93 protein-coding genes and 1 tRNA gene are annotated in these 104,865 nt (G+C 64.0%); 36 read left to right on the top strand and 58 right to left on the bottom strand.

The genetic code is table 11. The features are described from left to right. From IC232_RS18110 to IC232_RS18030, 17 genes are all read right to left on the bottom strand, one after another. Positions 1-169: IS630 transposase-related protein (locus IC232_RS18110; protein WP_190846381.1), on the bottom strand; the 169-nt coding region annotated here is incomplete at its 3' end. 61 nt (positions 170-230) lie between these two features. Next, positions 231-557: a phasin family protein gene (locus tag IC232_RS18105; RefSeq protein WP_190846380.1), complete on the bottom strand. Its 327-nt coding sequence runs from the start codon at positions 555-557 to the stop codon at positions 231-233. Positions 558-656: 99 nt separating this feature from the next. Continuing rightward, positions 657-1,892 (bottom strand): HlyD family secretion protein, encoded by a 1,236-nt coding sequence (locus tag IC232_RS18100; RefSeq protein WP_190846379.1) that lies wholly within the window; start codon positions 1,890-1,892, stop codon positions 657-659. Then, positions 1,885-2,355 carry a hypothetical protein gene (locus IC232_RS18095; RefSeq protein ID WP_190846378.1) on the bottom strand — a complete coding sequence of 157 codons (471 nt, stop codon included), beginning with the start codon at positions 2,353-2,355 and terminating at the stop codon, positions 1,885-1,887. The genes IC232_RS18100 and IC232_RS18095 overlap by 8 nt, the downstream gene beginning before the upstream one ends. Next, positions 2,352-2,597 (bottom strand): hypothetical protein, encoded by a 246-nt coding sequence (locus IC232_RS18090; RefSeq protein ID WP_190846377.1) that lies wholly within the window; start codon positions 2,595-2,597, stop codon positions 2,352-2,354. Before IC232_RS18090 ends, IC232_RS18095 begins: the two co-directional genes overlap by 4 nt. A 27-nt stretch (positions 2,598-2,624) precedes the next feature. After that, entirely contained in the window at positions 2,625-3,740 is a 1,116-nt protein-coding gene (locus IC232_RS18085; protein WP_190846376.1) for an AI-2E family transporter, read from the bottom strand. Positions 3,741-3,763: 23 nt separating this feature from the next. After that, on the bottom strand, positions 3,764-4,030 hold the full coding sequence (locus tag IC232_RS18080) for a hypothetical protein (protein WP_190846375.1): 267 nt from the start codon (positions 4,028-4,030) through the stop codon (positions 3,764-3,766). A 41-nt stretch (positions 4,031-4,071) separates the two neighbouring features. Then, positions 4,072-4,878, bottom strand: coding sequence for an enoyl-ACP reductase FabI (gene fabI, locus IC232_RS18075; protein ID WP_190846374.1), 807 nt, complete (start codon positions 4,876-4,878; stop codon positions 4,072-4,074). After that, positions 4,875-7,292 carry a DUF3141 domain-containing protein gene (locus tag IC232_RS18070; RefSeq protein WP_190846373.1) on the bottom strand — a complete coding sequence of 806 codons (2,418 nt, stop codon included), beginning with the start codon at positions 7,290-7,292 and terminating at the stop codon, positions 4,875-4,877. The genes fabI and IC232_RS18070 overlap by 4 nt, the downstream gene beginning before the upstream one ends. Positions 7,293-7,328: 36 nt before the next feature. Next, positions 7,329-7,841: a hypothetical protein gene (locus IC232_RS18065; protein ID WP_190846372.1), complete on the bottom strand. Its 513-nt coding sequence runs from the start codon at positions 7,839-7,841 to the stop codon at positions 7,329-7,331. Between the two features lie 17 nt (positions 7,842-7,858). After that, entirely contained in the window at positions 7,859-9,067 is a 1,209-nt protein-coding gene (locus tag IC232_RS18060) for an acetate/propionate family kinase (protein ID WP_190846371.1), read from the bottom strand. Between the two features lie 3 nt (positions 9,068-9,070). Next, positions 9,071-10,051 (bottom strand): phosphate acetyltransferase, encoded by a 981-nt coding sequence (locus IC232_RS18055; protein ID WP_190846370.1) that lies wholly within the window; start codon positions 10,049-10,051, stop codon positions 9,071-9,073. A 307-nt stretch (positions 10,052-10,358) separates the two neighbouring features. Next, positions 10,359-10,811, bottom strand: a complete 453-nt coding sequence (locus IC232_RS18050) for a helix-turn-helix domain-containing protein (protein ID WP_246812273.1) — start codon at positions 10,809-10,811, stop codon at positions 10,359-10,361. Positions 10,812-10,930: 119 nt separating this feature from the next. After that, positions 10,931-13,114: a mechanosensitive ion channel family protein gene (locus tag IC232_RS18045; protein WP_312895191.1), complete on the bottom strand. Its 2,184-nt coding sequence runs from the start codon at positions 13,112-13,114 to the stop codon at positions 10,931-10,933. Positions 13,115-13,135: 21 nt separating this feature from the next. Next, positions 13,136-13,438 carry a hypothetical protein gene (locus IC232_RS18040; protein WP_190846368.1) on the bottom strand — a complete coding sequence of 101 codons (303 nt, stop codon included), beginning with the start codon at positions 13,436-13,438 and terminating at the stop codon, positions 13,136-13,138. After that, positions 13,435-14,196, bottom strand: coding sequence for a DUF2092 domain-containing protein (locus IC232_RS18035; RefSeq protein ID WP_246812272.1), 762 nt, complete (start codon positions 14,194-14,196; stop codon positions 13,435-13,437). The genes IC232_RS18040 and IC232_RS18035 overlap by 4 nt, the downstream gene beginning before the upstream one ends. Positions 14,197-14,404: 208 nt before the next feature. Continuing rightward, entirely contained in the window at positions 14,405-15,505 is a 1,101-nt protein-coding gene (locus IC232_RS18030; RefSeq protein WP_190846366.1) for an AraC family transcriptional regulator, read from the bottom strand. A 290-nt stretch (positions 15,506-15,795) separates the two neighbouring features. Here IC232_RS18030 and IC232_RS18025 point away from each other — a divergent pair, with 290 nt between their 5' ends. From IC232_RS18025 to IC232_RS17985, 9 genes are all read left to right on the top strand, one after another. Beyond that, a complete protein-coding gene (locus tag IC232_RS18025; RefSeq protein WP_190846365.1) occupies positions 15,796-16,677 on the top strand; it encodes a bile acid:sodium symporter family protein in 882 nt (293 codons plus the stop codon). 46 nt (positions 16,678-16,723) lie between these two features. Then, positions 16,724-17,563: a polyphosphate kinase 2 gene (gene ppk2, locus IC232_RS18020; protein ID WP_190846364.1), complete on the top strand. Its 840-nt coding sequence runs from the start codon at positions 16,724-16,726 to the stop codon at positions 17,561-17,563. Between the two features lie 235 nt (positions 17,564-17,798). Beyond that, positions 17,799-19,445, top strand: a complete 1,647-nt coding sequence (locus IC232_RS18015; protein ID WP_190846363.1) for an L-serine ammonia-lyase — start codon at positions 17,799-17,801, stop codon at positions 19,443-19,445. A 77-nt stretch (positions 19,446-19,522) separates the two neighbouring features. Then, complete coding sequence (gene pflB / locus IC232_RS18010) at positions 19,523-21,868, top strand: formate C-acetyltransferase (RefSeq protein WP_210335409.1); 2,346 nt, start codon at positions 19,523-19,525, stop codon at positions 21,866-21,868. 4 nt (positions 21,869-21,872) lie between these two features. Then, complete coding sequence (gene pflA / locus IC232_RS18005; RefSeq protein ID WP_190846362.1) at positions 21,873-22,694, top strand: pyruvate formate-lyase-activating protein; 822 nt, start codon at positions 21,873-21,875, stop codon at positions 22,692-22,694. Positions 22,695-22,704: 10 nt separating this feature from the next. Next, complete coding sequence (locus IC232_RS18000) at positions 22,705-24,273, top strand: aspartate:alanine exchanger family transporter (RefSeq protein ID WP_190846361.1); 1,569 nt, start codon at positions 22,705-22,707, stop codon at positions 24,271-24,273. 157 nt (positions 24,274-24,430) lie between these two features. Continuing rightward, on the top strand, positions 24,431-25,867 hold the full coding sequence (locus IC232_RS17995) for a porin (RefSeq protein WP_190846360.1): 1,437 nt from the start codon (positions 24,431-24,433) through the stop codon (positions 25,865-25,867). A 497-nt stretch (positions 25,868-26,364) separates the two neighbouring features. Continuing rightward, entirely contained in the window at positions 26,365-26,625 is a 261-nt protein-coding gene (locus IC232_RS17990; protein WP_190846359.1) for a hypothetical protein, read from the top strand. A gap of 442 nt (positions 26,626-27,067) precedes the next feature. Continuing rightward, positions 27,068-28,747: a M10 family metallopeptidase gene (locus tag IC232_RS17985; RefSeq protein ID WP_190846358.1), complete on the top strand. Its 1,680-nt coding sequence runs from the start codon at positions 27,068-27,070 to the stop codon at positions 28,745-28,747. 303 nt (positions 28,748-29,050) lie between these two features. Here IC232_RS17985 and IC232_RS17980 read toward each other — a convergent pair whose 3' ends face one another. The 8 genes from IC232_RS17980 to IC232_RS17945 form a co-directional block, all read right to left on the bottom strand. Beyond that, a complete protein-coding gene (locus tag IC232_RS17980; RefSeq protein WP_190846357.1) occupies positions 29,051-30,340 on the bottom strand; it encodes an NAD(P)/FAD-dependent oxidoreductase in 1,290 nt (429 codons plus the stop codon). A gap of 9 nt (positions 30,341-30,349) precedes the next feature. Next, positions 30,350-30,847 (bottom strand): GAF domain-containing protein, encoded by a 498-nt coding sequence (locus IC232_RS17975; protein WP_190846356.1) that lies wholly within the window; start codon positions 30,845-30,847, stop codon positions 30,350-30,352. A gap of 42 nt (positions 30,848-30,889) precedes the next feature. Further along, positions 30,890-32,701: an ABC transporter ATP-binding protein gene (locus IC232_RS17970; RefSeq protein WP_190846385.1), complete on the bottom strand. Its 1,812-nt coding sequence runs from the start codon at positions 32,699-32,701 to the stop codon at positions 30,890-30,892. 305 nt (positions 32,702-33,006) lie between these two features. After that, on the bottom strand, positions 33,007-33,549 hold the full coding sequence (locus IC232_RS17965; protein ID WP_190846355.1) for an MOSC domain-containing protein: 543 nt from the start codon (positions 33,547-33,549) through the stop codon (positions 33,007-33,009). A gap of 38 nt (positions 33,550-33,587) precedes the next feature. Next, positions 33,588-34,037: a DUF488 family protein gene (locus IC232_RS17960; protein ID WP_190846354.1), complete on the bottom strand. Its 450-nt coding sequence runs from the start codon at positions 34,035-34,037 to the stop codon at positions 33,588-33,590. Between the two features lie 9 nt (positions 34,038-34,046). Further along, positions 34,047-34,622, bottom strand: coding sequence for a cyclase dehydrase (locus IC232_RS17955; RefSeq protein WP_190846353.1), 576 nt, complete (start codon positions 34,620-34,622; stop codon positions 34,047-34,049). 11 nt (positions 34,623-34,633) lie between these two features. After that, positions 34,634-35,806, bottom strand: coding sequence for a zinc-dependent alcohol dehydrogenase (locus tag IC232_RS17950; protein WP_190846352.1), 1,173 nt, complete (start codon positions 35,804-35,806; stop codon positions 34,634-34,636). Between the two features lie 115 nt (positions 35,807-35,921). Continuing rightward, positions 35,922-36,368: an NUDIX hydrolase gene (locus tag IC232_RS17945; protein WP_190846351.1), complete on the bottom strand. Its 447-nt coding sequence runs from the start codon at positions 36,366-36,368 to the stop codon at positions 35,922-35,924. A gap of 194 nt (positions 36,369-36,562) precedes the next feature. Between IC232_RS17945 and IC232_RS17940 the strand changes: the two genes are divergently transcribed. The 5 genes from IC232_RS17940 to IC232_RS17920 all read left to right on the top strand — a co-directional run bounded on the left by IC232_RS17940 (position 36,563) and on the right by IC232_RS17920 (position 42,717). Further along, positions 36,563-37,357, top strand: a complete 795-nt coding sequence (locus tag IC232_RS17940; RefSeq protein WP_190846350.1) for an inositol monophosphatase family protein — start codon at positions 36,563-36,565, stop codon at positions 37,355-37,357. 124 nt (positions 37,358-37,481) lie between these two features. Beyond that, positions 37,482-38,528 carry an ABC transporter substrate-binding protein gene (locus IC232_RS17935; RefSeq protein ID WP_190846349.1) on the top strand — a complete coding sequence of 349 codons (1,047 nt, stop codon included), beginning with the start codon at positions 37,482-37,484 and terminating at the stop codon, positions 38,526-38,528. 108 nt (positions 38,529-38,636) lie between these two features. Continuing rightward, on the top strand, positions 38,637-40,826 hold the full coding sequence (locus tag IC232_RS17930) for an ABC transporter permease (RefSeq protein ID WP_190846348.1): 2,190 nt from the start codon (positions 38,637-38,639) through the stop codon (positions 40,824-40,826). Further along, a complete protein-coding gene (locus tag IC232_RS17925) occupies positions 40,823-41,935 on the top strand; it encodes an ABC transporter ATP-binding protein (RefSeq protein ID WP_190846347.1) in 1,113 nt (370 codons plus the stop codon). The genes IC232_RS17930 and IC232_RS17925 overlap by 4 nt, the downstream gene beginning before the upstream one ends. 122 nt (positions 41,936-42,057) lie before the next feature. After that, positions 42,058-42,717: an HAD family hydrolase gene (locus tag IC232_RS17920; RefSeq protein WP_190846346.1), complete on the top strand. Its 660-nt coding sequence runs from the start codon at positions 42,058-42,060 to the stop codon at positions 42,715-42,717. A 3-nt stretch (positions 42,718-42,720) separates the two neighbouring features. On the opposite strand, the gene IC232_RS17915 is transcribed toward IC232_RS17920, so the two are convergent. Then, positions 42,721-43,122 (bottom strand): winged helix-turn-helix transcriptional regulator, encoded by a 402-nt coding sequence (locus tag IC232_RS17915; RefSeq protein ID WP_190846345.1) that lies wholly within the window; start codon positions 43,120-43,122, stop codon positions 42,721-42,723. Positions 43,123-43,225: 103 nt separating this feature from the next. Here IC232_RS17915 and IC232_RS17910 point away from each other — a divergent pair, with 103 nt between their 5' ends. After that, positions 43,226-43,822: an NADPH-dependent FMN reductase gene (locus IC232_RS17910; RefSeq protein WP_190846344.1), complete on the top strand. Its 597-nt coding sequence runs from the start codon at positions 43,226-43,228 to the stop codon at positions 43,820-43,822. 73 nt (positions 43,823-43,895) lie between these two features. On the opposite strand, the gene IC232_RS17905 is transcribed toward IC232_RS17910, so the two are convergent. The 5 genes from IC232_RS17905 to IC232_RS17885 form a co-directional block, all read right to left on the bottom strand. Then, the gene (locus IC232_RS17905; RefSeq protein WP_246812271.1) at positions 43,896-45,059 is read right to left on the bottom strand and encodes an iron-containing alcohol dehydrogenase; all 1,164 of its coding nucleotides are present in this window, start codon (positions 45,057-45,059) and stop codon (positions 43,896-43,898) included. Between the two features lie 11 nt (positions 45,060-45,070). Continuing rightward, complete coding sequence (locus IC232_RS17900) at positions 45,071-46,462, bottom strand: aldehyde dehydrogenase family protein (RefSeq protein ID WP_190846343.1); 1,392 nt, start codon at positions 46,460-46,462, stop codon at positions 45,071-45,073. A gap of 72 nt (positions 46,463-46,534) precedes the next feature. Next, a complete protein-coding gene (locus IC232_RS17895; RefSeq protein ID WP_190846342.1) occupies positions 46,535-47,905 on the bottom strand; it encodes a glutamine synthetase family protein in 1,371 nt (456 codons plus the stop codon). Between the two features lie 60 nt (positions 47,906-47,965). Continuing rightward, positions 47,966-49,501: an amino acid permease gene (locus IC232_RS17890; RefSeq protein ID WP_190846341.1), complete on the bottom strand. Its 1,536-nt coding sequence runs from the start codon at positions 49,499-49,501 to the stop codon at positions 47,966-47,968. Positions 49,502-49,564: 63 nt separating this feature from the next. Continuing rightward, positions 49,565-50,353, bottom strand: coding sequence for an N-formylglutamate amidohydrolase (locus IC232_RS17885; RefSeq protein ID WP_190846340.1), 789 nt, complete (start codon positions 50,351-50,353; stop codon positions 49,565-49,567). A 124-nt stretch (positions 50,354-50,477) separates the two neighbouring features. Between IC232_RS17885 and IC232_RS17880 the strand changes: the two genes are divergently transcribed. Beyond that, the gene (locus tag IC232_RS17880) at positions 50,478-51,365 is read left to right on the top strand and encodes a MurR/RpiR family transcriptional regulator (protein ID WP_312895190.1); all 888 of its coding nucleotides are present in this window, start codon (positions 50,478-50,480) and stop codon (positions 51,363-51,365) included. A 3-nt stretch (positions 51,366-51,368) separates the two neighbouring features. Here the strand turns inward: IC232_RS17880 and IC232_RS17875 are convergent, their stop codons facing one another. The 5 genes from IC232_RS17875 to IC232_RS17855 all read right to left on the bottom strand — a co-directional run bounded on the left by IC232_RS17875 (position 51,369) and on the right by IC232_RS17855 (position 55,320). Further along, on the bottom strand, positions 51,369-52,418 hold the full coding sequence (locus IC232_RS17875; RefSeq protein ID WP_190846339.1) for an AbrB family transcriptional regulator: 1,050 nt from the start codon (positions 52,416-52,418) through the stop codon (positions 51,369-51,371). A 119-nt stretch (positions 52,419-52,537) separates the two neighbouring features. Continuing rightward, complete coding sequence (locus IC232_RS17870) at positions 52,538-53,740, bottom strand: pyridoxal phosphate-dependent aminotransferase (RefSeq protein WP_190846338.1); 1,203 nt, start codon at positions 53,738-53,740, stop codon at positions 52,538-52,540. 114 nt (positions 53,741-53,854) lie between these two features. Next, positions 53,855-54,289: a large conductance mechanosensitive channel protein MscL gene (gene mscL / locus IC232_RS17865; RefSeq protein WP_190846337.1), complete on the bottom strand. Its 435-nt coding sequence runs from the start codon at positions 54,287-54,289 to the stop codon at positions 53,855-53,857. Between the two features lie 57 nt (positions 54,290-54,346). Further along, positions 54,347-54,874 carry a VOC family protein gene (locus tag IC232_RS17860; protein WP_190846336.1) on the bottom strand — a complete coding sequence of 176 codons (528 nt, stop codon included), beginning with the start codon at positions 54,872-54,874 and terminating at the stop codon, positions 54,347-54,349. A gap of 11 nt (positions 54,875-54,885) precedes the next feature. Further along, a complete protein-coding gene (locus IC232_RS17855) occupies positions 54,886-55,320 on the bottom strand; it encodes a DoxX family protein (protein ID WP_190846335.1) in 435 nt (144 codons plus the stop codon). A 100-nt stretch (positions 55,321-55,420) separates the two neighbouring features. On the opposite strand from IC232_RS17855, the gene IC232_RS17850 reads away from it, so the two are divergent. Continuing rightward, positions 55,421-56,335, top strand: a complete 915-nt coding sequence (locus IC232_RS17850) for a LysR family transcriptional regulator (protein ID WP_190846334.1) — start codon at positions 55,421-55,423, stop codon at positions 56,333-56,335. Positions 56,336-56,407: 72 nt separating this feature from the next. Then, the gene (locus tag IC232_RS17845; protein ID WP_190846333.1) at positions 56,408-59,917 is read left to right on the top strand and encodes a PAS domain-containing hybrid sensor histidine kinase/response regulator; all 3,510 of its coding nucleotides are present in this window, start codon (positions 56,408-56,410) and stop codon (positions 59,915-59,917) included. A gap of 169 nt (positions 59,918-60,086) precedes the next feature. Here the strand turns inward: IC232_RS17845 and IC232_RS17840 are convergent, their stop codons facing one another. The 8 genes from IC232_RS17840 to IC232_RS17805 form a co-directional block, all read right to left on the bottom strand. Beyond that, entirely contained in the window at positions 60,087-60,785 is a 699-nt protein-coding gene (locus IC232_RS17840) for an aspartate/glutamate racemase family protein (protein WP_190846332.1), read from the bottom strand. Positions 60,786-60,793: 8 nt separating this feature from the next. Then, positions 60,794-61,417, bottom strand: a complete 624-nt coding sequence (locus IC232_RS17835; protein WP_190846331.1) for a 2-hydroxychromene-2-carboxylate isomerase — start codon at positions 61,415-61,417, stop codon at positions 60,794-60,796. A 52-nt stretch (positions 61,418-61,469) separates the two neighbouring features. After that, entirely contained in the window at positions 61,470-62,018 is a 549-nt protein-coding gene (locus IC232_RS17830) for an acyl-CoA thioesterase (RefSeq protein WP_190846330.1), read from the bottom strand. Further along, a complete protein-coding gene (locus IC232_RS17825; RefSeq protein ID WP_190846329.1) occupies positions 62,015-62,524 on the bottom strand; it encodes a DinB family protein in 510 nt (169 codons plus the stop codon). Before IC232_RS17825 ends, IC232_RS17830 begins: the two co-directional genes overlap by 4 nt. A gap of 153 nt (positions 62,525-62,677) precedes the next feature. Next, on the bottom strand, positions 62,678-64,885 hold the full coding sequence (locus tag IC232_RS17820; RefSeq protein ID WP_190846328.1) for an FAD-dependent oxidoreductase: 2,208 nt from the start codon (positions 64,883-64,885) through the stop codon (positions 62,678-62,680). 142 nt (positions 64,886-65,027) lie between these two features. Beyond that, positions 65,028-66,236, bottom strand: a complete 1,209-nt coding sequence (locus tag IC232_RS17815) for an acetyl-CoA C-acetyltransferase (protein WP_190846327.1) — start codon at positions 66,234-66,236, stop codon at positions 65,028-65,030. Positions 66,237-66,361: 125 nt separating this feature from the next. Next, the gene (locus tag IC232_RS17810; protein WP_190846326.1) at positions 66,362-68,155 is read right to left on the bottom strand and encodes an acyl-CoA dehydrogenase C-terminal domain-containing protein; all 1,794 of its coding nucleotides are present in this window, start codon (positions 68,153-68,155) and stop codon (positions 66,362-66,364) included. 286 nt (positions 68,156-68,441) lie between these two features. Continuing rightward, positions 68,442-68,852: a MerR family transcriptional regulator gene (locus IC232_RS17805; protein WP_190846325.1), complete on the bottom strand. Its 411-nt coding sequence runs from the start codon at positions 68,850-68,852 to the stop codon at positions 68,442-68,444. A gap of 370 nt (positions 68,853-69,222) precedes the next feature. On the opposite strand from IC232_RS17805, the gene IC232_RS17800 reads away from it, so the two are divergent. From IC232_RS17800 to IC232_RS17785, 4 genes are all read left to right on the top strand, one after another. Further along, positions 69,223-72,339 carry an SEL1-like repeat protein gene (locus IC232_RS17800; RefSeq protein WP_190846324.1) on the top strand — a complete coding sequence of 1,039 codons (3,117 nt, stop codon included), beginning with the start codon at positions 69,223-69,225 and terminating at the stop codon, positions 72,337-72,339. Between the two features lie 102 nt (positions 72,340-72,441). Then, positions 72,442-73,371: a sulfite exporter TauE/SafE family protein gene (locus IC232_RS17795; protein WP_190846323.1), complete on the top strand. Its 930-nt coding sequence runs from the start codon at positions 72,442-72,444 to the stop codon at positions 73,369-73,371. Further along, positions 73,368-74,129, top strand: coding sequence for a TIGR02186 family protein (locus IC232_RS17790; RefSeq protein WP_190846322.1), 762 nt, complete (start codon positions 73,368-73,370; stop codon positions 74,127-74,129). Before IC232_RS17795 ends, IC232_RS17790 begins: the two co-directional genes overlap by 4 nt. A gap of 76 nt (positions 74,130-74,205) precedes the next feature. Continuing rightward, positions 74,206-75,183, top strand: coding sequence for a nitrilase family protein (locus IC232_RS17785; RefSeq protein ID WP_190846321.1), 978 nt, complete (start codon positions 74,206-74,208; stop codon positions 75,181-75,183). A 225-nt stretch (positions 75,184-75,408) separates the two neighbouring features. Here IC232_RS17785 and pdeM read toward each other — a convergent pair whose 3' ends face one another. Continuing rightward, the gene (pdeM, locus tag IC232_RS17780; RefSeq protein ID WP_190846320.1) at positions 75,409-76,110 is read right to left on the bottom strand and encodes a ligase-associated DNA damage response endonuclease PdeM; all 702 of its coding nucleotides are present in this window, start codon (positions 76,108-76,110) and stop codon (positions 75,409-75,411) included. Beyond that, the gene (locus IC232_RS17775; RefSeq protein ID WP_190846319.1) at positions 76,107-78,803 is read right to left on the bottom strand and encodes a ligase-associated DNA damage response DEXH box helicase; all 2,697 of its coding nucleotides are present in this window, start codon (positions 78,801-78,803) and stop codon (positions 76,107-76,109) included. The genes pdeM and IC232_RS17775 overlap by 4 nt, the downstream gene beginning before the upstream one ends. 260 nt (positions 78,804-79,063) lie before the next feature. Here IC232_RS17775 and IC232_RS17770 point away from each other — a divergent pair, with 260 nt between their 5' ends. Further along, positions 79,064-79,882 carry an SDR family oxidoreductase gene (locus tag IC232_RS17770; protein ID WP_190846318.1) on the top strand — a complete coding sequence of 273 codons (819 nt, stop codon included), beginning with the start codon at positions 79,064-79,066 and terminating at the stop codon, positions 79,880-79,882. Between the two features lie 144 nt (positions 79,883-80,026). Here the strand turns inward: IC232_RS17770 and IC232_RS17765 are convergent, their stop codons facing one another. Beyond that, the gene (locus IC232_RS17765) at positions 80,027-80,956 is read right to left on the bottom strand and encodes a class I SAM-dependent DNA methyltransferase (RefSeq protein ID WP_190846317.1); all 930 of its coding nucleotides are present in this window, start codon (positions 80,954-80,956) and stop codon (positions 80,027-80,029) included. Between the two features lie 474 nt (positions 80,957-81,430). On the opposite strand from IC232_RS17765, the gene IC232_RS17760 reads away from it, so the two are divergent. The 5 genes from IC232_RS17760 to IC232_RS17740 all read left to right on the top strand — a co-directional run bounded on the left by IC232_RS17760 (position 81,431) and on the right by IC232_RS17740 (position 85,856). Further along, positions 81,431-81,510: transfer RNA gene (locus tag IC232_RS17760), tRNA-Ala, on the top strand. A gap of 191 nt (positions 81,511-81,701) precedes the next feature. Further along, positions 81,702-82,886 carry a ligase-associated DNA damage response exonuclease gene (locus IC232_RS17755; protein ID WP_190846316.1) on the top strand — a complete coding sequence of 395 codons (1,185 nt, stop codon included), beginning with the start codon at positions 81,702-81,704 and terminating at the stop codon, positions 82,884-82,886. Next, positions 82,883-84,601, top strand: coding sequence for a cisplatin damage response ATP-dependent DNA ligase (locus tag IC232_RS17750; protein ID WP_190846315.1), 1,719 nt, complete (start codon positions 82,883-82,885; stop codon positions 84,599-84,601). Before IC232_RS17755 ends, IC232_RS17750 begins: the two co-directional genes overlap by 4 nt. Positions 84,602-84,603: 2 nt before the next feature. After that, positions 84,604-85,056 (top strand): secondary thiamine-phosphate synthase enzyme YjbQ, encoded by a 453-nt coding sequence (locus IC232_RS17745; RefSeq protein WP_190846314.1) that lies wholly within the window; start codon positions 84,604-84,606, stop codon positions 85,054-85,056. A gap of 128 nt (positions 85,057-85,184) precedes the next feature. Next, positions 85,185-85,856 carry a response regulator gene (locus tag IC232_RS17740; RefSeq protein ID WP_190846313.1) on the top strand — a complete coding sequence of 224 codons (672 nt, stop codon included), beginning with the start codon at positions 85,185-85,187 and terminating at the stop codon, positions 85,854-85,856. 328 nt (positions 85,857-86,184) lie between these two features. Here IC232_RS17740 and IC232_RS17735 read toward each other — a convergent pair whose 3' ends face one another. Further along, a complete protein-coding gene (locus tag IC232_RS17735) occupies positions 86,185-87,126 on the bottom strand; it encodes an alpha/beta hydrolase (RefSeq protein ID WP_190846382.1) in 942 nt (313 codons plus the stop codon). A gap of 95 nt (positions 87,127-87,221) precedes the next feature. On the opposite strand from IC232_RS17735, the gene IC232_RS17730 reads away from it, so the two are divergent. Both IC232_RS17730 and IC232_RS17725 read left to right on the top strand, forming a co-directional pair. Then, a complete protein-coding gene (locus IC232_RS17730) occupies positions 87,222-87,485 on the top strand; it encodes a DUF6460 domain-containing protein (RefSeq protein WP_190846312.1) in 264 nt (87 codons plus the stop codon). Positions 87,486-87,493: 8 nt separating this feature from the next. Continuing rightward, entirely contained in the window at positions 87,494-88,831 is a 1,338-nt protein-coding gene (locus IC232_RS17725) for an MATE family efflux transporter (protein WP_190846311.1), read from the top strand. A 9-nt stretch (positions 88,832-88,840) separates the two neighbouring features. On the opposite strand, the gene IC232_RS17720 is transcribed toward IC232_RS17725, so the two are convergent. Together IC232_RS17720 and IC232_RS17715 are read right to left on the bottom strand one after the other, a co-directional pair. Beyond that, positions 88,841-89,926, bottom strand: coding sequence for a quinone-dependent dihydroorotate dehydrogenase (locus tag IC232_RS17720; RefSeq protein WP_190846310.1), 1,086 nt, complete (start codon positions 89,924-89,926; stop codon positions 88,841-88,843). Then, the gene (locus tag IC232_RS17715) at positions 89,923-90,267 is read right to left on the bottom strand and encodes a DUF952 domain-containing protein (RefSeq protein ID WP_190846309.1); all 345 of its coding nucleotides are present in this window, start codon (positions 90,265-90,267) and stop codon (positions 89,923-89,925) included. The genes IC232_RS17720 and IC232_RS17715 overlap by 4 nt, the downstream gene beginning before the upstream one ends. A 154-nt stretch (positions 90,268-90,421) precedes the next feature. On the opposite strand from IC232_RS17715, the gene IC232_RS17710 reads away from it, so the two are divergent. Continuing rightward, entirely contained in the window at positions 90,422-91,054 is a 633-nt protein-coding gene (locus tag IC232_RS17710; RefSeq protein WP_190846308.1) for a S24 family peptidase, read from the top strand. Positions 91,055-91,057: 3 nt separating this feature from the next. Here the strand turns inward: IC232_RS17710 and IC232_RS17705 are convergent, their stop codons facing one another. Continuing rightward, positions 91,058-92,779 carry a lysine--tRNA ligase gene (locus IC232_RS17705; protein ID WP_190846307.1) on the bottom strand — a complete coding sequence of 574 codons (1,722 nt, stop codon included), beginning with the start codon at positions 92,777-92,779 and terminating at the stop codon, positions 91,058-91,060. 235 nt (positions 92,780-93,014) lie between these two features. Continuing rightward, complete coding sequence (locus tag IC232_RS17700; protein ID WP_246812274.1) at positions 93,015-93,830, bottom strand: transporter substrate-binding domain-containing protein; 816 nt, start codon at positions 93,828-93,830, stop codon at positions 93,015-93,017. A gap of 137 nt (positions 93,831-93,967) precedes the next feature. Between IC232_RS17700 and IC232_RS17695 the strand changes: the two genes are divergently transcribed. Next, positions 93,968-95,851, top strand: coding sequence for a glycosyltransferase family 2 protein (locus IC232_RS17695; protein ID WP_190846305.1), 1,884 nt, complete (start codon positions 93,968-93,970; stop codon positions 95,849-95,851). On the opposite strand, the gene IC232_RS17690 is transcribed toward IC232_RS17695, so the two are convergent. The 3 genes from IC232_RS17690 to IC232_RS17680 all read right to left on the bottom strand — a co-directional run bounded on the left by IC232_RS17690 (position 95,794) and on the right by IC232_RS17680 (position 98,978). Continuing rightward, a complete protein-coding gene (locus IC232_RS17690) occupies positions 95,794-95,961 on the bottom strand; it encodes a hypothetical protein (protein WP_190846388.1) in 168 nt (55 codons plus the stop codon). The genes IC232_RS17695 and IC232_RS17690 overlap by 58 nt on opposite strands. Before the next feature lie 64 nt (positions 95,962-96,025). Beyond that, the gene (locus IC232_RS17685; RefSeq protein ID WP_190846304.1) at positions 96,026-98,215 is read right to left on the bottom strand and encodes an ATP-dependent RecD-like DNA helicase; all 2,190 of its coding nucleotides are present in this window, start codon (positions 98,213-98,215) and stop codon (positions 96,026-96,028) included. Between the two features lie 91 nt (positions 98,216-98,306). Then, on the bottom strand, positions 98,307-98,978 hold the full coding sequence (locus IC232_RS17680) for a trna delta -isopentenylpyrophosphate transferase (RefSeq protein WP_190846303.1): 672 nt from the start codon (positions 98,976-98,978) through the stop codon (positions 98,307-98,309). 364 nt (positions 98,979-99,342) lie between these two features. Between IC232_RS17680 and IC232_RS17675 the strand changes: the two genes are divergently transcribed. Beyond that, positions 99,343-99,993, top strand: coding sequence for a hypothetical protein (locus IC232_RS17675; RefSeq protein ID WP_190846302.1), 651 nt, complete (start codon positions 99,343-99,345; stop codon positions 99,991-99,993). Here the strand turns inward: IC232_RS17675 and IC232_RS17670 are convergent. The 3 genes from IC232_RS17670 to IC232_RS17660 are packed head-to-tail and all read right to left on the bottom strand — an operon-like array spanning position 99,990 to position 103,101. Then, positions 99,990-100,991 carry an exonuclease SbcCD subunit D gene (locus IC232_RS17670; protein WP_190846301.1) on the bottom strand — a complete coding sequence of 334 codons (1,002 nt, stop codon included), beginning with the start codon at positions 100,989-100,991 and terminating at the stop codon, positions 99,990-99,992. The genes IC232_RS17675 and IC232_RS17670 overlap by 4 nt on opposite strands. Further along, on the bottom strand, positions 100,988-102,808 hold the full coding sequence (locus tag IC232_RS17665) for an AAA family ATPase (RefSeq protein WP_190846300.1): 1,821 nt from the start codon (positions 102,806-102,808) through the stop codon (positions 100,988-100,990). Before IC232_RS17665 ends, IC232_RS17670 begins: the two co-directional genes overlap by 4 nt. Beyond that, complete coding sequence (locus tag IC232_RS17660) at positions 102,805-103,101, bottom strand: hypothetical protein (protein ID WP_190846299.1); 297 nt, start codon at positions 103,099-103,101, stop codon at positions 102,805-102,807. The genes IC232_RS17665 and IC232_RS17660 overlap by 4 nt, the downstream gene beginning before the upstream one ends. A 292-nt stretch (positions 103,102-103,393) precedes the next feature. On the opposite strand from IC232_RS17660, the gene IC232_RS17655 reads away from it, so the two are divergent. The 3 genes from IC232_RS17655 to IC232_RS17645 are packed head-to-tail and all read left to right on the top strand — an operon-like array spanning position 103,394 to position 104,722. After that, positions 103,394-103,999, top strand: coding sequence for a hypothetical protein (locus IC232_RS17655; RefSeq protein WP_190846298.1), 606 nt, complete (start codon positions 103,394-103,396; stop codon positions 103,997-103,999). 5 nt (positions 104,000-104,004) lie between these two features. Next, positions 104,005-104,418 carry a hypothetical protein gene (locus IC232_RS17650; RefSeq protein WP_190846297.1) on the top strand — a complete coding sequence of 138 codons (414 nt, stop codon included), beginning with the start codon at positions 104,005-104,007 and terminating at the stop codon, positions 104,416-104,418. 28 nt (positions 104,419-104,446) lie between these two features. Continuing rightward, a complete protein-coding gene (locus tag IC232_RS17645; RefSeq protein WP_190846296.1) occupies positions 104,447-104,722 on the top strand; it encodes a hypothetical protein in 276 nt (91 codons plus the stop codon). Positions 104,723-104,865 lie beyond the last annotated feature (143 nt).

Here is a 104,865-nt window from a genome sequence, read left to right as displayed (position 1 = left end):
GGCCTTGGCGGGCTGGTGCCGGCGAGCCGGTGTCCCGCGTTCGCCGCACCAGCTTGATGGCGAAGCTCTCGCTGACGGCAAAGTGCTCGGCGGCTGCCCGACAGGAATGGCCTGCCTCGACAAAGTCAGCCACCCGCACCCGAAGATCGAGAGAATAGCAATGACCCATGATCCACCTCCCGTTCCAGGCAGTGAATCACAACTCCAGCCCGCGCAGAAGCCGTAGAGTCCTAGTTCCGGTCCGATGCTCTAGTGTAGATGGTCATCAGCTTGGCCATCTCGGAATTGTAGTCGCGGAGGGTTTCCTCGATCCAGCGGGATTGGATGGTCGTCACATCCGCGAGGTTCTTGCATCCCACCATCGCGCGGGTCGTCTCGGCGTCCTTCTCAAGGCGCATGGACACGAAGCTCATCATCTCGCGCTGACCTTCGGTGGCTGCGGTGAGCCACGTTTCCGTGGCATTTGCCAGGGCGCGGCTGCTATCGCCTGACAAGGCGAATCCGGCACCGCTCCGTAGCGTGTCGGTCGTTCCTGAACTCTTCGACATGGTGGCCATGGATCATCCTCCTCTGGAAGAATTCGTCTTCAGACTGGAAGGGACGCACCGTCCCCTCCCCCGAGCGGCGGATACGAAATCCGCCGTCTGATCCTGATGTCAGTGCCCGCCGAGCACGAGGGTCTGGATAGGATACAGCAGCGCCTGGATTCGCAGAAGCATGGCGTGCACGAGCCCGACAGCATCCACCCCATGAAGAACCAGCCCCTTCAGAGTGCCGACTTGGCCCGAGGCGATCAGGTCGTGGTTGCTGGTATAGGCATTGGCGATGCAGCTGCTCCCAGGCGCAACACCTGCGAGCCCGCCCTCGTAGAGAGGCTCCAGGAACACCAGGATGGTTCCCGGGCGCGTCACTTGCTGTGCATCGACCAGTTGCTCGCCTCCGCGGAACTGGCCAGCGGCGATGTAGTCCTGTATCCCGGTCACCACCATCGGAATGACCGTCCAGGGCTTTGAGGCGCAGGTGACCTCGGCTGCCATGCCGACTTTCATGATCTGCGCCTCGACTTGCGGAAAGCCGGCTTGCAGGCGTCCCTGTCCGGCACCCTCCGGGATCAGGATCCCGGCCGGGCGCATCAGCGGGTTGACAATGTCGCCGACCCGCAGCGTGAACTGCTCGACCCGACCGGCTACGCCGGCCCGAACGATCGTCTTGTCCAGATCCACTTGTGCCTGGGCCAATTCCGCCTCGGCGCTGGCCCTTTGGGCCGGGAGGAGTGCGGATATCTGCATTTCGGCTGCCTGTTTGGCCGCAGTGGCAGCATCAATGGTGCCTTGGCGGCCCTCCACGGCGACTTTGAGTTTCTCGATGTCCCGCGTGGCGACGGCGCCCGGATTGCGCCGAAAGATCTCCTGTTTGGTTTCGAGCTCATCCACCGCCTGCTGATAGGAACTCCTGGCCTCCACGATCTTGCCTTCGGCCTCCAAGATGGCAGCCCGCGCGACCACCATTGCCGCATTGCTCTCGGCGATCTTTCGGCGAGCCGTCTCGGCGGCTGCCTCCTGCTTCGAGCTGTCGAGCCGGAAGATCGGCGCGCCTTGTGTAATCCCGCCGCTCACACCGTCAACATAGACCTCGGCGACACGCCCATTGGTTTCGGGAAGGATTGGAACAGTCCTGAACATTGCCGTCACGTTTGTCGTCGCCGGGTGATTGTAGAAGATCACCGTGATGAGACCCACGGTCAGCATAAGGCAGGCGATGATGCCCCACCGCAACTCGAACCAGACCGAGAAGAGCGTGATCTCCTTGCCGAAGCGCTTGCCCTGGGCGTACCGGCGGTAGAGATAGTCGGGAAGGATCGTCAGCAGCGAACAGAGAAGAAGCTCAAGCATGGGTTCGCTCCTTTGGCATCCGGGGCAGAGGGATGGTCTTCGGCACGTCGGCCGTAGCTTCGTCCGGCACAACGCCAGCACTGGTTTCATCCGGCACCTTCTCGGCGCCTTTGCCAGGGGCGATGCCGGCGATCCTCTCAAGTGATCCCGCGATCCTGCGGAGCGGGGTTCCAAAGTCGGGAATGTCGATCAGGGCGAGCAGTAACCCTGCCACCCAGAAGATGTGCATGTGCGTGAAAAGCGCCAGCAGGCCCAGCACAGCGACAATCTCGAACTGCAATTTATGGCTCTTGTGCGCCATTCGCTCGGGTAGGGTGTGCAGGCGCAGGAACAGGATGCCGAACGCCAGCACGGCGATCACCAGAAACACCGCCATGACGATCATGAGAATGTCGCTCGCACCGGGCTCGGTGATGAACATCGGCAGGTGATGGGGGGCCGCCGGGTGAAGTGACGCAGTCATACCGTCTCTCCCATTAAAGATGCCTGGACACGATCAGTGATCGTCCCCGCACCACGCGTGGCAACCAGTTCAGGCGATATGCCGAGTTCGGCCTCGATGGCAGCCAGCACCTGATCGACGCCCAGAATCGCGAGGGCTACAGCGATGTCGCTGCTCAACCCGGCCTCGACGGCCACCTTGTCCCCAAGCATCCCAACGATGAGCGGCAGAGGATCGGGCTTCTTCGAAACGGAAATGTCCATGGTCTTTTCTCTCCACATTGCGGTCAGTCAGGCAGGTCCGAGCGCGGTTTCAGTTTCACTGGCCCGTCCCCAGTCCTGGAAAAGCGTGTGGGCGACCGCGAGCAGGACGGGGCCGAGGAAAACCCCAACAATCCCGAACGCCAGAAGCCCGCCGAGCACACCCAGAAAGATCAGCACCATCGGCATCCTGACGCCGCGGCTGATAAGATAGGGTCGCAGAATGTTGTCGAGGTTTCCGACGAAGAGGCCGTTCCAAGCCATCACGAACACGGCCCATCCCGTGTGACCGTCAGACATCAGCCACAGGCCTGCGGGCAGCCAAAGCAGCAGCAGGCCCATTGGCACAAGGCTCAGCACCACGCCCAAGGCTCCAAGCACGACCGCGCCGGGAACTCCGGCCAGCCAGAAGCAGAAGCCGAGCAGGATGCCCTGAGCCAAGGCAGTACCGAGGACTCCGTTGACGACGCCCTTGATGGTCGCCCCGGCTGCCTTGAGCACGTGCCGGGCCCGCCAGCCACCCAGGCGGGACATCGCCCAGTCAAGGCGATGATCGACACAGGTCCCGTCGCGGTAGAGGAAGAAAGCCAGGATGATGCCGAAGACGACCTGAAGCGTGCCCGAGAGAAGCGATGCTCCTTGATGCAGTGCCCATTCCCGCACTGGCTCCGCATAGGGTGCGAAAACAGGTCCCAGCCCCACACCCTGCTGGGATACCTGAAGCCACATCCGCTCCGCCTCGTCTCCCATCAGGGGCACACGCCCGAGCCAGCCGGGCGGCGGCAGGCCGCGCTCGATGGCGGAGTGGACCGCAGCATTAAGCCGGACCACGTCATCCGCTAGGTTCGATCCAAGCGCGACGAGCGGGAGCACGAGCAAGCCGGTTATGGCTAGAGTCATGATCAGGGCCGCGACCGTCTGCCGACCTCCCAGCAGTTGCTCCGCCCTCCGGAACAGGGGCCATGTGGAGACACACAGAGTGACGGCAAGAAAGATGGCCGTCAGGAACGGCTTGAGGACGAAGATGCAGCCGACGGCCAGGACCAGAAGCAGGATGAGACCGAGCGCCTTCTCCACATAGGATGCGTCTTGGGAGGCAGCCTCCTCCCAGGAATTCACGGCCTCACGTGGATCCACAGAACGCACGGTTTTCTCCTTTTGGGCTGCCGCTAACACCCGCTGCAAACACTGCGCAGGGTGCGGTTAAGGCGGCGGTCCATCTCGCGGACCTTTCTGTCGGCGTCCGAGCTGCTTTTGCGCGCATCCGCCTGCAGACCAACCTGCTGCTGAACGGGCGACAGAGTCTGCTGTCGAACCTTGGAGCGATCAGGCGAGGATTGCCGATCGGGCACTTGCGCCACAGCGGTTCCAACCACGAGAAGAGTTGAAACTGAAAGAGCGGCAAGTCCGCTCAACGACAAGTAAATGGAAGTCATCAGAACCTCCTGTTGGTCACTGTTCACGCGTTGGCTCAGCGTCATGCCATGATGCTGAGCCCGCCATCGACATAGGTGGTCGTCCCGGTGAGCCGTCGCGCGAACGGAGTCGTAAGATAGGCTGCCGTGAGACCGACGTCCTCGATGTCGACCAACTCCCCGATGGGCGCCCGATCGACCGCCTCAGACAGAAGAACGTCGAAATCCTTGAGGCCGGAGGCCGCCCGCGTCTTCAGCGGACCGGGCGACACGGCGTGCACCCGGATGTGCTTGTCGCCCAGCTCATAGGCGAGGTAGCGCACAGCACTCTCCAGTGCTGCCTTCACCGGACCCATGAGGTTGTAGTTTGGGACGACCTTGTTGGCGCCGTGATAGCTCATCGCCAGAAGCGTTCCGCCATCGCGCATCAACGGCTCGGCGAGCCGCGCCATGCGGATGAAGGAATGGCAGGAGATGTCCATCGCCACCTTGAACGCCTCACTGGAACTGTCGACGAGCCGCCCCTGCAACTCCTCCTTCGGCGCGAACGCGATGGAATGGAGCGCGATGTCGAGGCTGCCCCAGGTCCCGCGGATCTGTTCGAACACAGCCTCAAGCTGGCCGCCCTGCGCGACGTCGCAGGGCACGAAGACCGAGGCACCGAGCTCTCTAGCCAGCGGCTCGACATAGGGCTTTGCCTTCTCGTTGAGATACGTGACCGCGAGATCGGCCCCGAGCTGGCGAAAGATCCGGGCGCAGCCATAGGCAATCGAATCCGCGTTGGCGATGCCGATAACGAGAGCCCGCTTGCCGTGCAGAATCTTCGACTGAATGGCCGTTCGGGTCGGGTCGGTCGCTTGATCGTTCATGGAGTTGCCCTCGTGCGTCGGGTGCCGCCGGAGCGACGGTTGGAACCCTGCTTGACCATCGTTTCTGGGCGAACTTCTGGCGGGTTTTTGACCGACGTCACGGTGATCGGCTCGCCCGTTGCGCCATCTCCATCACCGTCTTCGGCGAGGAGGCGCCGGATCTCGCCCAGTAAGGTGACCTGCTTGTCGTTGGCCTCGATGCGTCTTTCCACGCGGTCGAGCAGATCGAGCAGCCCGCGCCGGTCATCGGGCGTCCGCAGAAGCTTGGGAAGCGCCATGAGCGCCTTCACCGGCTCCAGATCGACGATGTAGGATTGCTCGCGAATGATCCCGCGAGCGGCCTCCATGGACATGTCGAGGAGGCCGATGTCCTTGCCGACGAGGTCCCGTGCCCGCTTCATGGCCGAGAGCCTCCGTCGCCCCGTGCCGGCCTTCATCAACAGGAGCGCCGCCCGGACCATTCCCTTTGTCCGGTCACCGTCCTCGATATGCGTCAGCGCCTCCTTGACCAGCGGAGCATTCCGCATGCCGCTCGGCTCATCCGCGACACCTCCCTCATCCTCCCCGGCCATACCGACGCTGGCCGGGCCGTAGATGCGGAAGAAGGTGTTCTCAACCGACGCATCGCGCAGGTCGCGATATAAGTCCCAGGAGGCGGAGGTGACGGCGGCCATCCAGTGCTCCATTGCCGCCATCGGGCCTTCGTTGTCACGCGGCGCGCGGTTCGCGCGCGTCATGTCGGCCATGCCCTTAAGCGGCCACAGGAAGGGATTGAGATCCGACACCGCCCAGCGTTGCGCCCGCTGCGGATTGAGCGCCCTGGCGGTCTTGGCGGCCGCCGGGGTAACCATCGGGGCCACGAACGGATGCACGAATGACTCGTAGGCGGAAGCGAGGGTCTCCGAAGTCTTCTCGACCACCTTGAACGGCCCCTCGTCCTTGCGACCGTATTTCTGCAGGATCTGGAGGTCCTCGACCCGCCGTTCGGTCAGCAGCACGTCGTAATGCACGCTGCCGTTCGTTTTCGTCTCCTCGAACTGCATGCCATAGAGGCCCGGCGGCAGATGCTCGATGTACTCGATCAGGTCGACAATCTGGGTGTGCTCGCGCTTGGCGACAGCACCCGAGACGAAGATGCCGAGATGGCCGACGCTCTTGTGCATCAGGCCGACGATCACTTGTCCGTTTGCCTTGAGGGCCTCCGTGGTCGGGTAAAGGTCGGCCACCCAGTTGAACGCCTGCTGCGGCGGCGTGATGTTGTCGCCGAGCGACGCGAACAGGATGATCGGCGACTGGATCGCACGCAGGTCGAAGGCGCAGCCCTCGGACCACTCGGCGTCACCGTCCGCGAGGTTGTTACCCACGAACAGGTTCTCGACGATCCACTTGATCTCCTGGCGACCCATCAGGAAGAAGCCGCCCCACCAGCGCTCGAATTCCAGGAAGCGCTCCGGTTCGGTGTCGATCTTGGAAAAGAGGTTGTAGTACTTGTCGAAATACGTGTTGGCGGGATTGAGGGACTCGAAGTTCTCGACGAGGTAGGCGCCATCGAACGTGCCGGCGCCCAGGTCACTGGCCAAGAGCGCTGGCCAGGTGCCGCCGAGCATGCCGCCGGCATAGCGCATCGGGTTCTCGCCATCATTGCCGGCCCAGTACGACATCGGCGCCCCATTGATGACGATGGGACCGACGAGATCCGGTTCAAGGGCGCCGAGGAGCATGGAGGCCCAGCCGCCCTGACAATTGCCAACTACGACCGGCTTGCGCGTCTTTGGATGACGCTCGCCAACGATGCGAAGGAACTCGGCCTCTGCGCGGGACACATCGGCGAGCGTCTGCCCGGGCTCCGGTTCGGGAAAGAAGATTACGCAGTAGACCGGGTGCCCGGCCTTGAGCGCCACCCCGACCTGCGAGTCCTGCTTGAAGCCACCGATGCCGGGACCGTGGCCGGCGCGCGGATCGATGACGACGAAGGGGCGGTTCGCCGGGTCGGTCTTGATGCCATCCGGCGGGGTGATCTGGACGAGGGCATAGTTAGCGGGCCGCTCGAACGTGCGGGCGTCCGCGACCATCTCCCAGTCGAAATCCAGCAGCGGCGGCTTGCCGGCCTTCTCGTGCTCGAGCCAGTTGTTGCCGCGCTGGCGCAGCGTGTCCCAGAACAGGATCGAACGCTGCGTGAAGTCGAGCCAGTAGGCACTGGCATCGCGCCAGAGATCAAGCGGCCCCATCGGGTGGGCAGTCCGTTCCTGCCATGGAGCGCTCGCAGCCTTCACCGCATCAACGTAGCGCTGAACCGCACCTGTGCATCGCTCCTGATAAACTTCGGCGACTTTCACCTGGGCACGGGTGACCTCCGTCAGCCGTGCTTGAACACCATCCTGGCTCCGCTCAGTTCTCGGTTCGACCTGTGCCATTGCACTCGTCCTCACATGGGAGAGCTCCGGAAGGAGTTATTTTTTGGCCTCACCCCATTTGAGGAAGAAGCCGACGTCACCCGGCATTCCGCTTGGCCATTCGATGATCATTGCGCTCAGCCTGAACCCTGCCGGCCTAAGCTGGTTCTGCCAGAGTTCATAGGCTTGGCGCGGGCGTCCGGTGAGGGTTTCCGGCCAGCTCGGATCCGAGTTGTTGATCGCGCGGCCTTGGTCTGTGCACAACGCATTGGGGAAGCGCATCACCATCAGCTCGGTTTGACCGCGTTCAGCCGCCGCCCGCAGCTTCGTCTTCAGCGGCTGCACGATTTCCTTCAGGCGCTCAGGCGTCAGGTCGATGGGTTCAGCCATCCGCTTGATCAGTGCTTCGCGCGCCTGGCCGGCTTTATCCATGCCGTCGACCGACTTCATGGCTTTCGCCGACTGCATTTCCGTCATGTAGGTGCGCAAGTCGGACGCCGACATGAACGTCTCGTCCCCGAGTTCCTGCTGGGCCTTTGACTCTTCCGGTTTCGTCTTCAGCGTTTCCATGGCATCAATCTCCTTGTTCAGGATGCGAGTTTGGCTTGCGTGGACTCAAGGACGCTGCGCGTCTGCCGGGCGATCACCAGTTCCTCGTCGGTTGGAATGACCCACGCCGAGGGTCCGGATCCGGTAGAGATCCGCGGCCCGCCGATGCGATTGGCGCTTTCATCCATGGTGAGCCCGGCCCATGTTAGGCCGGCCATCACCTCGGCGCGGGTCGCCACGTCGTTCTCGCCGATGCCGGCCGTGAAGACGAGCCCATCGATCCCGCCGAGTGCCGCAACAAGGGATCCGATTTCACGCGTGATACGATAGGCGAACAGGTCGATGGCGCGTTTGGCATCGGCGTTCGTCGTCGCTTTCGACCGCAGCATCCGCATGTCGTTCGAAATACCGGATACCCCAAGCAAGCCTGACTTCTTGTAAAGCACGCTCTCGGCTTCCTCCGGGGTAAGCTTCATCTCGCGTAGCATGTAAAAGACGACACCAGCATCAATGGCACCGCAGCGGGTGCCCATTGGCAGGCCATCGAGGGCTGAGAAGCCCATGGTTGTCGCGACGCTGACACCGTCCTTGAGGGCGCACAGGCTTGCGCCGTTCCCAAGATGGGCCACGATCACCCTGCCCTCAGCCAGACGTGGATCGTAGTCTGCGAGCACAGATGCGATGTAGTCGTAGGACAGCCCGTGGAAGCCATAGCGCCGCACGCCGCCCTCCCTCATCTCTCGCGGCAAGGCAAACAGGCTCGCGATGTCAGACTGCGTCTGGTGGAAAGCCGTGTCGAAGCATGCGACTTGTGGCATCCCCGGCAGGCGCCGGCGCATAATCCGGATCGGTTCAAGATTGTGGGGCTGATGAAGCGGCGCGAGCGGTACCAGCGCCTCAAGCGCTTGGACGATGGAGTCATCGACGAGGACCGGACGGGAGAAGGACTGGCCGCCATGAACCACTCTGTGTCCGATAGCCGCAAGCTTGCGTCCCTCCTGATGCTCCCGCAACCAGGAGATCAGGTGTGCAAGCGCCTCCTCATGTCCGAACTCCTCACCGGAATTCCACGACATCTCGTCGAGGTCCGCGCCTCGGGCGTGCCTGATGACGAAATGAGCGGCGCCCCCCAAACCTTCGTAGAGCCCCTTCCAGACCAGCCGCGGCTCGGCATTGTCCAGCATGTCGAAGACCTGGAACTTGAGGCTCGACGATCCTGCGTTGAGAACGATGAGGACGGGGATCATGACTCAGACCTCCGCGATGGCGAAACGGGTGCGCTGCGCGTCGGCTACGAGCGAGGCTACGGCGCAGGAGGCAAGCCGCGTGATCGTCGAGTCGGCCCGGCTGGTGAGGATGATTGGCACCCGGGCGCCGAGCACGATGCCGGCGGCATCCGCGTCGGCCAGGAAGGTCAGGCTCTTGGCGAGCATGTTGCCGGCTTCGAGATCCGGAACGACGAGCACATTGGCTTGCCCGGCGACCGGCGACTGGATCTTCTTGATCGTCGCGGCGCCGAGATCGATGGCGTTGTCGAGGGCCAGCGGGCCATCGAGGATGCCGCCGGTGATCTGCCCGCGGTCGGCCATCTTGCACAAGGCCGCCGCGTCAATGGTCGAAGGCACCCTCGGGTTGACTGTTTCCATCGCCGACAGGATCGCGACACGCACCGGATCAACCCGCAGTGCGCGGGCAAGGTCGATGGCGTTCTGGACGATGTGGACCTTGTCCTCCAAGGTCGGCGCGATGTTCACCGCTGCATCGGTGATGATGAGCGCGGTCTCATGGCCGGGAACGTCCATGACAAAGCAATGGCTGACCCGGCGGGCGGTCCGGAGGCCGCCCTCGCGGCGAACCACAGCGCCCATGAGCTCATCCGTATGCAGGCTGCCCTTCATCAGCGCCTCGGCTTCCCCGGCCTTGACGAGTTCAACCGCCTTGTCGGCCGCCGCATGGCTGTGCGCGGCTTCGACGAGCCGGGCCGTCGACAGGTCCCTGTTGAGGGCGGCGGCAGCGGCTCGGATCTTATCCGGCGGCCCCACCAGGATCGGTTCGATCAGGCCGAGCCCGACCGCCTCGAACACCGCACCCATGGACGCTGCGTCGCAAGGGTGAGCCACAGCTACCTTCAACTTGGGAAGCGCCTGGGCCGTCGCGATGAGCCGGTCGTACTTGTCGTGCCGCCGCTGACCCTGCTGAGACGCACTGGGGGCTGGAATCGCAACCGTCATGATCGTCTCCGCGCTGTGCTCCCAACGGGCGGCCGCAATGGACCGCCAGGACGCCGGATCAGCGAAGGAACTGAGGGATCGTCTCCCATGCCCAGTGTCGCGGCTGTCCGGCTTGTTTGCAGATTTGAGTATGAACCGCCCGGCATCCGCTGCTTGACCCGTTGAGCCAACGCTTTGACAGTTTAGGACTGCAATACGGGAAACGAGCGAGGCCTCTGGATTGCCTACTCTGGGATCGGAGCAGTGGAGCGATCAACCTCGTCATGAGGGCGACCCATGGGTCGCCGTCAGCCACAGGATGGCCGGATCAGAAGCGTTTGTCCGGCCGTCTGGGCGGGCTGCCGGATTCCCGGTCCGCGCGGGGACCAAGCGACTTTCGCAGCCGCACTTTCCGGGCATGGGGATGGCCGGCACGCCACGCCGACGGGGTTTGACCTGACCAGCGTCGGAAGGCCCGCGTGAAGGCGCTCGGCTCGGAGTACTTGAGGGCCGCTGCAACCTGACTGAGCGCCATGTCGGTGTTCTGCAGCAACTGGCATGCGATCTCGAAGCGGACCTCGTTCGCCACCTGCCGGAACGCGAGCCCCTCGGTGCGCAGGTGCCGGGTCAGCGTGCGGCGGTGCATGGAAAAGAGACCAGCGACCGTGGCGGCGGAACAGGTGTCCCTGAGCAGTTCAATTCGAAGCAGACGGCTCAGATCCTCCGTGAGCGAGCCGCATCCACCTGATGCCAGCTCGTCTGCCCTGCGGGTGGATGGCATCTCCATCGCTCCTTCCCCCCTTACTGATAAGCCTGCCGCCGAACCGACCCAATCTTATCCGCTCCTGATCCGCCTGCTTGACCACTTTGGACTTTCTCTTGACAGTTCGGCATGCCCGACTATGCGCCTTCCTCGGGCGGGGCTCCCTTGACGAGCTTGAGAGCCTGCCGGGCAGCCGCCGCCGGTTCGGCCTCGTCGCTGCCTGCCACCTGGACGGTCGGGATGGCAAACCGGATGCCGTTCTCGTCGAAGGCCTTCTTGATCAGTGCCAGGGCCCGGCGGCGAATGACGAACTGCTCGCCTGGCTTGGTCATCATCTTGAGGCGGATCTGGATACCGTAATCGCCGAACTGCTCGACGCCCTGCATCTTGAGCGGCTCGATGATGTGGGGCGCGAAATCGGGATCCTCTGCCAGATCCTTGCCGATCTGCTTGATCAGCTTCTTCGCCTTGTCGAAGTCGGAGTCGTAGGACACGCCGACGGTCAGCTTGTCGATCACCCAGTCGCGGCTCATGTTCTCTACCGCCCCGAGCTGCCCATATGGCACGGTGAAGACCGGGCCGCGATGATGCCGCAGCTTCACGGAGCGGAAGCCGAGCGACTCCACCGAGCCCTTGTAGCTGCCGCTCTGAATGTACTCGCCAACGCGGAAGGCGTCGTCGAGCAGGTAGAAGATGCCGCTGATGATATCCTTGACCAGCGTCTGCGACCCGAAGCCGATGGCGACGCCGAAAATGCCGGCACCAGCGATCAGAGGGCCGATCTCAACCCCCAACGACGAGAGCGCCATCAGCACGGCAACCGTGGCCAGCACAATGAACACCGCCATCCGCAGCATCGGCAGGAGGGTTCGGATCCGCGCATGACGCAGGGCCTCCTCGCTGCCGGGAGGGGCAGCGGCCTGGAGGTTGGTGAGACGCCGGTCGATCTGCGTCTTCACCACCTGCCAGAGGAGATCGGCCACCAGCAGGATGACGATGCTGCTGAGCGCGCCCCTCACCAGCCGAGTCACGACCGTGTCGCGGCTCGTCATCGCGCCCGGATCGATCCCCCACACCCAGGCGAGAAACGCGGCGGCGGCGACCATCAGAAGAACCCGCACACCCCGGTCTACGAAAACAGCCCAGAGTTCATGCCCCTGCGTGGCCTCTGCGCCCTCGGGAGGCCGCAGCAGGTGACGGGCGGACTCTTTGGTGAGCTTCACGGCCTGGGGCAGCACGACCGCCACGACCAGCAGCCAGAACAGGCCCATCAGGCCCGCAATCCACAAGCTCCAGAGCAGGACGAGGTAAAGCGAAAGCGGCCACGGCCCTAGGGCATAGTGCCGATGCCGCCGTTCCGGCGCCACCGACACAACCGCGGGATGGGCCGGCCATCTCCAGACGGCCTCGACCGCAATGGCCAACAGGCCGATCCCCAGGACGTAGGCGACCAGCCTGCGTCCCTCCGCCGAGAACCCGAGGATGCGCACGAGTTCGACGGTCGCCCAGCCAAACACAAACCAGCCGATGAAAAGCACCATGCGGCGGTACCAGAACCGCGCCGCCTCATTGCTCATGGGGATGACACGAATGGCTTCAGGATCAAGGCCTTCCACTGGCCGGGGAGAGAGCAGGATCCGCTCACCCAGAACAGCAAGGCGCAGCAGGAGCGCCGCGAACAGGTAGGCGAGCACGATTTGCCTGAGCCGGGGCGGCCAATCGAAGACGAGGAACGCGCCAATGCTGCCCAAGGCGAAGATCGCCACATGCGCCAAGCCGAACGCCAGACGCATGCCGATCATCCGGACACGCTCATGCGCTGCCACCACCGGTCGGGAGATGATCCGGCCGCGTGTGGATGCCGTGGTCCTGCGGAAGATCCACTCGGCTCCGGCGCCGAGGCCGAGAAAGCCAAGCACGAGGGCAATGACATCGAGGAGGGATCGGCTCTGAAGCTCCTGCGACAACAGGCCAGAAGCCCGCCGAAACTCCTGCGGCAGACGGGGCAGCGCCGCCGCCAGCGAGCCAAGATGCGCCCGCAACGCCTCGACGCGCACGGCGAGCATCTCGGAATTCATGGCCGGTGGCTGTTGTGGCGTGTCGTCGCCCGGGGACGCCGCTGGCGGTTTCTGCTGGTCGATCCATGTCCGCGTGGCAGGGTCATCCAGGAGCCGCAAAAGCTCCTGGACCTGGGGTGGAGGAGCGGCCGGAGGCGAGGCGGTCTGGGCGCAGGCAGGACCGATGCCGACAAGGGCCAGGCACAGCAGCCCGAATAGGGTGCTGGCGAGACCAGGAATCGCCTTGCCGTCAGATCTTCCCACGCACCGCTCCAGTCAATCTGCCTACGGACAGCGGTAGACGATCTGGCCGTAGGAGTTCACGACCTGCTGGCATCCCGGATTGGCGTAGTAGTATGTCCCGGCTGCTGCGGCGGCTCCTGCCGCCGTTCCATACGCCACGGCCCGGCGGGTGGTCCGCCGCGCCACGCCGGCATAGCTCATGGGCGTAGCGGGGCGGCCCACCCTCGCCTCCGCTTGGCTGACGAACGAGCCGGACGGAAGGGGCCCGTCACCGCTCCAGAGCATGGCCGCACCGCCGGCCACAAGCGCGAGCGCAGCGCGACGCTTGTATGTGAGAGTGTTCATTTGGCACCTCCAGGAACGACACCGGCCGGAATGTCATCGATGTCGTTGAGCATGGTGATCGCAACACCGCTGGAACCTTCCGGCGGCTTGAACGCGAAGGCATCCGCCGTCGGGCTTACGCCGGTCTTCCACTCCCTGAGCCGCAGCGTGTACTGGGGTGCGGCGCCCACTGCCTTGCTGGTGATGACGTATTTGCGCGGCACCGGTCGCTCGCCGACCTCGACCCAGATCTGCCAGTCGGTGTCGAGGTTGCGGAAGGCGAGGTGCTCGCATTCGACGCCCTCCACGACGCCGCGGCCAATGTGCTTCGCCTCCAGCACCCCGGCCATCAGTTCCTCGTAGGGCTTCGACAGCAGGAGATCGGCGCCTGGGATTTCGAGCGGCGCCTCGGTCCGGAGGCGGTCGACGACCTCGTCGAAAGTGCCGGCAGCGGGCACCTGGGCGAACCGGTTGCCGCCCCGATCATGGATCGTCACGGTGGAACCGTCCGAGACCAGTTCGACCTCGGCGTAGCCGCCCGTCCGGCTGACACGGAACTTGTTCGGGCGGCCCATGGTGACCTCGCCCGAAGCGCTGAACTGGATCTTCTCGACAGCCGGGGTCACCACCTCGACATCGGCATCATACTTCAGGGACAGGTTCTCCTGGCGGCCGACGTAGTCGGACATAGCTTTCAGAATGCTCTGAGCAGCACCGTCCTCCGCCAATGCGGCAGGCGCAGGTGCGACCGTGATCGCAACACCTGCGAGAAGACCCAAGGCGGATTTCGTGAGTGCCCAACCAGGGCGCAAACAGATCCTTTGGTTCATTGTGCGATCCTCCCTGACAAACCCACGGGGGCACAACCGCGGGAACATCCGCGCTGCGGTTTGAGAGAGCAGCAGCCGGTAGGATCACTCTAGGTCCGCCGTATCTCAATGCTTGACCGGCGGGGACAATCTCTTGACAGTTTTGGCCGTTGGCGCGTCAGCCCGGATGACCTTCTCCGCGCCAGGCGGTGGGAGTCCGGCCCGACCAGCGTCGGAAGGCGCGGGTGAAGGCGCTCGCCTCGGAATAGCCAAGCGCCGCCGCGATCTGCCCCAGAGGCACCTCGGTATCCTGCAGCAGTTGGCGAGCGATCTCGAAGCGGATTTCGTTCGTGATCGCCCTGTAGCCCATCCCGCTGCCTTTGAGGCGGCGGCTCAGGGTACGCCGGTGCATCGCCAGCACGTCGGCAATGTCGTCCGCTGAGCAATGCTTGCTCGTCAGCCGCGTGCGCAGCAGCCGCCGGATGTCGTCTGAAAGGACGGAACTCTGAGCGCCCTTCATCTGCTTGATCCGTTCCTCCAGCAGGGCCCGCACAACGGGATCGGCGCCGACGATCCGGCAGTTCAGATCATTGCTCGGAAAGACGATGACGGCCGTCTCCTGATTGAATCGAACGGGAGCCCGAAAGTGGCGCCGGTAGGGATCATGATCGGCCGGTGCGATCCGGGGCAGGAGCACCTCGGTCGGGGCCCAATCGGGACCACACAGGGCGCGCAAGGCGTTGACCGCCACGGCGAGGGATCCGTCCGAGATCTGATCCGCGCTCTCGGCCTTCGGCTGATAGATTGAGAAGGTGAACAGGGCCGTGTCGCCGATGATCGTCAGCGACGGCACCGACCCCCGGTTCTGGATGCTCAGGTTGCAGACAAGCGCCCGCATGGCATCGCCCACGGTCTCCGAGTGCTGCATCAGGCGACCGACCAAGCCCAGCGACAGGATTGTGCCTCGCTGGCCGACCAGCAGCCCGAAATGCGGGCAGCGGGTGTGGGCCACGCTCAGGGTGAGAAGCCGGCCCAGGGCCGCGTGCGGAATGACGTTCGCGCCGTCGTCGAGCAAGCGCGGGTCGAGTCCGGCCATACGGATGATTGGATCGGGATCAAGGCCGAACGCGCGCAGGGTCGGGGCGATCTCCTTGGCAACCCCCAGGTGAATGTAGCCGGGCGGCAGCGTCCGCCCGGAGCCCGCCAGGACGGTTGGCGGGCTTATTACGGAGATCTCTCGACCGATACTCGTGGACGGAGGCACAATGCTTTTGACCATCGTCACGGCCCCCTCGCCAAACTTTAAAGAGGCATTCGAAAGCTAAAGGCTATCGCACGACTGCACGGTGCGAAATCGCACGGCCGCAGCAATCGAACGCATCGCCGTGAATCAAGACTTCATCGGGCGCTGTGCAGCTTAACCACAGATTACGGCTAATTCACGGAGCTTGCCTCCCCAATGTCCTATCTGGTCAAGGGTCTGTCTCAAACCGTCAAGCCCGCCGGGGCACTCCGCGCAATGATGGTGAGTGCCGCGGGCACCGAAGCGGCGGGCTACGGAGGGAGTGGATGGGCCTGGATTGGCTGATCAGTGTTCTCGTCGCCGTCACCCTGATCGAGATGATGATCGCCACCGGTCTCGGCGTCCGGCTTGCGGACGTCACCCGTGTTGCCAGAAACAGGCCTCAACTCCTCGCTGCTGGCCTGACCAATTACGTGGCTGTCCCGGCAGCTGCCGTTGCCATGATCCTTCTCGTGGGTGCCGACCCGCCATCCGCCATCGGAATTCTCCTCCTCGCCGTATGCCCAGGGCCCCCCTATGGCCCTCCCCTCACCTCCTTCGCTGGCGGCACCACCGCAACCGCGGTTGGGCTGATGGTGATCCTTGCAGGCTCGTCAGTGGTCATGGCGCCGCTGCTTCTGTCCTTTCTTCTGCTGCTCACGACGGGATCGGCAGGCCCGCAGGTCCACGCTTTTGGGATGTTCAAAGCCATCGTGGTGACGCAACTTCTCCCGCTGTGTTGCGGGCTCGCCATCAGCCACCGACGGCCGGATCTGGCCAGGAGGTGGCTCGGTCCTGCAACCGCAGCCGGCAAGATCCTCAACGCGGTAACCCTGGCTCTCATCCTCACATCCCAATTCCCGAAGCTGCTGGATGTTCGACCCGGTGAAATCGTGGGCATGCTGGGGCTTCTGAGCTTCAGTCTCGCGGCCGGTTGGAGCGTCGGGGGCCGGTTGAGCGGGAACCGTAAAGCGATGGCGCTCACGACTTCGATCCGCAACGTCGGCCTTGGCCTGGTCATCGCGTCCAGCACCTTCGCCGGAACGCCGGCGGTCACAACGGTCGTAGTCTATGGCCTCCTGCAGCTGCTCGCAGCGTTCCTGCTCGCCTTGTGGTGGCGGCACCAAGCGGCCGAGGTGCAGTCGGACCATCAGGAGAGGGCGCGATGATGGGCCTCCACACAGTCATAGATGCCAATCGGAGAGGAGCACGACCATGAGCCGGCAAGATGTCATGAAGACAAGCAAGGCAGCAGACGATCATTCGGATGCCGCTGTTTCACCTATGAAGCGGAAGGAGTTCGAGAGTGAGCTGAGAAAGCTCCAGGTCGAGCTCGTGCGCCTGCAAACCTGGGCCAAGGCGACAGGCGCCAGGATCATCGTGATCTTCGAGGGGCGTGATACCGCCGGCAAGGGCGGCGTGATCAGCCGGATCACGCAACGGGTGAGCCCGCGGGTGTTCCGGCACGTCGCGCTGCCGGCACCCACCGAGCGCGAGAAGAGCCAGTTGTACATCCAGCGCTACATCGCCCACTTTCCGGCTGCCGGGGAGATCGTGCTGTTCGACCGCTCCTGGTACAACCGGGCCGGCGTCGAGAGGGTGATGGGCTTCTGCACGGGTGACGAGTACGAACGGTTCATGCGCCTGGTGCCGTCACTCGAGCAGGAGATCGTCGACAACGGCATCATCCTGCTCAAGTACTTCATCGATGTCAGCCAAGACGAGCAGCGCCATCGCTTCGCCGATCGGATCGACGATCCCATCAAGCATTGGAAGCTCAGCCCGATGGACACCGAGTCGGTGCGGCGATGGTGGGATTATACGCGAGCTTACCAGGACATGCTGCGCGTCACCGACACCTCAACCAGCCCGTGGTTCATCGTTCCGTCCGATGACAAGCGCCGGGCGCGCCTCAACCTGATCGCGCATATGCTCAGCCAAGTTCCGTACAAGAAGGTGAAAGTCGAACTGCCGAATGTGCCGAAAGCGGAGCCGCGACCGAAGGGCGCCGAGACTGGGCTGCCTTCGAGGAACATCGTGCCGGCAAGGTACTGATCCGTTTTCTCGGAGATGAGCTTGAGCCGGCAGCAGACTTGTTCATGGAAGGAATTCTCCCTGTGTAAAAACGCACTGTCCTAAACGGTCAAAGGCTTGTCCTCTTCAGTCAAGCACGTTTCCCGAACACACCTAGGATGATGCCAGATGTAAGATTCATTCTGCCTCACATCACGCTGGGGCGGAGGTGCCTCAGGTTTACGCGCCTCCGTTACTTGAGCAGGAGAACGCGCTCATGACTCGCTCCACCAAGGACGACGAGCTGTTTCCCGCATTGTCCGAACCAATGGGCCCTCCCCCGGGGGTGAATCGCCGGGCGTTCCTCATGCGCAACGCCGCCATCGGCGCGGCGGCCGTGATGACCGGGACGACATGGGCTCCGGAAACCCGGGCGCAGCAGGCCGCAACGGAGGCTGCCGCGCAGCAGGCCAAGAGGGAAGCCGCGGGCGGCGATGCCGGCCTCAAGATGAGTTCGGCCCTTTCCCCCGACCTCGACGTCGTCAAGACCTCGAAGGGCCCGGTCATGACGGTTGCGGACGAGTTCTACAAGGTCGGTCCAGGCCCCTCAAGCTCGCACACCATCGGGCCCATGCGCATCACGTACGACTTCTACCAGCGCTGTGAGAAGCTGCCGGCCGATCAACTGGCGCAGGCCACCGGCCTCAAGGTGCATCTGTTCGGCAGCTTGAGCGCGACCGGCAAGGGCCATGGCACAGAACGCGCCGCTCTCGCCGGCTTGGTCGGCAAGGAACCAGCGACCGTAGATCCGCGGTTCCTCGACGAAATGATCGCCAAGCCTGATCAAACCTATCCGGTGAGGCTGGGAAGCAAGTCGTTCAATCTGTCCCTGGCCGACATCGTGTACGACGCGCCGAAGGGCGATTTCCCGCATCCGAACACCATGACGGCGCGCCTCATGGCCGGCGACAAGGTTCTTTATGAGCAGGAATATTACTCTGTCGGCGGCGGATTTATCGAGTGGAAGGGCTACGAGCCGCCCAAGAAGGGAGCACCGAAATATCCCTACGCGACGATGAAGGAACTGCGTCAGCACGCGGAGTCCAACAATCTCTCGGTCGCCGATGTGGTCATGGCGAACGAGTTGTCGGTGTCCGGCAAGAACGAGGAGCAGATCAACGCCTTCCTGGACAAGATCGCGAACGCGATGATCGCCACGGTGAAGACCGGGCTGTCCTACAAGGACGACGTCTTGCCTGGGCCGATCAAGCTCCACTCCAAGGCAGCGACGGTCTTTGAGCGGGCGATGGATGACACCTACATGAGCGACCGCGCAATCGGACTTGTGTCCGCCTTTGCCCTGGCCGCCTCCGAGGAGAATGCCCGCGGCCACCTGGTGATCACCGCACCGACCGGCGGCTCGGCGGGGGTGATGCCGGCCGTCGTCTACGCCCTGACCCAAAGCGGCCGCGCGGTGCCGATGGACAAGATTCGGGAAGGCTTGCTGGCCGGCCTGGCAGTCGGCTACCTGTGCAAGCACAACGCCACTCTGGCCGCTGCGGAAGGCGGATGCCAAGCCGAGATCGGTGTCGCCGCCGCAATGGCGGCAGCCCTGATCACTCAGGTGCTGAACCAACCGCCGCGCGTGATCGAGAACGCGGCCGAGTCGGCTCTTGAGCATCACCTCGGCATGACCTGCGACCCTGTCGCAGGCTATGTGCAGGTTCCGTGCATCGAGCGCTGCGCCTTCGGGGCAGTGAAGGCCTGGGCGGCCGCCATGATCGCCACCAACGAGATTGCGAGCCGGCACCGGGTGGACCTCGACACCACGATCAAGACGCTTGCCGACACCGCGCGGGACATGAACCCGAAGTACAAGGAGACGAGCGAGGCGGGCCTCGCCCAGAACCTGACCCTCTGCTGAGCTCCTCTGTGGCCGCGCGTGAGCGGCCGGGGATACATCGAACGAAGATCCCATGAGCATCGTGGGAGGAGGTTGTCATGCCAGATGAAGCCATTGCTGCTCAGAGGTCTGCGGACAAGCCCAGTCAACAGCCTGGAAAGCTGGCGACAAAAGATCACTGGGCTGAAGCAGCCCCCACACCTGAAGCCACGGCTTCGGTGAACGAATGGGCAGGCTTCGCACCGGGGCGCTGGCAGAGCTCCGTCGACGTCCGTGACTTCATCCAGCGCAACGTCGCACCCTACGACGGGGACGAAGCCTTCCTGGTTGAACCGAGTGAGCGTACGCAGGCAGTCTGGGCGAAGCTACAACCCTACTTCAAGGAGGAAATCCGCAAGGGCGTCCTGGACGTCGATGCCAAAACGCCTTCCTCGATGACAGCCCACAAGCCCGGCTACATCGACCGGGACAACGAGGTGATCGTCGGGTTGCAGACCGATGCGCCGTTCCGCCGCGCCATCATGCCGTATGGCGGGCTGCGCATGGTCGAAGCCGGACTGAAGGCGGCAGGCTTCGAGCCTGATCCCATCGTGCACGAGGCCTTCACCAAGTACCGCAAGACCCACAACGACGGCGTATTCGACGCCTATACGCCGGAGATCATGGCGTGCCGGCGGAGCCATATCGTCACCGGCCTGCCCGACTCCTATGGCCGCGGCCGGATCATCGGCGACTATCGCCGGGTGGCCTTGTACGGCACGGACAAGTTGCTGGCGGCCAAACGCGCCGAGCGGGCACTGCTCGATGCCAAGTGGCCGACGGACGATGTCATCCGTGAGCGGGAGGAACTGGCCGAGCAGATGCGGGCACTGGCCGACCTCGCGGAGATGGCCAAGAACTATGGATCCGACATCACGCGGCCGGCGGCTGACGCCCGCGAAGCCGTGCAGTGGACCTATTTCGGCTATCTCGGAGCCATCAAGGAGGCCAATGGGGCGGCCATGTCCATCGGCCGCATCTCGTCCTTCCTCGACATCTACATCGAACGGGACCTGAGGAGCGGCGCTCTGGATGAAGCGGGCGCCCAGGAACTCATCGACCAGCTCGTCCAGAAGCTGCGCATCGTTCGCTTCCTGCGCACGCCCGACTACGATGCCTTGTTCTCGGGCGATCCCTACTGGGCCACCGAGTGCGTCGGCGGCATGGATCTGAACGGCCGTTCCCTGGTCACGCGGACGAGCTTCAGGACGCTGCACACGCTCACGAACCTGGGTCCGGCGCCAGAGCCCAACATAACGGTGCTCTGGTCGAGGCAATTGCCTGATGGCTTCAAGCGCTACTGCATCAAGGTCTCGGCCGAGACCTCGTCCATCCAGTATGAGAACGACGATCTGATGCGCCCCTATTGGGGCGACGATTACGGCATCGCCTGCTGCGTCTCGGCCATGCGGATCGGCAACCAGATGCAGTTCTTCGGGGCGCGGGTGAACCTCGCCAAGTGTCTCCTGTACGCAATCAACGGCGGGCGAGACGAGGTCAGCGGCGAGCAGATCGGCCCGGCGGTCTCTCCCGTATCCGGCGATGTCCTCGACTACGATGACGTCATGGCGAAGTTCGACACCATGATGGAGTGGCTGGCGCGAACTTACGTCCACGCCATGAACTGCATCCACTACATGCACGATAAGTATTACTACGAGCGTCTGGAGATGGCGCTGCACGACCAACAGATCCTGCGCACGATGGCCTTCGGCATTGCCGGCCTGTCGGTGGTCGCCGACAGCCTGTCAGCGATCAAGCACACGAAGGTCAAGCCGATCCGCCGCGATGACGGGTTGATCGTTGACTACGAAATCGAGGGTGGCTACCCGCAATACGGCAACAACGATGATCGTGTCGATACGATTGCGGCCGATCTCGTCTCCTCGTTCATGAAGAAGATCAGGAAGCATCAGACCTACCGTAATGCCGTTCACACGCAGTCGGTGCTGACCATCACGAGCAATGTCGTCTACGGCAAGCATACAGGCAATACGCCGGACGGCCGCAAGGCAGGCGAGCCGTTCGCTCCCGGCGCCAACCCGATGCACGGCCGCGACAGCCATGGATGGCTCGCTTCGTGCCTATCGGTCGCCAAGCTGCCCTATGCCGATGCACAGGACGGCATCAGCTACACCGTGTCGGTCTCACCGAGCCTCAATCGTCTCGATCAGGGCGAGAAGATCAAGCAGGCGGTGAAGGTGCTCGATACCTATTGCGGCCAGGGCGGGTTCCACATGAACCTCAACGTCTTCAACCGCGACACCCTGCTCGACGCGATGGAGCATCCGGACAAGTACCCGCAACTGACCATCCGGGTCTCGGGTTACGCAGTCAATTTCGTCCGGCTCACGCGGGAGCAGCAGATGGACGTGATTAGCCGCACATTCCATGGAGACGGGTGAGATCATGGCCGACGAGCCCTGGGCCCACAGCAGGTACGACCTGCAGCAAGCGCGCTCTCCGGACGCTCCGGAGACGGCCACGTTCAATGATCCCCGGGGTGAATTCGGGTGGATCCACTCGTACGAGACCGGATCCACTCTCGACGGCCCCGGAATCCGGGTCGTGGTGTTCATGAGCGGATGCCTGCTGCGATGCCTGTACTGCCACAACCCGGACACGTGGCATCTCAAGGACGGTACCCGGATCCCGTTCGAACGCGCCAGAACCGCGCTGGAGGCCTATGCGGCGCCGCTGCGGGCCATGGACGGAGGGCTGACGATCTCGGGCGGCGAACCGCTCGTCCAGATGCACTTCACCAAACGTCTCTTCACCGCCGCCAAGGGAATGGGCCTCCACACGGCTTTGGACACTTCGGGATTCCTCGGCGCGCGCGCCGACGACGAGTACATGCGTCAGGTTGATCTCGTGCTGCTCGACATCAAGTCCTGGGATCCGGAGACTTACCGCCGGGCGGTGGGGCAGGACATCCGTCCGACCATTCAGTTCGCCGAGCGACTGGAGGCTCTCGGCAAGCCGGTCTGGGTGCGGTTCGTGCTGGTTCCAGGCCTGACCGACGATCCTGCTAATGTGGAGGGCATCGCCCGGTTCGTCGCGCCGATGAAGAACGTGGAGTGGGTCGAGGTCCTCCCGTTCCATCAGATGGGCGCCTTCAAGTGGAAGGCCATGGGCCTGAATTACGAACTGTCCGACACCCTGTCCCCCTCACCTGATCTGGTGGCGCGGGTGATCGGACAGTTCCGTGAGGCCGGCTGCCGCACAAGATGAGAGGGGACCGATGCTCGATATCATTCGTACGCTGCTTGAAGCCTCTCCCCTGCTGGCGCTATTTCTCGCCATCGCCACCGGCTATGCGATAGGGCAGATCTCGATTGCCGGAGTCTCGTTCGGTGCGGGCGCCGTTCTCTTCACCGGGTTGATCATTGGCGCTATCGCACCGAAGGCAGCGCCCCCCGGGCCGGTGGGCACGCTCGGCCTTGTCATGTTCGTGTACGGTGTCGGCATCCAATACGGGCCGCAATTCTTCGCGAGCCTTAAGGGCCCCGGTCTCAAGTACATTGCCCTCTCCGCGCTTGGCGTGATCGCCTCGCTCCTCGTGGCGATGGCCCTTGCAGGCCCCCTCAACATCTCGATGGCGACGGCGGCCGGCTTGTTTGCCGGATCCGGCACGAGCACGCCGACCCTTCAGGCGGCGCTGGCTGCGGCGGGCAACCAGGATCCGGCGATCGGCTACTCGGTTTCCTATCCCTTCGGCGTCATCGGACCGATCGTCCTGATGACGATCATGGCAGCCTGGCTCAAACCCACATTCAAGGCTCCGACGCAGAACGTCCGGATCGCCGAGCTCACCCTTGAGGCGTCTGGCGAGGACCACACGGTTGAGGAAATATCCTCCGTCCTCCCATCTGACGTCAGGATCGTCGCGCTGCGCCAGCAGCATGTGAACGCGCCGCCCAGTCCCGGAACCGTCCTGCATGAGGGCGATGGATTGCTTCTGGTCGGCAGTCCAGTGAGCATCGAGCGGGCGAAGGCAGCCATGGGGCACGAGGATCCCGGGCGCATCAGCCGTGACCGTGCCAATTATGATGTCGTGCGCGCCTACGTTTCGAAGACAGCCTTCATCGGCAAGAATGTGCGCGAGATCCCGCTCCCCGATTTTCCTGTCGTGATCTCGCACATCCGCCGGGGCGACAGCGACATCGTGGCGTCATCCGACCTGACGCTCGAGTTCGGCGATCTGATCGTGGCGGCCGTTCCCAGCGACCGGAAGGCCGACGCCCAGCGTCACTTCGGCGACAGCATCAAGGGCAATGCCGAACTGTCGTTCGTCTCGATCGGCGTCGGGATTGCGCTGGGCCTCCTGCTCGGCATGGTCCCGGTTCCCCTGCCGGGCGGCGGCACCTTCAGTCTTGGCGTGGCTGGCGGGCCGCTTGTCATGGCGCTCATCCTGGGCTGGCTCGGCCGCACAGGATCGCTGGGCTGGAAGATCCCCGTGGTCGCCAACCTGGTCCTGCGCAATCTCGGCCTGTCGGTGTTCATCGGCTCGGTCGCCATCGGCGCGGGCAGCCCCTTCGTGCAGACCGTCGCCACGAACGGCATCCAGATCCTCCTCGGCGGTGCCGCCGTGCTGCTCACGCTGGTCCTGATCGTGCTCGTGGTCGGATATCTGTTGCGCATCCCCTTCGACGACCTGCTCGGCGTCTGCGCGGGCTCGACCGGCAATCCCGCTATCGTCGTTACGGCCGGACGTCTGGCGCCCACCGAGAGGACGGACATTGGCTATGCGATCTGTTTTCCCAGCATGACCATCGTCAAGATCATTGCCGTCCAGGTGCTCTTGAGCTGATGTTCGCCGAAGCGGTCAAAGTTATGATGCGATCTGTCAAAATGGTGCAGTCTTCCGTACGGGTTGCGATGTACATTCACGACCTGCGCTTGACGGCTCATCACCAATTGGTTCAAGTTCAAGCTCTTACGAGCAATAGCTTTCCGGAGTCGGTGCGATGATGCCGGTTCGTGCTGCGTTGCTTGGGAGCGTCGCGATCATCGCCAGCGGAGCACAGGGCGCCGATTTGCCGGCCAAGCCAGCCGCTCCTGTGGAGTATGTCCGTATCTGCTCCACGTACGGAACAGGCTTTTTCTACATCCCCGGCACGGAAACCTGCCTTCGGGTCAGTGGGCGTGTTCGCGCCGAGTACCTCTACCTCGAGCCTGATGACCGGGCTGATGATATGATCGGGTTCCGCGCCCGTGGTCGTTTGAACCTCGATACGCGTACCGCTACCGCCTATGGCCTCCTGCGCACCTATCTTCGCATGGAAATGACCCGCAACACCGGTGCGTATGGCGACAGCTCTACCAGCCCTAACATTGCGCAGGCCTTCATCCAGTTCGGGGGACTGACGGCCGGTCGCGCGGTTTCCTTTTTCACAAATCCGGACCTGCCGGCTCCGAACTTCGGCGATCTGCGCTTCGACGATCCTTCGAACGCTGAAGTGAACCTGCTGGCTTATACCTTCTCCTTCGGCAACGGCTTCTCAGCCACCCTGTCGCTGGAGGAAGGGCAGCGGGTTAATAACGATCTTGACTTTCCCCTCTTCGGGGTGGGCACTCCGCCGCCAGTCCTCGCTCCGATTGCCTTCACATATGGCGGCGAGCGCATTCCGGATGTGGTCGCCAATCTCCGCTACACTGGTACCTGGGGTGGTGCACAGATCTCCGGTGCGTTGCATCAGATCCGTGACGTGGCTTTTGGCCTCACCAGTGTCGACGGTGTGACAGTTCCTGTCATCAACCCGGTTACCGGCTTGCCGTATCCGGCGTATGCCGACACGGAGTATGGCTTCGCGATTGGTGCCCATGCTTATGCCAACCTGCCATTTCTCGGAACAGGGGATACGGGCTGGATCTCGGCGACCTATACGGATGGTGCCGTCGGTTACATCAATGCCGGTCAGGCCGGCTCAATCGGCAGTGCATTCATCGGCGCTGGCCCACTCCAGCTTCCCTTCGCGGACGCTTTCGTCGATCCCATAACGGGCGAGTTCGAGAACAACAAGGCTTACGGCATAGCTGGCGGCATCAATCACAACTGGACGCCGACGATCCAGACCAACGTCTTCGGATCCTGGATGCGTTTCGACGCGCCAGGGACTGCTCAATATGAGATACCAACGACCGCTGCGACAACAGCGGCTGGCATATCGGGAGCGACGACAGGGCTCGTTGACTTCAACGAGTACCGGGTCGGCGTCAACGCAATATGGACACCGGTGGAAGGCTTTCTCATCGGCGTCGAAGCGCTCTACATCAGGGTCGATCCACGCGGTCGTGTTGCCGTCCCCGTTACGGATGCGACCGGCGCGCCGACCGGCACCTTCCGATCAACCGGTTCGGAGGATGCCTGGGAAGGCCGACTGCGCATTCAACGCGACTTCTAATTTGAAGGCTTCGTTGCAGTCACTTGAGAGGATCACAGCAATCCCATCGGAATGGCCCACTTAGGCCGCAAGACCGAAGAATTCGTCCGAGCAGCAGATTTCGCCTGCTGCTTGCTGGTGTCGTCCATCTGTCGTGCTGGTTAACAAGTTGGCCCAGACGAGTGGCGCACGGAACCTTAGATTAAGTGACTGGAAAGACTTGATTTTCTTCAGCGTCCGTAATCTGTCAGCGAGTTCGATCCCCTCCGGCAGCACCAGCCGCCGCCACATGGCTCAAGATTTCGAAACTGTGACCTTGGGCTTCTCGCTTTTCTCACAGCTGAACGCCCTTCCTGTTCACGGTATACCTGCGGGTCCTGACCAAAGGCGCAGTTGTCTTTTTCCTTAAAGCCTTGCAATAATCCTACATTAGGAGAGGCTTTCGCCATTGAGACGAAGCCCTCCTGAAGAACATGACCGGAGGAGAACCTCCGGCTTGGACAAGGGGGATGAGGACCATGAAGGACTCGGCCATAGCGCCTGAGGTCGCCGATCCATATGCGACTCTCGAGAAAATCCTCAAAGTCATCGGCAGGTCTTGGCTGAGCGAAGAGTGGCGGCTTGAAGACATTCGCCTGCTCGCTCAGGAGACGCTTGCGAAACGAGGCAGCTTAGATGACGCAGAGCGCGCCAAGGCGATCATCCAAGCTCGGCTTCGCATGAGAACAAATTCAGAGGCGCCGGTTTCCGCGCCGCGCAACGAGGGCCTCCCGACCTGAAAGGATTGGTGGGTCAAGCCGATGAAGAGAGATGGCCATCCAGGGCACCACCTCATCAGCAAGCCCCATTCCTTTGAAGCTCTGCTTTTAGGTAGCCTTCATTGTAGCGCCTGTCCGGCTGCAAAGGTCAGTCGTGCTGCACATTGTCTGGAAGGGCAAAATTGCAACCAATCTGCTTTTAGTCCTGCCACTAATCTTTTAATAACTTCCCCAACGTTATTAATTTAGGCGAGACAAACAAACATAACAGTCTCGTCATGGGGTAAAATTCAATGGCATACGTGAATTTACTGTAGCGCTTCGTAGTACACATCGTGGCGCAGCAATCGCGCGCTCTCTGAGAAGTTTAAATCATTCTTCCCAGAGCAACTCGGCTTGCATCCTGCGCCAGTTCACGCGCGAGACATCGCATCTCACAATCTATTCTTAGAGCCTGTTGAAAATGCCTGCTGTCGAGACCTACAATTCTAATGGAAATTCTTACATTGACGCTCTTCTTGGCAACAGCAAGTGGGTGCCGAGCGACCTGACATACAGCTTCCCCTCCACTGCCGGTGCCTATGGCGCGATCTATGGAGACGGTGAGACGGCGAAGGGCTTCGGCTCCTTCAACGATACCCAGCAGGCGATCACGCGGTCGGCTTTGAAGCTGTTCTCATCCGTCAGCAACCTGACATTCCAGGAAGTGGCAGGAACGAGCGCATCGTCAGCCGATCTGCGCTTTGCCCAATCGGACGTGCCTGGAACCGCATGGGCATATTTCCCCGCGACGGATGCAACCGGCGGTGATGTCTGGGTCAACAACTCCAGCCGGAACTACGCAAGCCCCGCCAAAGGCAACTACGCCTATCTCACCATCGTGCATGAGATCGGCCACGCTCTCGGGCTTGAGCATTCCCACGAAGGCAACATGCCGGTTGATCGTGACAGCATGGAATACACGGTCATGAGCTACCGCTCGTATTCCGGCGCGTCGACCACCACCGGCTACATCAACGAGACCTGGGGCTATGCGCAGTCGCTGATGATGTATGACATCGCCGCGCTTCAGCATATCTACGGCGCGAATTATCAGACGAACAGCGGCAGCACGACGTATTCTTGGAGTTCGACCACGGGCGAGATGTTCGTCAACGGCGTCGGCCAGGGTGCACCCGGCGGCAACCAGATCCTTCTCACCGTTTGGGATGGCGGCGGCACGGACACGTACGACTTCGCCGACTACACGACGGCTTTGACAATTGATCTGCAGCCTGGCGCGTGGAGCATCACCTCGCAGGAGCAGCGCGCCAAGCTCCACTGGGATGGATCCAAGCTCGCTGCCGGCAACATCGCCAATGCGCTCCTGCATCAGGGCGATACGCGCGCCCTCAACGAGAATGCCTTTGGCGGCTCAGCCAACGACAGCATCAAGGGCAATGTCATCAACAACAGCTTGCGCGGTAATGGCGGGAACGACAAGCTTTATGGCCTGAACGGCAATGACGTGCTGATCGGCGGCAGCGGGAGTGACGTGCTGAGCGGGGGAACCGGCACGGATACTGCCAGCTACAGCACGGCGAAAGCCGGCGTGGTGGCCGATCTCGTGACACGGGCCAACAACCGTGGCGATGCGGCCAGCGACTCTTATTCCGGCATCGAGTGGCTTACGGGCAGTTCCAACAGCGACACTCTCCGCGGCAGCGGATCGGCCAACCAGATCAAGGGCGGCGCGGGGAACGACACGCTCTCCGGACGAAGCGGCAATAACATGCTGGATGGCGGCACAGGCAGCGACAAGCTTTATGGAGAGAGCGGAAAGGACCTGCTGATCGGCGGGAGCGGAGCGGATGTGTTCGTCTTCTCCTCGTCATCTCACTCGCGGATGTCCTCGGCCGATACCATCAAGGACTTCCGTCGCGGCTCCGACCATATCGATCTGCGGGGCATCGACGCCAACACGAAGATCGCAGGCAACCAGGCGTTCACCTTCATCGGGAAGAACGCCTTTCACGGACAAGCCGGAGAACTGCGCTTTGCCGACGGTGTGGCCGCGGGCGATACCAATGGAGACAAAATTGCCGACTTCGGCATCGACGTCGCCGGACTTTCGGCACTCTCCAAAGGCGACTTCTATCTCTGACGAGACTTCGATACGAAGTATCGAGACGTCTGCAAGATTGTTCAAGGGCTCAGCCTATTGGCTGAGCCCAAACGCACAGAAACTCTCTGTTAACCATCTGGACAAGCCTCAAGCTTAGGCATAATCCCGACTGAAACATCTTTCCGCCCTTGGGAAAGCACGATGGATCGTCCGGGAAAACGCCACCCTGCCAATGACACTTTGGCCTATCTGATGAACCTGATCGGCCTTGCCTTCAGCATCAGCTGCCTTTGGATCGTCGCCTCCGCGGCTAAGATGTGATGCGGTTTGGCTCCCGCTGCTTCAGCGGGAGCGGAATTCCTTGGCTGCATCGGCGGCCTGATAGCCCCAATACGTGAGTTGAGCCGCGGCACGCCCCAGAGGGCCGCCATTCCACGCAAGACCGAAAGGCGCGAAGAGACGATAGCGGTCGCTCTCGCCGGTTATGCCTTCCGCAATCACCGTGCCGCCGCTGGCGGTGGTGTTCATGCCGTGGCCGCCGAAGGCCGTACAATGCCAGACACCCGGCATGAGCTGTCCAATCTGAGGCATCAGGTGCCGGGCGTAGGACATGAGCCCCGACCAGGCGATCTCGACCTTGAGAGCGGCAAGTTGCGGATAGGTCGTCACCATTTCACGCCGCAGCAGGGCTGCGATATCGCGCGGGTTCGTCGTACGCGTGGTGATGCGCCCGCCCCAGAGAATGCGGCTGGCGTCATCGACGAGGCGGTAATAGTCCCCGGCCCGGCGATCATCGAGGATCGCAGCGCGTGTACGGATCGCGCTTCGCACCCGTTCAGGCGCATGCTCCGTCAGCATGACGTATGTGGCAATCGGCAGGAAGGCGCGGCTCAGGGCAGGGAGCACGGCGCCCGTATAGCCACCGGTCGTGAACACCACATGCCCGGCTGAGATCTCGGCATCCTTCGTCCGAACAATCTTCCCGGCACCCTCCAGATCGGCGGAGATGACCTGTGAGTTCTCGTGGATCGAGGCGCCCAGGCGCGCTGCTTCGCGGGCAAGCGCGCGCCCGTAGTTCAGGGGATGGAAATGAAACGCACCCTCGTCGAGGATTGCTTCGTGGTACTTCGGTGAAACAAAGAGGCCTCTCACCTCGTCCCGGCCCAAGTGGCGCAGGTTCAGTCCAAACTCACGCCGCTGGCTCTCGCACCCCGCCTGCAGAGCGCCGTGCGAGTCGTAACGCAGCGCCTTTGCGATGCCGGAAACGGGCACTGCATCCTCGATGCCGAGTTCGTCGATATTCTGGCGGATGATCTCGACGCCTTCCATCGACAGGCGGAAGAGCTCTTTCGCCTGGTCTTTTCCCACCCGCCGCTCGATCGCCGACAGCCCTGTGGCATAGCCCGCCGAGACGAAACCGCCGTTGCGCCCCGAGGCGCCCCATGCCACGCGCTGCGCCTCGAGCAGTACAACCCTGCGCCCGCTGCGGGCGAGCTTCAGCGCGGCGGTCAGACCCGCGAGCCCGCCGCCCACAATGCAGACATCCGCCTCGATCCGACCGGTCGCGGCAGGGTAGACCTCCGACGTTGCGACGGTCCGGCTGTAATAGGTGTCGATATAGGCGGATGACATGCGAGCAGGCTAGAGCGTCATCTCAGTGGAGGCGAGAAAGATCTGCACGAGCCTCTCGCAGCCCTCGCGGTCCTCATCATCGAAGCGGTTCGGGTTGGGACTGTCGAGATCGAGCACGCCAAGAACGCGTCCATCCTTGATGAGCGGCACGACCAGTTCCGACCGGGAGGCGCTGTCGCAGGCGATGTGCCCGGGAAAGGCATGGACATCCGGCACCACGACTGACTCCTGGCGCTCGACGGCCGTGCCGCAGACCCCGCGCCCAACCGCGATGCGCACGCAGGCCGTCTTGCCCTGGAAGGGGCCGAGCACGAGCTCGCCTCTACGCATGAAGTAGAACCCGGCCCAGTTCAAATCGGGCAGGAACTGAAAGATCAGCGCGGACATGTTGGCCGCGTTGGCGATCATGTCCCGCTCGCCCTCCAGGAGACCGGTGAGCTGCTGGGAAAGCGAGGCATAGAAGTCCCGCTTGTTGTCGGAGACAGGGATATCTTTGACTTCAAACATGCGGTTTCCTTATGAGCCTGCAGACTGGTTGTCCAGACCGGCCTATTCGGCCGCCATATCGGGCTGGTGAGCCCTGGTGAAATCGAGGCCCTGGTGGTCGCAGAGGCGGCGATAGAGGCCGCCCTTGCGGTAGAGGCTGTGGTGATCCCCCTCCTCCACGATGCGACCCCTGTCGAACACGAGAATACGGTCAAGCGCCCGCACCGTCGAGAGGCGGTGGGCGATCACGATGGAGGTGCGGCCCACCATGAGCCGCTCCATGGCCTGCTGGATCAGCACCTCCGATTCAGAGTCGAGGGCGGAGGTCGCCTCGTCCAGGATCAGGATGGGTGCATCGGCCAGGAACGCACGGGCGATGGCCACGCGCTGGCGCTCGCCGCCCGAGAGCTTCACCCCGCGCTCACCCACCAGCGTGGAATAGCCCTTCGGCAGGCTCATGATGAAGTCATGGGCATTGGCGAGCCGCGCCGCCCGCTCGATCTCCGCCATGCGGGCTCCGGGACGGGCATAGGCAATGTTCTCAGCCAACGTGCGGTGGAACAGGATTGGCTCCTGCTGCACGATGGCGATCTGCGCGCGCAAGGACGCCTGCTGTGTGTCGGCGATGCTCTGGCCGTCGATGCGGATCTCGCCACCCGTCACATCGTAGAGACGCTGGATGAGCTTGACGAGGGTCGTCTTGCCCGAGCCCGAGGGGCCCACGAGGCCGACGCGCTCGCCGGCGCGGACGGTCAGAGACAGGTCTTGATAGAGCGGCGTGTCATGTCCGGCATAGTGGAAGGTAACCTGATCAAATGTGACCTCTCCGCGGTCGATGCGGATCGGCTTCGCGCCGGCACGATCCGGCACGCCTATGCGCTCCCGGTGGATCTCGATGAGCTCCTCCATGTCGTTCACTGAGCGGCGCAGGTTGTTGATGTGCATGCCGATGTCGCGCAGGTAGCCGTGGATCACGAAATAGGTCGTGAGCACATAGGCGAGATCGCCTGGCGTCGCACGGTTGTCCCACCATAGCCAGATGGCCGTGCCGATGATCGCCGCGCGGATGCCGAGCAGCGCGATGAACTGCACGGTGCCGCTGTTGGTGCCACGCTGCCAGAGGCGGCTCGTGCGCTTCTGCCACTTGTTCAGCACCCAGGTGAGGCGGGCATCCTCGCGCGCCTCCGCACCGAAGGCCTTGACCACAGGATTGCAGCTCAAGGCATCAGCCAATGTGCCGCCGACGCGCGTGTCCCATGCATTGGCAAGCCGCGCCGCCGGCGCGACATAGCGGGTCGAGAGCAGAGCTGTCATGACAATGTAGATCAGTGCGCTCGCGCCGATGACGACGCCCATGACAGGCCAGCGCAGCCCGAGCACGATCATCGACCCGGCAAGCACCGTCAGTGAAGGCAGCAATGCGAGCAGGAGCGTGTCATGCATCAGGTCGAGCGCCCACATCCCACGTGTGATCTTGCGCACGGTGGAGCCGGCGAAGGAATTGGCGTGCCAGTCGGTGGAGAAGCGCTGCACGCGCGCGAAGGCATCCTGCGCCACGCGGCCCATGACGCGCAGGGTCAGCTCCACGATGCCGTAGAACGCAAGGTGGCGCATGACGATCATGAGCAGGCCGAGCCCGGTCATGAACGCGAACGCCATGAGGGCTGCATGCAGGGCAGCTTCGCGGTTGTCAGCGCCTGTGGCGATGGCATCGACGAGCCGGCCGGCGAAGACCGGCATGAACACGTCGGCCAGGGTCGAGACCATCATGGTCACGACGATCAACGCCACGTAGCGCGGCTCCGCGCGCCAGTGGCGGAACGTGAATCTCAGGACGTCGCGGGTCGCATCCCCGCCCTTCTTCTGCTGGTTCATAGCAACGAACAGGTGACGCTCGGGGCGCACACCTCTCCCGGAATTTCGAGGAGCGACAGCAGGAACGGCGGCTCACCGCGTTCGACGTCGCTCGATGGTCAAGGATATGGGAATCTTGATAAGGTTTGCCGGGCCTTGGAGCCCCGCCTGGTCCAGCCTAGGATTTCGGGCGGGACGCGGGAGGAACGTTCAGCAAGCACACAAAAGCCATGCAGTCCTCCCTCTCTGGAATTAATACCTTGATGCAAAGTAGTGTAGTTCGTTCAACTTGGCAACCGCACTTTTGTTTCACCATGTTCTGGGATTCACACAACTTCGAGCGGCCGATGCGGTTCGGACGGTAGTTCCACCCGGATGGGATCTCCGGGTCGGACCTCCCCGCCCTCGAGCACAATCGCCATAACGCCGGATTTGCGAATGACGTTGCCCTGCTGGTCCTTGCCCAGCACAGCCTTCATGAGCCCCTTTTGAAACCTGTCGATCTGGACGCAAGGATTGCGCAGGCCCGTGACCTCGATGACGGCGCTTTTGCCAAGCAGCAACCGCGCTCCGGCCGGCAGGCTCAGAAGATCGATGCCGCGGGTCGTGACGTTCTCGCCCATCGCGCCAGCCGCAACGGCAAAGCCTTTGCCCGCGAGTTCGTCGAGAAGCTCCCCATGGATGAGATGAACCTGCCGCAGGTTCGGCTGAGTAGGGTCCTTCGCCACGCGTGAGCGGTGCTTGACCGTGGTGCCGAGATGAGCGTCACCCTCGACGCCGAGGCCTGCCAGTAGCAGGATGGAATCCTGATTGGGCTTGCTGAAGCTGTGGCTTGAACTGCGGCTCACGGCTGTAACGATTGCATTCATGAGTGCCCCACTTCCCTGCGCTTCCCTGCCTTGTAGCGTCAGAGAACCGTGAGATCCACCGTCTCGAAGCCACGTTCGGCGAGGCGTTGCGACAGCACGGTGCGATGGCAGTTCGCAGGGTCCCGCTCGAAGCACAGGAGGCAGATCGGCTGGACGCTGGCCAATGCTTCCAGTTCGCGGAAAGCCTCTTGCGCCGGCTCGGTCGCGAGAACTTCATCGCAATAGATCCGGCGCATGAGATCGCCGTCACCCGCGCGTGCCGCCTGGCGGCCTTCCTTGGGTGTTCCGAGCTTGATGAAGTGCTCGTAGCCGATGCCCTGATGGGCCAGGGCATCACGCAAGGCGGATTTCGAGAACCCGCGTTTGCGGGAGAGCGCGACGGCGCGCACGTCGGCGAGCGTCGTGACGCCCGCATCTTTCAATGTGGCGAGGAAGCGGTCGACGTCCGCTCCCTCGTATCCGATGGTGAAAACCTGTGGCTTTGCCATACCCCAAGGTTACATGGACGGCGTCGGCCGCTGCGACGCCTGCGGCTGGGCGTAGGGCCGCATAGCTTCGGGCGTGCGGAAGTCTCGCGGCACCTCGAAGTCCTTTGCCGCGCCATGGCTCTGCTGGATCCCGCCGGGATACCCCGTGCGATCCGAATAGTCCTGCATCGGCGGCAACGGCGTCGGGCTCTCGCGGCTCAGCGTCTGGGCGCAGTAAACGTCGAGCGCCGTTACGCCGGCCACTGCCGCCATGGCGATGCCGACATTGCCCTTCTTCGGGTTCCTACCCTCAAGCGCGGTCGCCAGCGTCGCCAGATCGAGCCCGTCGCCTGCCACACGCCCCCAGATCCACGGTGTCGGATCCTTGGAGGCCAGGATGCCGATGCCGGTTGCGATCTCGCGCACGCCGTAGCCCGCGATCAGGCCCTCTTGCCCTTTCATGCCGAGCGCCCGCGCAAGGGCGCGCGGCGCCACGACCTCGGCGATGCCGAGAGCAATGGAGAAGATCCCGAGGCCGCGGGCCAGGGTGTCGGTGGCCGTATCGGCATGGCCACGACGGCGTGTTCTTTCGGTTTCGTAGCGCATGATCTCACCTATCAGGGTTTGAGAACGACCTTGATGCAGCCGTCCTGTTTGTCACGGAAGACTTTGTACATGTCGGGTCCCTGATCGAGGGGCACCGTGTGGGTGATGACGAAGGACGGGTCGATCTGCCCCTCCTCGATGCGGCGCAGGAGATCGTCGGTCCAACGGTTCACGTGCGTCTGGCCGGTGCGGATGGTGAGACCCTTGTTCATGATCGCGCCGAACGGAATCTTGTCGAGAAGGCCGCCATAGACCCCGGGAATCGACAACGTGCCGGCCGGGCGGCAGACATAAGCCATCTCGCGCAGCACGTGCGGACGGTCCGTCTCCATCATGGTCGCCTGCTTCACGCGATCATACATGGCATCGACCGTGCCGGCCGCATGCGCCTCCATGCCGACGGAATCGATGCACTTCTCAGGGCCTTTGCCATTGGTGAGTTCGTTGAGGCGCTCGATCACGCTCTCTTCGTCGAAGTTGATGGTGATGGCGCCGCCGGCCCTGGCCATGTCCAGACGCTCGGGAACACGATCGATGGCGATCACCTGCTTCGCGCCGAGCAGGATGGCACTGCGGATCGCCATCTGGCCGACAGGGCCAGCACCCCAGATCGCCACCGTATCGGTCGGCTCGATGTCGCACTGGACGGCCGCCTGCCAACCGGTCGGGAAGATGTCGCCGAGAAACAGCACCTGCTCGTCGGTGAGCCCGTTCGGGATCTTTACATGCGTCTTGTCAGCGAAGGGAACACGGACATATTCGGCCTGCCCGCCCGGATACCCGCCGGTGAGATGAGTATAGCCGAAAAGGCCGGCTGTCGTGTGGCCAAAGGCCTTGGCTGCGATATGGCCGTTGCGGTTCGTCCGCTCGCAGACAGAAAAGTTGCCGCGCTTGCACTGGTCGCACTCGCCGCAGATGATGGTGAAGGGCACAACCACACGATCGCCGACCTTCAAAGCTCCCTTGGCGTCGGTCCCAACATCGACCACCTCGCCCATGAACTCGTGTCCAACGATGTCACCGTTCTTCATGCCTGGCATGAAATGGTTGTAGAGGTGGAGATCCGAGCCGCAGATGGCGCAGCTCGTCACCTTGATGATCGCGTCGCGCGGATGCTCGATCTGCGGATCAGGAACCGTATCGCAGCGGATATCGGTGGTGCCATGCCAAACAAGCGCCTTCATCGACGTCTCCCTCACTGTCTGGAAAATGGCCAAGCTTCAGCGCTCGGCCGCCTTCGTCAGAGGAAATACTTCTTGAAGGGCTTTGCGTTCCCTGAAGGGGTGCAAAAACTGCTGTCTACCCCGTCCGGGCGACGGGATGCACATGCTCCGGCAGGCTTCGGATCAGGTCGGCGAGCGCCGGCTCCAGCACCTGATGGGCCGCCTCCTCGACACCGAACCATTGCGCCTGACGCTGCCCCTTCTCGCGCCAGGACTTGAGCTGCTTCGACACCTCGAGCGGATACACATTGACCTGGCACAGGTCGAAATGCGCGGCCCGGCGCTTCCAGTAATCGTAGGAGCCGAGGGGCTTGTTCTTGATCTCGCCCTTGACGCCGGCCTCTTCCTCCGCCTCCTGCGCCGCTGCCTTGTGGGGCTTCTTGCCCTTCATGGGCCAGCCCTTGGGGATCAGCCAGCGCTTGGTCTCGCGTGACGTAACGAGAAGCACCTCGATCCTTCCGTCCCGGATCCGAAAGGGCAATGCAGCAACCTGGCTGAGTTTATCTTTGGAGATCTGAGGCATTCGACGAGAGTAGGGTTCCTATCGGGTTAAATTGTAACGTAGATGATTTGAGCCGGCTAAGAAAGGACTTGGACGAAAAGTCATGAGGACATTGTTGCCTTTGAACTCATACGATTCGCCATCCTCTCAAAGTGGGATGACGGGCTCATAACAATGAAGGCCCCGCTTTTGATCCAGAAGGACACCCTGCCCCGATGACAACCAACGGTCTGGACATGAGATTTGCCGCTGCCTGCGCCATCGCCAGAGAGGCGGGCGTGCTGGCGCGCAAGCGCTTTCTGGAGCGGCCGCGCTCGCAGCGGCCGGACTTCAAAGGCCCCCAGGACTTTCTCACCGCCACGGACGCGGAGGTGGAGGAGTTGATCCGCACCCGCCTGAGCGCCCTGTTTCCCGAAGACTCCTTCTTCGGCGAGGAACGCGGCGGCTCCTTCGAGCGCGACGTGTGGGTGGTGGACCCGATCGACGGTACGGCAAACTTTGCTCGCGGCATCCCGCATTTTGCCATTTCCATCGCGTTCGTGCGCGACGGTAGGGTCGAGATCGGTGTGATCTATGACGTGATGCACGCGGAACTCTACACCGCCCAGCGCGGGCGCGGCGCCATCCTCAACGGGGAGCCGATCCGGGTCAGCGGCTTGGCCGACATGAACCAGGCCACCGTGGAGGCCGGCTGGTCGCCGCGCCTCCCGCCCGAACCTTATATCGCCGCCGTCGACAAGCTGAAGACAGCCGGGGCCAATGTGCGGCGCGCCGGTTCAGGGACACTTGGCCTGGCCTACGTCGCCGATGGGCGCATCGACGCCTATTGCGAGCTCCACATCAATTCCTGGGACGCCCTGGCCGGTCTTCTGATCATCGAAGAGGCGGGCGGCTGGACCAACGATTTCCTGGCCAAGGATGGCCTTCGCAAGGGTAATCCGGTTCTCGCCTGCACCCCGGAGCTGGCAACTGCCTTGATGGCTGCCACCGGAATCTCCAAAGAACCGTAAGCCAGGCATGTTATTCTAAAGATTCACATTTGAATGATCGGCAAGGCTCTTGACCCACCGCTGCATTGGGGAGAGCTTAGCCGGCCAAGAAACAATGATAAAAACGTCAACACGGGAGGATAGAATGGAACTCAAGAAGACTTTCGCTGCGGCGACGATGCTGGCAGGCACCATGACGGCCATGTCGTTCATGTCCGCGGGCGCAGTCCAGGCGCAGGGCGCTCTGGTCATGTACTGCGCCGTGCAGGAGGAATGGTGCCGCGCCATGACCACCGCGTTCGAGCGCGAGACCGGGATCAAGGTTTCCATGACCCGCAAGAGCTCCGGTGAGATCTATGCCCAGGTCAAGGCAGAGTCGCAAAACCCCCGCGCCGACATCTGGTGGGGTGGCACGGGCGACCCTCACATGCAGGCGGCCGAGGAAGGCCTGACGGAAGCCTACAAGTCGCCGAAGATGACCGAATTGCAGGATTGGGCGGTTCGCCAGTGGGATCAGTCCAAGCAGCGCACCGTCGGGATCTATTCGGGCGCGCTCGGCTTCGGCTACAACACCGATCAGGCCAAGGCGAACAATATCGGCGAGCCGAAATGCTGGGCCGATCTGCTCAAGGCCGAGTTGAAGGACGAAGTGCAGGTCGCCGACCCCAACTCCTCCGGCACGGCCTACACGCTTCTCGCCACCATCATCCAGATCATGGGCGAGGACAAAGGCTTCGAGTATCTCAAGGCCCTGCACAAGAACATCAACCAGTATACCAAGTCGGGCGCTGCCCCGGCCAAGGCGACGGCCCTGGGCGAGACCACAGTCGGCATCACCTTCATGCACGACATGGTGACGATGGTTGTCGACAAGGCTCCGGTAAAGGTCGTGGCTCCTTGCGAAGGCACCGGGTATGAGATCGGCTCCATGTCGATCATCAAGGGCGCCAAGAACATGGACAGCGCCAAGAAGTTCTACGACTGGGCCCTGACCGCCGATGCGCAGAAGCTCGGCGCCGACGCCAAGTCGTATCAGGTGCCGTCGAACAAGAGCACGCCTATTCCCCCGCAGGCTCCGAAGCTCACCGACATCAAGCTGATCAATTTCGACTTCGCGAAGTATGGATCGTCCGACGAGCGCAGGCGCCTCCTGTCCAAGTGGGACAACGAGGTCAAGAACCTGCCGAAATAGTCAGTCTGCAATGCCTTCGGCGAGGCGTGTGCCGCCTCGCCGAAGGCAATCTTCATTAGATTGTTGGCTGGCCGGTCCTCGCACCGGCCGTGAGGCGGGAATTCAAAGATGTCACGGGCAACCCTTGGCTGGATCGTTCTGAGCTGGGTCGGGTTTGTCCTCCTGCCCTGGTATGGTTTCGAGCGCTCCGCCTCTCCCAATCTCGCCGATTACTTCGTCAGCGGATCAGCGCTCATTCACGGTATTCGCGGCGCCTGGTGGCTTCTGCCGATCCTTGTGCCGCTCGGCATGGCCTTGGTTCCTGTTGTCAGGCCCTCGATCCAACAGAAGGGCACCTGGCTCGTCGCATCGGGGCTTCTCGGTCTTGCTCTCATCGTCGTTCAGGGCTTCAGCATCGGCCTCAATGGCTGGACGTTCGACGCTTTGAGGAGCCTGTTCGGTGAGCCGGGTCCGAGCCAAGCCGGCATGGGCTATGGTGCAGCCCTCACCGCGGCCGCGTTCCTCATCATTCTGTGCCACGGCCTTGCGGCACGCGGCTGGTGCCGCGGCGATGCCTTCGTCACTTCGTCCATCGGCATTGTCGTCGCGCTCATCCTCGTGTTCGTCTTCTTCCCGGTCTCCACGATCCTGGCGAGCGCGTTCGCCGATAACAGCGGAAACTTCGCGCCGTCCGCGTTCGTGGCCAAGTTCATGGACAAATCGATCTGGGGTCTCGACTGCCTGACAAGCGACCTGCGCTGCGGCGTGGCCTGGAACACCCTGTTCCTCGGTCTGCTCGTCGCCTTCGGCACCACGGCGCTCGGCCTCGCCTTCGCGCTCATCGCGACGCGCACGGAGTTCCGCTACAAGAAGCTCCTGCGCGTGATGAGCGTCCTGCCCATCATCACACCGCCCTTCGTGATCGGCCTTGCCCTGATCCTGCTCTTCGGCCGCTCGGGTGCCCTGTCGAACCTTCTCTGGGAATGGTTTGGCGTCCCACGCTCGCGCTGGATCTACGGCCTTCCCGGCGTGTTCATCGCCCAGCTCCTGGCGTTTACGCCCATCGCCTTCCTGGTTCTCATCGGTGTCGTTCAGGGCATCAGCCCGACCCTGGAGGAAGCCTCCCAGACCCTGCGCGCCAAGAGCTGGACGACGTTCTGGACCGTGACGCTGCCGCTCATGCGCCCGGGCCTCGCCAATGCATTCCTGCTCGGCTTCGTCGAGAGCCTTGCCGATTTCGGCAATCCGCTGGTGCTCGCGGGCAATTACGAGGTGCTCTCCACCAAGATCTTCTTCGCGGTCGTGGGCGCGCAACAGGATCAGGGCCGCGCTGCAGTGCTCTCCATCATCCTGCTCGCCTTCACGCTCGGGGCCTTCTGGATGCAGCACGCCTGGCTCGGCAAGAAGGTTTACACCACAGTGACCGGCAAGGGCGATTCAGGCATTCCACTGCCGCTGCCGCGCCGCGTGGCGATGGCCTCTTATCTCACGGCTATTCCCTGGGCGATCTTCACCCTTGCCGTCTATGCCATCATCGTCGTGGGCGCCTTTGTCCGCTCCATGGGCCGTGACTACACGCCGACTTTCGAGCACTTCCTCACCGCCTTCCGTGTCGAACGCGCCGATTGGGGACTCTACTTCTCGGGCTCGGCCTGGAACTCGTTCTTCGCCACCGTGAAAGTGGCAGCTCTCTCGGCGCCGCTCACCGCGGCCATCGGCCTTCTCACGGCCTATCTCCTCACGCGCCAGCGTTTCTCCGGCCAGCGTGCCTTCGAGTTCGGCACACTCTTGAGCTTCGCCATTCCCGGCACCGTCGTGGGTGTGTCGTACATTCTGGCCTTCAACGTGCCGCCCATTGAGATCACCGGAACGGGCTTCATCCTCGTGATGTGCTTCGTATTCCGCAACATGCCCGTGGGCGTACGCTCCGGCATCGCCACCTTGAGCCAGATCGACAAGAGCCTCGACGAGGCTTCCCTCACCTTAGGGGCCCGCTCGGCCACCACCATGCGCCGTGTGGTGCTGCCGCTGCTGCGGCCGGCCATTGTCGCCTCGCTAGTCTATTCCTTCGTGCGCGCCATGACGGCGGTCAGCGCCGTGATCTTCCTCGTCACCGCCGAGTACAACATGGCGACGACCTATATCGTCGGCCGCGTCGAGGCGGGCGAGTTCGGCCTTGCCATTGCCTATTCCACTGCGCTCATCCTCGTCATGCTGCTTGCCATCGTGGCGATCCAGCTCATGGTCGGCGAGCGGCGCCTCGGGCGCCGCAGCGCGAGCGCCGCCCCCTCCCCCATTGCCGTGCAGGCGGTTCCATGAACAAGATATCTCCCGTCCATTCCCTCTCCCGCCCCGCTGCATCCAAGAAGCAGGCAGCATCCGTGGAATTCCGCAACGTGACAAAGCGCTATGGCACCGTCACGGCCGTGGACAATGTCTCCTTCACCATCGCGCCGGGCCAGCTCGTCACCCTGCTCGGCCCCTCGGGCTGCGGCAAGACCACGACCTTGCGCATGATCGCCGGGTTGGAGATGGCCAGCGAGGGCCAGATCCTGATCGGCGACCGTGATGTGACGAACCTGTCCGCCGCCGACCGGGACGTGAGCATGGTGTTCCAGTCCTACGCGCTCTTCCCGCACATGTCGGTGCTGGAGAACGTGGCCTATGGCCCAACCGTGCAGGGTGTGCCGAAGAAGGACGCCTATGCGATGGCGATGGAGAAGCTCGACATCATTGGCCTCAAGGGCCTTGAGAAGCGCGCTCCATCGGAACTCTCCGGCGGGCAGCAGCAGCGTGTGGCGGTCGCGCGGGCGCTCGTGCTGGAGCCGCAGGTCCTGCTCTTCGACGAACCCTTGTCGAACCTCGACGCCAAGCTGCGTCGTCGCGTTCGCGAGGACATCCGCGAGCTGCAGCAGAACCTCAATCTCACCGTGGCCTATGTGACACATGACCAGGAGGAGGCGCTGGCGGTCTCCGACCACATCATCGTCATGTCGAACGCCCGTATCGCCCAGACCGGTACGCCGCACGAGCTCTATGAGGAGCCGGCGAACCTGTTCGTTGCCGACTTCATCGGTGACGCCAACATCATCACCGGAGATGTTGCAAGCATCGCTGGCCCGATAGCGCAGGTGAAGATCGGCGGTCTTAATCTCCAGCTCCCCCATCGCGGCGCCGGTCAGGGTCCCGTGAAGCTGGCTGCCCGGCCCGATGCCATTTTCCTCGACGAGACCGTGCAGGCGGGAGCCTTGGCCGGCACGGTGCGCAAGACATCCTATCTCGGCACGCAGATGGAATACGACGTGGAGAGTCCGATCGGGAACCTGTTCGTGGTCCAGTACGGCCGAAAGGAGGCCATTGCCCCCGGCACTCCGGTGTCGATCTCCTTCGCCACCCAGCGCGGCGTCGCCATCATTCCGGATGCTTGAAGACGCTAAAACGCATCTTCATCGGAAATATGAGAGCAGGGTTGCAACTCCAGTGGGGTGCATTCCAGGGCGCGAGGGTTTATGTCCTTCGCCGTTAGCCAAGACATTCTAGAGACGACGTGATGCTCAAAGCCTTGATCTTCGATATGGACGGCACCTTGGTGCACAGCGATCCGGCCCACTTGGAAGCCTTCGCCCATACCCTGGGCCCTCAGGGCATCGTGATCAGCGAGGACCTGTATCGCACGTCGATCATCGGCCACACCAACGAGTCGATCTTCGCCGCACTCCTGCCTCACCTGCCGGTCGAGGAGCATGAGGTCTATGCGGAGCGCAAGGAAGCCGCCTTCCGGCGCCTCGCGCTCGAGCTCAAGCCTCTGGAGGGGCTGCTCGAGCTGTTCGACTGGGCGGATGCCCGCGGCATCAGGCTTGCCCTGGTCACCAATGCTCCCCTGCTGAACGCGACTCATATCCTCGATATTCTCGGCATTACCGACCGTTTCGAGGTCAAGATTACCATCGATCAGGTCGAGCGCGGCAAGCCCGATCCCCTGCCCTACCTCACGGCCATCGAGCGGCTGGGCATCCGTGCTGAGGAAGCCATCGCTTTCGAGGATTCACCCTCGGGCATGAAGGCGGCCAAGGCGGCGGGACTGTTCTCCTTCGGCGTCCTGACGGGTTTGAGCGCCGCTGAACTCACCAAGGTCGGGGCAGACAGGACGATCGAGACCTTCCGCGACCACGCTCTCTGGGAGGTTCTGGAGCGCAGGCTCGCCGCTTGAGGCTTAAGCTGCGTCGGACCGCTCCCGTTCAAGCTCCTCGTCACCTCCCGCATCGAAGCGTTGCCGGGCAGCCAAGATTTCGTCTCGATTCTGGATCGCCCAATCGCCTAGGCCCCTCACAGTCTTGAGCAGGGAGCAACCCAGCCCTGTGAGCTGGTAATCCACCCGGGGAGGAATGGTCGGGTAGACGGTGCGCGTGACGAGCCCGTCTCGCTCCAGCCCACGCAACGTCAAGGTCAGCATCCGTTGGGATATCCCGGTTACGGCTCGGCGTAACTCGTTGAATCTCTTGGGCCCTTCACCCATCTGGACCACCACCTGGACACTCCATTTATCGCCGACCCGCGACAGGATCTCCGTCACGGTCCGGCAATCGGTGGGCACATGGATGTGACTGGGTGACATGAAAGTGCCTCCTTGCGAAAGGCTGCGGAAGTTACTTAATGAGCCTCGGTAACAAAAGGGAACTTAGGTGCTCCCGCCTCCGATTGCAAATGAAGGACGCTCCATGAAGCCCAAGCTTCACATCATCATCGCCAGCACCCGCCCCGGCCGAGTCGGCCCGAGCATCGCCCAGTGGTTCAGCGAATACGCCGCCGAGCATGGCAAGTTCGAGCCTGTGCTGGTGGACCTCGCGGAGTTCAACCTGCCGCTCTTCGACGAGCCCGAGCACCCGATGAAGCAGAACTATCACTATGCCCATACCAAGGCCTGGGCCGAGAGCGTGTCCGCAGCGGATGCCTTCGTGTTCGTCACGCCCGAGTACAACTACGCTCCGCCGCCGGCGCTGGTGAACGCACTGAATTACCTGTCGCGCGAATGGAACTATGCCCCTGCCGGCTTCGTGAGCTATGGCGGCATCTCCGGCGGCTTGCGTTCGGTCCAGGTGGCCAAGCAGATCGTCACGACCCTGAAGATGATGCCGATCCCGGAAGGCGTGCCGATGCCGATGGTGTTCCAAAACCTGGACGAGAACGGCAAGCTCAAGCCCCAGGACATCTACAGGACGTCGGCAGCAACCATGCTCGATGAACTCCTGCGCTGGACGGAAGCCCTCAAGGCACTCAGGGCTGATCGTAAAACTCCTATGAAGGCTGCTGCTTAAGGCACACAGCCCAATCAAAACAAAAGGCACCGCTGCTGCTCAGCGGTGCCTTTCTTTTGCGTCCTATTTGAACTCAGACACGCCCGGCGAGCGCATCCTCGAAGAGCTTGCGGGCGCTTGCCCTGGTGATCGGCACCGGATTACCGCCGGCGGTGGGATCGTTGGGCGCCATCTCGGACATCTCGTCGAAGCGGGCGCTGTCCACCTTCAGACCCTCCAGTGTGTGCGGTACGCCGAGATCCTTGCGCAGCTGCAGGATCCAGTCGAGGAAAGCCTGGAACGAGGGCTCAAGGCCGATATAGGCGGCAAGCCGTTCGATCCGCTCCTCGATGGCCTTGCGGTTATAGACCAGCACGTAGGGCATGAAGACCGCATTGGTCAGGCCATGATGCGTGTCGTAGAGAGCGCCGGTCGGGTGCGAGAGTGCGTGGATGGCGCCAAGTCCCTTCTGGAACGCCGTGGCACCCATAGCGGCCGCCGACATCAGCTGCGCACGAGCCTCGATGTCCTTGCCGTCCTTGTACGCCCGCGGCAGGTATTCTTTCACGAGGCGGATGCCTTCGACCGCGATGCCATCGGCTAATGGGTGATAGCCCGGCGCGCAATAAGCCTCGAGGCAATGCGCAAGCGCATCGAGGCCCGTGCCCGCCGTGATGTGGGGCGGCATGCCGACCGTCAGCTCCGGATCGCAGATCACGATCTTCGGCATCATCAGCGGATGGAAGATCACCTTCTTGGTGTGCGTGGCTTCCTGCGTGATCACGCCGGCACGGCCGACTTCCGAGCCCGTGCCCGCAGTGGTCGGCACGGCGATGATCGGCTGAATGCCGTTCGGGTCTGCGCGGGTCCACCAGTCGCCGACATCTTCGAAGTCCCACATGGGGCGCGTCTGGCCCGCCATGAAGGCAATGACCTTGCCGGCATCGAGCGCCGAGCCGCCGCCGAAGGCGACAACGCCATCGTGCTTGCCGGCCTTCAGGGCTTCCAAGCCCTTGTACACGTTCGTCTCGACCGGGTTCGGCTTGATGTCGGAGAAGACCGCCGCTTTGAGCCCTGCGGACAGAAGCTGATCAAGCGCCGCCTTCGTCATCGGCTGCGTGACGAGGAACGGATCCGTCACGATAAGCGGCGCCTGCATGCCGACCGACTTGCAGGCCTCAGCCAATTCTGAAATGCGGCCTGCGCCGAAGCGGATCGCGGTGGGATAGCTCCAGTTGGAACGGGGAGACATGGTCATAGTGCTTTCAATCAGATCTGGCGGAGGTGGTAGGATTTCGGACGGGTGAGCGACTCGTAGGCCAGCCGCGACAGGCTCGCGCCGCGGCCCGTATCTTTCACGCCGGTCCAAGCGAGAGCGGGATCGAGATAATCGCAGCGGTTCATGAACACCGTGCCGGTCTCTAGGCGCTCGCCGATGGCCTCCGCCGCATCCACGTCGGAGGTCCAGATGGCGGCGGAGAGGCCGTAGGGCGAGTCGTTCATGAGGCGGATCGCCTCCTCATCCCCATTCACCTTCATGATGCCGACGGTGGGGCCGAAGCTCTCATCGCGCATGACGCTCATGGAGTGATCCACGCCTGTGAGCACCTGCGGTGCGATATAAGCGGTGTTGCCGGTGTCAGCGGCAAAGCGCTTCGTGTCGATATGCGCCTTCGCGCCTTTCGCCACAGCTTCCGCGTTCTGCCCGCGCACGAGATCGGCGAAGCGCCGGTGTGCCATGGGTCCGAGCGTCGTCGCCTCTTCAAGTGGATTGCCGAGCACGTACTTGTTCACGAGGTCGACCGCGCCTTCGACGAAGCGGTCGTAGTGCTTTTCGTGCACATAGATGCGCTCGATGCCGCAGCAGCATTGCCCTGAGTTGAAGAAGGCGCCATCCACAAGGTTCTCGATAGCATGATCGAGATTGGCATCCGCGCGCACATAAGACGGATCCTTGCCGCCGAGCTCAAGGCCGAGCGACGTGAAGGATCCCGCCGCCGCGCGCTCGATGGAGCGCCCGCCGGAAACGGAGCCGGTGAAGTTGCAGTGATCGACGAGGCCGCCGCCAAGGATGCGGCTCGTCTGATCGTGGGAGAGGTGCATGTTCTGGAACAGGCCCTTCGGCATGCCGGCCCGGTCCATGGCCATCTGGAAGCGCTCGCCTGCCAGCACCGTCTGGGATGCATGCTTCAACAGCACCGCATTGCCGGCCATGAGTGCCGGCACGATGGTGTTGATGGCGGTGAGATACGGGTAATTCCACGGGGCGATCACCAGCACGAGCCCCACCGGCTCGCGCTTGATCATGCGGCGGAAGCCCGGCTTCTCGTCATCGGCCGGGATGGGCTGCAGGCTCTTCTCGGCAATCGAGATCATGTAGCGCGCCCGCTCCTCGACGCCCCGGAACTCGCCGCCATAGCGTACGGGCCGGCCCATCTGCTGGGCGATCTCGGGCACCACCTCCTGGTTCATGGCGAGCAGCGCATCGAGGAAGGCAGACACCCTACTCGTACGCTCCGCGATGCTGGTGTTGCGCCAGGCAACTTGCGCCTCGCGGGCGGACGTGATCGCCGCATCGATGGCGGCCTCGGGCATGATGGGGCGACGGACGAGCTCGCGTCCATCGATGGGGGAAATGCAGACGATATCGGTATCGGCCATGGTGTGATGCCTGAAAGACCATGAGTCCGTAAGACCATGGTCTTCTCCTATGATTGAGTCCTGAAAAGGCTTTTAGATGATCTCGAAGTAACGGGCGAGCTGCCAATCGGTGATAGCCTTGCGCGCCTCGCGCTCCTCCCATTCGCGGGTTGCAGTGTAATGGTCCACGAAGGTGTCACCGAAGAGCTGGCGCGCGGCCTGCGACCCTTTCAGCCGCTCGGCGGCCTCGCCGAGGGAGCGCGGCAGGGCCCGATCCTTTGGGTGCTCGACCGCATAGGCATTGCCCTGGATCGGCTCGCCCGGATCGACCCGGTTCTCGATGCCCCAAAGCCCTGACCCGATGGCGGCCGCGAGCGCGATGTAGGGGTTGATGTCGGCGGCCGCCACCCGGTACTCCACCCGCTGCGATTTCTCGGAGCCGGGGATGACGCGTAGTGCCGTGGTGCGGTTCTCCACGCCCCAGGCGGAGTTGGTGGGCGCCCAGAAGCCCGGGATCAGCCGCGTGTAGCTGTTCACCGTGCAGGCCACCATGGCGAGGATTTCCGGCATCAGCTGCTGCTGCCCGCCCACGAACCATCGCATGGTCTCGGACATGTTATGCTTGGCCTGCGGATCGTAGAACGCCCCCTTGCTGGTGTTGAGATCCTTCAGTGAAGCATGCAGGTGGCCGGACTGGCCGGGCCAGTCGCGCGACCACTTGGCCATGAAGGTGGCCATCCAGCCACGGCGCTGGGCCAGGATCTTGGTGTAGGTCTTGAACAGGGCCGCCTTGTCGGCCGCCTTCAACGCATCGTCGACGCGGATCGCCGCCTCCAGCACGCCGGGGCCGGTTTCCGTGTGCAGGCCCTCGATCTCGAAATCCATCTTTTTTCCGAGGTCGAGGAGCTCATGATAGAAATCGGAATGAACGCCGGAGCGCAGCACTGAATAGCCGAAGAAGCCCGGCGTGATGTTCTTGAGATCGCGATAGCTCTTCTCGCGCACGGAATGGGGCGTTTCCTCGAACAGGAAGAACTCGAACTCGGCCGCAGCCGAGACGGCAAAGCCCATGTCCTCAGCCTTCTTCAGCACACGCCGCAGCACGCCGCGGGGGCAGGCCGCCTCCGCATAGCCTTCGAACTCGGCCAGGAAGAACGGCAGATCGTTCTCGAAAGGAATGAGACGCATGGATTCCGGGATCACCCGTGCCGTCGCATCGGGATAGGCCGTGTGCCAGCCGGTGAGCGTGGTGTTGTCGTAGAGCTGATCGTTGGAGTCCCAGCCCAGCACCACGTCGCAGAAGCCGAAACCTTTATCGAGGGCGGACTCGAACTTGTCGCGGGCCATGTACTTGCCACGCATGATGCCGTCCACATCGGTAAGACCGATCTTCACGAAGGGCAGATCGCGACTGCGCACGTATTCCAGCGCGTCAGCAGCATTCTTGATCTTGGGAGCGTCCATACGAATAACCTTGACCGCAAAAGGAGAAAGGGAGCGCGCAAGCAGCGCGCTCCCGAAGGGTTAGTAGGACTTGTACTCGCTCTCGCCCTTGGTGAGCGCGAACTCTTCCTCCGGCGAGAGGATGAGCTTGTGCCGACCGATGAGCAGGAAGTAGGCCATCATCACCGCATAATAGACCGCAACGCCGATGACGGCGGTCCGGAAGACCGAGTCGGTGAGCTGGAAATAGAGCGTCACCGCGGCGATCACCATGCAGATGATGGCACCCGCGATGCCAAACGGGCTCCTGTAGGGGCGGTGCAGGTTCGGGAACTTCTTCTTGAGCACCACATAGGACATGCCCTGCATGAAGTAGGCCAGCATTGCGCCCGCCACCGCCATGTTCAGCAGCGTGCCGCCGATGACCGTCGCACCCGCCTCAGCTCCTGCCGAGAACCAGATGATCAGCATCACCAGAAGGCCCAGCACCGCGCCTGCAATCAGGGCCACATGCGGCGTCTTGCGTTCGCCGTGCGTGACCGACAGGAAGCTCGGGAAGTAGCCTGCCCGCGAGAGTGAGTAGATCTGCCGACCGAAGGCGAAGATGATGGTGTGGAACGAGGCGATGAGGCCGATCACGGCAATCGCGGCCAGAATCTTCGCGATGTCCGTGCCGAACAGGGTGCGGAACCCGTCGAGCAGCGGCTCACCCGACTTGCCCAAGCCCACCGCACCCGGCGCGATGCCGGTGTTCAGGAAGAGCACGAGGAACGCCGAAGCGATCAGCGTCAGGATGCCGGCGATGATGCCTTTGGGCATGTCCCGCTGCGGATCGTGCGATTCTTCGGCCGCCAGCGGCAGTTGCTCGATGGCGAGGAACAGCCAGACCGCGAAGGGCAGCGAGGCCAGGATGCTGCCGATGCCTAAGGGCAGGAAAGGACCGTTGCCGCTGGGGAGCTCTGCGCCGTCAGGCCCGATGTTCAGCGCCCAGCGCGAGAAGTCGAACTGGCCGGAGAACAGAACCGACAGGTAGAAGGCGGCAAGCACGGCAAGGGCCGCCAGCGTGACGCCTACAGTGACCCTGAACGACAGCTCGACACCGATGATGTTGAGGCCGACGAACAGCGCGTAGCACAGCACCCAGTACACGGGCTGGAACGCCGGCGCCGTCTCGAAGATCGCCGAGAGATACGAGCTGATGAAGAACACGATCACGGCCGGTGTCAGCACGAACTCGATGTTCTCCGCGATGCCCGTGATGTAGCCAGCCCACGGCCCCATGGACGTGCGGGCAAAGGAATAGGCACCGCCCGTATGCGGCAGGGCTGGCGACATCTCGGCAAGCGAGAAGGTGAGGCCCAGATACATGATGGCGATGATGATGGTGGCGAAGAACATCGCCCCGAAGCCGTTGGCGAGGCCAAGATTCCAGCCCGAGTAATGGCCCGAGATCACCGCGCCGACGCCGAGCGCCCAGAGCGACCAGACGCGTGCGTGACGCTTAAGGCGCCGGGCTTCGAAGTAGTCTTGATCCACCGTGGTGTAGGTGACGCCGGCAGAATTCTGCACACCGGCTGGCGGGGCGTGAACCCCGGGATTCCCTTGTCCGACTGACATCGACTCTTCCTCCAAGAATAGGCTACCTCTCAGGCCGTGGCACGTCATGCGCCACACCAGTGATTAGAGCGTCCGTGCCCCCTCCCTCAAAAGCGGCGCCAGACGTTTGGCCCACGACGCCTGTCCGTCTTCTGTGCGGATCAGGTCGTTGCGGATTTCGATCATCAGCGGGGGAAGACCGCGCCTCTCGGCGTGGCGCTCCAGGGTGTGGAACACCCGGTCCGCTGGCGAATAGGGTTCATTCATGCCGACGATAAGCGTCGAGTCCTGCTTCAGCCCGGCTTCGACATGACGGGCATAGCGCTCGTCGCGGTTGAAGATGAGGCCGATCTGCCAAGGCCTCGGCACGTCCCGGTAGACGGGCGTGAAGGAATGGATGGACACGACGGCGCCAAGCTCGCCTGCTGCCATGCGCGCATTCGCGAGATCATCGACCGCATCGTGGAACGCATCGTAGACCTCGCGCACGCGGATGGCCCGCTCCTCTTCGCCGAGGTCGAGGTTGCCGGGGATCGTAGTGCGCTCGCTCAGGGTCCAGATGGAATCCGGCGCGGACGGATCGCGGTTGAGGTCGAGCACGAGGCGCGACACCGTGGCGTGGATCAGCGACGCATCGAGGAGCCGCGAGAGTTCTCGTGCCACGCCGAGCGCGCCGGGATCCCAGGCGATGTGGCTCTCGCGTTCGTCAGGCCCGAGCCCCAACGTGCCATAGCGGGCCGGCAGGTGGTTGGAGGCGTGTTCACAGATGAGCAGGATCGGTGAGCGCCCTTGTGGGTTCTCGATGGCGGCAACCGGCTCCCCTGCAGTTGCGGCAGAGGATCGATCGGCTGCGACCCGGCTCGCCTGCGTCATGCGGTTCTCCGTCAATCTGCCTGAAGGCAGGATTGTCCCCGGTTGAACGCTTGGTACGTTTCTTACTGAATTCTCAGGTTCTGAAATTTCTGATACAGCTTTTGAGAGGCGTCAAGGAGGGGCTGTGAATCAATCCGGTATGCGTGGCGACCGCCGCCTCCCTCCCACGGACCCGCCGAGCCTCGCCGAGCGCATCCGGCTCGAGATGGAATCCTTCACGCCCAGCGAAAAGCGGGCCGCCCACCTGCTCCTGAGCCACTACCCCTTCGCCGGTCTCGACACCGTTGCGGAATTCGCCTCGCGGGCCGGCATCTCCGCCCCGTCCGTCCTGCGCTTCGTCACCCGGCTCGGCTTCAGCGGCTTCCCGGAGTTTCAGAAGCACCTGCGGGAGGAGCTGGAGGCCCAGCTGCTCTCGCCGCTCGCGAAGGCCAGTCCCTCCGACAAGGGCCAAGGCGCCCCGGCGCTCGCTTCATTCGCGGAGGCCGTGATCGGGAACCTGAAGGCAACGGTGGAGAACATCGCGCCGGCCGAATTCGACGCGGTCGTGGCCCTTCTCTCCGATCCGCGCCGTCACATCCATTTCACCGGCGGGCGCTTCACCGGCGCTCTCGCGCGCTACGCCGAGAGCCATTTCCGCATCGTGCGCAGCCATGTGGACTTCATCGAGGGGCAGCCGGCCCTGTGGCGCGACAGGATGATCGAGATCGGGCGCAAGGACGTGATCGTCGCCTTCGACATCCGCCGCTACCAGGAGGATGTCACCGCACTCTGTGAAACGGCCTCGCGACAGGGAGCAACGGTGGTCCTGCTCACCGATCCCTGGCTCTCCCCCATCGCCCGTGTGGCTCGGCACGTGCTGCCCGCCCACATCGTGGCTCCGTCCAACTGGGATTCCTCGGCGGGCCTTCTGCTGCTGACGGAAGCTCTCGTCGCGGCCGTGACCAAGCGCCTGTGGGAGACGGCAAAGCCCCGCATGGAGACGGTGGAGCGCCTGCGCAACGAGCGATCCTGAGCCCTATTCCGCAGCCGCGGCCTTGTCCCGCTGCAACCAGCCGATCAGGAACGGCAGCACGAGACCGATGCCGAGGAAGCGGACGAGATGGTGGATGCCGACATAGAGCGGGTCGAGCCCGAGGATGAGCGCAAGCACCGTCATGGCCTCAAGCCCCCCGGGCGCAAAGGCGACGAGCCCATTGGCGAAGCTCACGCCCGCGATCCAGGCGGCGGCGGCGGCGAAAAGCGCGGCGACGATCATCCCAACCGTGAAGGAGCCGAGAGCCGCGATGAAGGCACGCTTGAGGGTCGAGCGCTGGATGTTGCGGAAGCGCTCCGCGATGAAGAGGCCGATCAGCACGAGGCCGCCGGTTGCGATGACGGGAGGGATCACGCCGGTGACCCAACCGGTCCCGTGGCTCACCGAACTCATCACCGTTGCGCCGAGCAGGATGGGGGCGGCAACCCTCAACTGCTTGAACACGGCGCCCAGGAGCAATCCGCCGAGGAGGATGAAGGCCATGCCTCCCGGGCTCTCGACCGGAAAGCCTTCACCGATCAGCGCGCCGGTGTTGCCTCCGTCGCCCGTGAGCACGACAAGGCTCGGCAGCAGAGCGATCAGCACGAAGAGACGAAAGTTCTGCACGATGGCGATGGAGGCCACCTCCGCCTTTCGGTCAGCGGCAACGGCAAGGACGGTGGAGAGCGCGCCAGGCACGGAGGCCAGCACCGCATCGGCCCTGCGCCAGCCCGATATGCGCACGAGCCAAGCCGTCGACGTTGAGGAGATCGCCACCACGCCGATCACCAGAAGGATGAGGCTGCCGGGATAGCGGCCCATGGCAGCAATGGCTTCCGGCGTCACCGCCGCGCCCATGGCGGCACCGGAGATCAGCATCGCTGCGTCGGCGAGAGCCCGCGGCAGGGACACAGCCCATCCAGTGAGCCCCCACAGGGTAGCCGCAATCGCTGCACCGGACAGCCACGCCGCCGGAACGCCGAGCCAGTGGAACACGAGCCCGCCGAGGGCGGCGATCAGGATCTGGACGAGATGAGCGAGAAAGGGAGGCATCACGGTGTTGCTCAATGGACGCCCTCTGCCCGCTCGTCAAATGCGGATGACGCGCACAAGCCATGCGGCCAGCATCTGCAAAGCAGCAGACCGAGGTTTTGCAGACGCAGATGCAGCGTTCAGGCCACGAGCCGCGGCAGGGCTTCGCTGATGCGCCGCACCGCCTCTTCCACATCCTCGGGCTTGCGCAGGTAGCACAGGCGCAGATACCCCTCGCCCGCCTCGCCGAAGGCGGAGCCCGGTGCCAGGCCCACATTCGCCTCGTCGATGAGGCGGAAGGCGATGTCCTTGGAGCTCTTGGCACCCTTGATCTTCAGGAACGCATAGAAGGCGCCGCTCGGCGGCGGCAGTTCCACGAGACCTGTGTCGCCAAGCCGCGCGACGATCTCCCGACCCTGACGCGCCCGGACGATCTGATCGGCCAGGAAGCTCTCGCCCTGTTCGATGGCCGCCACACCTGCGCGCTGAACGAAGACCGGTGTTCCCGAGGTCTGATACTGCACCAGGTTTTCGATGACCTGCCCGAGAGCGGGTGAGGCCTCCAGCCAGCCGAGGCGCCAGCCGGTCATGGCCCAGTTCTTGGAGAAGGTCTGAACGAAGATGATCTTGTCGTCCGCTTCCATCACATCGCGGAACGAAGGCGTGCGCCCATCGATGGTCAGCGCCGGGTCATGGATGAAGCGGCTGTAGATCTCGTCCGCCACGATCCAGAGACCGTGACGGCGGGCGAGATCGAGCGCAGCGCGAAGATCGTCATGACTTGCCACCCATCCCGTCGGGTTCGAGGGCGAGTTGACCACGAGCACACGGGTGCGCGGCGTGATCGCTTTCTCGAGCCGATCGAGATCCAGGTGCCACCCCTTGTCGTCAATGGTCATCGGCACGGGCACGGGACGTGCACCGGCAATGGTGATGGCGCCAGCAAAGTTCGGCCATGCGGGCGTGGGGATCAGCACCTCGTCGCCGTTGCCCGCCAGCATGCGGAAGGCAAGCTGCATGGCCGGCATGCCGCCGGAGGTCACGAAGAAGCGCTCGGGATCGAAAGCCTTGCGGTAGACCTGCTCGTGATAGCGGGCGATGGCCTGTCGCAGTTCGGGAATGCCACGCTGATAGGTGTAGAAGGTCTCGCCCTTCGCCAGCGACTGCGCCGCCGCCTCGCAGATGAACGACGGAGTCGGCAGATCGCCCTCGCCCACCCAGAGGGGAATGATGCCGGGCTTCAGCCGGCCATAGCTGAACACGTCGACGATGCCGCTGGTCGGTGCCTGCTCCGCCTCAGAGCGCAGGTTGAGAACGGACGGAATCGAGACGGACGCATTCATGGGAGAATTCCTTGGAAATCCGGCGAACAGGGATGGCCCGTTCGGCCCCTCAAGGCAAGCGTTGAGTGCGTCGCATGACAAAAGACGAAGGATCCGATCGAAACCGGTGATGATTCAGAGCGTCCGGCCCGTCTTCATCAGATCGCGGATTTCCGTCAGAAGCTTCACATCGGCCGGAAGCTCGGCAGGCTTATCGGCGGTACCGGTCTTGGCATCCTCCTTGCGCCGCAGGCGGTTCATGCCCTTGACCAAAAGGAACAGGATCCACGCGATGATGATGAAGTTGATGGCGGCCGTGATGAAGCTGCCCCAGGCCAGCACGGCGCCCTGGTTCTTGGCCTCTGCCAAGGCGGGAGCCGTGACCGCTTCGGACAAGGGCATGAAGTAATTCGAGAAATCGAGGCCGCCGGTGACGGCCCCGATGACCGGCATGAAGATGTCGCCGACCAGTGAATCAACGATCTTGCTGAAAGCGGCCCCGATGATGATGCCGATGGCGAGATCGACCACGTTGCCGCGAAGCGCAAACTGCTTGAACTCGTTCCACATAACCGGGCCTCTTGTCGCTTCGTCTCAAGCTTCAGGCTGCCCTACTTAAGAATTTCGTCAAGCCTCCCGGCTAGCGAGCAGGTTCTGCAGGTCCAGTCGGCGAGTGACCATCTGGAGTTCGCCATCCGGCGTCCTCGGCCACTGGTCCTGCGGCCGGTCGACATAAAGCTCGATGCCGTTGCCGTCGGGATCGCTCAAGTAAAGAGCCTCGCTCACGCCATGGTCGCTTGCGCCCTGCAGCGTGATGCCGGCCTCGGCAAGCCGGTAGAGCGCATCGGCCAAGGCAGCCCGCGTGGGGTAGAGGATCGCCACATGGTAGAGCCCCGTGGTGCCGGGAGGCGGCGGGGACCCGCCCTGGCTCTCCCAGGTGTTGAGGCCGATGTGGTGGTGATAGCCACCGGCCGACACGAAGGCGGCCTGGGTGCCATAGCGCTGCATCAGCTCGAAGCCGAGCACGCCGCAATAGAAGGCAAGCGCGCGATCGAGATCGGCCACCTTGAGGTGGACATGGCCGATCCGGACGCCTGGATCGATGGGCCGCGCCACCAGGGTTCTGGTGGCGTTCTGGGAGATAGGGTTCGACATTGTGATGAACCTCAGGCTGAACGTGTAGCCAGCGAGGGAGCAGTCTTCGCCGTTCCGAGGCGCAGAGCAAGAGCGCCGTCGCCCAACAGAGCCTGAGCCGCAAGCGCCGCGATCCAGAAGGCGAGGAATTCCCAGCCGCCGTTCGGGTTGCTGAAGAAGAAGCCGGCCTTGCCATGAACCAGAACGATGGCGCCCACGAGGATCGGGATCAGGACCAGGGACGCCCAGCGGGTGAAGAGGCCGAGGATCAGGGCAATGCCACCCAACGCTTCCGCCGCGATGGTGAGATAGGCCAGAGCCGGAGGCAGGCCGAGGCTGCCGAAGAACTGGGCGGCGCCGGCCGGCGTGAACACGAAGAACTTCAGGCCGGCATGGGCCAGGAACAGGATGCCGAGGGTGATGCGCAGGATCAGGGCGGCGTAGGGAGCAGTGCGGGTGTCAATCATCGAGGATCTCCAGAATGGTCCGTCGATATGACCTCAAACCAATGATAGGATAATCCCTGCCCAGGAATATCAACTCACACTGATAGAGTGAAATCATCCCATGCTCGACCGGGTCACCAGCATGCAGGTCTTCCTTCGCGTCGCCACTCTCGGCAGCTTCTCGGCCGCGGGGCGAGCGCTCAACCTCTCCCAGACCATGGTGACGAAGCATGTGGCTGCCCTCGAAGGCAGGCTCGGGGTCAAGCTGCTGCACCGCTCCACCCGCAAGCTGGTGCTGACCGAGGGCGGGCGGACTTACCTCGCGGCCTGCGATCGCATTCTGGCCGAGATCGAGGAGGCGGAGGCCTCTGCCAGCCTCGACAGGATCGAGCCGCGCGGGACCCTGCGGCTCAACGTGCCCCTCACCTTCGGCTTTCGGCACATCGCCCCGGCCCTGCCTGAATTTACCCGCCTCCACCCGGCCGTCTCCTTCGATCTCGGCCTCGCCGACCGCTACGTGGATCTCATCGAGGAAGGGTGGGATCTGGCGATCCGGATCGGGCGGCTGAAGGATTCGAGCCTCGTCGCCCGGCGCCTTGCCCCCTGCCGCACCGTGGTCTGCGCCGCTCCCACTTACCTGAAGGAGCATGGTACGCCGGAAAAACTCGACGATCTCGCCCACCACAACTGCCTTGGCTACACCCTGCCGAGCGCCATCGGGGCGAACCGCTGGCCCTTCGGCCAGGACGGCGAGATTGTCGTGCCGGTGCAGGGCAACCTGCGGGCCAATAATGGCGATGCGCTGCTGGCCGCAGCCGTCGCCGGACAGGGGCTCATCTATCAGCCCACCTTCATTGTCGGCGATTGCCTGCGCGACGGCAGGCTCGTGCGCGTGCTCGGCGCCTACCCGACTTATCAGCCGGGCATCCACGCCGTCCTGCCCTCCGGCCGCCAGGCGCCGGCGAAGGTGCGCGCCTTCATTGCGTTCCTGGCGCAGCGCTTCGGACCGGAGCCCGCTTGGGACCGGGGCCTGTGACCGGCTGGCGATGGCCTTTGCACCTTTAAACGGCTAAAGCTAACCGAGGTCTGTTTTCGAGGGTTTACGCCTATGGTCGCCACCTGGGCCGTCGTGTTGTCGGCACTGGTCTATCTCTGCTTCCTGTTCACGGTGGCCTATTGGGGCGACAACTGGGGACGCCGCTTCGTTCAGGGGCCGGCTCGCTCCACGATCGCGGCCCTCGCCTTGGCGGTTTATTGCACGTCTTGGACCTTCTTCGGATCGGTCGGGCTCGCCAGCCGCTCGGGCTTCGACTTCCTCGCCATCTATATCGGCCCCATCCTGGTGATCGGGCTGGGTTATCCGCTGGTCGCCCGCATCGTACGGATCGCAAAGACCCAGAACATTTCATCGATCGCCGACTTCGTGGCGGCCCGCTACGGCAAGAGCGAGCGCGTGGCAGCCCTCGTCAGCCTGATCGCCCTTGTCGGCTCCATTCCCTACATCGCCCTGCAGCTGAAGGCGGTCGCCTCATCCCTCGACGTGTTCCTGTCCGATGCGGACGGAGCATCCCTGTCGCAACTTCCGTTCCTCGGCGATCTCGCCCTCGTGGTCGCCCTCGTGCTGGCGGGCTTTGCCGTCGCTTTCGGCACGCGCCATACGGATGCCACGGCACACCAGAACGGCCTTCTCCTCGCCATCTCCATCGAGTCCCTGGTGAAGCTCGTCGCCTTCCTGATGATCGGCGGCTACATCACGTTTCTCATGTTCGACGGCTACGATGGGATCCTGGAGCGCCTCAACGCCCAGGGCACAAGCTCCGACCTGATGGGGCTGACCTCCGGCTTCGGCAGCTACATCACCCTCATCCTGCTCTCAGCCTGCGCCACCATACTCCTGCCGCGTCAGTTTCATGTGACAGTGGTGGAGAACCACGACATCTCGGATTTGAAGCGCGCAGCCTGGCTGTTCCCGGTCTATCTCCTGCTCATCAATCTCTTCGTCATTCCGGTCGCGCTGGCAGGCCTTGCGGCCTTTCCCGAGGGAGCCGTCGACCGGGACATGACGGTTCTTGCCCTGCCTTTGATGGACAAGGCCGGCACCCTGGCCGTGATCGCATTCCTTGGCGGCTTCTCGGCGGCCACCGCCATGGTCATCGTCGACTCCGTCGCCGTAGCGGTGATGATCTCGAACCACCTGGTCATGCCCATCGTGCTGCGGCGGCGCGCCTTCGCGGGTATCGATCCCGGCAGCTTCGTGATCGGCGTGAGGCGTATCTCCATCGTCGTGGTCATTCTGCTAGGCTATGCGTATTACCGTGCTTCGGGGGAAGCAGCGCTCGCAGCCATCGGCCTTCTGTCCTTCGCCGCCATCGCCCAGGTTGCTCCCGCTTTCCTCGGCGGCCTCATCTGGTCGCGCGGCACGGCGCTTGGCGCCAGCGTCGGGCTCGTCGTAGGCTTCATGACCTGGGCCTACACGCTCCTCCTGCCGAGCCTCGTCTGGGACGGCGTGTTCTGGTCCGATGTGGTTGTCACGGGCCCCTTCGGCATCACGGCGCTGAAGCCCACGTCCCTGTTCGGAGTCGACCTGCCCCAGCTGACCCACGGTGTCGTCTGGAGCCTGACGCTCAACATCCTGAGCTACATCGCCTTCTCCCTGTGGCGGCCCGTGACGGCCATGGAGCAGATCCAGGCCAACGTCTTCCTCGGTGAGGCTGCCGCTTCCGCGACACCAAGCTTCCGCCTCTTCCGCGCCAGCGTGAGCGTCGGCGAGCTGCGTGCCACCGTCGCCCGCTACCTCGGCGAGGAGCGCACGGTCCGGTCCTTCGAAGGGTTCGCCCACAGCCGCGGACAAAATCTCGACATCCGCGCCGAGGCGGATATCCACCTCCTGCGCTATGCGGAGCACCTTCTGGCTTCGGCCATCGGCACCGCGTCCTCCCGTCTTGCCTTGTCGCTGCTCCTGCGCCGCCGCACCGTCTCCACGGAAGCCGCCCTCAAGCTGCTCGACGACGCCTCGGCGGCGATCCAGCACAGCCGCGATCTTCTCCAGCATGCGCTCAATTACGCCAAGCAGGGCATCACGGTGATCGACGGAGACCTGCGGCTGCTCGCCTGGAACCAGGCCTTTCTCGACCTCTACGACATGCCGCCCAACTTCGTGCAGGTGGGAATCGGCATGGAACAGATCGTGCGCTACAACGCCTCGCGCGGCTCCTATGGACCGGGCAAGATCGAGGATCTCGTGGAGGCCCGCCTCCACTCCTTCCGCCACGATGTGGAGCCGGTGCGCCTCAGGCTTTATCCCTCCGGCAAGGTGATCGAGATCCGCTCGAATCTTCTGCCCGATGGCGGCCATGTGACCACCTACACGGATGTGACCGAAACGGTTCTCGCCGAAGAAGCGAGCCGGCGCGCCAACGAGACCCTGGAGCAGCGGGTGCGCGAGCGAACCGAGGAGCTCACACGCCTCAATGAAGCGCTCAGGAACGCCAAGGCAGAGGCCGATGAGGCCAACATCTCCAAGACGCGCTTCCTCGCCGCCGCCTCGCACGACATCCTGCAGCCGCTCAACGCGGCCCGCCTTTATGCCACGTCGCTCGTGGAGCGGGATCGCGAAGCAGGCGATGTCACGCTGGCCGAGAATATCGACGCATCCCTCGATGCGGTTGAGGAGATCCTCACCGCCATTCTCGACATCTCCCGTCTCGATACGGGCGCCATGAAGCCGCAATGGTCGAGCTTCCGCATCGACGAGATGTTCCGCCAGTTGCAGCGCGAATTCGGGCCGGTGGCGAAGAACAAGGGCCTGACGCTCACCTTCGTCCCCTCCTCCCTGACGGTGCGCTCGGACAGGCGTCTCATGCGGCGCCTGCTGCAGAACCTGATCTCCAATGCGATCAAGTACACGCCGTCCGGGCGCGTGCTCGTCGGTGGACGCAGGCGCGGCGGACACATCCTTCTTGAAGTCTGGGACACAGGGCTCGGCATCCCGGCCTCCAAGCAGCGTGTGGTCTTCCGCGAGTTCCAGCGCCTGGACCAGGGCATGAAGGTCGCGCGAGGCCTGGGCCTCGGCCTTTCCATCGTGGAGCGCATCGGCCGCGTGCTCAAGCACCCGATCACGCTGAATTCCGAGGTCGGGCGCGGTTCCGTGTTCCGGGTCGAAGTGCCCGTGGTCGCCGCGCTTCCGGCAACGGCCGCAGCGCCCGAGCCGCCGAAAGCCCCTGCGACCGTGCTGTCGGGCCTGCGCGTGCTCGTCATCGACAACGAGCCGGCTATCCTCGAAGGCATGCGCCTTCTGCTCACGGGATGGGGCTGCGAGGTCTGGACGGCATCGGACCTGGAGAGCGCGCACCAGGCCCTGCGCACGAACAAGGGCCTGCCGGAGGTGATCATCGCCGATTACCATCTGGACGAGACGGATGGGCTCGAAGTCATCAAGGCCCTGCGCTGGAAGACCCAGGTCGACATGCCGGCCCTGCTCGTCACCGCCGACCGCACGCCCGTCGTGCGCGACGCGGCAGCCGCAATGAACATCCATGTTCTCAACAAGCCGCTGAAACCCGCAGCCCTGCGCGCGCTGCTGACGCAATGGCGGGCCACCCGAGTGGCGGCGGAGTAGATTTCGCCTCAGCCCCACGCGAACTCCCCTTAGCTCCGCCCTCCTGAGGAGCCGCTGCAAGCGGCGTCTCGAAGGATCCTCCATAGAGCACTGGAGCCTCCTTCGAGACGGTCACTGTGTGACCTCCTCAGGATGAAGTGTTGTGAGATAATTAGCCGGAACGGACATGTCACGCAGATTGCAACGCACGATCCACCGCCGCCACGGCGTGGATCGTCGTGGTGTCGAACAGCGGCACGGCGCTGTCTTCATCCTTCACCAGGAGCATGATCTCGGTGCAGCCCAGAATGACGCACTGAGCACCGCGCTCGATCAGCCGGGCGATGATGTCGCGATAAGCCTGACGGGACTCCGGCCTGACCTGCCCGAGCACGAGCTCCTTGTAGATGATCTCGTGCACGACTCGGCGGTCATCCTCGTCCGGCACCAGAACGTCGAGGCCATGGCGCTGCTGCAAGCGGCCTTTGTAAAATTCCTGCTCCATGGTGAAGGCCGTGCCGAGCAGGCCGACACGTTCGAAGCCCGAGGCCTTGATCTGCTCGGCCGTGGGGTCGGCGATATGGAGCAGCGGGATGTTGACTGCGGAGGAGACCGCATCGGCCAGACGATGCATGGTGTTGGTGCAGAGAATGATAAAATCGGCGCCGCCGCGCTCCAGCCGGATGGCCGCCTCTTTCATCGCATCCGCAAGCTTTTCCCATTCGCCTTCATGCTGAAGACGCTTGATCCCCTCGAAATCGACGGACCACATCAGGGATTGCGCCGAGTGCACCCCGCCGAGCCGTCGGTTCGTCTCCTGATTGATGATGCGGTAATACTCGGCCGAGCTCTCCCAGCTCATGCCGCCGATGAGCCCGATGGTCTGCATGATGGGCTCTAGAGATTTGGCGTGTAGGGCGCGCGGCCGCTCGCCAGGGCATCGGCGAGAAGGTCAAGCCTGTCCTGGCCCCAGAACACCTCGCCTTCGAGCACATAGGCCGGAGAGCCGAAGACGTCGCCCGCAACCGCATTCTCGAGGTTGAGGGCGTAGATCGCCTCGGTGGTGCTGCCGGTGGCCACATCCATGAGCGAGGACGAGTCGAGCCCGGCCTGCTCCGCCAGTTCCGCGAGCACGAGCGGATCGGCCAGATTGCGCTCCTCCTCCCACACGGCCGCGTAAGCACGGCGCAGGAAGGCGTCCGGGCTCTTGCCGGAGGCGTTGATGGCGATCACGAACCGGTCGGCGAGGTTCACGTCGAAGGGCCAGTGTTTCGGGGTGATGTTGAAGGAGAGGCCCCGCTTGTCGCGCCAGCGCTGGAGTTCGAGAATCCTGTAGCGCTGCCGGGCCGGGTGGCGTTGGGCCAGCGGCAGGCCTCCGGTTTCCGCAAAGACCCGGCCCAGGAAGACCGGCTTGTAGTTGACCTCAGCGCCATGCTTCCGGGCGATCTCCATGAAAGGCGCATGGCCAATATAAGCCCAGGGGCTCACGAGCGAGAAGTAGTAGTCGATGATGCGGGGCATGGGCTCGATTCGGGGTTGGCAAGCCGGAGCGGCGATGCTCCAGCTTGGACCATCACGCCGCGCTCTTCAACGTCTCTTCCGCGGTGAGGAAGGCCTCGACCTCGGGGGCGGCAACCGGCGCCTCCGCCTGCACGCTGATCTCGCCGAGAAGGCGCTCCATGGCAACGAAGCGCCGCTCCTTGCGGTCGTAGAGCCCTGCCCGTACGAGCGCGATGGCATTCAGGATCGGGCTGCCATCCTTGTTCCGGGACACGAGCCGGTGCTCCATCACCACATGGCTGTCCGACCAGGTGAGGATGCGCGTCTCCATCGTGAAGGCGCGAAAAGGCTTCAGCTCACGCCGGAACCGGATCTGCCCCGCGGCCACCACGGGCACCCAGCCGTGCTTGAGGATGGGCCGCCATAGGCCGGAGCGGATCATCAGGTCCGTGCGGCCGAGATCCATGAGCGTCCAGTAGCGCCCGTTGTTCATGTGCAGCGACGTGTCGAGATCATGAGGCCATACGCGAAAAGTCAGGCGCGACACGTCCCTCACCGGGTTGAGCTTCGGCCGGACAAAGGACGCGATGATGAGGTGGAGGATGCGAAGCCAGAGATTCATGCGAGGCCAATTCCTGTCTCGCGCTGAAACAGGATGAGATCGAGCGACGGCGCGGGCAGGCCAAACCCGGTGAGCAGGCAGTGAACCTGCCCACGATGGTGGGTCTGATGGTTGAAGAAATGCACCAGCGCCGGTGTCAGCGGCTGCTGGATCTCGGTTCGGTTTACGATCGTGTGGTAGCGGATCTGTCCCGCCAGAGCAGCCTCGGACAGGTTGCCGATATAGGCAACGATGCGCTCGTCCTCCGTCTGGCGCGCGGCGCGAAGTTCGGGGAGCGCCTCGAACAGGATGGCATCGAGCTGGCTCGGCGCCGCTCCTTCACCCGTGAACCGCTTCATCCAGATTCGGTCAGCTACGAGGAGATGGTTGAGAGTGCCGTGAACCGATTTGAAGAACGCCCCGCGATCAGCGCGGTAATCCGCATTGGGCAGTTGCGCGGCAACCTCATAGAGGCGCTCGTTGCACCAAGCATTATAGCCCGCCATCATGGCGAAGTGCTGCTTCATGGGACTTCCCTCATGTCGTTCATTTCCGGAAGCGGCACCCTGTCGTCATCCCGGACGGAGCGCAGCGAAGATCCGGGATCGCTTCAGGAATGTGGCGCCATTCTCATCCGACGATCCCGGGTTCTGCTGCGCAGCCCCGGGATGACCGCTGCTTTAAGCTGCCTTTTTCTCCTTGGCAGCGCGTCCGTAGAAGGTCTCGCCGCTTGCTGCCATGTCGACGAGCAGCTTCGGCGGCGCGAAGCGGGCGCCGTGCTTGGCTTGGAGCTTCTGGCACAGCTCCACGAAGGCTTTCGCACCCATGAAGTCGATGTAGGACAGCGCGCCCCCCGTATACGGCGCGAAGCCGAAGCCGAGGATCGAGCCCACATCCGCCTCGCGCGGATCGGTGACCACGCCCTCCTCGACCGTGCGCGCCGCCTCCAGGGCCTGCGTCACGAGCAGGCGTTGCTTCAACTCGTCCATGTCGATGAGCTCGGCCGCCGCCGTATCCACCTGCAGATCCTTCAGGCCGGGCCAGAGACGCTTCTGGCCGCCTTCCGGATAATCGTAGAAGCCCTTGCGGTTCTTGCGGCCGAAGCGACCTTCCCGCTCCACCAGGGTGGTGAGCAGTTGCTCCTGCTCAGGGATGATGGCGGCATCGCCCAGCTGCGCCTTGGTGGCGCGCAGAATCTTAAGGCCGAGGTCGACGCCGACCTCGTCGTTGAGGGAGAGCGGCCCCACCGGCATGCCGGCCTGCTTGCCCGCCTGCTCGATCATGGATGCCGGAACACCCCCTGTCAGCATAAGGTGGCCTTCGAGGATGTAGGCGAGCACGCAGCGGTTGGCGAAGAAGCCGCGCGAGTCGTTCACCACGATGGGCGTCTTCTTGATCAGGCGCACATAGTCGAGCGCGGTGGCGAGCGCTTTGTCGCCGGTCTCCTTGCCCATGATCACCTCGACCAGCATCATCTTCTCGACCGGCGAGAAGAAGTGGATGCCGATGAACTGGCCGGCGTTCTTCGACTGCTGGGCCAAGCCTGAGATCGGCAGGGTCGATGTGTTGGAGGCGAAGATGCAGTCCGGACGGATCGCCGCTTCGACTTTCCCGATCACCTCGGCCTTCACCTTTGGATCCTCGAACACCGCCTCGATGACGAGATCGCAATCCTTGAGATCATTGTAGTCCGCCGATGGCGTGATGCGTGCGAGCAGCGCGTCGCGGTCCGCCGTCTTGGCCCGGCCCTTCATGACCTGATCGCTCATGAGCTTGTGCGAATGCGCCTTGCCCTTCTCGGCGGCTTCCACATCACGGTCGATGAGCACGACCTCAAGGCCGGCATTCGCCGTCACATAGGCGACGCTCGCGCCCATGAAGCCCGCACCGATCACGCCGACCTTCTTGAGGCTTGTGGCCGGCACATCCTTCGGGCGGCGCGCACCCTTGTTGAGGTCCTGCATGGAGATGAAGAGCGTGCGGATCATGGCCGCCGCTTCCTTCGAGCGCAGGATCTTGGCGAACCAGCGCGACTCCACCTTCAAGGCGAGATCCATCGGCAGCTGGAGGCCCTGATAGACGGATTCGAGAATGGCGCGGATCGCCGGGTAGTTGTCCTGCGTCTCGCGGCGGTAGATGGCATTGGCCGGAGGCCAGATCTGCATGCCGGCGGCGGAGAACACCTTGTTGGAGGGCAGCTTGTAGCCCTTCTGGTCCCAGGGCGCGACGGCCGAGCCGCCTTGCTTGATCCAGTCCTTGGCCGCCTGTACGATCCCGTCGCGCGGTGCGACCGCATGAACGAGGCCCATGTTGCGTGCCATGAGCGGGCGGATCTGCTCGCCCTTGAACAGCATCTGCAACGCATCGCCTGTCTGCATGAGACGCGCCACGCGCTGCGTGCCGCCGGCGCCGGGGAACAAGCCCACCTTTACTTCAGGTAGGCCGACGCGGGTGGAATCCACATCCGACAGCACGCGGAAATGGCAGGCGAGCGCCAGCTCGAAGGCGCCGCCGAGGCACACGCCATGCACGGCCGCGGCGAACGGCTTGCCGCAGGTCTCGAGACGGCGATAGAGCAGCGAGAGCTTGCGCGACTCGTTGAAGAAGAACTGCATGGCAGCCTCCTCGCCCTTCTCCTTGGCAAGGCGCGCATATTCCGCGCCAAGCCCTTGCAGCATGGTGAGGTCCGCGCCGCCCGAGAACGCCTCCTTGCCGGAGGTGATCACGCAGCCCTTGATGGCCTCGTCGCCCACAACCGTCTCGATGATCCGCTCCAGTTCACCCATTACCTCGGGGGTGATGACGTTCATGGAGCGGCCCGGCATGTCCCAGGTGGCGAGCGCGATGCCGTCGGCATCGGTTTCGAAGCGGAAATTGGTGAAGTTCATTTCGTTCTCCCTCCGACCTCATCCTGAGGAGCAGCGCAGCTGCGTCTCGAAGGATGGTCCAATGTGCACTTGAACCGCATCCTCGTCCTTCGAGACGGCGCTTCGCGCCTCCTCAGGATGAGGATGCTTGCGTTGCTTTCCCTCAAACCCGCTCGATGATCGCAGCCGTTCCCATGCCGGCGGCCACGCATAGGGTGACGAGCGCCGTCTGCTTGTTCGTGCGCTCCAGCTCGTCGAGCACGGTGCCGAGGATCATGGCGCCGGTGGCGCCGAGCGGATGGCCCATGGCGATGGCACCGCCGTTCACGTTGACCTTCGCGGGGTCGAGATCCATCGCCTGGATGTATCGCAGCACCACCGACGAGAACGCCTCGTTGATCTCGAAGAGATCGATGTCGTCCTTGGTCATCCCGGCCTTGCGAAGGGCCAGCTCCGACACGTCGATGGGCCCGGTGAGCATGAGCGCGAGATCGGACCCGATGGAGGCAAAGCCCTTGATGCGCGCGCGCGGCTTCAAGCCCGCCTTTGTGCCGCCCTCCTTGTTGCCGACGAGCACGGCAGCGGCGCCATCCACGATGCCCGACGAGTTGCCGGCGTGATGCACGTGGTTGACGAACTCCACATCCGGGTGCGCCGCGATCGCCACCGCATCGAAGCCGCCCATCTCGCCCATCTGCACGAAGGCGGCCTTGAGCTGGCCCAGCGACTGCATGTCGGTCTGCGGCCGCATGTGCTCGTCCTTGCCGAGGATCGTGAGGCCGTTGATGTCCTTTACCGGCACCACGGACTTCGAGAAGCGTCCCTCGTCCCAGGCCTTTCCGGCGCGCTTCTGCGACTCGACCGCATAGGCGTCCACATCGTCGCGGGAGAAGCCGTATTTCGTGGCGATCAGATCCGCCGAGATGCCCTGCGGCAGGAAGTAGTTGTCGATGGCAATGCCCGGATCCACCGGCCATGCGCCGCCCGAGGCGCCCATGCCGATGCGGCTCATGGACTCGACGCCACCACCGATGGTGATGTCCTTCATGCCCGACATGACCTGCGCGGCGGCGAGCGCCACCGCATCGAGGCCGGAGGCGCAGAAGCGGTTGATCTGAACGCCCGGCACCTCCTTGCCGAAGCCGGCCTTGAGCGCCGCCGCGCGGGCGATATCGCCGCCGGCCTCGCCGACGGGATCCACGCAGCCGAGCACCACATCCTCCACCAGCTTCGGGTCGAGGTTGTTGCGGCGGCGGATGGCGTCCAGCGTCGTGACGGCGAGGTCCACCGCCGGAACCTCGTGCAGCGAACCATCCGGCTTGCCGCGTCCGCGCGGCGTGCGAACGGCGTCGTAGATATAGGCTTCAGCCATGGCGGCCTCCCAGAACGATCATGTGTCATCCCGGGGCTGCGGAGCAGAACCCGGGATCGTTGGCAGAATAGAGCGCTTTACGCGTCACGCGATCCCGGCACTTCGGTCTGGATCGCGTTTGTTACTTAGAACGCCTCAGCCGGCAGCGCCATGGTCGTGTCCGCGCCCGTCGTGATGCGGGCCAGGCGCGTGGCGGTCTCAGGCATCATGCGTTCCATGTAGAAGCGGCCAGTCAGGAGCTTGGCGTCCATCTTGTCGGCCACGCCGTTGCCTTCAGCCTTTCGGGTCTGTGCAGCCTTCGCCATCTTGGCCCACATATAGCCCATGACCACGGTGCCGAAGAGATGCATGTAGTCGGTGGCGCCGGCGCCCGCATTATCGGGCTTTGCCATTGCGTTCTGCATGAACCACATGGTGGCCTGCTGGAGATGGCCGAGACCCTGCTGCAGGGGAGCGATATAGGACTGCAAGCTTTCGTCGCCCGCGTTCTCCTGGCAGAAGGCCCCGACCTCGTTGAAGAAGGTCATGACGGCGCGGCCGCCGTCCTTGCCGAGCTTACGGCCGACGAGGTCCATGGCCTGGATGCCGTTGGCGCCCTCGTAGATCTGCGTGATGCGGGCATCGCGCACGAACTGCGACATGCCCCATTCCTCGATGTAGCCGTGGCCGCCGAACATCTGCTGCGCCTTGACGGCATTGTCGAAGCCGAGATCGGTGAGCACGCCTTTCACCACCGGGGTCATGAGGCCCATGTAATCTTCGGCGGTCTGGCGCTGCGTGTCGTCGGAGGAGCGGTGCGCGATATCGCTGTTGAGACCGGTCCAGACGATGAGCGCGCGCCCCGCCTCGTTGAAGGCCTTGATCGACATGAGCGTGCGGCGCACGTCAGGATGCACGATGATCGGATCGGCGGGCTTGTCGGGGAACTTCGCGCCGGTGAGCGAGCGGCCCTGGAGACGGTCCTTCGCGTAGGCGACCGCGTTCTGGTAGGCGACCTCGGACTGGGCCAGCCCCTGCACGCCGACGGCCAGACGCGCCTCGTTCATCATCACGAACATGGCGTTGAGACCGCGATTCTCCTGACCCACGAGCCAACCCTTGGCGCCATCGTAGTTCATGACGGCGGTGGCGTTGCCGTGGATGCCCATCTTGTGCTCCAAGGAGCCGCAGGAGACGCCGTTGCGCTCACCCAGCGAGCCATCCTGGTTCACGAGAACCTTCGGCACCACGAAGAGCGAGATGCCCTTGGTGCCTTGGGGTGCGCCCTCGATGCGGGCGAGCACCAGATGGACGATGTTCTCTGCCATGTCGTGCTCACCGGCGGAGATGAAGATCTTGGTGCCGGAGATGGCATAGGAGCCGTCGCCGTTCGGCACGGCCTTGGTCTTGAGCATCCCGAGATCCGTGCCGCAATGGGGCTCGGTGAGGTTCATGGTGCCGGTCCATGTGCCCTCGATCATCTTGGGCAGATAAATCTGCTTCTGCTCCTCGGTGCCGTGCTCGATGAGCGCCGCGATGGCGCCTTGCGTCAAGCCCGGATACATGCCCAGCGCCAGGTTCGACGAGGAGACGAACTCCTGCATGATGGTGTTGAGAACGGAGGGCAGCCCCTGCCCACCATATTCCTCAGGTGCGGCGAGACCCATCCAGCCGCCGGCGGCATAAGCCTCGTAAGCTTGCCTGAAACCCGTTGGCGTGGTCACCGACCCGTCCGGATTGCGGGTGCAGCCCTCCTGGTCGCCGGACAGGTTCAGGGGCGCGAACACCTCCTCGCAGAGCTTGGCGCCCTCGGCCAGGATCGCCTCCACCGTGTCGGTCGTCGCATCGGCGAAACCGGGCAGGTTGTTGTAGCGCTCAATCGGGAACACGTCCTTCAGAAGGAACATGACGTCTTCGATGGGGGCCTTGTAGACCGGCATTCGGATGTCTCCCAGGTCGGATTCCGGCACGCATCTTCCCATACGAAAAGATCACGGCCAAGCAGATAGTTCACATATAAACTATCAAGCCCGGTTTGGAAGAGGCGGGGCGGTAAATCTTTAGGGGATCGATGGAGATGGGGTGCCGGCTCAAAGGCCTGACGGCCGCTCTTGGGCCACACCCCTCCTCGCGCGTTTCAGCGCACAAACGAAAAGCCCTCCGGACCGAGGCGAACAGCCTGATCCCGAAGGGCTTGTTTCAGAGAACTAGATTGTGCGGAGCAGATCAGGCAGCGGCGGCCAGACCGGCGCGGCGGGCCTGGAGTTCGGCCAAGGCTTCCTCGATCTCTTTCTTCTGCTGCTCAAGGTGCTGGATTTGGTCCTCGACCTGGTCGAGGGACAGCTTGAGGTTCATGGCCGGGCCATTGCCCGAGCGCTCCTCGGCCAGCATGGCGCGGATCTCGGTGAGGGTGAAGCCGAGCTGCTTGCCCTTCAGGATTACGGAGAGGCGCTCACGGTCGCGGGCATCGTAGATGCGGGCGGTGCCGTCCCGGCGGGGGGACAGGAGGCCGCGATCCTCGTAGAAGCGCAGGGTGCGGAGGGTTACTCCGAACTCGCGCGCGAGATCACCGATCGTGTAGTACTTGGCACCTTCTGCTGCGTCTCCAGCTTTGGCGCCGATTGCGTATTGGTCCATGGATTGCCCCGTCATCTCATTACTTCTCGGCTCGGTGCTCAGCGCACATCCCCTTTGGTAATGAAATTATATAACATATATTTCGGAAGATGCAAGAGTATTACAAGCAACAGATGCCGGTAGGGCAAAAGAACCTGCCTTCTGCGGCATGACGTAAGGTAACAATTTGCCTGCCTGGCGGGCAATCTGCCCGAAACCCCCTCCATTTAACGGGTTTTTTACTACGCTCGACGAAAGCTGTTCTGCCGGATGAAGGGTTTGGAGGCGTCATGATTCGCCTCTTCTCCACTGCCCTTTGCCCGCCAGACGAGGATCGGCACGGGGCCCATCGTCGTCCTGAGGAGTTCCAGCGTATCCCCGCGAGCCCATGATGAGACGACACGTCCTCTCAAGACTTGACGACCTCGACGCCCGTGAGCTGGCCATGGCCGCGGCACGCCGGGCGGGCTTGAGTCTTGAGGAATGGACGGCAGCCGTTCTGGCCGAGTTGGACGAACCCGCCCCCGCTTTTCGGCCCAAGCCACGCCGGACGGCCGGCAGCGATCTCGACAGCCTGATCGCCCGGATGTCCTCCGCGCCGCGCCCGCGGCCGAAGCCGGATTACGAGACCCTCAGGGCGGCCATTGCGGCCGAGAGCGAGCGGCAAGCCCAGGATCAGTCCTCACGGACGACCATCGCCCTGGAATCGATGGCGAGCTGGATCGAGCAGGCAGAGACCCGCCTCAACGATGCGGCCCGCGCGTCCACGGACCAGCAGGAGCGCATCGCCGCGATCCTGTCCCAGGCCCTCTCTTCCCTGAAGGAGCGCCTCGACACGGTCGAGCGCCGGGTCGCGTCCGAGCAGTCCGCTCCGCCGCGCGTCGAATTTCCTGTTGCGGAGGCGCTCAAGGCGCTCGCCCCCATATCCCAAACCCTGTCCAGCCTGCGAGCCGACATGTCCCGGCTCGCAGGCCGCCTGGAGCAGCCGCATCCGGACGTCTCCCCGGCCGTTGAGACGATCCGCACCGAGATCGACACCCTCCGGGCCGGCATGGATCACCTGGCGACCCGCGAAGAGATCGCTGCCCTTGGCGCATCCCTCGGCTCCCTGGCCAAGGATCTCGAGCAGGGACCGACGACCAGGGACCTGCACACCCTCGCGGGCTCGATGACCGTTCTCTACGAAGAGGTCCAGACCCTCTCCGAGCGGGTCAATCATGAGCTGCATCAGCACCTCGGCCTCGGGATCGACCGCATCGCGGAAAAGATCGAGCGCGTGGCCGAGACAGGGATCAACCGATCGGTGATCGAATTCCTGAGCGGTCAGATCGTGGACCTGCGCCACGACCTGGCGAGCCGGGCCGAACCGCAGCAGATGGACCGTCTCTCCGGCGACATCGAAGCTCTTGGCCGGCAGATCGCCGAGCTTCGCCTCCATCAGGTGAGCAAGGGCGACTTCACGGCCCTGAAGCGGTCCCTCGACGATGTGTGCTCAGCCCTCTACGTGACCGCCACGGCCCAGGATACCAGCAAGGTTCCGGAACTGCTGGAGAGCGTGGACCGCCGCCTCGATCTCCTCGTCCGCCGCCCGGACCCGAAGCCGGCCGATCTCGCGCCGATCAGCGACCAGCTGGCCCTCCTGTCTGAGCGCATGGCCGATCTGTCAGGCGGCCGCTCCGCCGAAGGGGATGCCGTCAGCGGAATGTCCTATGAGCCGCTCGTGGAGCGGTTCGACCGGATCGGGCAGGAACTGCGCCAGCTCACCCAGCAGAGCGATACCACCAGCGTGGCGCAGATGCTCCGTTCCATCGACGAGAAGCTCGAACGCACACCCGCACAGCCGGCTGCCTTCGACGATCTGGAGCGGCAGGTTGCGGCACTGACGGAACGCCTCGGGTCCGTGCCCGGCGAACCGCTGCATAAAGCCCTCGAAGAAGCGGTCGGTCATCTGACGAACCTGCAAAACGAGGCAGCCGGAATCGCCGAGCGTGCGGCCAGGGCCGCGTTGAACGACATCCGTGCAGCCGTGCCGGATGCGGGCGATCTGGATGCTCTCAAGCATGGCTTTGTCGAGCTGAAGGCTCTTCATACCCGCTCGGACCGGAAGACGCAGGAAACCCTGAAGTCGGTTCATGAGGCCCTGGAGGCACTGGCATCCCGCCTGCCAAGTCAGGCTGCGCCGGCACCCAGCAGCGTGACCCTCCCGCCCTCAGACCTGCCGCCCGCTGACCGTCTCGAAGCGGCCGTGCGCAAGCTTCATGCGGTCACCCTGTCGCGGATTGAGGAGACTGCGCTTCATAACCACGATGCACCCGTGCATGACGCAAGACCTGTCGATGCCATGCCTGTTGCCGCTGCGGACGAAGAGGCCGGCCAGATGCGTGCGAGCCTCATCGCGGCGGCACGAAGGGCAGCGCAGAATGCGCCGCCGGAGATCGCGGAGCCTTCCCGCCTGTCGCCCGTGCAGGAGGCAGGTCTCACAGGCGAAGAACAGAACGGTGAGTCCGAGACGGGCGAGCCGCCACTGCCCGGCCTTTTCGAGCGCCTGCGCCGGACCTTCGACAACCACAGCCGTCCACTCCTTCTCGGGCTCGCGTTTCTGGTCCTGGCCGCCGGGACCGCACAGATCCTGTCCGGACAGCAGAGCGTTCCAACCGCCGCGTCGGCGAGTGCGCCGCAGCAGGTTCAAGCCCCCGAGGCTGACGCACAGGGCACACCCAATGCTCCTGCGGCCAAGCAGGAGTTGAGCCTGTTCCAGCCGTCGAGCTTTGCCGCGCAACCCTCGATCCCAGCACCCCTGGCAGCGGGCCGCTTCCTCGTGGATCCGGCGACAGTCGGCGGCATCCCGGCAGAGGTTCCGGCAGGCTTGCGGCAGGCGGCCCTGTCCGGCGATGCGGCGGCGCTGTACGAGATCGGCGCCCGGCTGGCTGAGGGACGCGGCGTGGCCGAGGATCCGGCGGCGGCCGTCCGCCTCTTCGAGCGCGCCGCCCAGGCAGGGCTTCCGCCGGCGCAGGAACGGCTGGCCGCGATGTTCGAGAAAGGCCTCGGGGTCGGGCGCGATCTCAAGCAGGCCGTCTTCTGGTATGAGCGGGCGGCTCTTGGCGGCCATGTTCGCGCCATGCACAACCTCGCAACCCTGCTTGCCTCCGGAGCCAGTGGCAAGCCGGACTATGCGACGGCCCTGCGCTGGTACAATGAGGCCGCAGAGTCGGGCTTCCGCGACAGCCAATTCAACACGGGCCTGCTCCTCACCCGCGGCATCGGCTCGAAGCCCAATCTGCCGAAGGCCTTCCAATGGTTTTCCCTCGCGGCCGCTCAGGGCGATGCGGAAGCGGCCCGGAAGCGTGACGAACTGGCCGCTCGCCTCGGTCCGGTGGATCTGAAGGCTGCCCGGGCCGCCGTCGATCAGTGGCGCCCGCGCGCCGCGGACCCGATTGCGAACGAGCCCCCGGCTGCCGTTCCGGAATGGACCGCTGCCCTGGATCGATCTCTCACCGACAGGAGTTGAAGGCAGGCAGGCTCCGTCATCTTCCGTTCAGAACATGACCGTTACATCGCCTGCATGATGCTGTAACAACGAAGTGGCTGCACCGGCCGAAGGGGAACCGGGTTGCAAATCTATTTGCCTATCGCTGAAATGCCTGTGAGCGTTCTTCTCATCCTGGGGATGGGTGCGGCGGTGGGCTTCATTTCAGGCCTGTTCGGCATCGGCGGCGGCTTCCTCATGACGCCGCTCCTGATCTTCCTCGGCATCCCCCCGGCGGTCGCAGTCGCAACCCAATCGGCCCAGATCGTCGCCTCCTCCACCACCAGCGTGCTCGGTGCGCTCAGACGCAACGCCCTCGACCACAAGCTCGGCGCCATCCTGGTGGCCGGCGGCTTCGTGGGATCCGCGCTCGGCGTCTGGTTCTTCGCGGCTGCGCGCCGGGCCGGGCAACTCGATCTCGTGATCGTCGTCTCCTACGTGACGCTGTTCACCATCGTCGGAAGCCTGATGCTGAAGGAGAGCATCCGGGAGTTCTGGCACCGGCGCAAAGGCGGCACGGTGCGGCTGCGGCGCAAGGCCGGCGAACATGCGCCCTATCTCGGCTGGCCCCTGCGCATGCGCTTCTACCGCTCCAAGCTCTATGTGAGCGTCATCCCGATCCTGGGGCTCTCGCTCTTCATCGGGTTTGCCGGCGCGCTGCTCGGCATCGGCGGCGGCTTCATCGTGGTGCCGGCGCTGCTCTACATCTTCCGCGTGCCCACCACCGTGGTGGTCGGCACCTCCCAGTTCCAGATCGTCTGCACCACGCTGGTCGCCCTCATTCTCCACGCGGTCACCAACCAGGCGGTGGACATGGTGCTGGCGATCCTCCTCATCGTCGGCGGCGTCTTCGGCGCCCAGTTCGGCGCACGCATGGGGCGCCATCTGCGGGCGGAGCTGTTCCGCTTCCTTCTCGCGATCCTGCTGCTCGCCGTGGGCCTGCGCTTCGGGCTCGAACTCGTGCTGCAGCCGGAAGAGCCTTTCTCCATCTCCGTGCAGGAGGTGCGCCCATGAGGGCGCTCGGCCTCCTCCTGCTCCTGTGGGCCGGCCTTGCTCCCGCCCGGGCCGAGACCCTGATCACGTCCCTGTCGAACCATCGGGTCCTGATCAACTCCAACTATACGGGCACGGAGATCGCCGTGTTCGGCGCCATCGAGCGCGATGCCCAGACGGTCGCCCGCGCCACAGCCTTTGACGTGGTCGTCACGGTTCGCGGTCCACGCCAGTTCCTGACCGTGCGCGAGAAGGAGCGGCTCGGCCCCGTCTGGATCAACCAGGAACAGCAGAAGTTTCCCTCCGTTCCCGCCTATATCAGCGTGATGACCTCCCGGCCCATTACGGAGATCACCAGCGTCCAGCTGCGCCAGCGGCAGAAGATCGGTCTCACGGCCCTCGTCAACTCCAACGACTTCACCACCGACCGCAATGGAGCGGACAGGCCGTTCCGGGATGCCCTCTACCGTCTGAAAGCCCAGGAGGGCCTTTACCTCGAAGACGAGCGCGGCGTGACCTTCCTGACCCCGGATATCTTCCGCGCAGGAATCCCGCTGCCTGCCACCGCCCCGCCGGGCAATTACGATGTGGAAGTGACGCTCTTTGCCGACACTGTGATCCTGGCCCGCACCACCACCAATTTCGAGCTGGTGAAGACAGGCTTCGAGGAGCAGGTCGGCGTTATCGCCCGCGATTGGTCATTGTTCTACGGCCTTGCGACGGCCGTGATCGCGATCTTCTTCGGCTGGCTCGCCAACGTGATCTTCCGGCGCGACTGAATGAGCCCCCAGGCTTCGCCTTTACACGTCAGGATCATCGGGCGATCCTGCTTGCCGCTTGAGGAGAGCACGCGCCATGATGCTGAAGGCCGGAACGGTTCAGTTTCACCACAGGGCCAACGACAAGGCCTACAACATGGCCGTTGTGGAACGCTTCGCCCGTGAAGCCGCCGAGCGCGGGGTCAAGATTCTCGCCTTTCCAGAGATGTGCCTCACCGGCTACTGGCATGTGCGCAATCTCGGGCGCAATCAGCTGGAGGCGCTTGCCGAACCCGTGCCGTCGGGACCCTCCACGCAGGCGGTCTCAAAACTCGCTGCCCGGCACGACATGGCCATCGGGGTCGGGTTGATCGAACGGGCGGAGGACGGGCGGCTCTTCAACACCTACGTGGTCTGCCTGCCCGACGGACAGGTGCACCGCCACCGCAAGCTTCACGCCTTTGAGAGCGACGACATCGCGAGCGGCGACAGCTACACGGTGTTCGACACGCCCTGGGGCGTGAAGGTTGGCGTTCTCATCTGCTGGGACAACAACCTCGTCGAAAATGCCCGCGCCACAGCCCTGCTCGGCGCCGACATCGTCATGGCGCCGCACCAGACCGGCGGCTGCCATTCGCGCAGCCCACAGGCCATGGGGCTGATCGATCCGGTCCTCTGGAGGAACCGGCACAGCAATCCGGAAGCCATCGAGGCGGAGTTCCGCGGCTCCAAAGGACGCGAGTGGCTGATGCGCTGGCTGCCGGCCCGAGCGCACGACAACGGCTATTTCCTGCTGTTCGCCAACGGCGTCGGCGAGGACGACGGCGAGGTGCGCACGGGCAACGCCATGATCATCGACTGCTATGGGAGGATCATCGCGGAGACCTGGAAAGCAGACGATGCTTTGGTCGTCGCCGATCTCGACCTCGACCTCCTGCCGCTGGCCACCGGCCGCCGCTGGATCCGCGGCCGAAGGCCTGACCTCTATGGGCTCCTCACGCAAGCACAGGGGCATGAACTCTCACCACGGCAGGCGCGCTTCTCGGAGGCGCCGGTGGTGAAGACGGCGGAGTGAGCGGAGGACGCAGTGTCATTCCCGGCCGGAGCGCAGCGAAGGGGAAGGGAATCCAAAGCGCTGAGCGTGTGAGTGGATCCCCTTCCCTCGCCTGCGGCTTAGCCTGAGGATGACACACTCCACGTCATGGCCGCACTTGTTGCGGCCATCCACGTCTTTGAACCACGGTGCCATGAAGACGTGGATGCCCGGGACAAGCCCGGGCATGACGGCGCTTTAAAATGCTTAGTCCCGGCAGAGCATCGACTTCGCGATGGCAAAGATCCGCTCGGTGCCGATGAGGTGCGCCGTGAAGCCGTTGGCGAAGAGCGGCTTGAAGGCCGCATCGCAGGCGTTCAGGCCGCCCGCATAGGCGCCGAGCGCCGGCATCACGCAGCGGCTGCCGTCGGTGAGGAAGCAGCGTCGCCGGGTGGAGCGTCCGCGCATCACCACCTTGCCGACCGGATGGAGATGGCCGGCGATCTCCGCCTGCTCGCCTGCCATCGGTTCATGGCGAAGCGTCAGTGAACCGAGGGCCATTTCCTCCACCACCTGCCCGCCGATGCTGTCGGGGAGGATGCGGTCATGGTTGCCCGTGACCCAGATCCACTCGCGGCCCTGCTGCACCTCCGAAAGCGTCGTGCGCTCCTCGGTTCCGAGGCGCTCCGGCCCGCCGATGTCGTGGAAGCTGTCGCCGAGCGCGATGACGGTCTTCGGGTTGAAGCGGAACACCGCGTCGGAGAGCGCCAGAAGGGTCTCGCGGGTGTCGTAGGGCGGCAGCATCATGCCGCGCCGGGCAAAGGACGAGCCCTTCTCGAAATGGAGATCGGCCACGAGCAGCGCATCGTGGGCCGGCAGATACATCGCGCCCGTCAGGTCGAGCAGCGCCAGCTGACCTTTCAGCTCGATTTCGTGCGTTGTCTGTTTGTTCTTCTGCAATGCCGTCACGCCAAAGCCTCGTCGAGAAGCGCTGCTTCCGCCTCGGCCAGAATCTCGTCCGCATTGTCGCTATAGACGCGCTCGCGGCCGATCTCCAGCATGACGGACACGCTCAAAGGAGAAACCCGGTCGAGCGGCTTGTGGATGATTCGCCCCCGGATGCGCTCAAGCATCATGCCGAGGCGCCTCACGTCGAGGAGTCCCGTTGCCGCATCCGCCCGCGCAGCGCGCAACAGAACGTGATCGGGCTCGTGCTTGCGCAGCACGTCGTAGACGAGGTCGGTGGAGATCGTCACCTGCTTGCCCGTTTTCTTCTCCCCCGGGAACCGGCGCTCGATGAGGCCGGCGATCACGGCGCATTGGCGGAAGGTGCGCTTCATGAGGGATGATTCCGCCAGCCAAGCCTCGAGGTCGTCGCCCAGCATGTCCTCGGAGAACAGCTCATCCATGAAGCCGGGATCGCGCCCTGCCCGCCCGGCGATATCGCCCGAGGCATAGACCGCGATGCCGTAATCGTTCGCCACGAAGCCGAGGGGCTTGAGCTTGGCGCGCTCCAATCGGCGGGTGAGCAGCATGCCGAGGGTCTGATGCGCGAGCCTGCCCTCGAAGGGGAAGCACGTCATGTAGAAGCGGTTGCCGCGCGGGAATGTCTCGACCAGGAGATCGCGCGCGCCCGGCACGATGGAGCGGCGGCGCTGCTGCAGCAGCCATTCGGTCATCTGCTGCGGCAGGCGGTCCCACTCGAACGGGTCGGCGAGGATCGCGCGAACGCGCGCGGCGAGAAAAGTCGAGAGCGGGAACTTGCCGCCCGCGTAAGACGGGACCATCGGGTCCGTGCCGGACCCCGCGCGCGTGACCAGCACCTCGTCCTCTGAGATGCCCTCGAAACGCACCACCTCGCCGGCGAAGACAAAGGTGTCGCCCGGTGTGAGCGTCTCGGCAAAATACTCCTCGATCTCGCCCAGGATCCGTCCACGCGGCAGCACGGTCCCCGGACGCGAGCGCATGCTCTTGCCGAGCCGCACCTTGATCATCGTGGCTTCGACGATGGTGCCGACATTCAGGCGATATTGCTGCGCCACTCTCGCATCGCGCACGCGCCACAGGCCATCGTTGCCCTTCACGATCTTGGCGAAGCGTTCGTAGGCCCGAAGGGCGTAGCCTCCCGTGGCCACGAAGGCGACGCAGGCCTCGAAGTCCTCCCATGTCAGCCCCGCATAGGGCGCAGCGGAACGCACCTCCTCGTACAAGTCCTCCAAGCCGAAAGGCCCGGCGCAGGCCATGCCGAGGATGTGCTGGCAGAGCACGTCGAGCGCACCGACGCGCGCATCCGGCGTGTCCTGCGCGGCCTCGTGCACGGCATCGAGCGCGGCGCGGCATTCGAGGATCTCGAAACGGTTGGCCGGAACGAGATAAGCTTCCGAGGGCTCGTCCATGCGATGGTTCGAGCGCCCGATGCGCTGCATGATGCGCGAGGCCCCTTTCGGCGCGCCGACATTGACCACGAGATCCACATCGCCCCAGTCGATGCCGAGGTCGAGCGTTGCCGTGCACACAACCGCCTTGAGCTTTCCCGCCCCCATCGCCTCCTCGACGCGGCGGCGCTGCGACACGTCGAGCGAACCATGGTGAAGCGCGATGGCGAGGTTGTCGTCGTTGAGCTTCCACAGCTCCTGGAACGTGTATTCGGCTTGAAGCCGCGTGTTGACGAAGACGAGCGTGGTCTTGTGCGTGCGGATGAGATCGTAGATCGCCGGCATCGACAAGGACGCCGTGTGGCCGGCGAGCGGCAGGCGCTCGTCGAGGTCGAGCATGCGGATATCGGGCTTCGCGCCGCCCTGCACCACGACGAGATCGGCGAGCCTCTCTTTATCCTCCCCTCGGATCTCGGGTGTTCCCGAGATCCGCTCTTGCCTGCCCAAGTCAGAAACATCTGACTTGGGTGGGGGAGGGTCGGAGCGCGTCAGCGCTCCGGGGTGGGGTGGTAGCGCCGACGACGGTTGTGTTTCCACCCCCTCCCGCACCTCCGGTGCGACCTCCCCCCTCGAGGGGGAGGTGGAACGCTGCGGCACCAGATAGCGCCTCAGATCATCCGGCTCGCGCACCGTCGCCGACAATCCCACGGCCGTCACCTGCGGGGCGATCGTCATCAGCCGTGCCAAGCCCAGGGACAGCAGGTCGCCGCGCTTCGAGGTGACCAGCGAGTGCAGCTCGTCCAGCACCACGCGGCGCAGATGTTGGAAGAACTCCTGCGCCTCCGCGTGCGCCAACAGCAGCGCCAGCTGCTCCGGCGTGGTGAGCAGGATGTCCGGCGGCCGCTCGATCTGGCGGGCGCGCTTGTGCGACGGCGTATCGCCCGTGCGGGTCTCAACGCGGATGGGCAATCCCATCTCGGCGACCGGGATCTCAAGATTGCGCGCCACATCGGTCGCCAGCGCCTTCAGGGGCGAGATGTAGAGGGTGTGGAGGCCCCGCCTGTCCTTGGCCGTGCCGCGGCTCGGCCCCCTCTCCGCTAGTTCCACGAGGCTCGGCAGGAACCCGGCCAGCGTCTTGCCCGCGCCCGTCGGCGCCACCAGAAGCACGGAGCGCCCTTCACGCGCCTTGGCGAGCAGGTCCAGCTGGTGCGCCCTCGGCTTCCAGCCTCGGCTCTTGAACCAGTCACGGAAGGTCTTGGGGAGAAGAGAGGCGGAGACTCGAGACATGAGTCCTCAAGATAGGGCCCCCGGAATGGTTCCGCTATGGCTGGGCACCGCCCCCTTGTCATTCCCGGCCAGAGCGCAGCGGAGGAGAAGGGAATCCACTCAGCGCCATGGATCCCCTTCCCGGCCTACGGGCGCCGGGGACGACACTGGCGGTGCCTCATCAGAACATGTGAACCCCTCCCCTTGCCAGCTTGCTATCCGGCTTGAGATCCTTTCAGGTCGCTCCAATGCCAAAAACAACACTTGAGAGGAGCAACGCCATGCCGCACGAGACCCAGTTCCAGAACGCCGTCGCCGTCGTCACCGGAGGCACGCAAGGCGTGGGGGAGGCCATTGCCCGCACGCTGGCCGAGCGCGGCGCCAAGGGCATCGTGATCTGCGGCCGCAACGAGGAGCGCGGGCATGCGGTGGCCCGCGAAATCTCCAACCAGGGCTGCCACACGGAATTCGTGCGCGCCGATCTCGAAAGCGTCGAAGAGGCCCGCCAGGTCACCGGGCGGGCGGACAGCGTCTTCGGGCGCATCGACGTGCTGGTGAACGCCGCCGGCATCACCGACCGCGGCACGATCTTCGACACCACCCCGGAGCTCTTCGACCGCATGTTCGCGGTCAATGTGCGCGCGCCGTTCTTCTTGATGCAGGAGGCCGCCACGATCATGCGGCGCGAAAAGATCGAGGGCACGATGGTCAACATCCTGTCCATGTCGGCCCATGGCGGCCAGCCCTTCATCTCGGCCTATTGCGGCTCGAAGGGGGCGCTTGCCACGCTCACCAAGAACGCCGCGTTCAGCCTCATGCCCTGGCGCATCCGCGTGAACGGCCTCAACATCGGCTGGATGAACACACCCGGCGAGGACAGGATCGTGCGCCTCTACCACGGCGCCCAGGACGGCTGGCTGGAGAAGGCCGAGAAGGAACAGCCTTTCGGCCGTCTCCTGGATCCAAACGAGGTCGCCCGCGCGGTGGCGTTCCTGACCTCGCCGGAATCCGGCATGATGACCGGCTCGATCATCGACTTCGACCAGTCGGTGGTGGGCTGCTACGAGAGCGCGCCGCATCCGTCAAAGCCGGTGGAATAAACCGCTCCCACAAACACAATCTCATCCTGAGGAGCAGCGCAGCTGCGTCTCTGAGGATCCTCCAGAGAGCACTGGAACCTCCTTCGAGACGGTCGCTTAAGCGACCTCCTCAGGATGAGGACTGAGGATGATGGAACCGCAGTGTCAGCGCTGCAGCACGCACAAAAACCCGGGAACCGCCACGCCGCGATCCTCCCGGGTCGAGACCCGCTCGAAGATCACCATCGTGAAACCCACCGTCTCCGCGAGCTTCCGCAGGTAGCTCTCACTGTGGGCGTAGCGCGCATCCTCGCCGAGGATGAGGCCCTCTCCCTCATGGGCCTGTACGGTAAAGGCGAAGAGCCCTTCGCGCTTCAAGACCCGGTGCGCCTCCCGGAACGCGGCATCGAGCGCCGCCATGTAGACGAACACGTCGGCCGCCAGCACGAGGTCGGCCTCCGCACCGGCACGGCCTGAGAGAAACGACACGAGCTCGCCCTCGTGCAGCGCGTCGTAGAGCTTCGTCTTCTCCGCCTTCTCCAGCATGCCGGGGGAGAGATCGACACCCTCCAGGGAGGAGCACAGCCCCTTAAGCGCCTGCGCCATCAACCCGGTGCCGCAACCGAGATCGAGAGAGAGGCCGAAGCGATACTCCCGGGTCTGCCTGGAGCAGGCACGGCGAAGCGCGTCGGCGATCAGCTCCGGTCCGCGATAGGACAGGCTCTTGGTGAGGTGCTGGTCGAACTTCGGCGCATAATCGTCGAAGAGCGCCCGCACATAACCGCCTGTGATGGCCTCGTCGGGCGACAGCGCGCCGAGCCGGGCGAGGTCGAGGCGTACGCCCAGCTCATCGGCAGGCTCCAGGGCGAGAGCCCGGCGCAGGGCGTCCACAGCCTCCGCCCGCATGCCGTGTTCGGCGAGCGATCGCCCCAGCATGGCATGGGCGGGCGCGAAATCCGGCGCGAGCTCCAGCACCTGCCGGGCCAGATCGGCCGCGGCCTCGAAATCGCGCTCATCGAAAGCCGCGCGGGCATATTCATAGCGGCGATCGGCGCGGTAGTCGCCGGTGGATCGGACGGTCGAGGTCGGTGGCATGGCTTGTGGATGCGGGACAGCGGAGAGGCTGTCAACAACGTGTTCCGCCTAACGCCTCTCTCGTGCCGTTACGTGCCTGTGTCATCCCCGGCGGCCGTGAGGCCGGGAAGGGGATCCATGGCGCTGAGGGTGCGAGTGGATTCTCTTCCCTCACTACGCTCGCCGGGAATGACATCCCTTTGTGATCCCACTGCCGTCATCCAGAACGTCGAGGGCGAGTCAGGATCGCGTGCATTATGCGGAACGCGATCCCTCCCCCCTGTGCGGGGGAGGGTGGCGAACGCAGTGAGCCGGGAGAGGGGAAGTCCGGTTGAGCACTGCCCCTCTCCCGACCCTCGCTGACGCGAGGGTCACCCTCTCCCGCAGAGGGGAGAGGGCAAGGTGCATGTTCCTATTTTGTTCTTGACAACTCTCCTAAGCTCGGCTATACCTTGTCCCATCCTCGTCCGATGAGGGGCGCGCTCGCGAGGCGTCGCAAGAGTGGGGCGAGGAGCGGTCCTGCCGCAGGCCTCGCAAGCCTGTGATCGCAGGTGGCCGATCCTGGCTTTGCTCCAGGTCCGCTGAAACAAACCGCGCGTGACGAGCAGCTTGGCTCTCACTTATCCCACACCACATCGAGCCGGGCTGCCCTGAGCGCCACCCTCGATTGACCTGACGGCTTGAGGCCACTCAGCCTCGGGCCCGAAGGCGCTGGTTCGGCGTTATCCAGTCTGGCATCCCCCAACCGGACCCTATATTCCCACCCATGGCGCTGCGTTCCACCGACATCCTCACCCAGACCCCGCAAGGGCTCTACTGCCCTCTCGGCGACTTTCACATCGATCCGGTCCGGCCCGTGGAGCGGGCGCTGATCACCCATGGTCACTCGGACCATGCCCGCTCAGGCCACCGCTCGGTCATGGCAACGCGAGAGACCCTGCGGATCATGGGCGTGCGCTACGGCGAGGACTTCGCCGACGCGACCCAGGAGGCAACCTTGCGGGAGAGCCTCCGCGTCGGCGACGTGACCGTGCGGTTTACGCCGGCAGGCCATGTGCTGGGCTCGGCGCAGATCACCATCGAGGCCGGCGGCACCCGGGTCGTCGTGTCCGGCGACTACAAGCGCGCCGAGGACCCGACCTGCCTTCCTTACGAGGTCGTGCCCTGCGACGTCTTCATCACCGAGGCGACCTTCGGCCTGCCGGTGTTCCGCCACCCGGACACGCGGGCGGAGGTGCGCAAGCTCCTCGATTCCGTCGCCCTCTTTCCCGAGCGCGCCCATATCGTCGGGGCCTATGCGCTCGGCAAGGCGCAGCGGGTCATGGCGCTCCTGCGCGAGGAGGGCTACGACCAACCGATCCATCTCCACGGCGCCATGGAGCGCCTGACCGAGCTTTACAAATCCGAAGGCATCCCCTTGGGCGAGACCCCGAAGGTCGTGGCCGCCGAGCGCTCGAAGCTTGCTGGGGCCATCGTGATCTGCCCGCCCTCCTCGATCCAGGACATCTGGTCCCGGCGCTTTCCCGATCCCGTCACCTGCTTCGCCTCGGGCTGGATGCGGGTACGGGGGCGGGCCCGGCAGAAGGGCGTGGAGCTGCCGCTGGTGATCTCCGACCATTCCGACTGGGACGATCTCTGCCGCACCATCCTGGAGACCGGGGCCGGCGAGGTCTGGGTCACCCACGGGCAGGAGGATGCCCTGGTCCATTGGTGCACCACCCACGGCATCAAAGCGCGCCCCCTGCACATGCTGGGCTACGGCGACGAGGGCGAGGCGGAGGAGGCTGCCCACCCTCCCCTTGAGGGGGAGGGTCGTGAGCAGGGCGAGCGGGGCGGGGTGGAAGCGCCAAGCTCGAAGAGTGTCGGCGCCAATCACCCCACCTCGGCTTTACAAGCCGATCCTCCCCCTCAAGGGGAGGATGAGGAGAGCGGTCAAGGAGGCGCGGCATGAACCGCTTCGCTGCCCTCCTCGACCGCCTCGGCTACGAGCCGCGCCGCAACGCGAAGCTGCGGCTGCTCACGGATTATTTCCGCCATACGCCGGATCCCGATCGCGGCTATGCGCTCGCCGCCATGACCGGCGCGCTGATGTTCAAGGAAGCCAAGCCCGGCCTGATCCGCGGCCTCGTGGAGGAGCGGACTGACCCGGAGCTGTTCCGGATGTCCTATCATTATGTGGGCGATCTTGCGGAGACCGTGGCCCTGATCTGGCCCGCTCCGGGGCATGATGCAGCGGCGAAAGTAGACGGCACCCCCACCATCGGCCACAACAACCCGCCGCCGCACGTGCCGACCCTCACCGAGGTGATCGAGACACTGGCAACCACCAGCAAGAGCGATCTGCCGGCCCGGGTCGCCGGGTGGATGGATGCGCTGGACGAGACCGGGCGCTGGGCGCTGATCAAGCTGATCACCCGGGAGCTGCGCGTCGGCGTCTCGGCGCGGCTGGCCAAAACCGCCGTCGCCCAGCTCGGGGGCATCGAGCCCGACGAGGTCGAGCTGGTCTGGCACGGGCTCGAGGCGCCTTACGAGGATCTCTTCGCCTGGGTCGAGGGCCGGGGCGAGAAACCGGAATCCGGCAACCCGGCGCCGTTCCGCCCCTCCATGCTCTCGCATCCGCTGGAGGACGAAAACTTTGCGAAGCTCGAGGCGTCCGAGTTCATGGCCGAATGGAAATGGGACGGCATCCGCCTCCAAGCGGCTTCAGGCCACGGCAGCGACGGGCGCCCGGTGCGGCGAATCTACTCCCGCACCGGCGAGGACGTCTCCCGTGCCTTTCCCGATCTCGTGGAGGCGCTCGATTTCGAGGGCGCCATCGACGGCGAATTGCTGATCGTGCGTGAGGGCCGGGTGCAGACCTTCAACGTGCTCCAGCAGCGCCTGAACCGGAAGGCCGTGACCCCGAAGCTCATCGCGGAGTTTCCCGCTCACCTGCGCGTCTACGACATCCTGTTCGAGGGCGAGGAGGACCTGCGCGCCCTGCCCTTCGCCGAAAGGCGCCGGCGCCTGGAAGCCCTCGTTGCCCGGCTCGATGACCCGCGCATCGACCTCTCGCCCATGGTGCCCTTCGAGACCTGGGAAGACCTTGCCGCAGCCCGCGCGGATCCGGCCTCGGTCGGGGCCGGTCCCGATGCGGATGCCATCGAGGGCTGCATGGTGAAGCGGGCGAGCAGCCCCTATCTGCCCGGCCGCCCCAAGGGCTACTGGTACAAGTGGAAGCGCGACCCGTACCTTGTCGACGCCGTGATGATGTACGGCCAGCGCGGCCACGGAAAGCGCTCGTCCTTCTATTCCGACTACACCTTCGGGGTCTGGCGCGACGGTCCGGGGGGCGAGGAGCTGGTGCCGGTGGGCAAGGCCTATCACGGCTTCACCGACGAGGAGCTGGTGAAGCTCGACCGCTTTGTCCGCAACCATACGGTCAAGCGCTTCGGCCCGGTGCGCGAGGTGGAATACGGCAAGGACCGGGGGCTCGTGCTGGAGGTGGCCTTCGAGGGGCTGCAGCGCTCGACCCGGCACAAATCGGGCGTCGCCATGCGGTTTCCGCGCATCAACCGCATCCGCTGGGACAAGCCCGCAGCCGAGGCCGACCGGATCGAGACCCTCGAAAAAATCCTGGAGCGGGGCGAACAGGAGGTTCATCCGTTGAAGGATCAGGAGGCCTGACGATGCTGAACGTGGAAACCCTCTCCGAGGCAAGCGTCACCCAACAGGTGAGCGGCCGGCTCGTGGTGGAGACCGAAGGCCCGGGCTTTACCGAGATCACCGACCCTCTGGCGCGCTGGGTGTTCGGCACCGGGGTTCTGAACGGCCTCCTGACCGTCTTCTGCCGCCACACCTCGGCCTCCCTCCTCATCCAGGAGAACGCCGACCCCGATGTGCGCCGGGACCTGCTCACCGCCCTCGACCGGCTGGCGCCCCGGGAGGCCGGCTATGTCCACTCCATCGAGGGACCGGACGACATGCCGGCCCATATCAGGACCATGCTTTCCGAGGTGTCCCTGAGCATTCCCGTGGTGGAGGGTCAGATGGTGCTGGGCACCTGGCAGGGCGTCTATCTGGCCGAGCACCGGGACCGGCCGCATACCCGCGACCTGATCGTCCATCTGATCGGAGCGTAATCCACATGATTGGATGGGACGCCGCCGGACTTTCCCGTAGAATAACGCAGAAAAACGTTTGCTGCCTTGCCATTGCCCAAAGGAAGCGGCTAAGGCACAGGGCAAGCGTCTCGTGGGAGTAGCCACACGTGCAAAGTCAGTCCACCACGATCATCATTGCCGACGACCATCCGCTGTTTCGCGGCGCGCTGCGGCAATCCGTTGCCTCCATCATGCCCCATGCCCGGGTGATGGAAGCGAGCGGCATGGATGACCTGAACGCCACCCTCTCCCAGGAACGCGACGTCGACCTGATCCTGCTCGACCTGACCATGCCGGGCGTCCAGGGCTTTTCCGGCCTCATGTCCCTCAGGGCGCAATATCCAGAGCTTCCGGTGGTGATCGTGTCCGCCACGGAGGAGCCCACCGTGATCCGCCGGGCCATGGATTTCGGCGCCTCCGGGTTCATCCCGAAATCCATCGACATCGACAGCATCGGCGGCGCCATCCAGGCGGTGCTCGCGGGCGACACCTGGACCCCGCCGGACGTGGACCTCTCGGCCACCGAGGACGCGGAAACCGCCGATCTCGTCCGTCGCCTCGGCACCCTGACCCCGCAGCAGGTGCGCGTGCTGACCATGCTGTCCGAGGGCCTGCTCAACAAGCAGATCGCCTACGAACTCGGGGTCTCCGAGGCCACTGTGAAGGCCCACGTTTCCGCCATCCTCGACAAGCTCGGCGTCGACAGCCGCACGCAAGCCGTCATCGCCGCCTCCAAGATCGGCGTGACCCAGCGCCCCTCCCAGGCTGGAGCGGATTAGCTACAGGTCAGGATGACGGATAAGGCTGCCCTAGGGACCGTCTGAATGAGCGCCACGACAGCCTTCCTGTTTGCCCTAGGCGGAGCCTTGGCCCTGGTGCAGGCCGTACTGGATAGCATCATCATTCGCGATGTCTGCAGGCGGGAAGGCAGACCCTACTCCTTGTCCTGGCCATACAGTCCTTATTGGCAATTGAGAATCTTCAACTTGGTATCATGGTTGGAAGAGGCTCGTATGGCAGGCCTTTATCAGCAAAGAGTAGTTGCGCTTGCTGCCTTAATCGCTTGCCTGCTGATCCTCGCAGCCAGCGTGTTGAACGACGTCTCCGTTACAACCCCTCGATAAACGAGTCGATCCGCGACAGGGCTTGCTCGGCAAGCGCGCTATCGAAGCGGATGAACACGTGGGCGCCGCCCGGCCAGACCGCGAACTCCGCCTTGTTGCCGGCGGGAACCCAGCGGGAGGCCATGAACAGCGTGTCGTCGAGAAGCAGATCGCGCGTTCCCACCGAGAAGAGCGCAGGCGGCATGCCCGTCAGGTCGGCATAGAGCGGCGAGACGGCCGGATTGCGCCGGTCGAGATCCGGGCCGCAGAAATTGTCGGCGAAAAGCTTGACCCCGGGGGTGTTCAGGATGAGGGGCTCGTCGCCCCAATTGGCGGCACTCGGGGTCAGGCTCACGTCGTAGCAGCCGGCGAAGAGGTTTGCGCCTCTGAAGGGGCTGAGCCCATGCTTGTCGCGCAGGCGCAGCAGGGTCAGGGCGGAGAGATGCGCACCCGCCGACTCGCCGCCGATGAACAGGCGCGAGGTGCCGAAGCGGCTTTCCGCCTCGCGGACGAGCCAGAGGGCCGCCGCCTCGCAATCATCGGGACCGGCCGGGAACGGATGCTCGGGCGCAAGCCGGTACTCCACCGACACCACCGCAAGGCCGCATCGCTCCGCCAGCCGGTCGAGCCAGGGATCCTGCTCGTCGGCGGTGCCGATGGTCCAGCCGCCGCCATGGATGTGGAGATAGGCCCCTCGCGGGTTCTCAGGAGCGATGATCCGCAGCGGAAGCGGCCCGCTCGGCCCGTCGATGGTGATGACTGCCGCCCTGCTGCTCAGGGGCATGAGCGGGAAGGCTCCGAGGCCCTTGCGCCTGTTCTCCCGGATCAGGGCGGGGGGCGCCTCCCAGTAGCGGCCGAGCCCGGAGAGCTTGGCGACGATCTCGGCATTCTGGGCGCGGATCTCCTCGCTGACGGCGGAGGGATCGAAGAGGGCGGGGTCGATCATGCGAAACTCGGGTTGGGTTGCGTTCATCGCCGGCCCCTGCGATGAAGCACACGCAAAGCTCAAGGTCCATTACGCTTTCTGACGAGATGAGAAGCATGTCCAACCTGAACCGTTTTCTCGGCGGCTCCCCTGGCTCGGTGCTGGTGAAGCTGATCTTCCTGTCGCTCCTCGTCGGCGCGTTCCTGTACTTCCTGAACCTCACGCCCTTCGGGTTGATCGAAGGGCTGTTCGACTGGATCGCCTCGGTTCTGGATCTCAGCTTCGAGACCGTGCAGAAGGTGGGGCTCTGGATCCTCTACGGGGCCGTCATCGTGGTCCCGCTTTGGCTCATCTCCCGCCTGTTCGGCAGCCGGCGCTGAGGCCCATCATGGACGGCGCACCGACCACGCAGCGGCTGGACGTTTCCCATCGCCGCATCCTGTTGCTCGCGCTGCCGATGACCCTGTCGCATGTGACGACGCCCCTGCTGGGGCTCGTCGACGCGACGGTGATCGGCCGCTTGGGCGAGGCGCATCTCCTCGGCGCGGTGGCGCTCGGGGCCGTCATCTTCGACTTCGTGTTCTGGAGCTTCGGGTCGCTGCGCATGGCAACCGCCGGCCTCACGGCGCAGGCGACGGGCGCCGGCAACCGGCACGAGGTCGATGTGACGCTGGCCCGTGCGTTTCTGGTGGCCGCGATCACGGGTCTCCTGCTCATCCTGCTGCAATGGCCGATTGCTGCCATGGCCTTCTCCATGGCGGGCGCGAGCGAAGCGGTGACGGAGGCGCTCTCTACCTATTTCTTCATTCGCATCTGGGCGGCGCCCTTCACCCTGGCGAATTATGTGATCCTCGGCTCCACGCTGGGCCGCGGCCGCACGGATCTCGGCCTGCTGCTGCAGGTGGCGATTAATGTGGCCAACATCGTGCTGACCATGGCGCTGGTGCTGGGCCTCGACCTCGGCATCGCGGGTGCGGCCATCGGCACGGCGCTGGCCGAGGTGCTGGGCGTAGGGCTTGGGCTTCTCGTGCAGCGCCGCCTCGGCTCCAACCCGCTGGCCGTCACATGGGCGGAGGTGCTGAACCGGGCGGCCATGCTGCAGACGCTCACCATGAACCGGGACATCATGATCCGCAACGTGGCGCTGATCCTCGCCTTCTCGATCTTCAGCGCCATGGGCGCGCGCTCCGGAGACGTGACGCTCGCGGCGAATGCGGTGCTCTACAACATGTTCCTGATCGGCGGCTATTTCCTCGATGGCTTCGCCACTGCGGCCGAGACCCTGTGCGGCCAGAGCATCGGCGCCCGCGACGAGCGCGGCTTCCGCCGCGCCATCCGCTTGAGCCTCGGATGGAGCCTCGGCTTCGGCCTTGCCGTCTCGGCGCTCGTCCTGATTAGCGGCGGGCCGTTCATCGACTTCGTGTCGACCAATCCCGACGTGCGGTCCTATGCACGCGACTATCTTGTTTTCGCAGCCCTGACCCCGTTCTTCGGTGCCGCGGCCTTTGCCTTCGACGGCATTTACACGGGCGCGACCTGGACCCGCTCCATGCGCGACCTGATGGTGATCGCGTTCGTGATTTATGCCGGCATCCTTCTCGCCGCCGGCAATCTCGGCAACACGGCTCTCTGGATTGCGCTGCTCGTTTTCTTAAGCGCAAGAGGCCTGGGCCAGTTCATTCTCTATCCGAGGCTGGCGAGAAAGACCTTCGCCAGTCTTGCGTGAGTTTAGGCTTCAGAACTCTCCCCTGGCCATCGCCGCAGCATCACGACCGAGCGCCTGCGCCAGCGATGTTTTCTCACCCGCGAGCGTCTGCACCAGACCGTTCTTAATGTCGCTGACGAGGCCGGGCCCCTTGTAGACCATGGCCGAGTAGAACTGCACCAGGCTGGCGCCGGCGCGGATCTTCGCCCAGGCGGTCTCAGCGGAATCGACGCCGCCGACGCCGATGAGAGGGATCCTGCGCTCCACGCGCAGGAAGGTCTCGGCCAGAAGCTTCGTGGAGGGAATGAAGAGGGGCTTGCCCGATAGGCCGCCGGTCTCCGATGCGAGCGCTTTGTCCTTCAGGCTATCGGGCCGCGCAACTGTCGTGTTGGAAACGGTGATCCCGTCGATGCCGCGCTTGAGCGCCGTGGCCACGATCGCATCGAGCGCATCGAGCGAGATATCGGGTGCGATCTTCAGGAGCATGATCGTCTTGTGTCTGCCCTGTTCGCTCTTATTCCGTGCTTCGATGCTGCGGGCGAGAAGATCGTCGAGGAACGCTTCGCCCTGCAGGTCGCGCAGGCCCGGCGTATTGGGCGAGGACACGTTGATCGTCAGAAAATCGGCAAGCCCGCACAGCCGTTGGATGCACAGCACGTAATCGGCGATGCGGTCGACGGAATCCTTGTTCGCCCCGATATTGACGCCGACGATACCGGTGCGCCCGCGGCGCTGCGCCAGGCGCTTGCATGCCGCATCGAGCCCGTCGCTGTTGAGCCCGAAGCGGTTGATCACCGCCTCGTCCTGGGTGAGCCGGAAAACGCGCGGGCGCGGGTTGCCCTCTTGCGGCTTCGGCACGACGCCGCCGAGTTCGACGAAGCCGAAGCCGAGACCCAGAAGCTGATCCGGCACCTCGCATTGTTTGTCGAACCCCGCCGCAAGCCCGACGGGATTGGGGAAGGTTCTGCCGAACACCTCGACGGACAGACGAGGATCGTCGGTAGGCGCGGGCATCATCGGCATCAGGGACAATCCCCTGATCGTCAACTGGTGTGCGGTTTCCGCATCGAGCGCATGCAGCGCGGGCTTGGCGAGGGAAAACAGTGCACCGATCATGCGTCGAGATCCGGAAAGATGTGGTGGTTATCCTGCCCGAGAGGCAGCGGCTTCACCCATCGCACAGCCGATAAAGGCAGCCGAGCGTAGAGATGCGGGAAGAGATCCCCGCCACGGGACGGCTCATAGCGTAGGGCATCCCCGAGTGAGTCGCCATCGATGGCGATCAGCAGGAGATCGCTTTGACCGGCAAAGTGCCTAGTGGCTGTCTCGCGGACCTGCTCGGCGGTGGAGAAGTGGAGGTACCCATCTTGGATATCGATAGGCGCTCCCACGAAGAAACCAACCTTTTCAGCCTCGCGCCAGAGCAGTGCCGGGCAGATTTTGTAGATTATGCGCATGATAACCCGATTAATCGTGCGTCGCTTCAGGAGCAATCCTGATTAGACATATTGTCTCAAGAGGCGGGAGGCCATTGTCTATGCCTTAGAACAATCTTAATTCCTAATCATAGGTTCGCTTTCAGTTATTCGCTTCTCGCGAAGGTTTTTTACGATGTTGTCCCATGAGCGCGTTTGGGCTGCGATCGATGCGTTGGCATCACGTCATGGCATGACCGCATCGGGCCTCGCCCGCAAGGCCGGTCTCGATGCAACAAGCTTCAATCGTTCGAAACGCGTCAGTCCGGAGGGCCGGGAGCGTTGGCCCTCGACGGAGTCGATCTCGAAAATCCTGAAAGCGACCGGCGCGACGCTCGAGGATTTCCTGCGCCTCGTCGAACCTACCGGTTCCTTGCGCCGCTCCATGATCCCCCTGATCAGCATGGAGGAAGCGACGTCCGCAAAGATCCTCAACGAGGACGGCACGCCGACGGAAGGCTCCGGTTGGGACGAACTCGAATTTCCCGACTTCGGCCAGGAGAAGGTCTTCGCCCTCGAAGTCACCGGCGACACGCTCGCGCCGCTCTACCGGGACGGAGATGTGCTCATCGTCTCGCCTACCGCCAGCACCCGCAAGGGAGACCGGATCGTGGTGTGCACCACAGGCGGTCAGATCCTGGCCAAGGAGCTCAAGCGCCGCTCGGCCAAGACCCTGGAGATGACTTCTCTTGTGAAGGACCAGGAGGACCAGGTGATCCCCACCGAGGAGATCGCCTGGACGGCCCGCATCATGTGGGCGCGGCAGTAGCCTTTAGGCTGCGCGATCCTTCAGAAACGCCTCGTGCTCACGCACGAGATCTCCGTTGAGTGCCTTGCGGATCAGTGCCCGACTTTCCTTCACGCCGTAGAGCGCCACGAAGGAGCCGAAGCGCGGACCGCGCGGCTCGCCGAGCAGCACCTGATAGATCGTGTTGAACCACTCGATGGACACGCCCGGACGCTCGGGCGTGGCGCCCTTGGCCTTGAAGTCCTGATAGCGCGGCTCGGCGCGGCCGACATTGTAGATCTCGTCCTGGATCGCCTCGGCCGTTGCGGGACGCTCTCCCGACTCGAAGGCTGCGAGCACCTCGTCGAGACGCCGCAGGGAAGCGGCCTCGACCTCGTCCGCCAGACGATAGGTCTTCTGCGGCTTCACGAAATCCTCGAAGTAGCGCACGGCGCGCTTCGCAAGGCTGTCGAGGCGCGGATGCGTCTCCGGCGAGACGCCCGGCGCATAGCGGCGGATGAAGCCCCAGAGCACCGACGGGTCTTCGGAATTAGCCACCGCCACGAGGTTGAGCAGCATGGAGAAGGAGATTGTCGTGCCCGGCTGGTTCGAGCCCTCAGATGACACCAGTTCGGGCGCAGGCGGCGTGCCCGCATGCAGATGCCAGACCGGGTTCATCAGGCGCATCTTCGCATCCTGCGCCGGGAACTTCTCCAGGAAGGTCAGGTAGTCGTCCACCTGCCGCGGGATCACGTCGAAATGAAGCTTCTTCGCCTCACGCGGCTTGTTGAACATGAACAGCCGCAGGCTGTCCGGCGTGCCGTAGGTGAGCCACTCGTCGATGGTGAGGCCGTTGCCCTTGGACTTGGAGATCTTCTGGCCCTTGTCGTCGAGGAAGAGCTCGTAGTTGAACCCATCCGGCGGCAGGCCCCCGAGCGCCTTGGCGATTTCCCCTGAGAGCTTCACGCTGTCGATCAGGTCCTTGCCGGCCATTTCGTAATCGACGCCGAGCGCCACCCAGCGCATCGCCCAATCGGGCTTCCACTGCAGCTTCGCGTGACCGCCGGTGACCGGGGTCTCGAAGCGCTCGCCCGTCTCGGGGTCACGCCACACGATAGTGCCGGCGTCCACCTTCCGCTCGTCGATCGGCACCTGCATCACGATGCCGGTCTTCGGGTGGATGGGTAAGAACGGCGAATAGGATTGCTGGCGCTCCTCGCGTAGCGACGGCAGCATGATCGCCATCACTGCATCATAGCGCTCCAGCACGGTGAGCAGCGTTTTATCGAACTTGCCGGCCTTGTAGCACTCGGTCGCCGACATGAACTCGTAGTCGAAGCCGAAGGTGTCGAGAAATTCCCGCAGACGCGCATTGTTGTGATGCGCGAAGCTCTCGTGCGTCCCGAACGGATCCGGAACCTGCGTGAGGGGCTTACCCAGGGAGGCTGCCACCAGCTCCTTGTTGGGGATGTTGTCCGGCACCTTGCGCAGGCCGTCCATGTCGTCCGAGAAGGCGACGAGGCGGGTCGGGATGGTATCGCCCGTCAGCACCCGGAAGGCGTGCCGCACCATGCTGGTGCGGGCCACCTCGCCGAAGGTGCCAATATGCGGCAGGCCCGAGGGGCCGTAACCCGTCTCGAACAGCGCTTCCTTCTTGCCCGTCCGTTTGAGCCGTTCGACAAGCTTGCGCGCCTCCTCGAAAGGCCAGGCGGTGGCAGTCTGGGCGGCTTCAATCAGAGCGGGATCAAGGGACAGGGTTCGAGACATGGACCTAGTGCTTACGGAAATGCTTCCAGAAGCGCGGCACACTAGAGCATCGAACCCAAAAGTGGAATGCACTTTTGGGGCCCATTCGATGCTCAATTCTTTAGATAGCGCATCGTGTGGACCGGAAGACCGGGCCCACTTTTCGCTAGCGCGGCCCGCTGGGTCCGCACGATGCGCTGGACGACGCTCGCGAGGGTCAATGCGGCAAACCCGTTCCTTGAGGGACTGGAATGCCTCAATAGGGGCTCGTCGGGAAGAAGCGCAGGTAGAGTTCGGCGTATTTGCCCTCGCGCCAGAGCTGCTGAAGCGCGAAGTCCAGCGCCCGTCGCAGGACGTCGTCCTCGGTGCGGGCGATGAAGCCGATGCCCTCGCCGAAGTAGCGGCTCTCGAGGTATGGACCGCCCGAGAAGTCGCAGCATCCCGCCGCCTCCTCGCCACCGATCCAGAGGGCAAGCCCAAGGCCATCGGCGAACAGGTAGTCGATCTCACCGGCCTTGAGGGCCGTCTGCGCCGCCGCCAGCTCGGGATAAGGCTTGAGGGAGGCTCCCCCCATGAAGGCCTTGGCATAGGCTTCGTGAGCCGTTCCACCGACTACACCCAGGGTCTTGCCCTGCAGGGCCTTGGCGTCCGGTGCCGGCGGGTTCTTGTCCTTTCGCACGACAAAGCGGGCTGGGATCTTGAAATAGGGGCCGGTCACGGCAAAGCGCTGCCGCAGATCAGCCGTGATGGGAATAGCGGCCGCCACCACGTCGCCCTGCTTCTCGCTGAGGGCGTTCAGCAGCGTATCGAAGCGGCGCACCTGAACCGTGCAGGTCAGGACCAGGCGCTCACAGGCGGCCCGCGCGAGCTCCACCGACAGCCCGGTCGGGTTGCCGTCGAGGCCCGGAAAGTGGAGCGGCGGGAAGTCGTCGTCGACCAGAAAGCGGATCGTGCGCGTGGCCGGCAGTTCCGGGCGCTCGAGCTGCGTCCTCGGATCCCAGAAATTCGGGATGCTCACCCCCTGGGCCTGAACCACGCTGGTCAGCAGGGCAAAAGTCAGGGGCAGGAGCATCCCGGTCAGTGCCAGGGGCTTGATCTTGCGGGAAAGGCAGGCAACCAATGTAACGATATTTAGGACCATCGAGGCGACATTCCCTTGCTCTTGCCTTTGCGCCGCTCAGGAATGCCCGCAGGAAGCACCCGACGCTCATGAGGCAGGGTCTAGCGGACGGGGACGCACAGTCAACAGCGCTGCCGGTCGAGATCGGATTTCTCAGCCATCACGGGCATGCCCCCGACACCCTGAGGCGGGCTGCCATTTTCGCCCAGGCGGCCGGTGTCTCGCCCGATGAATTTCTCCTCAGGGAGGGGATGATCCCCGAGGATGACTTCTTCCGGGCCCTTGCGGCCGAGCTCGGCCTGCCGTTCTTGGCAAGCCCGCGCCTGTCACCGGAGGTTCGCTATCCTGATAGCGTCCTGGCAGACGTGGCCCCTCTGGCCAGGGCGAACGCCAGCTTCGTGGCGGCGCCGCGCGGCCCTGCCCTGGCGGACCTTCTCAAGACCCGCTCCCGGCATCGGCTGCTCGCCATCACGACGCCCACCAGGCTGCGCGAGGCTGTCTTTCGGGCTCAAAGTCCGCTGATCGCCCGGCGGGCTGCCCATGAGCTGGCCGACAAGGCCCCTCACCTTGCAACCGATGTCAGCTACGGGCAGATCGCCCTTCTGTTCATCAGCCTCACGCTGATCTCGTTCGGCCTTGTCCACGCGTTCGGACCAGCCATCGGCATCCTTGGAGCGGCCCTGGGTCCCCTGTTCCTCGCGATTATTGTTCTCCGGATTGCTGCGTCGATTCTAGGCAATCCCGTCGAGCCGTTGGTCCAGCCGCCCCGTGACGAAGATTCCGATCTGCCGGTCTACACAGTGATCGCAGCCCTCTATCGGGAGAAGCGGGTCGTCGCCCGGCTTCTCGACGCTCTGGAGCGGATCGACTATCCCACCTCCAAGCTCGACATCAAGCTCGTGCTCGAGGCAGACGACCGGGAGACCCCGGGGGCTCTCCGCTCCAGCGATGTTCCAGGCAATGTCGAGATCCTGATCGCACCTCCGGGCGAGCCACGCACGAAACCTCGCGCGCTCAACGTCGCCCTGCCGCTGGCGCGGGGCCGCTATACGGTGATTTACGACGCCGAGGACGTGCCCGATCCGGGTCAGCTGCGCCTGGCCGTGTCGCGCTTCGCCGAAGCGCCGCCGCGCGTCGCCTGCCTGCAGGCGCGGCTCACCATCGACAACACGGACGACACCTGGCTCACGCGGCTCTTCACCATCGAATACGCGGCCCTGTTCGACGTGTTCAATCCGGGGCTGGCCGAGATCGGCAGCCCTATCGCCCTGGGCGGCACCTCCAACCATTTCCGCACCTCCTTGCTGCGGAAGGTCCATGGCTGGGATGCCTGGAACGTCACCGAGGACGCTGATCTCGGCATTCGTCTGGCGCGGCTCGGTTATGAGGTCAGGGATCTCCCCTCCTCCACCCTCGAGGAGGCGCCCGGCACGCTGCGGCTCTGGATGCGGCAGCGGACGCGTTGGATGAAAGGTTATGTGCAGACCGCCGCGAGCCATACACGCAAGCCCTGGATCATGCTGCGCCAGCTCGGGCTCTGGCGCTTCTCCGGTGCCCTCGCCCTGACCTGGGGCGCCGTGCTCAGCGCCTTGGTCTATCCGCTCTTTACAGGGCTCTATGTGGCGTCATGGCTTGCAGGGCCGGAACAGGCTCTCGGCCTGCGCTTGGCGACAGCTTTCAAGGCTTATGCCCTGACGCTGTTTGTGTCCGGCCTGGCCTCGGTGCTCATTCCCGCCTGCGTGGCCCTGCACCGGCGCAAGCTCTGGCGGCTCCTGCCCTGGATCCTGCTGCTGCCGCTCTATTACGGCCTCGTCAGTGTTGCTGCCTGGAGAGGCTTATGGGAATTGGCCATCGCGCCATTTCGCTGGAACAAGACAAGCCACGGTCTTGCCCGCACGTCGCGGGCCGGGCTGTTTCAGAAGCACCAGGCCAAGCCGGCGGTCACCAGGTCGTTGAACACGGCGCCGCCATAGCGCCACCACAGAATTCCGCCCGAGGCCACCAGGCACAGGACCGCGGCCGCAACGAGGCCAATGCGCGCCCGCTGCTCCTGCTGGTCCGTATGTTCGGTCTCTGTGCTCATGCGCTGCTCCGGAGGATGCCTCCAGGCACAAGATATAGAGCGCTTTGGCTCTGGGCGGAAGGGATCAGGCCTCAAGCCAGTGCCTGAGCCGGGACAGGCGGGGCTCCTCTTCCGAGCCGACAGCCTGAACCAAGGCGGACCGGCTGCCGACGAGGATCACCAAACGGCTTGCCCGCGTCACCCCCGTATAGAGAAGCTTGCGCCGCAGCATCGAGGCCTGCTGCAAGGCGACCGGGATGACCACGGCAGGATACTCGGATCCTTGCGCCTTGTGGATCGTCACGGCGTAGGCCAGAGCCAGTTCATCGAGTTCCTGGAGAGAATAGACCACCAGCCTGTCATCAAAGGCAACGGTGAGTTCGCCGTGATCGCGGCGCACCTCGCGCACGATGCCGACCTCGCCGTTGTAGACGTCGCGCTCGTAGTCATTGCGAACCTGCATGACCTTGTCGCCGGGCCCATAGCTCCAGCCGGCCCGGTGCAGGCTCTCAAGGCCCGGCGGATTGAAGAGCTGCTGCAATTCTCCGTTCAGCATATGCGTGCCGAGGCGCCCACGGTTCATCGCGCACAGCACCTGCACATCGCGCACGGGATCGAGTTCGAACCGCCGCGGGATCCGGTCGCGGATCAGGATGGTCATCTTGGCCATGACCTCGGACGGCGTATCGGCTTCGACGAAGTAGAAATCCGAATCCGGCTGGTGCCCGAGGTCAGGCACAAGCCCGCGATTGATCGCATGGGCCACGGTGATGATGCGGCTCTCCCGCTCCTGCCGGAACACCTCTTTGAGATGCACGACGGGAATAGCGCCGGATGCGATGATGTCCGACAGGATCTGTCCCGGACCGATGGAGGGCAGCTGATCCACGTCGCCGACGAGAACGAGCGAGGCTTCATCCGGCAGCGCACGCAGCAGCGCTGCCATCAGGCGGATGTCGAGCATCGAGGTCTCATCGACCACGAGAAGGTTGCAGTCGAGCGGCATCTTCGCATTGCGCCGGAAGCCGCCCTCGGAGGCCTCCAGCAATCGATGGACGGTCTTGGCCGGAAGGCCTGTGCTTTCCGACAGCCGCTTTGCAGCGCGCCCAGTTGGTGCGCACAGGGCAATCGTCAGCTCATGCTGCGCACACAGATGGGTCAGGCTCCTGATCAAGGTCGTCTTGCCGACGCCCGGCCCGCCGGTGACCACGAGAACCTTCGAGCGGCAGGCGGACGCCAGGGCCTCGCGCTGGCTCGGCGAGTAGGACACGCCGATGGCTGCTTCAGCCTCGGCGATCACCTGCTCGCTATCAAGTCCGTTCCACGGGTGCAGTCCCTGGGCAATCTCCTTCAGGCGCTGTGCGATGAAAAGCTCGGCACCGTAGAGGCCTTTCAGGAAGGTGCTGCGCTGGCCATCGAGTTCGTCGGCCACGAGCTGACCCGCCGCACATTGCGCATCGAGCACGGGCTTCACTTCAGCTTCAGGAATTTCGAGCAGGCGACTGGCCTGCCGCAGCAACTCCTCTGCCGGCAACCCGGAATGGCCCTCCTTGACAGCCTCGGAGAGAACATGCGCAAGACCGACTTGAAGCCTGATCGCAGCGGTGGGCTCCACATTGAGCTGCAGGGCCACCTGATCGGCGAGCGCGAACTCAAAGCCCGGAATGTCGAGGACGAGCCTGTACGGATTGGCTTTGACGATGTCGATGGCACCAACCCCATAGGCGCGGTAGATGCGCGTCAGCAGAAAGCCCCCGATGCCATGGGCATTGAGGAAGGCAGCAATGTCCTTCAGCGCCCGGTGCTCGGCCCAGGCCTCACCGATGCTGAGCGCTTTGGCCATCGCGATGCCATGCACGCGCGTCAGCTCATGCGGCTTCGTTTCGATCACGTCGAGAATGCGCGCACCAAAGGATGCAATGAGCCTCTGAGCGAGAGAGGGCCCAACGCCCTTCAGCAGGCCGGAGCCGAGAAAGCGCTGCAAGTCTTCCGCGGTGGTCGGCGCCGAGGTCATCAGCTCGCTCGCGCGAAACTGAACCCCGTGATTGCGGTCGTGAAGCCATCCGCCGTTCGCCTCCACCACCTCGCCGATAGCAACCGAGGGCGCATGCCCCACGACGACAACGGGCTTGCGGTGCCCGCGCGCCTTGACGCGTAGCACGCAGAAGCCGGTTTCATCGTTGTGGAACGTCACCCGCTCGATGGAGCCGACGAGATGTTCGGAGAGGAGCAGCGCCTCCTGATCGGAGGCAGCCATGGCGGAGGATTTCGGCATCGATCAGCGGGACCACAAGCGCCGGGACGCCACTGGAGAAATGAAAAGGGCGAGACGGCTTGTTCCGTCTCGCCCATGATCGCAGCGGAATTTAGGCTGCCTTCTTGGTGGGCCAGCCGAGTTCGACCAGCCGCGCCTTGGCATAGTCGCGGATCTCGTCGCGGATGCCCTCCGGCAGTTCGGCGAGCACCTTCTGCGTATCGGCATGGAGCATCAGGTCCGTGACCGCATTGATGGTCTTGGCCTTCTTGATCTTCGCCTTCAGATCGTCCTCGACCTTGTCGTCGGCGGCAGCAGCCTCGACCCTGCCCTTCTGCGTCTGAGGCTCGGTCTTCTCGATCTCCACATGCGGATCGGCAAAGCCCGGACGGCCCTGCTTGAACTCGTCCGCTTCCTCCTCGGAATAGACGTAGCCGTGCAGTTCGATGAGCTTGAGGATCACGCGGTCCTTCGCCCGCTTCTCGGCCATGGCATAGACATAGGCCGCCTGCTTGCCCGAGACGCGGTAGTTCACGCCGATCAGCGCCTCGCCGATCGACCACTCGACCCGCTCGCCCATGCGGCCGGTGACCTGAATCACCGCCTCGTCGCGCTCGGCCCGGATGATCTTCGGCTCGTCGAAGACCACATTGGCCTGGGCGGCAATGCGCTCAAGCGTCTTGTGGTAGACTACGGCCGTTCCCTGGACCCGCCAGATATTGCCGGCCATCGGCTCACCGAACTTGGCCAGCACCTCGGAGATTTTCTTATCGGTCGTATTCATCCTCGATCCTAACTTTTATCAGGGCCCGCACATCGGCTCACGCTCTTATCGAAATCGTCTTCTGCGGCAGGCGTGTTCGTTCTTTGTTCTATACCAAATTTAGGCTCTCAGGTCCAATCAGGAGGCAGCAATCAGGAGGATTTATCCTATTTGTTACAGAGACTTATACGCTGTGCCATTTTGTCTCAACGGGTGGATGCCCTCACTCGCGCAGTGGGCTCCAAGGGAGCGTTCAGCAGTAGCGTCATGATTTGACCATAACTTCTATGTTCTATATATGTTCTCATCAGTCAGGATGTAACCCGACGCCATATTTCCCGAGGCGGCCTGACTGCTCGTCGCAACCGCCACCCTGGAGGACCGGATGTCCGCGCAAGCGATCCTCGACCTATCGGATCGACGCCCCGCCCGCCGTGGCGGCGCCCGCCGGGCTGCCAAGCGCCCGGCGACGCCTCTCACGCGAAATGCCCTGATTGCTGACTTCCTGGCGCTCTGCGAACTTGATGCGGACGTGGAGTCGCTGCGTGCGCCGGCAGATCCGGCAACCTTCACCATCGGCGATGAGGCAGTCGAGCATGTGGCCGATTTCGAGATTGTCCGCGACGGGTCGGCTTACTTGATCGACGTGGTGACGGACGACGACCTGCTCGCCCATCCCCTGCGCACGGCTTCGATCCATAGCATCACCGCCGCCGACGGACGCGCCTTCCTGATCGAGACGGCAGCCAGCATCCGGGCGGAGCCGCGCTTTACCACCATGCGCCTGATCATGGCCTGCAAGCGCACGCCGGTGACAGCCGGCGACCGGGTGCGCATCCTGCACCAGCTCGACGAACTCGGCACCATGCGGCTTGTTGATTGCGCCAGTGCCGTGATGAACACGCAGGATGGTGTGGCGGCCGTTCTGGCGCTGGCCTGCGAGGGCTTGGTTGCGGTCGACATCAGCCGCCCGATCCTGCCCGAGACGCAGGTGCGTCGGCGCCGCCTGCCCTTTGCCGACCCGTTTGCCTTTTAAGATTGTGCGGCGTGGCGCTCCACGGCCTCGCCCAGGAGCGAGCGCACGATGGCGCGCACGGCATCCGAGGTGCTGTCGGCGGCAAACTTCGCCTCGATCTCGTCGCGGATGATCGAGCCGTCGCCGCTGCGCTTCAGCTCGGTCGAGGATTCCGCCTGTAGCAGGGTGACGAAGGCGCTCTCCACCTCGCGCGCCACCAGCGCCTCGTCGGCCGCATCGACCACCCGTCCGGTAAGATCGAAAACATTGCTCTCGAACGGCAGCGCCTGCGCTTCGAGCGCTCCGCTGCCGTCAAGGATCCAGGCGCGCGGCACGTGATCCACGAGATCGACGGACTGACGCGTGATGTTGCCGGGGTTGAGCCAGCGTGTCCGGCCCGCAAGAACAGCCTTCTGGGTCTTGTGGATGTGCCCGTTGATCAGCACATCGCAGCCTTCGACCGCGAAGGGCGCGACGGCGCCGGGATAGCCGCCGTCGAAGGCAATGTCGTGATGCGTGAACCAGGCCTGGAGATCGGCCCCGGAAAAGGAGCCCCGCGCATCTGTTGGAATCGTCTGGCCGTACGGCGTCATGCCGACACCGATCCGTCTTGTGCCAATCTGGAACTCGGCCACGGGAGCGGATGTGGCCACCACGTCGACGACATCGCACAACCCAAGCAGCGCCAGCGAGTCGCTGTCGGTGAGCGTGGTATGCTGAATGTCATGATTGCCCACATTGACGATGGGTCGATGGTGGAAGCTCTTCAGGATGCGGACGAGTTGGTTCTTGAGCGCCATGTCGGTCTCGACCGGCCGATCGAAGAGATCGCCGAGAATGACCACGGCCAGCTGCCGCTCATTGGCGATGGAAACGCAGCGCTCCAGCTTGCCCAGCACGGCCTGAGGCCAGACGGCATCCTTGCGCCGCCCCGGACGCCGCGAGCCCACATGCGGATCCCCGATCACGAGAATCCCGTTGCAGGCAACAGGGGTGAGACGATCTCCAGTCAGGATCATGCGGTGAGCCGCTCCATAGGCGAATGGGTGTGGTGGTCGAGCAGGGTCTCGGGCTTTACGGGCGAACCGCAGGTGGGGCACAGCCCACCGGTTTCCTCGACGAGGCGCGCCATCTCGGCCTGCAGGGATTTTAGCCCCTCGTCGACTTGAGTCATCCGGCTCTTAGCGATCTGAGAGGCCGCATGAAGATCCTTCATGCGCTTCAGAATATTTTGTGCAGAGGCGGTGTTTTCAAGGGCCGGCACGGCCTCCGGCAAGCCATGCAACGCCTTCAGCCTCGCTTGGCTTCGCTTCAGATCACGACCGAGTTGCAGGACCTGCCGCCCGATGCGCTCACGCTCGCGAGCGCGCTCGGCCGCACGGGTGAGATCGGCGAGCCGCTCCGCAGGAGGAAGGGCCTCGGTGATGCGCGCGCGCGCCTCAGCGGATGTCAGCCTCCGATGGATCGTGGCAAGCTGCGCCGCATGCTTCTGCAGCCGCTCAAGCTGGGCCGCTGCCACGGCTAACCGCTCCGCCTGCCGGCGCGCAGCGGAAATCCTTTCCTTCAGCGGCTCAAGTTCGCCGAGCCCGTCGAGCGTCTCGCTCAATGCGATCAGTTCCCGCTCGCCGTTTCGCACGAGATCGTTGTCGCGGCGGCAGCGCTCTCTGTGGATGACGAGCATGTCGCGGATATAGCCTGCCTCTTGGCCGATCGAGAGAACCGCGGAGCGGCGCGACGGCGTTTCGCCGAGCAGGAACACGGGAAATTTCTGGTGTGCGATATGGACGTCGAGATCCTCGACCTTGCGGATGCGGATGAGATCGGCCACCCAATCCGGCACAGCACGCCCGCCGGTCTCGTAGCGCATGCCCTGCTCCTCGACAACGGAGCCATCCGCCCCATGCAAGGACCAGATGTTGACGGGCGAGCGGCGCGGCTGGCGGGTGAAGCGCAAAGTGCGCTTCCCGGCGACGCCGATCTCCACCATGGCGGATTTCGCGCCGGCGCGCACCAGGCTGTCGCGGGCCTCGCCGTAGAACACTGCACGAAGCGCACGGATGAAGGTGGACTTGCCGCGGTTGTTCGGCCCGATCAGCGCGTTGACGCCGGGGCTCAGATGCAGCGTCGCATCCGTATAGGCCTGCACGTTGACGAGGCGGATGAAGCGCAGGCCCGGCTGGGCATCGGCCCACTGTGCGCTGGTGTCGGAGGACACCACCTCGACACCGGTTGCGGGCTCGCCGGCGATGCGCGCGATGTGGAACTTGCCGGAGAACTGCGACAGGTCATGGTGCGAGACGGCGAGGCACTGCACGCCAAGCCGCGCCGCGCCATCTTCCAGCACTGTGTAGAAGGACGACACGCGCTCCGGCGCGATCCAGCAATCCGCCTCGTCCAGCGCCAGGAAGCGGGCAACATCCGCTTTGACCACGGCGATCAGGCGCAGGGCCATGCCGATCACGTTGGTGAGCGCACCGCCATTGTCCTCCAGCACGTCTTCGAGCGAGCCGTCCGGGCGCCGTACGCAAATGTCGAGGGACGCAAGGCCCCGCTCCGTCGACAGCTCCAATGCCACGGGCTTCTCGCCCGGCAGCACCTCCTGCACGAGCGCCGTCAGCAGCGTCTCGAAAGCCGACAGGCTGCGGCGGCTCGCCGAGCCGTGAACGGCCTCGATGAAGGCCTCGACCTCATCCTTGACCGCAAGGCGGCCCTTGGCGAACTCGATCTCGCGCGTCAGTTCTTCGACCCGCGTACGGATGGCATCGCGCCGCCCTTCGAGGCGCGCGAGCAGCGCTTCCGCGCGGGTGACATCATGCGTAGCGGACGACAGGATCAACGCTCGTCTCCAAGCTGCCTGAGGCGCGTCTCCACCTCGCGCAAGGCGACGCCGAACTCCTCTGCGAGCTTGGCGTTTCGTGCCTGCGCTTCTTCGATCAGGCTTTGAATCTGCGTCTCGTCGTCGGTGCCGAGTTCGGCCTTGGCAAGCGCGCGCGCTTGGTCGAGTTCACGCGACAAGCGCTCCACCTCGCCCTCTGCGCGGATGCGCTCCGCCCGCAGCTTGTCGAAGGCCTTGCGCATCTCCTCCAGGCGGCGAAGCTGGTCGGTCTCAGAGCGTGACAGGCTGGTCATGGAATCGCGGCTCCGCTGCTAGTGAATGGTCGAGCTTCAGTTATCGTCAGCGCTATTTCGTCGCAACGACTTCGCCTCTTTTTGGTCTGGATCGGGGACGATGTCTTCAATCCTGGGCACCGACCCTCCACATAGTATCCGTTACTCCAAGATTACAGTCTCAAACAGCGGACTTTGCTTGACACAGCACGCGCCGAGGCTATGTTCTTGGTTTGTTCACATCATCTGTATGCGTCGCGGATGTGACCTCATTAGGGCAGTGCTGAACGGCCCTTCGCACAAGGATCTCGTGATGAGTGCCATGACGGAAGAGCGACCGATCTTCGAGAACGAGGAATGGCTCCTCAGCGAGGGCGGCCTCGAGCACAAGACGACCGGCTACTTCATCGACCGTGAGAGCCTCGGCCAGCGGCGTGAGGACGGCCTTTGGTCGTGGCCGCTGCACATGGCGGAGAAGACCTGGTGCGGCATGCAGCCGTTCTCGGAAGCCTTCACCTGCGCCCTCTCCGTCTTCGGCATCGGCACGGGTGTGGAGCTGGCGCAAAGCCTGAAGGTCGCGCGCTGCGAAGTTTCGCCTTGGCCGAAGGCTGCGCGAGCCTCTGCCAGCTCCGTTCCGAGGGTCCCGCGCACCTTGCATTCCGAGGGCTCAAACCCCATTTTAATGAAGCCGCGCTCCTCGCATAAACCCCTGAATGGTCAAGGTTTTCAGAGCTCGGCAGCAGCCTGGCGCATTCGCACCGAACTGGGTGCGCGCCTCGTTCTAAAAAACCCGCGTCAACGTTCCGAACGCCTGAACCCGGCCCGTGAAACCAGCCCCTCATGGCAGGCGCCGCGCCGGATTCGAAAGACCGGAACGAAGCTCGTTCGGCTGCTGCAGGCAGCCTGGAACATACGGTGAGAGCAATGCCGAGCTTTGGGCTTGAAGAGATCATGCGCAGCGGCGCAAGCGCTTTTCAGGGCGACATCTCCGGTGCGGAGACGGAGGCGCCTGAAACCGCGGACGAGTTCGCGCAGCATGTGATCGAGACGATCTGCCATGCCAGCGTCACGCCGGCCATCGGCCGCCGCACGTTCGAGCGCTGCATGCGTGCGCTGAGCGTCAGTTCTACGGCTCGTGTGGGCTTTCGCCACCCGGCGAAGGCCGAAGCCGTTGATCTGATCTGGCGCGAGCGTGAGCGCCTGTTCGCGGAATACACGGCAAGTCCGGACAAGCTGCGTTACCTCGCGACGCTGCCCTGGATCGGTCCCGTGACGAAACACGCCCTGGCCCGCCGGCTCGGCATCCATGCCGCGCATGGAGAACGGGCCGTTGCCTGAAACGAACAACAAGAAGAGGTATCAACCCATGGCTAAGGTTCGCGCAAGCGATGTCGGCTTCTGCGTTGTCGACGGCAATGCCAATGTCATCGCAGACAATCTCGTCCACCGCATCCGTGAAGCCGCCGCGGAGATGGAAAGCCAAGTCAACCGGCTCTACCGGGGACGCAGGGCCTACGATCTCGAGGCCGGCACCACGGACGATCTCGAGAAGGCTATCGAGCAGCTCACCTACATGGCGCGCACCTTGCGCGAGGTGAAGAACGAGCAGTCGAAGGTGGTCTATCTGCAGGCGGCCGAGTAAACTCTATTTTTCTTCGCATAGCGGCGATTCCCATCGCCGCTATTTTCGTATCCGCCAGTGCTCTGAGCTAGAGCATCGGACGGTTAAACGGACGCATATCCGGCTGCCCTGAGGAAGTTCCAACATTCTCGCGGCTCAAACAA

Source organism: Microvirga sp. (assembly GCF_014699075.1).
GTDB lineage: Bacteria > Pseudomonadota > Alphaproteobacteria > Rhizobiales > Beijerinckiaceae > Microvirga.
Note: the sequence above shows the minus strand (reverse complement) of the source record. Positions and strands in the feature narration are given on the sequence as shown.

Coding starts and splice junctions, on each gene's coding strand:
- IC232_RS18105 (WP_190846380.1), bottom strand. CDS start 557: ATGGCCACCATGTCGAAGAGTTCAGGAACGACCGACACGCTACGGAGC.
- IC232_RS18100 (WP_190846379.1), bottom strand. CDS start 1,892: ATGCTTGAGCTTCTTCTCTGTTCGCTGCTGACGATCCTTCCCGACTAT.
- IC232_RS18095 (WP_190846378.1), bottom strand. CDS start 2,355: ATGACTGCGTCACTTCACCCGGCGGCCCCCCATCACCTGCCGATGTTC.
- IC232_RS18090 (WP_190846377.1), bottom strand. CDS start 2,597: ATGGACATTTCCGTTTCGAAGAAGCCCGATCCTCTGCCGCTCATCGTT.
- IC232_RS18080 (WP_190846375.1), bottom strand. CDS start 4,030: ATGACTTCCATTTACTTGTCGTTGAGCGGACTTGCCGCTCTTTCAGTT.
- fabI (WP_190846374.1), bottom strand. CDS start 4,878: ATGAACGATCAAGCGACCGACCCGACCCGAACGGCCATTCAGTCGAAG.
- IC232_RS18070 (WP_190846373.1), bottom strand. CDS start 7,292: ATGGCACAGGTCGAACCGAGAACTGAGCGGAGCCAGGATGGTGTTCAA.
- IC232_RS18065 (WP_190846372.1), bottom strand. CDS start 7,841: ATGGAAACGCTGAAGACGAAACCGGAAGAGTCAAAGGCCCAGCAGGAA.
- IC232_RS18060 (WP_190846371.1), bottom strand. CDS start 9,067: ATGATCCCCGTCCTCATCGTTCTCAACGCAGGATCGTCGAGCCTCAAG.
- IC232_RS18055 (WP_190846370.1), bottom strand. CDS start 10,051: ATGACGGTTGCGATTCCAGCCCCCAGTGCGTCTCAGCAGGGTCAGCGG.
- IC232_RS18050 (WP_246812273.1), bottom strand. CDS start 10,811: ATGCCATCCACCCGCAGGGCAGACGAGCTGGCATCAGGTGGATGCGGC.
- IC232_RS18040 (WP_190846368.1), bottom strand. CDS start 13,438: ATGAACACTCTCACATACAAGCGTCGCGCTGCGCTCGCGCTTGTGGCC.
- IC232_RS18030 (WP_190846366.1), bottom strand. CDS start 15,505: ATGGTCAAAAGCATTGTGCCTCCGTCCACGAGTATCGGTCGAGAGATC.
- IC232_RS18025 (WP_190846365.1), top strand. CDS start 15,796: ATGGGCCTGGATTGGCTGATCAGTGTTCTCGTCGCCGTCACCCTGATC.
- ppk2 (WP_190846364.1), top strand. CDS start 16,724: ATGAGCCGGCAAGATGTCATGAAGACAAGCAAGGCAGCAGACGATCAT.
- IC232_RS18015 (WP_190846363.1), top strand. CDS start 17,799: ATGACTCGCTCCACCAAGGACGACGAGCTGTTTCCCGCATTGTCCGAA.
- pflB (WP_210335409.1), top strand. CDS start 19,523: ATGCCAGATGAAGCCATTGCTGCTCAGAGGTCTGCGGACAAGCCCAGT.
- pflA (WP_190846362.1), top strand. CDS start 21,873: ATGGCCGACGAGCCCTGGGCCCACAGCAGGTACGACCTGCAGCAAGCG.
- IC232_RS18000 (WP_190846361.1), top strand. CDS start 22,705: ATGCTCGATATCATTCGTACGCTGCTTGAAGCCTCTCCCCTGCTGGCG.
- IC232_RS17995 (WP_190846360.1), top strand. CDS start 24,431: ATGATGCCGGTTCGTGCTGCGTTGCTTGGGAGCGTCGCGATCATCGCC.
- IC232_RS17990 (WP_190846359.1), top strand. CDS start 26,365: ATGAAGGACTCGGCCATAGCGCCTGAGGTCGCCGATCCATATGCGACT.
- IC232_RS17985 (WP_190846358.1), top strand. CDS start 27,068: ATGCCTGCTGTCGAGACCTACAATTCTAATGGAAATTCTTACATTGAC.
- IC232_RS17980 (WP_190846357.1), bottom strand. CDS start 30,340: ATGTCATCCGCCTATATCGACACCTATTACAGCCGGACCGTCGCAACG.
- IC232_RS17975 (WP_190846356.1), bottom strand. CDS start 30,847: ATGTTTGAAGTCAAAGATATCCCTGTCTCCGACAACAAGCGGGACTTC.
- IC232_RS17970 (WP_190846385.1), bottom strand. CDS start 32,701: ATGAACCAGCAGAAGAAGGGCGGGGATGCGACCCGCGACGTCCTGAGA.
- IC232_RS17965 (WP_190846355.1), bottom strand. CDS start 33,549: ATGAATGCAATCGTTACAGCCGTGAGCCGCAGTTCAAGCCACAGCTTC.
- IC232_RS17960 (WP_190846354.1), bottom strand. CDS start 34,037: ATGGCAAAGCCACAGGTTTTCACCATCGGATACGAGGGAGCGGACGTC.
- IC232_RS17955 (WP_190846353.1), bottom strand. CDS start 34,622: ATGCGCTACGAAACCGAAAGAACACGCCGTCGTGGCCATGCCGATACG.
- IC232_RS17950 (WP_190846352.1), bottom strand. CDS start 35,806: ATGAAGGCGCTTGTTTGGCATGGCACCACCGATATCCGCTGCGATACG.
- IC232_RS17945 (WP_190846351.1), bottom strand. CDS start 36,368: ATGCCTCAGATCTCCAAAGATAAACTCAGCCAGGTTGCTGCATTGCCC.
- IC232_RS17940 (WP_190846350.1), top strand. CDS start 36,563: ATGACAACCAACGGTCTGGACATGAGATTTGCCGCTGCCTGCGCCATC.
- IC232_RS17935 (WP_190846349.1), top strand. CDS start 37,482: ATGGAACTCAAGAAGACTTTCGCTGCGGCGACGATGCTGGCAGGCACC.
- IC232_RS17930 (WP_190846348.1), top strand. CDS start 38,637: ATGTCACGGGCAACCCTTGGCTGGATCGTTCTGAGCTGGGTCGGGTTT.
- IC232_RS17925 (WP_190846347.1), top strand. CDS start 40,823: ATGAACAAGATATCTCCCGTCCATTCCCTCTCCCGCCCCGCTGCATCC.
- IC232_RS17920 (WP_190846346.1), top strand. CDS start 42,058: ATGCTCAAAGCCTTGATCTTCGATATGGACGGCACCTTGGTGCACAGC.
- IC232_RS17915 (WP_190846345.1), bottom strand. CDS start 43,122: ATGTCACCCAGTCACATCCATGTGCCCACCGATTGCCGGACCGTGACG.
- IC232_RS17910 (WP_190846344.1), top strand. CDS start 43,226: ATGAAGCCCAAGCTTCACATCATCATCGCCAGCACCCGCCCCGGCCGA.
- IC232_RS17905 (WP_246812271.1), bottom strand. CDS start 45,059: ATGACCATGTCTCCCCGTTCCAACTGGAGCTATCCCACCGCGATCCGC.
- IC232_RS17900 (WP_190846343.1), bottom strand. CDS start 46,462: ATGGCCGATACCGATATCGTCTGCATTTCCCCCATCGATGGACGCGAG.
- IC232_RS17895 (WP_190846342.1), bottom strand. CDS start 47,905: ATGGACGCTCCCAAGATCAAGAATGCTGCTGACGCGCTGGAATACGTG.
- IC232_RS17890 (WP_190846341.1), bottom strand. CDS start 49,501: ATGTCAGTCGGACAAGGGAATCCCGGGGTTCACGCCCCGCCAGCCGGT.
- IC232_RS17885 (WP_190846340.1), bottom strand. CDS start 50,353: ATGACGCAGGCGAGCCGGGTCGCAGCCGATCGATCCTCTGCCGCAACT.
- IC232_RS17875 (WP_190846339.1), bottom strand. CDS start 52,418: ATGCCTCCCTTTCTCGCTCATCTCGTCCAGATCCTGATCGCCGCCCTC.
- IC232_RS17870 (WP_190846338.1), bottom strand. CDS start 53,740: ATGAATGCGTCCGTCTCGATTCCGTCCGTTCTCAACCTGCGCTCTGAG.
- mscL (WP_190846337.1), bottom strand. CDS start 54,289: ATGTGGAACGAGTTCAAGCAGTTTGCGCTTCGCGGCAACGTGGTCGAT.
- IC232_RS17860 (WP_190846336.1), bottom strand. CDS start 54,874: ATGTCGAACCCTATCTCCCAGAACGCCACCAGAACCCTGGTGGCGCGG.
- IC232_RS17855 (WP_190846335.1), bottom strand. CDS start 55,320: ATGATTGACACCCGCACTGCTCCCTACGCCGCCCTGATCCTGCGCATC.
- IC232_RS17850 (WP_190846334.1), top strand. CDS start 55,421: ATGCTCGACCGGGTCACCAGCATGCAGGTCTTCCTTCGCGTCGCCACT.
- IC232_RS17845 (WP_190846333.1), top strand. CDS start 56,408: ATGGTCGCCACCTGGGCCGTCGTGTTGTCGGCACTGGTCTATCTCTGC.
- IC232_RS17840 (WP_190846332.1), bottom strand. CDS start 60,785: ATGCAGACCATCGGGCTCATCGGCGGCATGAGCTGGGAGAGCTCGGCC.
- IC232_RS17835 (WP_190846331.1), bottom strand. CDS start 61,417: ATGCCCCGCATCATCGACTACTACTTCTCGCTCGTGAGCCCCTGGGCT.
- IC232_RS17830 (WP_190846330.1), bottom strand. CDS start 62,018: ATGAATCTCTGGCTTCGCATCCTCCACCTCATCATCGCGTCCTTTGTC.
- IC232_RS17825 (WP_190846329.1), bottom strand. CDS start 62,524: ATGAAGCAGCACTTCGCCATGATGGCGGGCTATAATGCTTGGTGCAAC.
- IC232_RS17820 (WP_190846328.1), bottom strand. CDS start 64,885: ATGAACTTCACCAATTTCCGCTTCGAAACCGATGCCGACGGCATCGCG.
- IC232_RS17815 (WP_190846327.1), bottom strand. CDS start 66,236: ATGGCTGAAGCCTATATCTACGACGCCGTTCGCACGCCGCGCGGACGC.
- IC232_RS17810 (WP_190846326.1), bottom strand. CDS start 68,155: ATGCCGGTCTACAAGGCCCCCATCGAAGACGTCATGTTCCTTCTGAAG.
- IC232_RS17805 (WP_190846325.1), bottom strand. CDS start 68,852: ATGGACCAATACGCAATCGGCGCCAAAGCTGGAGACGCAGCAGAAGGT.
- IC232_RS17800 (WP_190846324.1), top strand. CDS start 69,223: ATGAGACGACACGTCCTCTCAAGACTTGACGACCTCGACGCCCGTGAG.
- IC232_RS17790 (WP_190846322.1), top strand. CDS start 73,368: ATGAGGGCGCTCGGCCTCCTCCTGCTCCTGTGGGCCGGCCTTGCTCCC.
- IC232_RS17785 (WP_190846321.1), top strand. CDS start 74,206: ATGATGCTGAAGGCCGGAACGGTTCAGTTTCACCACAGGGCCAACGAC.
- IC232_RS17775 (WP_190846319.1), bottom strand. CDS start 78,803: ATGTCTCGAGTCTCCGCCTCTCTTCTCCCCAAGACCTTCCGTGACTGG.
- IC232_RS17770 (WP_190846318.1), top strand. CDS start 79,064: ATGCCGCACGAGACCCAGTTCCAGAACGCCGTCGCCGTCGTCACCGGA.
- IC232_RS17765 (WP_190846317.1), bottom strand. CDS start 80,956: ATGCCACCGACCTCGACCGTCCGATCCACCGGCGACTACCGCGCCGAT.
- IC232_RS17755 (WP_190846316.1), top strand. CDS start 81,702: ATGGCGCTGCGTTCCACCGACATCCTCACCCAGACCCCGCAAGGGCTC.
- IC232_RS17750 (WP_190846315.1), top strand. CDS start 82,883: ATGAACCGCTTCGCTGCCCTCCTCGACCGCCTCGGCTACGAGCCGCGC.
- IC232_RS17745 (WP_190846314.1), top strand. CDS start 84,604: ATGCTGAACGTGGAAACCCTCTCCGAGGCAAGCGTCACCCAACAGGTG.
- IC232_RS17735 (WP_190846382.1), bottom strand. CDS start 87,126: ATGATCGACCCCGCCCTCTTCGATCCCTCCGCCGTCAGCGAGGAGATC.
- IC232_RS17730 (WP_190846312.1), top strand. CDS start 87,222: ATGTCCAACCTGAACCGTTTTCTCGGCGGCTCCCCTGGCTCGGTGCTG.
- IC232_RS17725 (WP_190846311.1), top strand. CDS start 87,494: ATGGACGGCGCACCGACCACGCAGCGGCTGGACGTTTCCCATCGCCGC.
- IC232_RS17720 (WP_190846310.1), bottom strand. CDS start 89,926: ATGATCGGTGCACTGTTTTCCCTCGCCAAGCCCGCGCTGCATGCGCTC.
- IC232_RS17715 (WP_190846309.1), bottom strand. CDS start 90,267: ATGCGCATAATCTACAAAATCTGCCCGGCACTGCTCTGGCGCGAGGCT.
- IC232_RS17710 (WP_190846308.1), top strand. CDS start 90,422: ATGTTGTCCCATGAGCGCGTTTGGGCTGCGATCGATGCGTTGGCATCA.
- IC232_RS17705 (WP_190846307.1), bottom strand. CDS start 92,779: ATGTCTCGAACCCTGTCCCTTGATCCCGCTCTGATTGAAGCCGCCCAG.
- IC232_RS17700 (WP_246812274.1), bottom strand. CDS start 93,830: ATGCTCCTGCCCCTGACTTTTGCCCTGCTGACCAGCGTGGTTCAGGCC.
- IC232_RS17695 (WP_190846305.1), top strand. CDS start 93,968: ATGAGGCAGGGTCTAGCGGACGGGGACGCACAGTCAACAGCGCTGCCG.
- IC232_RS17690 (WP_190846388.1), bottom strand. CDS start 95,961: ATGAGCACAGAGACCGAACATACGGACCAGCAGGAGCAGCGGGCGCGC.
- IC232_RS17685 (WP_190846304.1), bottom strand. CDS start 98,215: ATGCCGAAATCCTCCGCCATGGCTGCCTCCGATCAGGAGGCGCTGCTC.
- IC232_RS17680 (WP_190846303.1), bottom strand. CDS start 98,978: ATGAATACGACCGATAAGAAAATCTCCGAGGTGCTGGCCAAGTTCGGT.
- IC232_RS17675 (WP_190846302.1), top strand. CDS start 99,343: ATGTCCGCGCAAGCGATCCTCGACCTATCGGATCGACGCCCCGCCCGC.
- IC232_RS17670 (WP_190846301.1), bottom strand. CDS start 100,991: ATGATCCTGACTGGAGATCGTCTCACCCCTGTTGCCTGCAACGGGATT.
- IC232_RS17660 (WP_190846299.1), bottom strand. CDS start 103,101: ATGACCAGCCTGTCACGCTCTGAGACCGACCAGCTTCGCCGCCTGGAG.
- IC232_RS17655 (WP_190846298.1), top strand. CDS start 103,394: ATGAGTGCCATGACGGAAGAGCGACCGATCTTCGAGAACGAGGAATGG.
- IC232_RS17650 (WP_190846297.1), top strand. CDS start 104,005: ATGCCGAGCTTTGGGCTTGAAGAGATCATGCGCAGCGGCGCAAGCGCT.
- IC232_RS17645 (WP_190846296.1), top strand. CDS start 104,447: ATGGCTAAGGTTCGCGCAAGCGATGTCGGCTTCTGCGTTGTCGACGGC.